Here is a 114355-nt window from a genome sequence, read left to right as displayed (position 1 = left end):
CCGTGCAGCCGGGAGACCTGCTGTTCGTCACGGAGAAGATCGTGGCGATCACGCAGGGTCGGTCGTACCGCCTGGACGAGATCACGCCGCGCAAGCTCGCGCTGTTCCTCTCGAAGTACGTCACGCGCACGCCCTACGGCATCGGGCTCGGCATGCCCGAGACCATGGAGATGGCCCTGCGGGAGTGCGGCACGCCGCGTATCCTGTTCGCCGCCGCCGTCTCCGCGGTCACCAAGGCGTTCGGACGAAAGGGTGACTTCTATCGCATCGCCGGGGACAAGGCGCGCGCGATCGATGGCCCCACCAAGCACACGATCCCGCCGTACAACCAGGCCGTGGTGCTCGGCCCGAAGGACCCGGACGGCGTCGCAGCACGGCTCAAGGGCCTGCTCGGTGGGCAGGTGGAGGTCGCGGTGGTGGACATCAACGACCTCGGCGGCAACATCCTCGGATCGACGCTCGACAAGGCCGGCGAAGCCCGGCTGGTGAAGATCCTCGGCGACAATCCGCTCGGCCAGGGACTGGAGTCCACGCCGCTCGGCATCGTCCGCGCGGTCTGATCTGCTGGTTCGACGAGAACGCCCCCGGAGGAATCCGGGGGCGTTCTGTCGTGGTGGTCAGAACCCGATGACCTCGCGGTAGCGCGGCTTGTGGCCGGTGCGGATCCCGGTGACGCTGGGCTTGTTCTCGTACACGCCGGCGCCCCAGTTGCCCTCGACGAGCACGGGACCGTCCGGCGTGACGACGACGTCCCAGCCGACGTACTGCACCTCGGGCACGACCCTGGCCACCCGGTCGATGAAGGCTCGCACCTCGTCCATGAAGGGCAGCTGGAAGTCCGCGATGCGGAAGCCCGAGTCCGGGTGCGTCTCGTGCACGTGGCCGTGCGAGTCGTACCCCGCGCCGACCGCGTGTCCGTTCTCGTCGAGCATCGTGTAGAAGCCCCCGAAGGTCATCTGATCGCTCACGGCGCCCCGCCCGAACTTCTGTGCCATCGCGAGGATGTGCGCCTTCTCGCCGTCGAAGAACGCGGTGATGCGGGTCGTGTTCACGGTGCCAGGGCAGACGGCGGCGAGGTCGTCGTGCTGTCGGATGACCTCTTCGATGAGGAGCTCGCCGCGACTCAGCAGCCCGCGGTGGAAGGCATCCCAGTCGTCGATATCGGCCGCGTGGTACCGGTGCACACCGGTGCCCGCCTGACCGACCGGCTCCTTGGTGACGATGGTCCCCAGGCGTTCCGTGAGCGCGCGCACCTCGGCGGCGTTGCCCTCTTCGACCACCAGCCACTCGCGATGGAGGTGCTCGGAGAACTTCCGGTTGAACTCGATCTTGTCCTGGAAGATCCACCGGAAGTCCGGGTGGTCGTACTTCTGGGAGAGCTGGTTCGACACGGGGTGCGTCATGTAGGTGTCGCGCTCGGCACGGGTGAGCATCGCGAAGTCGTAGTCGATGTAGTCCTGGAACCCCACGTTGTGCCGCGCGGCGGACCACAGCATGTCCACGACGATCGTCGGGACGGGCTTGTGGTGCTGTGCAGAGGCCTCCTTCGCTCGCTCGACGACGGAGCCGACGTCGATGCGACGGGCGCGGCCGAGGAGGTAGCGGATGCGGGGCGCGAGAGAAAGACGAGTCATGGAGCTCCGGGGGTTGGGGATGCCGTCCAGTCTACGGGGGAGTCACACCGGGATCCCGGAACACGAAGCTAGGCTGGATCACGTGTGTGACACGACCTCGAGTGCGCTTCCGCGGGCGCTGATCTCCCGCTCCGCCCTCACCGCCGCAGCGGTTGCGGCCGTCCGCGAGGGGGGAGAGCGAGCAGACCTGCGCCGCGACGCCTGGGGTCACGGGCTGCTCGCCGTGGCCCACGCCGTGACGGTGGCCGGTGCCCGCGAGGTGCGCGTGGACAGCGAGGGCGAGGTGGAGATGCTGCGGCTGGAGGGCATCGCCGGGGTCACCACGGGGGAACCGGACATCGACCCGTCGATCCTCTACGGCCTCCCCGGCAGCAATCATGACGCGACACCGGTCCTGCGGCTGACGGGACGCGTGATGTCGACCAAGCCGCTGCGCGCGGGCGACGCCGTCTCCTACGGCTACACGTTCCGCGCGTCGGGCGACACCACGGTCGCGCTCGTGACCGGAGGGTACGCCCAGGGCATCGTGCGCGCGCTCGGCAACGTCGCCCTGGTCGAGGTGGACGGCATCCTCCGCCCGATCGTCGGCCGCGTGGCCATGGACGTCTGCGTCGTCGATCTGGAGGGCACGGAGGCCCCGGTCGGCGCCGAGGTGACGTACTTCGGTGGCACCGGACCCGCCCGAGACGAGATCGTCCGATGGTCCTCGGCGACGGACATGTCCGCCGCGGAGCTGGTCGCGGTCGCCGGTTCGCATGCCGTGCGGGGGTGGGAGGCATGAGCCGCCCCGAGCTGCGGCTGAGCGCGCGGACGCTCCGCGACAACATCGCGGCGGTCACCTCCCGCCTCGACGGATGCGAGCTCATGCTCGTGCTCAAGGACGACGCCTACGGCCACGGCCTCACCTGGACCGTGGAGACGGCCGTACAGGCGGGGGTGGCGTCGTTCGGAAGCTACGACGTGCGGGGCGGCCTCGACGTGCGAAGGATCGTTGGCCCTGAGGCGAGGGTGTTCGCGTGGGCCACCTCGACGGATGCGGAGATCGACGAGGCGCTGCTCCAGGGGATCGACCTCGGCGTGGGCACTGTGGAGTACCTGCACCGCATCATCGCGCGCGCCGAGGCGCTCGGGGCTGTTGCGCGCGTGCACCTGAAGATCGACACGGGCCTGCACCGCAACGGCGTGCTCCCGGAGGACTGGCCGGGGGCGATCGCGCAGGCTCGGGCTGCAGAGGCTGCCGGACAGCTGTCCCTGGAGGGGATCTGGAGCCACATCGCGGAGGCGAGCGATCGCGAGGACGATGACGCGCAGGCCGTGTTCCTCGATGCGGTCCGCGCCGCCGGGGGGACGGGCCCGACACCGGCCGCCCTTCACCTCACCGCGTCCGCCGCGTCGTGGTGGCGGCCCGAGCTGCGGGGCACCGTCGCCCGCATCGGTGCGTTCTGCTACGGGATCCGCTCCGCGGACGGGCCCGAGCTGGAGGGTGTGCGCCCGGTCGCGCGACTGGTGGCGCCGGTCGCACGCGTGGAGGAGGGCCGCGCGGTGATCGAGGTCGGCGCCTTCGACGGATTGCCATCGACGCTCGTCGGGGCCCGGGTCGGCACGCCGGCCGGAGCACGCGTGCTCGAAAGGATCGAACCGTTCTTCGCGCAGATCGAGGGATGGGCGGGACTGTCCGTCGGGGACGAGGTGACGATTTTCGGTCCCGGAGAGGCGGGCGAGTCCTCGGCCACGACGCTCGCGGAACGGATCGACACGGTCGGAGAGGAGATCCTCACGCGGCTGAGTCCGCGGATCCGTCGCGTGCCGGTGGACTGAGCCGGCGGGTCCGGCTCACTCCACCCGCGCGATCAGACCGTCTCGACGAGGCGAGCGGTCTCGTCGTGCCAGCTGGTGGCGACGCTGCGGAGCTTCTCCTCGTACTTGCGGCCGTGGTGGGCGCAGAACAGGAGCTCGGAGCCGTTGACCTCGGCGGCGATGTAGGCCTGCGCACCGCAGGAGTCGCACCGGTCCATCGCGGTCAGCCGGAACTCGACAGCGGAGGTCTCACGTTCGGTCGTTGCATTCATCTCGGGGCCTCCTCGGGTGTCGGCGTCCTTGTTGGTCGTGCTCAATACAACCACGCCCCGCCTGTGGGCATGCCCGGTTGTCGGCGTGTTTCGCTCAGCGCGTACGGGCCCGCGCCGACTGCCGACGCGTGGGGAGTGTCGGCCGAGTCCACGGCGCCCGCGCGAATAGACTCGGAGATTGTGAATGCCGAGTACTCCGCCCATCATCTCCAGGTGCTCGAAGGACTCGAGGCGGTCCGCAAACGACCGGGCATGTACATCGGCTCGAACGGTTCGCCCGGGCTCATGCACTGCCTGTGGGAGATCATCGACAACTCCGTCGACGAGGCCGTCGCCGGCAACGGGTCGCGCATCGACATCATCCTGCACGAGGACGGCAGCGTCGAGGTGCACGACCGAGGCCGCGGCATCCCGGTCGACGTCGAACCGCGCACCGGGCTGTCCGGCGTCGAGGTCGTCTACACCAAGCTGCACGCCGGCGGGAAGTTCGGCGGCGGCTCGTACGCCGCGTCCGGTGGACTGCACGGCGTCGGTGCCTCGGTGGTCAACGCCCTCTCCGAGCGTCTCGACGTCGAGGTCGATCGCGGCGGCAAGACCTATGCGATGTCGTTCCACCGCGGCGAGCCTGGCGTGTTCCGCGACTCCGGCGAGAAGCGGCCCGACGCGCCGTTCACGCCGTTCGAGGAGAAGAGCGAGCTGCGGGTCATCGGCAAGGCGCCGCGCGGCGTCACCGGCACGCGCGTGCGCTACTGGGCCGACCGGCAGATCTTCACGAAGGACGCCGCGTTCCAGCTGGCGGAGCTGGAGACGCGTGCGCGACAGACGGCGTTCCTGGTCCCGGGCCTCGAGATCGTGGTGCGCGACGAGCGCGCCGGTACGGCGCCCGTCGGCGACGACGGCGCTCCCGCCGGGCCGATCGAGACGTCGTACCTGTACGAGGGCGGCATCTCCGAGTTCGTCGACTACCTCGCCATCGACCCGCCGGTGACGGACACGTGGCGCATCCAGGGCGAGGGCACGTTCCGCGAGACGGTGCCCGTGCTGCAGGCGGACGGCCACATGGTCGCGACCGAGGTGGAGCGCGTCTGCGAAGTGGATGTCGCGCTGCGCTGGGGCACGGGCTACGACACCCGCATCCGCTCGTTCGTCAACATCATCTCCACGCCCAAGGGCGGCACGCACCAGCAGGGCTTCGAGCAGGAGCTGCTGAAGGTTCTCCGCGCGCAGGTCGAGCAGAACGCCCGCCGGCTGAAGGTCGGCAACGACAAGCTGGAGAAGGACGACGTGCTGGCCGGGCTCACGGCCGTGCTCACCGTCAACGTGCCCGAACCGCAGTTCGAGGGCCAGACCAAGGAGGTGCTCGGCACGCCGGCGGTGCGGCAGATCGTCGCCCAGGTCATGCGCAAGGAGCTCCTGCAGCGCTTCACGTCGACGAAGCGCGACGACAAGAGCCAGGCCACGCAGCTGCTCGACAAGATCGTGTCCGAGATGAAGGCCAGGGTGTCCGCGCGGGCGCACAAGGAGACACAGCGCCGCAAGAACGCGCTGGAGTCGTCCACGCTCCCCACGAAGCTCGTCGACTGCCGCACCAACGACGTCGAACGCAGCGAGCTGTTCATCGTGGAGGGCGACTCCGCTCTCGGCACGGCGAAGAACGCGCGCAACAGCGAGTTCCAGGCACTCCTGCCCATCCGCGGCAAGATCCTCAACGTGCAGAAGGCCTCGGTCGGGGACATGCTCTCCAATGCGGAGTGCGCGTCGATTATCCAGGTGATCGGAGCGGGCTCGGGTCGCACGTTCGACATCGAGGCGGCGCGCTACGGGAAGATCATCCTGATGAGCGACGCCGACGTCGACGGCGCCCACATCCGCACCCTGCTGCTCACGCTGTTCTTCCGGTACATGCGACCACTGATCGAGCACGGCCGCGTGTTCGCCGCCGTTCCTCCGCTGCACCGCATCATCGTGATCAACCCGGGGTCCAAGCCGAACGAGACGATCTACACGTACACCGAGCAGGAGATGCACGCGCTGCTGGCGAAGCTCCGCAAGGCGGGCAAGCGGTGGCACGAGCCGATCCAGCGCTACAAGGGTCTCGGGGAGATGGACGCCGAGCAGCTGGCGAACACGACCATGGACCGCTCCGGGCGTCTGCTCCGTCGCGTCCGTATGGAGGACGCGGAGGCCGCCGGTCGCGTGTTCGAGCTGCTGATGGGCAACGAGGTCGCTCCGCGGCGCGAGTTCATCATCGACTCGGCCGACCGGCTGTCGCGCGAGTCCATCGACGCCTGACACGCAGCGGGGAGCCCGAAGCCCGGGCACCCCGCTCGACGGCTCTTCGCGCGCTCAGACGATCGTGCGCCCGATGCTGCCGATCACGCCGTCGATGGGCTGACCGGAGGCATCGCGTCGGGCGCCGGACTCCGGGAGCTTGCGGACGGCACCCGTCGGGTCGACCGCGAGCGGCGGGTTGGGACCGACCCACGCGACCGTCAGCCGGTCCTCGCCCTTCAGGAAGGCGTGGGCGCGCACCCCGCCGGTCGCTCGTCCCTTGGCGGGGTACTCCGCGAACGACGAGACCTTCGCGCGTCCTGGATCGGTTCCGGGCAGGATGCTCTCGGCACCCGACACGGTCGCCACGACCGCGTCGACCCCCGGTGCGACCACCCCGAAGAACAGCACCGTGGCGCCGGCCCCGAGCTTGATGCCGGCCATACCTCCGGCGGCAGCGCCCTGCGGTCGCACGCTCGCGGCAGCGAAGCGGAGCAGCTGCGCATCGGAGGTGAGGAACACGAGCTCGGCGTCGTCGGGGGACTCCGCCGCCCCCACGACCGTGTCGCCGGGCTTGAGGCCGATCACCTCGAGCTCCGGGCGGACGGGGAGTGCCGACGGCACGATGCGCTTCACGACGCCCTGCGCGGTGCCCAGGGCGATCGGCGTGTCGCTGTCGAAGCGTACGAACCCGAGGATGCGCTCGCCCTTCGTGGTGATGCCGAGGTAGTCGCGCAGCGGGGCGCCGGCCGCCAGCTGGACCGAGCTCGCCGGAACCGACGGAAGGTCGACGGGGGAGAAGCGCACGACCCGTCCGCTGCTCGTGAGCGCACCGAGCTCGGCGCGCACCGTGGTCTCGACCGTGGCGAGGATGGCGTCGTGTTTGCTCCGGCGGGTGGGGGCCGTGAGCTCCTGGCCGTCGCCCAGGTCGACCCGGACGGCACGACCGGTGGTGGACAGCACGAGCGTGGTGGGCGCGTCGGCGATCTGCAGGTCGGCGGCCCCCTTGGCGGCGCGGGGCTTCGGCGGAGCCGCGTTGAGCAGCAGCGTGCGTCGCGGGGTCCCGTATGCCTCGGCCACGGCGTCGAGCTCGCGGGCGACGGCGGCGCGGAGCAGCGCGGGGCTGCCGAGCAGCTCTCGCAGGTCCGCGATCTCGGCGAGCAGCGCGTCGCGCTCGGTCTCCAGCTCGATGCGGGAGAACTTGGTCAGGCGCCGCAGCCGCAGCTCGAGGATGTACTCGGCCTGCGGCTCGCTGAGATCGAAGACCGAGCGCAGGCGGGTGCGCGCCTGTTCCGAGTCGTCGGAGGAGCGGATGACCTGGATGACCTCGTCGATGTCGAGGATCGCGATGAGGAGGCCCTCGACGAGGTGGAGACGTTCCTCGCGCCGGGCGAGGCGGTAGCGGCTGCGGCGGGTGATGACCTCGATGCGATGCCCGACGTAGACGCTCAGCATCTCCTTGAGGCCGAGGGTTCGCGGCTGCCCGTCCACCAGGGCGACGTTGTTGATGCTGAACGAGTCTTCCAGCGGTGTCAGCCGATACAGCTGTTCCAGGACCGCGTTCGGATCGAACCCGGTCTTCACGCCGATGGCCACGCGCAGTCCGTGGTTGCGGTCGGTGAGGTCGGTGACGTCGCTGATGCCCTGCAGCTTCTTGGCCTGGACGGCGTCCCGGATCTTCTCGATCAGTCGCTCGGGGCCGACCATATAGGGCAGCTCGGAGACGATGATGCCCGTGCGGCGGGGGCCGAGCGGCTCGATCGATGTCTTGCCGCGGACCTTCAGGGCGCCGCGGCCGGTGGTGTACGCGTCCTTCACGCCTTCGAGGCCCATCAGGATGCCGCCCGAGGGGAAGTCGGGGCCGGGCACGTACTCCATCAGCTCTTCCGTCGTGGCGTCCGGGTGCTCGAGGAGATGCACGGCTGCGGCCACGACCTCGATGAGGTTGTGCGGGGCCATGTTCGTCGCCATGCCGACGGCGATGCCGCTGGCGCCGTTGACCAGCAGGTTCGGGAAGGCCGCGGGCAGCACGGCGGGCTGCTGGAATTGGCCGTCGTAGTTGGGGATGAAGTCGACGACGTCCTCGTCGAGGTTCTCCGTGAGGGAGAGTGCGGCGGCCGCGAGTCGTGCCTCGGTGTACCGGGCGGCCGCCGGGCCGTCGTCGAGTGAGCCGAAGTTGCCATGCCCGTCGACGAGCGGCACGCGCAGCGCCCACTCCTGGGCGAGCCGCACGAGCGCGTCGTAGATGGCGGAGTCGCCGTGGGGGTGCAGCTTTCCCATCACCTCGCCGACGACGCGCGCGCTCTTGACGTGACCGCGGTCGGGGCGCAGACCCATCTCGGCCATCTGGAACAGGATGCGGCGCTGCACCGGCTTGAGCCCGTCCCGCGCGTCCGGAAGGGCGCGGGAGTAGATGACGGAGTACGCGTATTCGAGGAAGGAGCCCTGCATCTCGTGAGAGAGATCGATGTCCTGGATGCGTTCGTCGACGGGCTCGGACGGCGGGGTTTTCGGCATGGACTTCCTGGGGGCGTACGGGAGCCTGTGTCAGACTGGCTCGGATGTCCCTCATGCTACCGTCCGCCTCGCCCAGCGCCCGGAGCGTCGTCGGGGTGGCGGGCGACCTGAGCGCCGCTCTCCGCGGCGAGTCGGAGCTGCTCCCGCGCACGGAGTCGGTCGTGCTGGTGGTCGTCGACGGACTGGGCGCCCTCAGCCTCCGCGGGCACTCCGGTCACGCGCGCACGCTCAGTGGGGCGATGACGAAGCGGGATGTCGCGCACAGCGTGTTCCCGTCGACGACGGCTGCCGCGCTGACCAGCATCGTGACGGGTGTCTGGCCCGGCGAGCACGGGCTGGTGGGGTACCGCGTCCTCGACCGCGAGCGTGACGTGCTCGTGAACCAGCTCAGCGGGTGGGAGAGCGACGGGCTCGACCCGCTCGCGTGGCAGCCGGTGCCGACCGTCTTCGAGCGGGAGGCTGCCGCGGGCCGCGAGACGTTCGCCGTGGGGCTCGCCGCGTACGCCACGAGCGGGTTCACGCGCGCGACGCTGCGCGGCGCGACCTTCGTCCCCGCGCTGACCCCGGAGGATCGGGTCGAGGCGGCCTTCGCTCTCGCCCACGACCATCCGGGCTCCTTCGTCTACTGCTATCTGCCCGAGGTCGACAAGGCGGGGCACCGCTACGGGATCGCCTCCGCGGAGTGGGTCGCGGCGCTGGAGCGCATCGATGCCGCCCTGAGCGTTCGTGTGCCTCCGGGCGTCGGCGTCCTGGTGACCTCCGACCACGGCATGGTCGATGTCCCCGCCCATCGGCAGGCGGTCCTCGACGAATCGCACCTGCGCGGGGTGCGGCACCTGGGCGGCGAGCCGCGCATGCTGCACGTGTACCTGGAGCCGGCCGCCGACGTGAGCGCGGTGCTCTCCCGGCTGCGCACCGACCTGGAGGGCGCCGCCGATGTCGTGACGCGCGACGACGCCATCAGGGCCGGCCTGTTCGGTCCCGCGGTGACGGAGGCCGCGGCTGCCCGGGTGGGGGACGTGCTCGTGATCGCGCGCGGGTCCTGGGCGGTGTACGACGGCACCGCAGCGGATCAGCGCAATCGCGGCATGATCGGACAGCACGGTGCCATGACCGATGAGGAGACGCGGGTGCCGCTCATCCGTCTCGGTGCCTTCGCACGGTGACGCCGACGCCACCGCGGAGAGCGCGACTCACTCGTCGGTGCGCGCTCCGAAGACGATCTCGTCCCACGACGGCATGGCGTTGCGACGACGACGACGGCCGCCGCTCTCCGCCGGTTCGGCGGGGCTGCGCGGCGAGTCCGGTTCCGTCGTCTCCGGCTCGCTGACATCGTCGAAGGCCTCGAAGAGAGAGATCGGGCTCGACTCCTCGCGGCTCTCCTCGTGCTCCTCGAGCAGCGGTGACGTCTCGCGCTGACCCCGACGCCGTCGCAGGGCTTCCAGCAGGTCGGCGGTCTCGGCGCTCGGGGCGCTGGAGTCGGGGGCGCGGTTGATCGCCGCGTCCTGGACGGCGGGGGCGGAGCGCTCCGGCAGCGACGGCTCTTCGACCTCCCCCTCCGGGGTGGGCACGAGGCGCGGTCCGAAGGCACCGGAGTCGAAACGGCTGTCGTCCTTGTACGGCGACGTCGTCCGGTCGGCTTCCACCGCGCGGAGCCGGGGGATCAGTCCCTCGGGGAGCGAGCCCTGGCGGGAGAGCTGAGTGGCGTCGGCGTTGAGGGGCGAGAGCGCGCTGCGCCGGGGGTCGAAGCTCCACCGGGCGTCGTGATCGACGTCGTTGGCTGTGAACTCGAGCTTCACGATCCAGCCGGTGTCCTCCTTCCAGCTCGCCCAGCGCTCGGACGTCGCCGCGACCTCTGCGAGCTTGGCGCGCACGGCCGCGCCGAACGTCGGCTGGGCGTCCGGTTCGACCTCGCTGCCGATGAGCACGGGCACGGCGAGAGCCTGGCCGATGATGTGCTCGCGCTCGGCGAGCACCGGCCCCTCGAAGCGGACCACGTCGTCGACCGCGATACCGAGCAGCTCGGCGACCTCGGGTGCGGTGAGACCGGCGCGGATCTGCGCCTGGATGTCGCGCGGGCTCGCGGCGAGCTTCTGGGCGGTCGGTTCGGCCTGTCGGGTGGCGCGGCGGATCTCCCGCTGCAGCACGTCGTCGATGGGCAGCGCGAAGCGTTCGCCCGACTCGGTCGCGAGCACGAGGACTCCTGCTTCAGTGCCGACGATGGTGACGTTTTCCATGCGAATGCCCCTCTGATGGGTGTGCGTTCATGGTGTCACGGGGGAGGGGGCGGAACAGGGAATATCGCGGGCGTGCCGTGAGTTTGCCCTGTCGCATGCGGAGGCATTTGCGAAATGCCCCACCGTCATGCAAACTATGGCCGCCGATTACCCGACGGCACACCCGCCCACTCGCACCATGAAAGTGGAGATTCACCGCATGGCAACCGATTACGACGCTCCCCGAAAGAGTGAAGACGACTCCGAGTCGATCGAAGCCCTGAAGGAGCGTGTGCCGGACAAGCTGTCCGGCACGACGGGGGACGAGGACTCCGACAACCCCTCGAACTTCGACCTGCCGGGCGCGGACCTCTCCGACCTCGAGCTCGACGTCGTCGTGCTGCCCGCGCAGCAGGACGAGTTCACGTGCATGAGCTGCTTCCTCGTGAAGCATCGTTCGCAGCTCGACCACGAGGGACCCGACGGCCCCATCTGCAAGGAGTGCGCTGCCTGAGCAGTCCTCCGAGCGACGCATGACGCGCCCCCGGCCATCCGGTCAGGGGCGCGCTGTCGTTGGCGGGTGGCTCAGCCTTTCGCGGCGCGGATCGCCGCAGCGAGGCGGTCGGGGGTGCGGGTCGAGATGGTCCACGCCACGACCGGATCCGCGTCGTCGAGGTTGGGCACCACGACCAGGCCGTCGATACCGCCGCGGATGAGGTGCCACCCGCGGGCGGGGATTCCGGGTCCTCTGGCGTGACGTGCGTCTGCTCCATCGAGCGCGAGCGGTTCGCCGAGGTGGGTCACGTCGATGTGCGCGCGACCGGCGCGGAGCACGCCGTCCTCGACCGAGACGACCGGGGCAAGACCGATGACCGCGAGGACGAGCGCGGCGGAGACCAGCGCGCCGAGGACGAGGGCGACCGTCGATCCGACCGGGACGAAGATGAGCGAGACCATCGGTCCGGCGAGAGCGACGGTGACGAGGAGCCAGAGGCTCGGTGCGAGCCGCTCCCGGTAGCGGGGACGTGCGGCGGTGGCGGGGTTCTGCATTAGCCTCATGGGGTGACCGATTCCGTTGATGTCCCCATTATCGCCGCAGTGGTCCCCGGCTATGCGCACCCGGGTGACGCGGGCGCCGATCTGGTCGCCGCGGAGGCCGTGCACCTGGAGCCGGGGGAGCGGGCTCTCGTCCCGACCGGCGTGCGCATCGCCCTCCCGGACGGCTACGCGGCCTTCGTCGTTCCGCGCAGTGGTCTCGCGGCGAAGCACGGGATCTCCATCGTCAATGCACCGGGCACCGTCGACGCCGGCTACCGGGGTGAGATCAAGGTGAGCCTGATCAACACGGACATCCACAGCGCGTACGATGTGGCCGTCGGCGATCGCATCGCCCAGCTCGTCGTGATGCCCGTGACCCGCGCCCGGTTCCTGCCGGTCGAGGAGCTCCCGGACAGCGTCAGGGGCGACGGGGGATTCGGATCGACCGGCTACCAGGCACAGGCCACCGCGAACGAAGCAGGACAGGCGAGATGAGCGACAACAACGCGACCCCCTCCAAGTCGGCGCCGGAGAACCGCGCCACGGAGGGTCCTTTCGACGACTCCGAGGCGAACCCGGTCCGCCCGTACATCGACCTCGGCGGGATCAAGATCCTTCCGCGCGAGGGCCTGAACCTGCGCCTCGAGGTCGAGGAGCAGTCCAAGCGCATCGTCGCCGTCGGTCTCGACTACGCGGAGTCCTCGTTGCAGGTGCAGCCGTTCGCGGCGCCCCGATCGGGCGGCCTGTGGGACGAGACCCGCGTGCAGCTGCGTGATCAGGTGAAGGCGCAGGGCGGACGGGTCGAGGAGCGGGAGGGCCCGCTGGGCAAGGAGCTGCTCGCCGAGGTCCCGGCCACGGCGGCCGAGGGCTCCGGCCTGCGTCTGGCACGCTTCATCGGCATCGACGGCCCGCGGTGGTTCCTGCGCGGTGTGATCGGCGGGGCGGCGGCGTCCGATCCCGAGGCGGCCGCGAAGGTGGAGGACCTGTTCCGTTCCATCGTCGTCGTGCGTGGCGGCGCCCCCATGCCCCCGCGTGACCTCATCCCCCTGAAGATGCCGGCGACCCCGGGCTCGGCGTGAGCTCCCCGGTTCCCGAGGAGCCGGAGCGCCCGCAGACCGCGTCGGAGATCCTGGGTGCCGCGCTGGGGGGAGCGGCCAGGAAGGCGGGCCTCGATCCCGCGCAGAGCGCGAGCACGCACACGGTCGTGTGGTCGGCGATGGGCGGCTGGCGCGGCATTGTCGAATCGGTGCTCCCGAGCCTCGCGTTCGTCATCCTCTTCACCCTCCGCCCGCAGCCGCTGATCCTTCCGCTCGGCGTCTCCGTCGGGCTTGCCGCGATCTTCACGATCGTGCGCCTGGTGCAGAAGTCGCCACCGTCCGCGGCGCTCGGCGGCCTGATCGCCGCGGTCGCCGCCGCAGGACTGGCGCTCTGGACCGGGCGCGGCGAGGACAACTTCGTCCCCGGGCTCATCACCAACGCCGTGTACGGGTCGGCCATCCTCGTGTCGGCGCTCATCGGGTGGTCGGTCATCGGTCTGGCCGCCGGCTTCCTCATGGGCGAGGGCACCGCGTGGCGGACGGACCGCCGCAAGCGTCGCGCCTTCTTCTGGCTCGGCATCGCGTGGGCGGCCCTCTTCTTCGCGCGACTGGCCGTGCAGTTCCCCCTGTATCTCGCGGGCGACGTGACGGCGCTCGGAACGCTCAAGCTGGTGATGGGACTGCCGTTGTTCGCGCCGCTCATCGCGGTCACCTGGCTGGTGGTCCGTGCGCTCTATCCCCGCGCGCCTTCGCGCGAGGATGCCGCCGCGGCGTGATAGATTTATCTCGACATCAAGATAAATCGCAGGCTTTCGCCCACGCGTCGCGGGGAGCAGACTGGTTAGGTCCGCCTTCCTAGCCGCCGGGGTGCGCGGGCGAGCAAGATGGAGGCGCCTGTCGCTCCCATCCGAATAGAAGGAGACGGATTCGTGTCCACGGTGAACAGCTTCGGTGCCAAGAGCACCCTGACGGTCGGCAGCACCGACTACGAGATCTTCCGCATCGACACGGTGCCCGGTTTCGACAAGCTTCCCTTCAGCCTCAAGGTCCTGCTGGAGAACCTGCTTCGCACCGAGGATGGCGCGAACGTGACGAAGGCGCAGATCGAGGCGCTCGGCTCGTGGGATGCCACCGCCGAGCCGAACACCGAGATCCAGTTCACGCCGGCGCGCGTGGTCATGCAGGACTTCACCGGCGTGCCCTGCATCGTCGACCTCGCCACGATGCGCGAGGCAGTCACGGCGCTCGGCGGCGACGCCAACAAGATCAACCCGCTCTCGCCCGCCGAGATGGTGATCGACCACTCCGTCATCGCCGACCTCTTCGGGACCGAGAACGCGCTCGAGCGCAACGTCGAGATCGAGTACGAGCGCAACGGCGAGCGGTACCAGTTCCTGCGCTGGGGCCAGACGGCGTTCAGCGACTTCAAGGTCGTCCCGCCCGGCACCGGCATCGTCCACCAGGTGAACATCGAGCACCTGGCCAAGGTCATCTACGACCGCGAGGTCGGCGGCGTGCTGCGCGCGTACCCCGACACCTGCGTCGGCACCGATTCGCACACCACGATGGTGAACGGTCTCGGCGTGCTCGGCTGGGGCGTCGGCGGCATCGAGGCCGAGGCCGCGATGCTCGGCCAGCCCGTGTCGATGCTCATCCCGCGCGTCGTGGGCTTCAAGCTCTCGGGCGAGATCCCCGCCGGTGTGACCGCGACCGACGTCGTGCTCACCATCACCGACATGCTGCGCAAGCACGGCGTGGTCGGCAAGTTCGTCGAGTTCTACGGCGAGGGCGTCGCCTCGGTGCCGCTCGCGAACCGCGCCACGATCGGCAACATGTCGCCGGAGTTCGGCTCCACCGCCGCGATCTTCCCGATCGACGACGTCACGCTCGACTACCTGCGCCTCACCGGCCGCAGCGAGGAAGCCGTCGCGCTTGTCGAGGCGTACGCCAAGGAGCAGCAGCTCTGGCACGACGCGTCGCGCGAGCCCGTGTTCAGCGAGTACCTCGAGCTGGACCTCGGCACGGTCGTCCCGTCGATCGCCGGCCCGAAGCGTCCGCAGGACCGCATCCTGCTGTCCGAGGCCAAGTCGCAGTTCGAGCAGGACATCCTGGCCTACGCCTCGCCCTCGACCAGCGAGGACATCGTCGACCTCGAGTCGAAGCACTCGTTCCCCGCGTCCGACCCCGGGCAGGTCCCCGGCGAGGAGGAGCCGACCACGCGTCCGGTGCATATCAGCAGCGGCGCCCCGGTCAACGCCTCCAACCCGGTGCCGGTCACCACCCCGGACGGCGAGAAGTACATCCTCGACAACGGCGCTGTGACCCTCGCCGCCATCACGTCGTGCACGAACACGTCGAACCCGTCGGTCATGATCGCGGCCGGTCTGCTCGCGCGCAAGGCTCGCGAGAAGGGCCTGAAGCAGAAGCCCTGGGTCAAGACGACGCTCGGCCCCGGCTCGAAGGTCGTCACCGACTACTACGAGAAGTCCGGCCTCGACAAGGATCTCGAGGGCCTCGGCTTCTACACCGTCGGCTACGGCTGCACGATCTGCATCGGAAACTCCGGCCCGCTGATCGAGGAGGTGTCGGAGGCGATCAACTCGCACGACCTCGCCGTGACGGCCGTCCTCTCCGGCAACCGCAACTTCGAGGGCCGGATCAGCCCCGACGTGAAGATGAACTACCTGGCCAGCCCGCCGCTGGTCATCGCGTACGCCCTCGCCGGATCGATGCACTTCGACTTCGACACCGACGCGCTGGGTCAGGACGCCGACGGCAACGACGTGTTCCTCAAGGACATCTGGCCGTCGCCGGAGGAGGTGCAGGAGATCGTCGACTCGTCGATCTCGCGCGACCAGTTCATCAAGCAGTACGCCACGGTGTTCGACGGCGACGAGCGCTGGCGCAACCTGCCGACGCCCGACGACGACACGTTCCAGTGGGACGAGAACTCGACCTACGTGCGCAAGGCGCCGTACTTCGACGGCATGACGATGGAGCTCACCCCGGTGCAGGACATCCAGGGCGCGCGCGTCATGGCGACCCTGGGCGACTCGGTCACGACCGATCACATCTCGCCCGCCGGGAACATCAAGCCGGGCACCCCGGCGGCGCAGTACCTCACCGAGCACGGCGTGGACCGCAAGGACTTCAACTCCTTCGGCTCGCGCCGAGGCAACCACGAGGTGATGATCCGCGGCACGTTCGCGAACATCCGCCTGAAGAACCTCATGGTCTCGGCCGTCAACGATGGTCAGGTCGTCGAGGGCGGGTTCACGCGCGACTTCACCCAGCCGGGCGGTCCGCAGTCGTACATCTACGACGCGTGCATGAACTACGCCGAGCAGGGCACCCCGCTCGTCGTGTTCGGCGGCAAGGAGTACGGCTCCGGCTCATCGCGCGACTGGGCGGCCAAGGGCACGAGCCTGCTGGGCGTCAAGGCCGTGATCACGGAGAGCTTCGAGCGCATCCACCGCTCCAACCTCATCGGCATGGGCGTCGTCCCGCTGCAGTTCCCGGCCGGCGAGAGCTGGGAGTCGCTGGGCCTCGACGGCACCGAGATCGTCTCGATCACGGGCCTCGAGGAGCTCAACAACGGCGTCACCCCGAAGACGGTCAAGGTCACCGCCACCCCGAGCGAGCACTCGCCCGAGGGCAAGCAGCCGATCGAGTTCGACGCGGTCGTCCGCATCGACACCCCCGGTGAGGCGGACTACTACCGCAACGGCGGCATCCTGCAGTACGTGCTGCGCTCGCTCGTCTGACGCGTCTCACGGAGGGGCCCGGGTCTACGGACACGGGCCCCTTCGCCGTGTCAAGGGGGCGTCGTCCTCGGCGGCTTCTCCGACTCCGCGAGGTAGGATCGGTAGGCGCTCGCACCCGTGACGGGCGTCTCTGTCGAAGCCTGTGAGGAGGCGCAGATGCCCATTCTTCCGAGCATCTCTGGACCCCGCGACCTGGACCGCCTGTCGCCAGAGCAACTGGAAGAACTCGCCTCCGAGATCCGCACGTTCCTCGTCGAGAACGTCTCCCGTACCGGGGGCCACCTGGGGCCGAACCTCGGCGTCGTGGAGCTCACCATCGCCCTCCACCGCGTGTTCTCGTCTCCCGACGACCCCTTCATCTTCGACACCGGGCATCAGTCGTACGTGCACAAACTGCTCACAGGGCGCCAGGACTTCTCCGGACTGCGCGTGCGCGGCGGTCTGGCCGGCTACCCGCAGCGCGGCGAGAGCCCCCACGACGTGGTCGAGTCCTCCCACGCCTCGAGCTCGCTGAGCTGGGCAGACGGCGTGTCCCGCGCCCTCACCGCGACCGGACGCGCCGACCGCCATGTGGTCGCGGTCGTGGGCGACGGTGCGCTCACCGGCGGCATGACCTGGGAGGCGCTGAACAACATCTCCGACGACAACGACCGCAACCTGGTGATCGTCGTCAACGACAACGGCCGCTCCTACGCACCCACGATCGGCGGGATGTCGCGGTACCTGAACCGGGTCCGCACGGCGGCCGCGTACAAGGACCTCCACCACAAGTCGGACCGTCTGTTCCGCGCGTTCGGCCCCGTCGGCAGGGCCGTGTTCCGTGGGGTGCGGGGTGGCACGCACGGCTTCCTCTCCCGCTTCACGAACAACGAGGCCCTCTACTCGAACCTCGACATCAAGTACCTCGGCCCGGTGGACGGCCACGACCTCCCGGCCCTGCTGGAGACCCTGGAGCTCGCGAAGTCGTACGGCGCGCCCGTCATCGTGCACGCCATCACCGAGAAGGGGCGCGGGTACCAGCCCGCGCGCGACGACGACGCCGATCAGTTCCACGCGGTCGGGCGCATCGACCCCACGACCGGGGAGACGCTGTCCTCCGGCGGGCGCGGATGGACCGACGTGTTCTCCGACGCGCTGGTCGACGTGGGCGAACGGCGCTCCGACGTGATCGCGATCACCGCGGCGATGCTGCGGCCGACCGGCCTGGCCCCCTTTGCCGAGCGCTTCCCGGATCGGGTCTACGACGTGGGTATCGCCGAGCAGCACGCCGTGGCCTCGGCGGCCGGACTCGCCTACGGCGGGCTGCACCCGGTGGTCGCGGTGTACGCGACCTTCATGGGCCGCGCCTTCGATCAGGTGCTCATGGACGTCGCGCTGCACCGTGCCGGCGTCACCTTCGTGCTCGACCGGGCCGGGGTCACCGGTCCCGACGGTCCGAGCCATCACGGCATGTGGGACCTCGCGATGCTGCAGATCGTGCCGCACATCCGCATCGCCGCGCCGCGCGACGGCGTGCGACTCACCGAGGCGCTGGACGAGGCGGTCGCCGTCGAGGACGCGCCCACCGTGATCCGGTTCCCGAAGGGGGAGGTCGCGCCCGACCTCCCGGCGATCGAGCGCCTCGCTGACGGAGTCGACGTGCTGGCCAGGGGGGAGAGCGAAGACGTGCTCATCGTCGCGATCGGCCCGTTCGCCGAGCTCGCCCTCGATGTGGCGGACCGCCTCCGCGCGCAGGGCATCGGTGCGACGGTGCTCGACCCGCGCTGGGCGATCCCGGTGCAGCCGTCGGTCGTCGAGCACGCCGCTCGTCATCGCCTGGTCATCACCCTGGAGGACGGCATCCGCGTCGGCGGCATCGGCACGCGCGTGCGCCAGGTGCTGCGCGAGGCCGGGATCGACACGGCCGTGGACGAGCTGGGGCTGCCCGACGAGTTCCTCGACCACGCGTCGCGCGACCAGATCCTCGCGGATGCGGGGCTCACCGCGTCGAAGATCGCCCAGGACGTGGTGGCGCAGGTGCTCGGGACGCGCATCCCCAAGGCGCGCCACGCGGGAGAGACCGGTACGATCGACCTCCCGCTGCACGAGCGCCACTGATCCGGGGCCCGCGGCGGGATCAGTCCAGATCGGCGAGGGTCTCCGCGACGATGCGCTCGACGGTCGGTCGTGCGCGCTCCGCGTCGGCGGTGACCAGCGCGAGGCGGCTGCGTCGTTCCAGGACGTCGTCCGCGGTCAGCGCGCCCTCGCACCGCACGGCGAACTCGACCGCGGCGCGTGGGAGTGCGGGCGGATCCGACGTGTCGTCCGGTGCACCCCACCGCGCGCCCGTGTCCTCCACGAGCCGCAGAGCCGCGGTGCTGCTGGGCGGTGCGTCGATCCCGCGGTGACGCAGGGCGAGGTCGACCGCGTCCTCGGCCATCCGACGGTAGGTCGTGAGCTTCCCGCCGAGCACCGACACGAACCCGCCGGGGGAGACGTGCACCAGGTGCCGCCGGGACACGTCCGCGGACGACGCGGCGCCGTTGTCCACCAGGGGCCGCAGTCCGGCGAACGCCCCGCGGACGTGGTCTCGCGTGAGGGGGGTCGCCAGCAGTCGGTTCAGCGTGGCGAGCAGCGACGCGATCTCGGGCTCGGTGGGCGCGGCGACGCGCGGGACCGGCCCGGCGGCGTCCTCGTCGGTCAGCCCCACGATCACCCGCCCGTGGCGCTGCGGCAGCGCGAACACGTAGCGGCTGATCGAGCCCTCCCGGGGAACGGTCAACGCCGCGGTCGGGCGGCCCAGGTCGTCCGCGTCGAGCACGAGGTGCGTGCCGCGGCTCGGGCGCACGCGGATGCTGTCGTCGAGCGTTCCCGCCCAGACGCCGGTGGCGTTCACGACGGCCCGGGCGCGCAGCTCGAGCCGCTCGCCCGTGAGCGTGTCGACGACGGTCGCTCCACCGTCGTGCAGCTCCTCCGCCCGCACCCGTGTGAGGATGCGCGCGCCCCGCCCCGCCGCCGTCCGTGCGACAGCGACCACGAGCGCGGCGTCATCGACCAGCTGCCCGTCGAAGCCGAGCACGCCGCCGCGCAGGTCACGGCGACGCAGAGCGGGGAACAGCCGCTGGGCCTCGCGCGGCCCCACCAGTCGCGGCGGTGGCAGCACCCGACGCGGCGTCCTGGCGCGCAGTCGCAGCGCGTCGCCCATGGCCATGCCCATCGAACCGGCGGAGCGCTGGCGGAGCGTCACCCCGGCGGCGAACGGCAGCAGCTGCGGCAGCGGACGGATGAGGTGCGGCGCGATCACCGTCATCAGCAGGTGTCGTTCGAGCGCACTCTCGTTCGCGGTGGCGACATCACCGGTGGCGAGATAGCGCAGTCCGCCGTGTACGAGCTTCGAGCTGAAGCGGCTCGTGCCGAACGCGAGGTCTTCGGCCTCGATCAGTGTGACGCGGAGTCCGCGTGAGGCGGCGTCGAGAGCCGCACCGACACCGGTGATGCCTCCGCCGACCACCAGCACGTCGCAGGTCTCCTCCGCTCCCGCGGCGAGATCGCGTCGGCGGCGGGCGGCGTGGAGGGCGGTGGCGGGGTCGGTCACGGTCGCAGGTGCCCGTCCACGGCGGCGCGGAGCTCGCGCTCCCACGCGTCCTCGTCGATCAGGTCGGCCACGGTCGCGTGCGACAGCACGGCCGACTGGGCGATCAGGAGCAGCATCACGGCGATCTCCTCGGGCGCTCCGGCCCGCACGGACCCGTGCCTCTGGCCCCGTCCGATGGCTGCGGCGAGCCAGCCGAGGATGAGCCGTTGGCTCGACCCGACGCGCTGCAGCGTGTAGCGCGTGAAGGCCTCCGGCTCCTCGTCGAGCAGCCGGGCGTAGACGTCGTCGGCGCGGAACAGGGCCGTGAACGTCAGGATGTCGTCGACCAGGGCGGCTCGGGTGTCCGCGACCGCGGAGAAGCGTCCGATGAGGGTTCCGACGCGCCGCAGCAGAGCGGCGCGCACTACGTCGTCGGCATCGCTCCAGGTGCGGTAGATCGTCGGACGGCTGAGTCCGGAGCGGCGCGCGAGCGCTGCGATCGTGACCCCGTGGATGCCGGTGCGCACGATGAGCTCGTCGGCCGCGTCGAGGACCCGCGTCTGCGTCGGTTCCCACACGGGTGGGACTCCGACAGGTTGACGTTCTTCCATGATGTGTCACACTGTAACGCATGCAGGACGAGATCGGCAGGGCCGCCGAACAGGAGCCCATGCGGTGGAACGGCTGGGGCGATCCGGCGAAGGCGAAGGAGCTTCCGCGCGCCGTGCGAGCCCTGATCCCGCTGCTGCTGGGGCGAGTGCGCCGCCCTGCGCCGCCGCCGTCGCTCGCGGAGGTGCGCGTCCGACCGAGCGCGCTCACCGACGACGACCGGGCGGCGTTCGCGGCCGTCGTCGGCGTCGACGGGGTGGACCACGCGGACGAGGCGAGGATCCGTCACGCCGGCGGGCGCTCCACCCCGGACCTGCTGCGGCGCCGCGAGCGCGATCAACGCGTGCCGGACGGGGTCGTGCTCCCCGCCGACCACGCTCAGGTCATGGCATGCCTCGCCGTGGCCGGGGAGCGCGACATCGCGGTGATCCCCTACGGCGGGGGCACGAGCGTGGTCGGCGCGCTCGATCCGGAGCGCGGGCCGCACCGCGCCGTGATCAGCCTGGATCTGCGCCGCCTGCGCGGCCTGCTGCGCGTCGATGCGCTCAGCGGCGAGGCGGTGTTCGCGGCCGGGACGACCGGCCCCGACGCCGAGGCGCAGCTGGCAGCGCACGGGCTCGAGCTGGGACACTACCCGCAGAGCTTCCGCTATGCGACCATCGGCGGCTTCGCGGCCGCGCGTTCGTCGGGCCAGAACTCCTCAGGGTACGGACGCTTCGACACCATGGTCACCGGGCTCCGGGTCGCGACACCGACGGGCGACCTCGAGCTCGGCCGGGCTCCCGGATCCGCCGCGGGACCCGACCTGATCCGGCTGTTCCTGGGGTCGGAGGGCATCTTCGGCGTCATCACCGAGGTCCGCGTGCGCGTGCACCCCGTGCCCGCCGAGCGGGTGTTCGAGTCATGGTCGTTCCCCGACTTCGCGCACGGGGTCGACGGACTCCGCCGCGTCGCGCAGCACGGCGCGGGTCCCACCGTGATCCGTCTGTCCGACGAGGCCGAGACCGCCGTCGGTCTCGCGCAGGTCGGCCGGATCGGGAAGGCGATCGCGCGCGGCGCCAGCGTCGTGACCGTGTACGAGGGCGATGACATCGACGCGCGGCGCGCCCGGACGACCGCGCTGCTGCGCGCGGCGGGCGGGACGTCGTCGGGCGCAGGGGATGCGGAGGAGTGGGCGGCCGGCCGATTCGACGGGCCCTACCTGCGCGACTCCCTGCTCGACGCCGGTGTGTTCTGCGAGACCCTCGAGACCGCCACCACCTGGACGGGGCTCGCGACGCTGAAGGCCGCGGTCGAGACCGCCCTGCGCGAGGGCTTCCGCGACGCGGGGGCCCGGTCGACCGTGATGTGCCACGTCTCGCACCTGTACCCCACGGGGGCGTCGCTGTACTTCACCGTCCTGGCCGGGATCCGCAGCGATCCGCTCCCGGTGTGGACGACCGTCAAGGCACGCGTGAACGACGCGATCCTCGCGCACGGGGGCACCATCAGCCACCATCACGCGGTCGGACGGGATCACGCGCCCTGGCTGGCGCAGGAGCTCGGACCGGCCGGGATGCGGATCCTCACGGCGATCAAGCGCGAGCTCGACCCGCAGGCGCTCCTGAACCCGGGCGCCGTGATCCCCGCTGCCCTCCCGGCGGGGGACTGACGTGGGCCACATCGCGGTGCTGTCGAACCCCCGCGCGGGCAAGGGGCGCGGCCGCCGTCTGACCGAGCTCGCGGTGGCACACCTTCGACAGCGCGGCGCGAGCGTCAGACTCTACGTCGGGGACTCGGCGGCGGACACGACGGCGCTGGCGTCTGAAGCCCTCGTGGGCGGGCCGGACGGGCTCGTGGTGGTCGGCGGGGACGGCACGCTGTCGGGGATCCTCGATGTCGTGTGCGCCGCCGCCGTCCCGATCACCCTGGTGCCCGCCGGGACGGGCAACGACCTCGCCCGCGCGCTCGGCCTGCCGCGACACGACGCCGCCGCAGCCGTCGAACTCGCCCTCACCGGCACGCCCCGGGCGATCGACGTGGGTGAGGTCGAGACGCGCGCGGGTCGTGCCGCCTTCCTCACGGTCGTGGCGTTGGGCTTCGACGCGAGGGTGAGCGACCGCACCAACCGTCTGCGCTGGCCCTCCGGCGCCCTCCGGTACTACCTGGCCCTGCTCATCGAGCTCGTCCGGCTGCGGCCGCTCGACTTCACCGTCACGGTCGACGACGAACGGCCGATCACCGCCCGGGGGACTCTGGTGGCCATCGGGAACACGGCCAGCTACGGCGGAGGCATGCCGGTGTGCGTCGGCGCCCTGCCCGACGACGGGCGGCTCGACGTCGTCCGCGTCGCACCGCTCGGCCGCACCCGACTCGTGCGGCTGTTCCCCCTCCTGCTGCGCGGGGCACACCTGGCCCGTCCCGAGGTGCAGCACACGGCAGCGCGCCGCGTCACGGTCGCCGCGCCCGGACTCGTGGTGTACGCCGACGGCGAGCGCCGGGGCGAGGACGTCTGCACCATCTCCGTGCGGACGGGTGCGCTGACGATGATGACCCCACCGAGCGAGGGAGACGCCCGTGTTCGATGAGGACGTCGTGGTCGTGGGGTCGGGTTTCGGCGGCTCGGTCGCGGCGCTGCGGCTGAGCGAGAAGGGCTACCGTGTCCGCGTGTTCGAGGCCGGGCGGCGCTTCGCCGACGACGACTTCGCGAAGACGAGCTGGAACGTGCGCCGGTACCTGTGGGCGCCCGCGCTCGGGTGCTTCGGCGTGCAGCGCATCCACCGCCTCCCGCACGTCATGATCCTCGCGGGAGCCGGTGTGGGCGGAGGCTCGCTCAACTACGCCAACACGCTCTACGAGCCGGGCCCCGCGTTCTTCGCCGACCCGCAGTGGGGCTCGATCCGTGACTGGCGGGCGGCGCTCGCTCCGCACTACGCAACCGCGAAGCGCATGCTCGGCGTGGTCGATGCGTATCCGCACAGCGGGCCGGTCGAACGGATCATGGCGGGAGCCGCGGACGACCTCGGCGTGGGGGAGAGCTTCCGCCGGGCACCCATCGGGGTGTGGTTCGGCGAGCCGGGGCGCCGCGTGCCCGATCCGTACTTCGGCGGGGAGGGTCCCGACCGCACGGGGTGCACGCTCTGCGGCAACTGCATGGTGGGGTGCCGCGTCGGCGCGAAGAACACCCTGGTGAAGAACTACCTCGCGCTGGCGGAGCGACGCGGAGTCGCGATCGAGCCCCTCCGCACGGTCACCGAGGTGCGGGAGCTGGCGACGGGCGGCTTCGCGATCACGACCGTGCGCAGCGGGGCCTGGCTGCGGCGCCGGGCCCGCACCGTGACGGCGCGGGAGGTCGTGCTCGCCGCCGGCACCTGGGGCACGCAGCAGCTGCTGCACCGGATGAAGCACACCGGCGCGCTCCCTCGGATACCCGACGCCGTGGGGCGCCTGACCCGCACGAACTCCGAGGCGCTCGACGGCGCCGTGGCCGTGCGCGTTCCGGAGCAGCTTCAGCTCGCGCGGGGTGTGGCGATCACGACGTCCTTCCACGTGGACGAGCGCACCCACGTCGAGAACGTCCGCTACGGTCCGGGGTCGAACCTGATGGGAGCTCTGGCCACCGTGCTCGTGCCGGGGGAGAGGTCGCTGCCCGGACGCCTGGCAGCGCTCGTGCGGGGAATCCTCCGCGCACCGGTCACCGCGGTCCGGCTCGGGTCGCTCCGGCGGTGGAGCGAGCGCGGGATCATCGCCCTCGTCATGCAGACCGCCGACAACTCCCTCACGCTGTCGCTGCGGCGGCGGTTCGGGCGCTGGCGTCTGACCAGCGCGCAGGGGCACGGTGCGCCGAACCCGAGTCACCTGCCGGAGGCACACCGTGCGGCGCAGGCGATCGCGGCGCGGCTCGAGCAGGAGAGCGGGATCCGTGCCGAGGCGCGCGGGTCGTGGCCGGAGGTGTTCGGGATCCCGCTGACGGCGCACTTCCTCGGCGGGGCGGTCATCTCCTCGGCCCCGGAGACCGGCGTCGTGGACGAGTACCACCGCGTCTGGGGTCATCCCGGGCTGCACGTCGTGGACGGTGCTGCGGTCCCCGCGAACCCCGGTGTCAACCCGTCGCTCACCATCACCGCCCTGGCGGAACGGGCGATGTCGCACTGGCCGCGCCGCGGGGAGCCCGACGAGCGCCCTGCCCAGGACGCGACGACGGGGGCCGCGCGCTCGGCACGGCCCCCGTCGTCGGACTGATCAGCGGTTCTCGATGCCGCGGATCTGCGGCGTGTGGAACGAGCCGCCGAAGGCGCGTTCCGAAGCGCCCTCGCGGTCGAGGTAGGGCGAGGCGCCGCCGTCGATGAACGGCCAGCCTGCGCCGAGGATGAGGCACAGGTCGATGTCCTCCACCTCGGGCACGACGCCCTCGTCCAGCATCAGCTTGATCTCCGTCGCCAGGCCGTCCTGCACGCGCTGCAGGATGGTCGCCGCAGAGGCCGGACTCTTGCCGAGTGCGGGCTTGATGACCTTCTCGGCCTGCTTGCTCCAGCCGACCACCCGGCCGCCCTTGTCCTTCTCCACGACCTGGTCGAGCGCGGCGAGGGCGTGGAAGTTCTCGTTCGCGTAGAACCGGTCGGGGAAGGCGTGCACCATCGTGTCCTGCACGTGGGCGGCGACCTTCCATCCGACCAGGTCGATCAGCTGGAACGGCCCCATGGGCAGGCCGAGCGGCGCGAACGCCTTCTCCACCTCGGCGATCGGGGTGCCCTCGTAGACCGCGCGCGCAGCCTCGCCCATGACCTTGGCCAGCAGACGGTTCACCACGAAGCCGGGTGCGTCGGCGGTCAGGACCGCGTTCTTGCCCAGGTTCTTCGCGACCACGAAAGCCGTGGACAGTGCGGCCTCGGAGGTGCTCGGCGTCTTGACGATCTCGATCAGCGGCATGACGGCGACCGGGTTGAAGAAGTGGAACCCGACCAGGCGCTCCGGGTGAGCGAGCGTCGCGCCGATCTCCTCGACCGAGAGCGAGGAGGTGTTCGTGGCGAGGATGGTGTCCTCCGCCACGATCTTCTCGATCTCGCCGAAGACCTGCTGCTTGACGCCGACCTCTTCGAAGACCGCCTCGATCACGAAGTCGCAGTCGGCGTACAGGCTCTTGTCGGTCGTGCCCGTGACCAGCGCGCGCAGCTTGTTGGCGGTGTCGGCGTCGAGGCGCCCCTTGCCCTCCAGCTTCCCGATCTCGTCGTGGATGTACGCCACGCCCTTGTCGACCCGCGCCTGATCGAGGTCGGTGATGAGGACGGGGACCTGGAGCTTGCGCACGAAGAGCAGCGCGAACTGGCTCGCCATGAGTCCGGCACCGATGATGCCGACCTTGGTGACCTTCTTCGCGAGCGCCTTGTCGGGCGCGCCGACCGGGCGCTTGGCCCGCTTCTGCACGAGATCGAAGGCGTACATCGAGGCGGCGAACTGATCGCCGGTCACGAGCTCGGCCAGTGCCTCGTCCTCGCGGGCGAAGCCCTCGGCCTTGGTGCCGCTCTTGGCCTTGTCGAGCAGGTCGAGCGCCGCGTACGGCGACTTCGGCACGGTGCCGATCTTCGACTCGAGCATGCCGCGCGCCATCTTGATCGCGATCGGCCACTTGGTGAGCCGCTCGATCTTGCCCGGCTCGTTCTTGCGCTCCACCTTCTTGCCGCCGAGGACCGCGTCGGCCCAGGTCAGCGAGTTCTCGAGGTAGTTCGCGGCGGGGAAGATCGCGTCGAAGATGCCCAGGTCGAACGCCTGCTGCGGCTTCAGCATGCGGTTCTGCTTGAGCGGGTTCGAGATGACGACCTCGAGCGCGTTCTCGATGCCGATGAGGTTCGGCAGCAGGTAGGCGCCGCCCCAGCCGGGGATGATGCCGAGGAACACCTCGGGGAGCGCCACGGCAGCGGCCGAGGCGTCGACGGTGCGGTAGCTGGAGTTCAGCGCGATCTCCAGCCCTCCACCGAGCGCCAGACCGTTCACGAACGCGAACGACGGCACGCCGAGCTCACCGAGCTTGCCGAGCACCCGGTGCCCGAGCTGCGCGATGAGGCGGGCGTTGTCGCGCGAGCCGACCTTGCTGATGTCGGACAGGTCGGCGCCGGCGGCCAGGATGTATTGCTTGCCCGTGATGCCGACGGCCTGGATCTCCCCGGACGCCGCCCGTGCCTTCAGCGCGTCCAGCGTCTCGCCGAGTTCGGTGAGCGTGGCCGGCCCGAGCGTGTTCGGGCGCGTGTGGTCGCGGCCGTTGTCGAGGGTGATGAGGGCGAGGACCTTGCCGGAGGGGAGGCGGATGTCGCGCACGGGGGAGTGCGTGATCACCTCGCCCTCCGTCAGCGCCTGGATGGGCGAGAAGTCGACGTCGTCGTAGCTCACTTCTTCTTCTTTCCGTCGTAGTGCGGGTTCTCCCAGATGACCGAGCCGCCCTGACCGAGGCCGACGCACATCGCGGTCAGGCCGTAGCGGACGTCGGGACGCTCGGCGAACTGTGCGGCGAGCTGGATCATCAGTCGGACGCCGGAGGCCGCGAGGGGGTGTCCGAGCGCGATCGCCCCGCCCCACTGGTTGACGCGGGGGTCGTCGTCGGCGATGCCGAAGTGGTCGAGGAGCGAGATCACCTGGATCGCGAACGCCTCATTCAGCTCGAACAGCCCGATGTCGGAGATGTCGAGTCCGGCCTTCTTGAGCGCCTTCTCCGTGGACGGGATCGGGCCGATGCCCATGATCTCCGGCTGCACGCCCGCGAAGGCGAACGACACCATGCGCATCTTCGGCGCGAGACCGAGCTCCTTCACCGCACCCCCACCGGCGAGCAGCGACATGGTCGCGCCGTCGGTCAACGGCGAGGACGTGCCCGCCGTGACGCGTCCGTGCGGACGGAACGGCGTCTTGAGCCCGGCGAGGTCCTCCATCGTGGTCTGCGGGCGACGGCCCTCGTCCTCGGTGGCCAGACCCCACGCGCCGTCGGCGCCCTTGATCGCGACGGGAACCAGGTCGGGCTGGATCTTGCCGGCGTCGTACGCCGCCTGCACCTTGTGCTGGCTCAGCATGCCGAAGCGGTCGGAGCGCTCCTTGGTGAGGTGCGGGAACCGGTCGAAGATGCGCTCCGCCGTGACACCCATGTTGAGCGCGCCAGGGTCGACCATCTTCTCAGCGACGAAGCGCGGGTTGGGGTCGGCGTTGGAGCCGATCGGGTGGTGGCCCATGTGCTCGACGCCACCCGCGAGGGCGAGGTCGTACATGCCGACGCCGATCGACGCGCCCATCGTGGTGACGCTGGTCATCGCGCCCGCGCACATGCGCTCCACCGCGAGTCCGGGCACCGTCTGGGGGAGACCGGCCAGGATCGCGACGGACCGGCCGAGCGTGAGCCCCTGGTCACCGGTCTGGCTGGTCGCCGCGATGGCGACATCGTCGATGCGGTCGGCCGGCACGGCGGCGTTGCGCTCCATCAGCCCGATGGTCGTCTTGACGGCGAGGTCATCCGCGCGGGTGTTCCAGTACATGCCTTTTTCGCCGGCGCGCCCGAACGGGGTGCGCACGCCATCGACGAAGAAGACGTCCGAGATCTCGGCCACTCTGCCTCCAGGTTTCTTGGGGTTGACCTCAGTCTAGGAAGCCGTGAAAACCGGGAGGAATCGGTTGGATCGAACCTACGAAGCGGTCGGGGAGGTGGTGTCGGGCGCTTGCGCCGCCTCTACAAAGGCGTCCGCGATCTTCTGTGCGGTCTGTTCAATCTGCCAGGGACGCGCACCGAGCGCGGCGAGGGCGTCGCCGATCTCCGCCGCGGTGGTGCCGGGGGAGTCCCAGCACACGCGGCGCAGGTAGTCGGGCGTGAGGAGATTCTCGGTGGGCATGCCCAGCTCCTCCGCCACCGCCTCGACCGCGGGGCGTGCGGCCTTCAACCGTGCGTCCGCCTCGGGGTTCCGATCGGACCAGGCGCGCGGCGGGGGAAGGGTGTCGCTGGGGACGCGCTCGCGCGGCAGCTGCTCGGCCGCGCGACCGTCGACGATGGCCTGCCACCAGCGGTCGAGCTGGGTGCGGCTCGCGCGACCCTGGAACTCCTTGATGCCGGCCAGCGCCTGCTTCGACGCGGGGTTGGCGAGCACGGCCGCCACGAGCGAGCGGTCGGGGACGAGCCTTCCGGGGGAGATGTCCTGCTGCTGCGCGTACATCTCCCGCGCCTCCCACAGGGCGCGGGCGACGGCGAGGTTACGGGCGCCGCGCACCTGGTGCAACCCGCTGAGGCGCCGCCACGGATCTTCGCGCGGGGCCTTGGGCGTGCGCGCCAGCGTGGCCGCGAACTCCTGGGCGGCGAAGTCGGTCTTGCCCTGCTCCTCGAGCTCGGCGACCAGGGCGTCGCGCACGTCCACCAGGTGCAGCACGTCGAGCGCGGCGTACTCGAGCCAGGCGGCGGGGAGCGGACGGGTCGACCAGTCAGCCGCCGAGTGCTCCTTCTTCAGCGTGATGCCCAGTGTGTCCTCCACCACCGCCGCGAGCCCGACGCGGTCGTGACCGAGCAGCCGCGCCGCCAGCTCCGTGTCGAAGATCGTGCGCGGCTCGAGGTGCAGCTCCCGCAGCGACGGCAGGTCCTGACTCGCGGCGTGCAGCACCCACTCCACATCGCCGATCGCGGTCTGCAGTGCGCCCATGTCACCGATCGCCGGAGGATCGAACAGGAAGACGCCGCTGTCGCGACGGAACACCTGCACCAGGTAGGCCCGCTGCGAGTAGCGGAAACCGGACGCCCGCTCGACGTCGACCGCCACGGGGCCGGACCCCGCCACGAGCGCCGCGCACGCCGCCAGGAACTCCTCGGTGTCGGAGATCACGGAGTATTCAGTCACGTACAGCCTTTCGCGCGCCGATCACGGCGATGCCCTCGGAGCCCGGCGGAAGTCCCGCCAGCATGCCGACCAGCTCGGCCCACGCTTCGACGTGCGGTCGGAAGGGGCCATCCGGTGTCCAGGACGCCCGCAATTCTATCTGTGCCCCGTCACCCTCGTCGGCCAGGCCGCCGAAACCCTTGGACAGCGTCTTGGTCGAGGTGCCCGACGGCGCGCGATAGACCGCGCCGCGCGAGTCGAGCGCGTCCACCAGCCACGACCACGTCACGTCGGCCAGCAGCGGGTCGGTGCCGATCTCCGTCTCCAGCGGCGCCTGCGCGAAGATCACGATGCGCCAGGCGCCGCCCCAGGCATCCGGCTCGTCGGGATCGTGGAGCAGGATGAACCGGCCGGTGCCGTACACGGAGTCGCCGTCCTCGCCGGGCCGCACATCGGCGGAGAGCGCGATCGCGAACGGGGCGAGGCCCTGCGGCGTCGGGATCTCGCGCACCGTGATGTCATCGCGGAACGCGGTCTCACGCAGTTCGGCGACGGCGCTGTCGAAGGGCGTCCCGGCCTCGGGATGTGCGGTCACGGCAACAGGCTAGAGTCGGAAGGCGATGAAGAGTCTCAGGCACGCCGCCCAGTTCATTGTCCCCGCGCTCCTCGCGCTGGGAGCCGCCGCCGGATTCCTGGTGCTCGCCGTCGCGCGACGCGTGGTCACCCCGATGCGCAAGGTGCCAGACACGGAGATCCTCGCGATCGACACCGGTGCGCAGACCATCGAGCTCGGTCGCACTCTCGACACCGAGCTGCCCGGGCGCTACGGGCTCTTCACCACCGGGACCTACGGCTACGTGAAGCTCGGGGCCGTGCTGAGCGCGGACAGCACGACGGTGCGTCGCAAGCTGCTCACCAAAATCGAGCCGGGCGCCAGCGTCGACCGCGGCGCCTCCTTCAGCGGTTCCTACTACACCTCTCCCAGCGAGCTGCACCTGCGGTGGGAGAACGTGCTGATCGGCTCGCCCGCCGGGCCGTGCCCCGCCTGGTTCTTCCCGGCGTCGTCGTCCACCTGGGTGATCCAGGTGCACGGCCGCGGCACGACCAGGTCGGAGTGCCTCCGCGCGGTGCCCGTGCTGCACGCCGCCGGGCTGCCGAACCTCGTGGTGTCGTACCGCAACGACGGCGAGGCACCGCGCACGCGGGCCGGCGCCTACGCCCTCGGGGCGTCCGAGTGGCGCGACGTCGACGCCGCCATCGCCTACGCGCTGCGCCACGGCGCCGAGCATGTCGTGCTGATGGGCTGGTCCATGGGCGGCGCGGTGTCGCTGCAGGCCTCGGTGAGCTCGGGCAACCGGCACCGGATCGCCGGCGTCATCCTCGAGTCCCCGGTGGTGGACTGGCGCACGGTGCTGCGCTTCCAGGCGAAGCTCCTCCGCGTCCGGCCCCCGCTGCCCGACCTGGCGATGAGCGCCCTGCAACTGCCGCTCACGGCGCGGTTGAGCGGCGCCGACGAGCCGATCCTGTTCGACCGGCTCGACATGGTCGCGCGCGCCGACGAGCTCGCCGCGCCGATCCTGATCCTGCACAGCGACGACGACGGCTTCGTGCCCGTCGACGCGTCACGGGCGTTGCAGGAGGCGCGACCCGACCTGGTCACGATGCCGCGGTTCACCGTCGCCCGTCACACGAAGCTGTGGAACTACGACGAGCGGGGCTGGAGCACCGCGATCACGACGTGGCTGGCGGACCAGGGTCTCAGCGCTTCTGCCTGACCTGGTTCTTGGCGCGCATGAGCATGCCCGTCATCCCGCCGATGCGCAGCGGAGACACGGCCTTGGTGAGCCCGATCGACTGGGGGTAGTCCTCCGGGATCGCCAGGACCTGGTCGGAGGTGAGGCCCGTGATGCCCTGCACGAGGATGCTCGCGAAGCCGCGCGTGGTGGGCGCCTCCTCCGGTGCGGTCGCGTGCATCGTCACGATGTCGTCGTTCACCTCGACGTAGATGTACACGGGCGACTGGCACTCGGCGACGCGCTCGCACATCTCGGGGTGGTTCGCGACCTCCTCCGAGACGGGAGGCAGCTCGTCAGCGAACTCGAGGAGCAGCAGGAGACGGTCGGCCTCGGGAGTCTCCAGGAACCCGTCGCGGATCTCGGCGAGGGTGTCGGGCAGGTCGGTGGCGCTCATCCCCGCCATTGTCCCACGGTCAGACCGTGCCGGGCTCGGCTCCGGTGACGATCGGAACGCGCACCGCGCTGCCCCACTCGGTCCAGGAACCGTCGTAGTTGCGCACGTTCTCGAAGCCGAGAAGGTGCTTCAGCACGAACCAGGTGTGGCTCGACCGCTCGCCGATCCGGCAGTAGGCCACCACGTCGTCGCCGTCCTTCAGCCCGGCGCCGTCGCGGTAGATCGCCTCGAGCTCGGCACGGCTCTTGAAGCCGCCGTCCTCCGCGACCGCCTTGGCCCACGGCACGCTCTGCGCGGTCGGGATGTGGCCGGCGCGCAGCGTGCCCTCCTCCGGGTAGGCGGGGGCGGTGGTCCTCTCGCCGCTGTACTCCTCGGGGGAGCGGACGTCGATGAGCGGGTTGCCGAGGTGGGCGAGGACGTCCTCCTTATAGGCGCGGATCACGGAGTCGTCGCGCTCCACCACCGGGTACTCGGTCGTCGGGCGCTCGGTGACCTCGCGGGTCAGCTCGCGACCCTCCGCGATCCAGCGGTCACGGCCTCCGTCGAGCAGTCGCACGTCCTCGTGCCCGAAGAGCGAGAACACCCACAGCGCGTATGCCGCCCACCAGTTGTTCTTGTCGCCGTAGATCACGACCGTGTCGTCGCGGGCGATGCCCTTGCGGCTCAGCAGCGCCGCGAAGCCCTCGCCGTCGACGTAGTCCCTGACCACGGGGTCGTTCAGCTCCGTGTGCCAGTCGACCTTCACGGCACCGGGGATGTGGCCGGTCTCGTAGAGCAACACATCCTCGTCCGACTCCACCACGACGAGCCCGGGAGCGCCGAGCCGCTCCGCCAGCCACTGCGTCGTCACGAGCCGTCCGGGCTCGGCATACTCGGCGAACTTGGAGGAGGAGGAGTCGAACTCGATGGCCATGGGGTCTCCGTAGCGGGTGAGCGGGCGAGCGGTCGGGTAAGACGGCGTAGTGTTGATCCGTCTCTTTCGACGATAGATGCTCCCCGTGCCCCCGGCACCGGATCCGTAAGACTTCGACACAGGCCGCCGCCTGATTCAGGACCGTGATGACCGACCCGACCACCCGCTCCGGCACCGTGCACCTCACCGACCGCACGCCCACCGTCACCGGGCCCGAGATGCTCGCGAGCCTGGTGCCGCCGCCCCAGTTCGACGAGGCCACGTTCGACAGCTACCGCGCCGACCCCGCGTATCCCTCGCAGGAGGAGGCGAAGCAGACGCTGCTGCGCTTCTCGGGCCGCGGCGCCCCGGTCAAGCGCGGGGGACTGTTCAGCAGGGCGAAGAAGGAGCCGGAGCTCAAGCCGGGCGTCTACCTCGACGGTGGCTTCGGTGTCGGCAAGACGCACCTGCTCGCGTCGATCTACCACGCGATGCCCGCCCGCCGGAAGTACTTCGGGTCGTTCATCGAGTACACGGCGCTCGTCGGGGCCCTCGGCTACAAGAACACGGTCGACCTGCTCAAGGGCGCCGATCTGCTGTGCATCGACGAATTCGAGCTCGACGACCCGGGCGACACCATGGTCATGACGCGGCTGCTGGGCGAGCTGGTGCCCACCGGGACCAAGCTCGCCGCGACGTCGAACACGCCGCCGAACGCGCTGGGGGAGGGGCGCTTCGCCGCGCAGGACTTCCTGCGCGAGATCCACGCGATGTCCGACAGCTTCCAAACGCTGCGCATCGACGGCGTGGACTTCCGTCAGCGGGCGATCGACGGCCACGCGGTCGTCCGGGATGATGCGGCCTACGCGGCAGCGATCGACGGGGCCGAGGGGCCCGCGTCCGACGACGCGTTCGACGATCTGATCCGGCACCTCGCCCAGGTGCACCCCTCGCGGTACATCCGCCTCATCGACGGCCTCGCGCTGGTGGGCCTCCGCGGCGTGCGCCAGCTGACGGATCAGTCCGAGGCGCTGCGCTTCGTGGCGTTCGTCGACCGGGTGTACGACGCGCAGCTCCCCATCGTCGCGACCGGCCTGGGTCTGGACGCGGTGTTCTCCGACGAGATGCTCGCCGGCGGATATCGCAAGAAGTACCTGCGCGCCATCTCCCGCCTCAACGCCCTCACGCATTCTGCGTAAGCCCGAAGGGCCGCGTAACGCGATGTTCACACCGGAGCGCACGCTGTAACAGCGGGGAAACAAACCTCACGCATGGGCGAAACCGTGCGTGGTCACACTGAAGCTCTCAATTACTTCGGATGTGAGGTTTTCCTTATGGATGCTCCCGGCAACATCTCGTGGGCGATCACCGCGACGGCGCTCGTTCTGCTCATGACGCCCGGCGTCGCCTTCTTCTACGGCGGTCTCGTCAAGGCGAAGAGCGTCGTCAGCATGATGATGATGAGCTTCGGCTCCATCGGACTCGTCGCCGTGCTGTGGATTCTCTTCGGCTTCTCGATGAGCGCCGTCGACAGCCCGACCGCGTTCGCGGGCAACCCGTTCGCCGACTTCGGCCTGTCCAACCTGGCATCGGGCGAGGGATCGAACGTCGCGCTCCTGGGCGTCGCCTACGGTGCCACGTTCGCGATCATCACGGTCGCCCTGATCTCCGGCGCCATCGCCGACCGCGCCAAGTTCGGCAGCTGGCTGATCTTCGCTGGCGTGTTCGCCACGGTCGGCTACTTCCCGGTGGCGGCCTGGGTCTGGGGTGGCGGTTGGATCATGAACCTCGGCACGACGCTGTTCGGGGAGGACAGCGGCATCGGCGTCATCGACTACGCCGGTGGGACCGCGGTGCACATCAACGCGGGTGCAGCTGCTCTCGCCCTGGCGCTCGTGCTCGGCAAGCGCATCGGCTTCCAGAAGGGCATCCTCAAGCCGCACAACGTGCCGCTGACGCTGCTGGGCGCCGCGCTGCTGTGGTTCGGCTGGTTCGGATTCAACGCCGGTGCCGAGTGGCTCGCGGAGGACATGGGCGGCGTCGGGCTCATCGGCCTGAACACGCTCGGTGCGACGGCGGCGGCGATCCTCGGCTGGATCCTGATCGAGCGCATCAAGGACGGCAAGGCGACCTCGGTCGGCGCCGCCTCGGGTGCCGTGGCGGGTCTGGTCGCGATCACCCCGGCCTGCGCCAACCTCACGCCCGGCTGGTCGCTGCTGCTGGGCGCGGTCGCCGGTGTGGTGTGCGCGCTGGCCGTCGAGCTGAAGTTCCGCCTGGGCTTCGACGACTCGCTCGACGTCGTGGGCATCCACCTCGTCGGCGGCCTCATCGGCACCGTGTACCTCGGCTTCTTCGCCACCGGCACCGGCCTGTTCGTGGGCGGCGACGCCCGTCAGCTCGCGGTCCAGGTGATCGCCGCGCTCGGCGTGCTGATCTACTCCTTCGTGGTGGCCTTCGTGATCGGCTTCGCGATCCAGAAGACGATCGGCTTCCGTATCACGAGCGAGGACGAGATCGCCGGCGTCGACCAGGTCGTCCACGGCGAGGAGGGCTACGCGCTCGCGGACGCGTGATCGCGGTTAGGGTGACCGTGTGGGCAAGACCAACGGCATCCTGACGACACTCGCGGAGATCCTGCTCAAGGCGGTGAACTCCGGTCGGGCGTCTCGGACCACCTCCGGTCCGAGACGCCCGACCGCGCGTCTGCGCACACCTGAGGAGCAGGCCGCCCGCCATGGCTCACCGCGACAGGCGGACACGCTCGATGCCGGGCGGACCGCCGGGACCGAGACGATCAGGATCGACCCCGCGCGGATCCGCGCGCTCCGCGTCGCCTACGCCCCAGCACGGGACGGGGCCCCCGACGCCGGCGAGGTCGTGTGGACGTGGGTGCCGTACGAGGAGGGGGACGGGCGGGGGAAGGACCGGCCGGTGCTCGTGATCGGGCGGCAGTCCGACGACCGTGTGTACGCCGTGCGGATGACCAGCCGTCCGCATGACGGCGACCGCGACTACCTCTCGATCGGCTCCGGCGCCTGGGACGCCCAGGGTCGCGAGTCGTGGGTGGACATCGAGCAGTTGTACAGCGTGCACGAGCGCGGGTTGCGGAGGGAGGCGGCTGCGCTCGACCGCCAGCGCTACGCCAGGGTCGCCTCGGCCCTGGCCGCCCGCTACGGGTGGGCGCGGGCCTGACGCGCGCGCACCGATCCGCGACATCCAATCCGATCGGGCGATGGCTGCGAACCCTTGGTGAGTCGCGCACAGCGGCGCCACACAAGGAGGAATCATGCGTTTCATCCCCACCAAGGTCCACGGAATCCTCGACTACGTCGTCGGGATCGCCCTGATCGCCGCGCCCTGGCTGTTCGGCTTCGCGAGTGTCGGCGGTGCCGCCGTCGTCATCCCGATCGTCCTCGGCGTCGGGCTCATCGTCTACAGCCTGTTCACGAAGTACGAATGGGGTCCGTTCGGGCTCATCCCGATGCCCGTGCACTTGGTGTTCGACATCGTCGCGAGCCTGTTCCTGGCGCTCTCGCCGTGGCTGTTCGGTTTCGCCGACCAGCCCCTGAACGTCTGGCTTCCGCACGTGGTCGTGGGCGCGGCCGTGATCGTGGTCGTGCTGTTCTCGCAGCCGCAGCCGCAGACCGTCCGGGGGCGCGCGGCGACCGCGTGACATCCCCGCGGAACGGCGGCGGGTGGTCAGCCAGACAGCGGCCGCCCGCCGTCTCCGTGCGCGCGGGACGCCGGTCAGCTCGCAGGCCGGTACCGGGTGACGACGGCGCCCGAGCGCAGCTCCCGGCGCTCCACGAGCTCGAGGCGCAACTGCTCCGTGAGCCCGCCGAGCAGCGGCGGTCCGTGTCCGGCGACGACCGGGTGCACCACGAACTCGTACTCGTCGATGAGTCCGTGCTGAGCCAGGGTCACGGGGAGGGTCACGCCGCCGACCGACAGTCGGGCGTGCTCCGTCTTGAGCCGTGCGACCTGTTCGGCGAGGTCACCGCGGAGGAGTTCGGCGTTCCAGTCGACGGCGTCGAGGCCGCTCGACACCACGTACTTGCGCGCCCGGTCGATGGCCCTGGCGAACGGCACCTCCCACGGCCGCATCCACTCCGGCCACGTGCCGGAGGCGGGGCGGCGCCACGCGGACTCCATGAGTTCGTACGTCACCCGGCCGAACAGCATGGCGTCCGCCTCGCGCACCTGCGCGGTCCAGTAGCGCATCGACTCCTCGTCGGGCGGGAGGCCGGCCTCGTGGTGGCACGAGCCGTCGAGCGTCACGTTGATCGAGTAGCGCAGCGTCCCCATGGCTCCTCCGTCTCCGGTCAGGCGTCTTCGTCGTCGTCGTCCGCGACGTGCTCGGCGACCTGCTCGGTGTCGACCTGCGCGGGCGGCAGATCCTGCAGGAACTCCCGGTCGGTGTTCGGGTCGCCGCTGCCGTCGCCCGCGAGGGGGTCCTGAGCGCTCAGGTCGTCGGCGGGGGTGTTCTCTCGTCCGGTCATGTCGGCTCCTCTCGTGCACGGGTCGCCGGTCGCGTCCCGCTGTCGGCATGCTCTCGCGATCGCCGCCCGGCGACCAGGCCCTGGTGCGGGAGCCGAGGCGGTGGTACGGGATCAGGCGCGGAGTGCCGTGCTCAGCCAGCGTGCGTAGAGCAGCCACGGCTCGCCCGCGTCGCGCAGCCCGGCGATGTGTGCGCGCACGCGAGGGGTGAGCGTGAACCACTCTCCGCCCTCGCGTTCCGCGGCGAACTCGCGGTGGCGCTGCTGCTCGAGGGCACGCCCGCCCTGCTCGAAGGCCAACAGCTCGTGGTGCCGGATGCTCGCCAGGCGCTGCCGTGGCCGGCGGCTGGTGCCGATCTTGACCCGCTCGTCGAAGCGGAGGTAGTAGACGACGTCGATGCGGGGGAACGGGAGGTCGGGGTCAGGCGCATCACCGTAGCGCCATCCGCAGGCCGCGCAATGCAGGGCCCCGTCGATGCGGACTCCCGTGGGGTGACCGCAGAGGCCGCAGGGGGAGGGGAGGGGACCGGGGGTGGGCACAGCGGCATCCTACGGAGGGTGGCCGACACGCGGTCCACGGTCGCCCTCGGGCGCACCGCCCGAGAACGGACGCTCCTGCCATCACCGAGCGTTCATGTCAAGCACGGCGCCCGGCGCGGTCGGAGTTGCCACACTCGCGATATGGCCTTCATCGGATTCCACGCGTCACACGAGCAGATCCCCCCGAGCGCGCTTCTCGACGCCGTCGTCGCCGCGGAAGCCGCAGGGTTCGACGGCGCGATGTGCTCCGACCATCTCGCGCCGTGGCTGCCGGAGCAGGGCGAGTCGGGATTCGCGCTGAGCTGGATCGCGGCGGCGCTGGCACGCACGAGCTTCTCGATCGGGATGGTGAACGCGCCGGGACAGCGGTATCACCCGGTGGTGATGGCGCAGGCGTTCGCGACGCTGGAGGAGATGTTCCCCTGGCGGTTCTGGGCGGCGCTGGGCAGCGGGGAGGCGATGAACGAGCACGTCACGGGCGACCCGTGGCCGAGCAAGGAGGTCCGCAACCGCCGGCTGCGGGAGAGCGTCGACGTGATCCGCCTGCTGCTGGACGGCGAGGAGGTCACGCACGACGGGCTCGTGCGCGTGCATCGGGCGCGGGTGTGGAGCCGTCCCACGCAGCCGCCGCCCCTGCTCGCAACCGCGGTGAGCGCGGAGACGGCGCGATGGGCGGCATCGTGGGCTCAGGGCCTGGCGACTGTGGCGCAGGAGCCCGCGGCGCTCGCCCGCGTGGTGGACGCGTACCGGTCGGCGGGCGGAGAGGGGCCGTGCGTCCTGCAGGTGCACGTCAGCTGGGCCGATACCGACGCCGAGGCTCTCGACCTCGCCCGCACGCAGTGGCGACAGGGCGTGCTGACGCCGCCACTCGCGTGGAACATCGAGCAGCCGGAGGACTTCGACGCCGCGGTGGGCGCGGTCGACGAGAAGGCGCTGCGGTCGGCGGTACTGGTCGAGCACGATCCCGTGGCGCTCGCGGAGCGGGTCGCCGCACTCGCCGGGATCGGCTTCGACCGCGTGTACCTCCACCACGTCGGACAGGAGCAGTCCGGCTTTCTGGCCGCCGCGGCCGATGCGGTGCTGCCCCGGATGAAGGAGCTGCTGTGAAGATCACCGACACGAGCGACCTCTGGTGGAAGACCGCCGTCGTCTACTGCCTCGACGTGGAGACGTTCCTGGACACGAGCGGCGACGGGGTGGGCGACCTCCGGGGCCTCGCGCAGCGCATCGACTACCTCGCGCAGTTGGGGATGACGTGCCTGTGGCTCATGCCGTTCTATCCCACCCCCGACCGCGATGACGGCTACGACGTGAGCGACTTCTACGGCGTCGATCCGCGCCTGGGCTCGCACGGCGATCTCGTGGAGGTGATCCGCACGGCGCGCGACCGCGGCATGCGCGTGATCGTCGACCTGGTCATCAACCACACCTCCGATCGGCATCCGTGGTTCCGCGCCGCGATCCGCAGTGTGGACTCGCCGTACCGCGACTACTACGTGTGGCGAGACGACGCACCGCCGAAGGGCCAGAAGAACGCGGTGTTCCCCGGACAGGCCGACGGGATCTGGACGAAGGACGAGAAGTCGGGGCAGTGGTACCAGCACAGCTTCTACGAGCATCAGCCGGATCTGAACGTGGCCAATCCCCGCGTGCGCGACGAGATCGCGAAGGTGATCGGCTTCTGGTTGCAGCTCGGCATCTCCGGGTTCCGGGTCGACGCGGTGCCCTTCTTCCTGGAGATCCCAGTCGGAGCCGACATCCCCGACCCGCACGAACTCCTGCGGGATATGCGCCGCTTCCTCCAGCGACGCTCGAGCGAGGCGATCCTGCTCGGCGAGGTGAACCTGCCGTATGACCAGCAGGTCGAGTACTTCGGCGGCACGGACGGCGACGAGCTCACGATGCAGTTCGACTTCGTGGCGATGCAGGCGCTGTACCTGTCGTTGGCGCGGCGCGATCCGGCGCCGCTCATCGAAGCGCTCTCCTCGCGGCCGGCGCTGGGTCCTGAGGTGCAGTGGGCGAACTTCCTGCGCAACCACGACGAGCTCACGCTCGACAAGCTCAGCGACGCCGAGCGCCAGGAGGTGTTCGAGGCGTTCGCCCCGGACGAGCGGCAGCGGGTGTTCGGGCGTGGCATCACCCGCCGTCTGCCCACGATGCTCGAGGGCGATCCCCGCCGGATCCGCATGGCCTACAGCCTGCTGTTCACGCTCCCCGGGACCCCCGTGCTGTTCTACGGGGAGGAGATCGGGATGGGGGAGAACATCGACATCGCCGGGCGGGAGTCCGTGCGCACCCCCATGCAGTGGTCGGTGGACCGGAACGGCGGGTTCTCGGACGCCGCCCCGTCCCGACTGGTGTCGAAGCCACCCGCAGACGGCTACGCGCCCGAGCACGTGAACGTCGCCGCGCAGCTGGAGGACCGCGGTTCGCTGCTGCACTTCCTCCGCGAGCTCACGTCGCGGTACCGGGTGTCACCGGAGCTGGGCTGGGGCGAGTTCGCGGTGGTCGAGCAGCCGGTGGACGCGCTCCTCGTGCACTCGCTGCGGGCCGACGTCGGCCGGATGATCGCGGTGCACAACTTCGCCGAGCGTCCAGCCACGACGCGGTTCCGCCTCGCGGATGAACCCGCGGGGACGGCGCTGGTCGACCTGTTGGAGGCGCAGCGCATCACGCTCGACGACGATGGAGCCGTGGAGCTCGAGGTGCCGGCTTACGGCTACCGCTGGCTGCGCGTATCGCGACCGGGAGACGGACGAATCCTCTGAGGGGCAGTGAGCCTGCGAAGGAGAATGTGGTGGGCGATACCGGACTCGAACCGATGACCTCTTCCGTGTGAAGGAAGCGCGCTACCAACTGCGCCAATCGCCCATACCCGCGGGGTACGTCAACCGATACTACCGGACGCTCGGAGCCTCCGATAACCACTCCGCGAGACACGCGCGAGATTCGGTCCGGGTTTGGCAGGCGGGGATTCATCGGCTAATGTTTCATGAGTGCCCGGGACAACCGGGAACGAAATGCGGATGTAGCGCAGTTGGTAGCGCACAACCTTGCCAAGGTTGGGGTCGCGAGTTCGAGTCTCGTCATCCGCTCGAGTGCAGTAGGTCTTTTCGAAGATCGGCAGCACGTGGGGTCAATCCACACGGTGGCGTGGCCGAGCGGCTAGGCACCGGCCTGCAAAGCCGTTTACACGGGTTCGAATCCCGTCGCCACCTCACCTGAAACTGAATAGCCCCAACGGGCGCGATTGGCGCAGCGGTAGCGCGCTTCCCTGACACGGAAGAGGTCACTGGTTCGATCCCAGTATCGCGCACCACCAAAAACCCCCGGGATCCCGGGGGTTTTTCGCGTTTCAGGGAAGCGCTCGACCGTCTGGTCAACCGCGGCGGAACACCGTGCGTACGAGGGAGACCGTCATCACGACGGCGACGACCCAGGGCCCTGCCACGATGATTGGGTCGAGCCAGGTGTGCCGGACGTCGACCCGTCCCCGCCCGAACCGCGAGGTGAGCGGACGGTGCCGCGGCTCCGCGAGGATCCCGGTCTGCGTGATCGGGTTGTCGGGCCGCGGCGTTGCCAGGGATCGCACGTGCGCCCCGACGGCCTCGATGCGGTCGCCGATCACGAGCAGCAGCCAGCGCGTGTTCTTCGTCTCGCTGAAGTGGTCGTAGGCGAAGCGACGCACACTTCCGGAGATGCCGTGCAGCGGTTGCGCCGTACCGAACACCGGAGGCACCATCGAGTGCTCGATGGAGTGTTCCCGTCCCTCCCTGCCGGGCTGCGGATCCGGGCGCGTCCAGTGCGCACCCGTGTCGCCGTAGTCCTCGAGCTGCTGCCACGTGCGGCGGTGCTCGGGGGGAAGGTCGGTGCCCCAGCCCGGGATGCGGTCGCGGAGCTCGTCCGCTGTCGGTGCCAGCGTCGGCTTGTGCGCTTCGTACGGCATGGCTCAGTCCTCTCCGATCGTGATGACGGGTTTGATGCAGTCGTCCAGCTTGCTGGAGAACACGTGGTAGGCCTCGGCGATGTGCTCGAGCGGGAAGCGGTGCGTCAGGAGCTCGCTCGGCCGCACGTGACCAGCCTGGATGTGCTCGAGCAGTCGCGGCCACTGCCGCAGGACCGGTGCCTGATTGCCGCGGATCGTGAGGCCCTTGTTCATCGCGTCGCCGAGGCGCACGGCGGACACCAGCGGACCGTACGCGCCGATCAGCGACACCGTTCCGCCCTTGCGCACGGAGTCGATCGCCCAGTTCACGGCGACGGGGGAGCCGCCCTGGAGCTTGAGCTTGGCCGCCGTCACGTGCTGGATGAGGTTGCCGTCGGCCTCCGCACCCACCGCGTCGATCGCCACGTCGGCGCCCAGGTATCCGGTCGCCTTCTTCATGGCGAGCACGGGGTCGCCGACCTCGCCGATGTGCATCGTCTCGGCGAACGCGAAGTCCCTGGCCTTGTCGAGCCGGTAATCCAGGTGGTCGAGGACGATCACCCGGCCTGCGCCGAGGAACCAGGCCGAGCGGGCGGCGGCCAGACCCACGGGTCCGGCACCGAAGACCGCGACGGTGTCGCCCTCCGCGATGTCGCCGAGCTGCGCGCCGAAGTACCCGGTGGAGAACGCGTCGGTGAGCAGTAGCGCATCCTCCGACGAGAGCCAGTCCGGCACGACGGAGGGTCCCACGTCGGCGAAGGGCACGCGCACGAACTCCGCCTGCCCGCCGTCATAGCCACCCGTCGTGTGGGAGTAGCCGTAGATGCCGCCCACGGCCGTGGCATTGGGGTTCACGTTGTGGCAGTTCGAGAAGAGGCCGCGGGTGCAGAAGTAGCAGGACCCGCACGCGATGTTGAACGGCACCATCACCCGGTCTCCGACCGAGAGGCTCTGCACTGAGGATCCGACCTCGTGCACGACGCCCACGATCTCGTGGCCGAACGTGTGCCCGATGCGGGTGTCCGGCATCATGCCGTGGTACAGGTGCAGATCCGACCCGCAGATCGCGGCGTGCGTGACACGCACGATCGCGTCGTTCGGGTGCTCGATCCGCGGTTCCGGTTTCTCAGCGACCTGGACCTTGTACGGTCCGCGGTACGTCATGGCGCGCATTGTTCTCTCCTCAGCAGTGCTCGGTGCGGTGGCCCGAAGGTAAGACCGCCGGGTGCGCAGCGAGAGCCCGTTGACGGCGGGAGCCAGCCGGAGTAGCTTTGCGCGTCCGGGCACGGCAGCCTTTCTCCGAGTGTTGTCAATCCCCGTGCTCCGCCGGTACCTGCTCCGTAACGTCGAGCCATGTCCGAAACGACGTCGGCGCAGACGTGCACTCCCGCGATCGAGGCCGAGCGTGACCCCGCCACCGGCCTTCGCCGCATCACGCGTCTCGCCCAACTCGCCGCGGTGGTGCGCGCCGACCGCGGCCTGCACGTACGGTACTCCGACGGGCCGGAGGACGACCGGCGCCGTTCCAGCCTCGACTCGGAGAGCGGACTGGAGCTCCCGGGCCTGTCCGTGAATCCTCTCGACGCAGAGCGCTGGTGGACCAGGCCGCTGGAGGACTGGCTCGCGCGGCAGCTGTGTCAGTATCAGCACCTCGCGGAGAAAGACCCGACACGCATCGCCTGGATCCTGCGCGGGGAGATCTGCGGGCGCGGTCCGGATTGCGAACCGCTGCTGCGCGACGTCGAGCCGATCGCGGTCCTTGACGCGTCCGTGCTCGTCGAGGCGCGGGATCGGTACGAGCGGAACTTCGACGCGGGGCGCGGCCCCGCGGACGACGCGGGAGGCGATTCATGAGCGAGCGGAGCGGCTGGTCAGAGGTCGCGCCCGGGTTCTTCCGCCTATCCGTGGCCGACGTGAACTGCTATCTGATGCAGTCCGCCGACGGCATCACGCTCTTCGATGCCGGATTGCCGCGCACCGGGAAGGTGCTGTCGGAACTGCTCGGGCATCTCGGGGCCCGGCGGAGCGACATCGACGCGGTCGTGCTCACCCACGGCCACTTCGACCACGTCGGCACTGCTCGGGCGCTGCAGGACGACGGCGTGACGGTGGTGGTGCACCCGGGCGATGCGGCACTCGCCCGGCACCCGTACCGCTATCGCCCCGCGACACCACGTCTCCTCTACGTGCTCGGGCACCCCCGGGGCATCCCCGTGATCACTCGCATGGCGGCCGCCGGCGCGCTGACCGTGCGCGGCGTCGAGGCGCAGCCGCAGGTGACGCATGGGCACCCGGTCGACGTGCCCGGTGCTCCGGTCGCGCTGTGGACGCCGGGTCACACCGACGGGCACTGCGCCTACCTGTTCGAGTCGCAGGGCGTGCTGATCGCCGGCGACGCCCTGGTGACCCTCGATCCCTACACGGGAGAGGAGGGTCCGCAGATCGTCGCGAACGCGGCCACCGCCGATCCTGAGGCAGCCATCGACTCCCTCGAGACGCTGGCGGCGACCGGAGCCAGGGTGGTGCTGACCGGCCACGGAGCGCCGGTGCTCGACGGAGTCGGATCCGCGGCGGCTGCGGCTCGTCGCCGCGGGCCACACTGACCGCCGGCCTCGACCTCGCAGCCTCGCCGGAGGTCGGCGCCCTCCCCGCGGCCGTGCGGGGGTGAACGCGGTGGGCGGCTACCGGCTCGCGCGCGGTCTACCCGCCGGTGTCGGTGGTCAGCGCCGCGCGGAGCCCGCGGCGCGCTTGACCTCGTCGTACGCCGCGAGTGCCGCCTTGCGCGTCTCGCCCAGGTCGACGATCGGCGTGGTCGGGGCATCGGCGGCCCACCGCGTGACATATTCTCCGTCCCCGTCGAACTTCTTCGCCTGCAGCTCCGGGTTGAAGACGCGGAAGTACGGGGCCGCATCCGCACCCGATCCCGCGACCCACTGCCAGTTGAAGGCGTTGTTGGCGCCGTCTGCATCGACCAGCGTGTCCCAGAACCACTCCTCGCCGAGCCGCCAGTCGATCAGCAGGTTCTTGATGAGGAAGGACGCGGTCACCATCCGCACCCGGTTGTGCATGTACCCGGTGTGCCACAGCTCGCGCATCCCCGAGTCGACGAGGGGGATCCCGGTCTCGCCGTGCTGCCAGGCATCCAGCTGCCGCGGGTCGAGTCCCGGCCAGGGGAACGCATCGAACTCGGGCCGGAGGTTCTTCGTGGCCAGATCGGGGAAGTGGTAGAGCGTGTGCCAGGCGAACTCGCGCCAGCCGAGCTCGGACAGGAACCGTGCCGAGCCCTCGACCCGGGTCGCCTCGGCCCACACGGTGAACGGGCTCAGCTCGCCCCAGCGCAGCCGGGGGGAGAGCAGGGAGGTCGCACCGGCGGCCGGCGCGTCCCTGGCCGCGTCGTACGCCGGGAGATCGTGGTCGAGGAAGTGTCGCAGCCGCCGTCGTGCTGCCGGCTCGCCCGGCTCCCAAGTGTCGCGGAGCCCGCCCGCCCAATCCGGTGTCGTGGGCAGCAGCTCCCAGTCACCCGGGGCATCGGAGCGCGGCGGTCGCGCCACTCCGTCGAGTTCGCGCGGCTCCGGCAGGGGACCACGGGGCGCGGGCAGTGCGCGGCAGGCGCGCCAGAACGGGGTGAAGACGGAGTAGTGCGTGCCGCTGCCCGTGGTGACGGTCCACGGCTCGTGCAGCAGCGACGCGGCGAAGGACTCCACCGTCAGGCCCTGATCGCGCAGCGAGCTCTTCAGCGCCGCGTCGATCTCCCGCTCCGGTCGCCCGTATCGACGGTTCCAGTAGACGGCGCCCGCCCCGCTCTCCGCGACGACCTCGCGCACCACGCGCTCGGCCGGGCCGCGCCGCAGCACGAGCCGGGCGCCCTTCTCGCGCAGCCGCTCGTCGAGGGAGACCAGCGAGTGATGCAGCCACCACTTCGCGGCACCTCCGAGCGGGCGGATCCCCGGCGACTCCTCGTCGAGCACGAACAGCGCGATCACGGGCGCGTCCCGATCCATCGCGGCACGCAGCGCCGGATGGTCGGCGAGGCGGAGGTCGTCGCGGAACCAGATGATCGAGGGGGAGGTCATCGCGTCGCCCACAGCGCCCAGGCGATCAGGGCCGGTTGCAGGAAGAGACGGCCGAACCGACGCGCGTCCGTGTCGAGCCCCGGAGTGGAGCGGCCGGTGCGCCACTGATGCCAGTTGCCGGGGAAGACCGCGGCGAAGAACCCCGCCGTCGCCCAGCCGATCCGGCGGCGCTCCCGCGGCAGCGCGATCAGCCCCGCGGCGAGCGCGACCTCGACGGCGCCCGACGCGATCACGATGGCATCCTTGTCCATCCGCGTCGCCTCGGTCGCCCAGTCGGGCACCACCACCCGGAAGCCGCGCGTCTGCGTGAAGTGCAGCACGCCGACGGCGCCGAGGGCGAGAGCGAGGATCCAGCGGGCGATCGTCCGGGTCATGGGGCCACGCTACCGTCCGGTCCGACGGTTGCGGCGCCCCGTCGTTCGCGAAGCCGTCCTCGTGTGTCCTGACACACTGAGGTGGTGACCGTTTTCCGCATCGTCGTGCTGTTCGTCCTCGCCGCCGTCGCCGAGATCGGCGGTGCCTGGCTCATCTGGCAGGCCATCAAGGAGGACCGCGGTTGGCTCTTCGCGGTCCTGGGGGTCATGGCGCTGGGGGCGTACGGCTTCGTCGCGGCGCTCCAGCCCGACGCGAACTTCGGCAGGGTGCTCGCCGCGTACGGCGGGATCTTCATCGCCGGATCCCTCGCCTGGGGCATCATCGTCGACGGTTTCCGTCCCACGGTCTGGGACTGGGTCGGGTCGGCGGTCGCGCTCGTGGGCGCGGCGATCATCATCCTCGCCCCGGCGGCCGCGCCCTCCTCGGCCGAGCCGGTGGCCTGACGGTCGGCGGCCCCCGGCCATACGAGTAGCCTAGATCCAGACCCAGATGGAGTGATCAGTGCCTGAAAACGCCCAGCCGACCGACGGCTTCGCCCTGTTCTCTGACCGAAACGTCGTCGCGATGCGCGTCAACGGCGAGCTCAAGGACCTCGCCACGACCCTGACCGGCACCGAGCAGGTCGAGCCGGTCACGATCGACAGCCCCGACGGCCTGAACATCCTGCGCCACTCGGCCGCGCACGTGCTCGCGCAGGCCGTGCAGCGCATCAACCCGCAGGCGAACCTCGGCATCGGCCCGCCCATCACCGACGGGTTCTACTACGACTTCGGCGTCGACACCCCGTTCACGCCGGAGGACATCAAGGCCATCACGAAGGAGATGCAGCGCATCGTCCGCGAGGGCCAGCGCTTCGTGCGTCGTGTCGTGAGCGATGACGAGGCGCGCGCGGAGCTCGCCGACGAGCCGTTCAAGCTCGAGCTGATCGGGCTCAAGGGCGGCAAGGAGGCGGCCGAGGGCGCGTCGGTCGAGGTGGGCGAGGGCGAGCTCACGATCTACGACAACACGACCCGCGACGGCGAGGTCGTCTGGAAGGACCTCTGCCGCGGGCCGCATCTGCCCAACACCCGCATGATCGGCAACGGCTGGGACCTCACGCGCATCGCCGCCGCGTACTGGCGCGGCAGCGAGAAGAACCCGCAGCTGCAGCGCATCTACGGCACCGCCTGGCCCACGAAGGACGAGCTGCGCGCGTACCAGCACCGGCTGGAGGAGGCCGCCAAGCGCGACCACCGGCGACTCGGCAAGGAGCTCGACCTGTTCTCCTTCCCCGAGGAGATCGGGTCGGGCCTGAGCGTCTGGCATCCGCGCGGCGGCGTGGTGCGCGGCGAGATGGAGCAGCACGCGCGCAAGCGGCACATCGAGGGCGGCTACACCTACGTGTACACGCCGCACATCTCCAAGGAAGACCTCTTCCTCACCTCGAACCACCTCGTCACCTACAAGGACGGCATGTTCCCGCCCATCGTCATGGACGAGGAGCGCGACGAGAACGGCGAGATCACCAAGCAGGGCCAGGACTACTACCTGAAGCCCATGAACTGCCCGATGCACATCCTCATCTACAAGGAGCGCGCGCGCAGTTATCGCGACCTCCCGCTGCGGTTCGCGGAGAACGGCACGGTCTACCGCAACGAACTCTCCGGGGCCCTGCACGGCCTCACGCGGGTGCGCGGCTTCACGCAGGACGACTCGCACCTGTTCGTCACACCCGACCAGCTGGAGGAGGAGGTCGGCAAGGTCCTCGAGTTCATCCTCTCGATGCTCCGCGACTTCGGCCTCACCGACTTCGAGCTCGAGCTGTCGATGAAGGACGACGAGAAGTCGAAGTGGATCGGTTCGGACGAGTTCTGGGAGTCGTCCACCGACGCCCTGCGCCGCGTGGCCGTGGCCTCCGGTCTCAAGCTCACCGAGGTGCCGGGCGAGGCGGCGTTCTACGGGCCGAAGATCGACCTGAAGACGCGCGATGCGATCGGCCGCACGTGGCAGCTGTCCACGGTGCAGGTCGACCCCAACCTGCCCGAGCGCTTCGACCTCGAGTTCATGGACAAGGACGGCCAGAAGAAGCGTCCGATCATGATCCACCGGGCGCTGTTCGGCTCGATCGAGCGGTTCTTCGCGATCCTCCTCGAGCACTATGCGGGCGACTTCCCGGTGTGGCTCTCGCCGGTACAGGTCGTGGGGATCCCGGTCGCGGACGACTTCGCCGACTATCTGGGTGAGGTGATCGACACGCTCCGCTCCCGCGGTGTGCGTGCCGAGCTCGACACCTCCGACGACCGCATGCAGAAGAAGATCCGCACGCACACGACCGGCAAGGTCCCGCTGCTGCTGATCGCCGGGGAGCAGGACCGGGCCGCCGGCACCGTCTCCTTCCGCTACCGCGACGGCTCGCAGGAGAACGGCGTGCCGATCGCGCAGGCGGTCGACCGCATCCGCGCTGCCATCGACAACCACGCCCTGGTGCAGACGGCCGGGGACCTGGCATGACCGAGGGGGAGCAGTCGCTGGAGGATGCAGGTCGCCTCGCCGGCGTGCCCGACGAGTTCCAGCGGCTGTGGACCCCCCACCGGATGGCCTACATCCAGGCGGGACCGGAGCCCCTGCGCGAGGAGTGCCCGTTCTGCGAGGCGCCGAAGTACCCTGACGCCGAGCGGCTCATCGTGGCACGGGGCACGACCGCGTACGTGCTGCTGAACCTGTTCCCGTACAACTCGGGGCACCTGCTGGTGTGCCCGTACCGTCACATCGCGACGTACGACCAGGCGAGTCCGGAAGAGGTGGCCGAGATCGGCGCGCTCACCCAGACGGCCATGCGGGTGCTGCGCGAGGTCTCCGGATGCGACGGCTTCAACCTGGGAATGAACCAGGGGGCGGTGGCGGGAGCCGGCGTGGACGCGCATCTGCACCAGCACGTGGTACCGCGGTGGCGCTCCGACGCGAACTTCTTCCCGATCATCGCGAAGACGAAGGCGCTCCCGCAGCTCCTCGGCGAAGTGCGGGAGGCCGTCGCCCACGCGTGGCCGGAGTGACCGTCAGCGCACCTGCCGTGCGGTGAACTGCATGCGCGGGTGCGCGTAGAACTCCTGCGCCTCGATGAGCTGCAGCTCGCGCTCACCCGAGTCGAGCGTCGCCTGCAGCAGGTCGTACACGCTGGAGGCGGTGCGCTCGAGCGCGGTCTTGGCGCTGCCGGTCTCGACGTAGTGCGCCGTGAACAGGGCGGCGGTCACGTCACCGGAGCCGTTCGCCTTCATGGGGAGGTGCGGCGTCTGGACGAGCCAGGCACCGTCGCCGTCGACCGCGAGCATCTCGATGGTCCCCTCCTCGCGGTCGGGCCGCTCGACGCTCGTCACGAGCACCGTGCGGGGGCCCATGGCGCGGGCGAGGTCGACCGAGGCGAGCGTGGACTCGAGCGTGTCGGGTTCGGTCTCGGTGAGGAACCCGAGCTCGAACTGGTTGGGGGTGATGATGTCCGCCACCGGGACGACGCGCTCGCGCAGCAGGATCGGGATCGCGGGGGCGACGAAGCAGCCCGACTTCGCGTTGCCCATGACCGGGTCGCACGCGTAGACCGCGTCGGGGTTGGCGGCCTTGACGCGCGCGACCGCATCGATGATCACGTCACCGATGCCCTCGCCTCCCTGGTAGCCGCTCAGGACGGCGTCGATCTGCCCGAACACTCCGCGGTCCTCGATGCCGGTAATGACCTCGCGCACGTCGGCGGGGTCGATCAGCGGTCCGCGCCAGGCGCCGTAGCCGGTGTGGTTGGAGAAGTTCACGGTGTAGACGGGCAGCACCTCGACGCCGATGCGCTGCAGCGGGAACACCGCGGCGGAGTTGCCCACGTGCCCGTACGCCACGGCGGACTGGATGGAGAGGATCTTCATGAACGAGCGCTTTCGGTCAGGGCGGGCCGGTGCCCGCGACGGGTGGTCATCGCGCGGCCGCGACGAGGTCGGCGACGAGCGTGTCGGCTTCCGCGTCGGTGAGGTCGTGGACGGTGAGACGGAGGTGGTGGGACGGATCGGCGCGGTCGTCGAGGGAGAACTCGTCACCCGTGCGGGCGAGCCACCCCCGCCGCATCAGGTGCTCGGCGACCTCGCGTGCGGGCCGGGGGAGTCGCACCCAGAGGCTCAGCCCGTCCGGTGGCGCGGCGTCGATGCCGTGCGCGCGCAGGCGCGCCGCGAACGCGGCGTTGCGCTCCGCGTAGTGCGCACCGGCGGTCGCGACGGTGGTCATCGCATCCTCGTCGGTCAGCTGTGCCAGGGCGAGGCGCTGCAGCAGGTGGCTCACCCAGGTGGTGCCCGGGCTGAGTCGCATCGCGAGACGTTCCGCGGTGTCGGGGTCGGTCGCCGCGATCGCGAGGCACATGTCGGGTCCGAGGAACTTCGACACCGAGCGCACGAGGGCGAAGCGGCGATGGTCCTCGCTGATCAAGGACTCGTACGGGCGCTGCGACAGCAGCGAGAAGTGGTCGTCCTCGATGATCAGGACGTACGGGTGATCGGCGAGGACACCGCGCAGCTCGGCGGCGCGCTGGGCCGTGAGACCCACGCCGGTGGGGTTCTGCGCCCGCGGTGTGCAGATCACGGCCCGCACGCCGGCGTCGAGAGCCGCCCGCAGTCCGTCGACCGTCATGCCCTGGTCGTCGACGGGGACCGGGACGGCCCGATAGCCGCCGAGCCGCACCGTGTGGATGCTGGCGAGGAAGCACGGATCCTCGAGCGCCACGGCGTCATCGCGCATGAGCGCTTGGGCGAGCAGGCGCTCCACCGCATCGACCGCTCCGCTCGTCACGGTGATCCGGAAGTCCGCGTCCGGGAGGTCGGCCGCCATCCACCGGCGCGCCCACTCCTCCAGCCCCGGGTCGATCACGGGTTCACCGTAGAGCACGGGACGGCTCGCGATCGTCATCAGCGCGGCCGACGGGTCGGGGATGCGCGCGGGGTCGGGGTTGCCGGTGCCGATGTCGCGGAGCACGGTGTCGGCCGCGTAGCCCTCCTGTGCCACGGCCTCGATCCCCGCGACCGTGGTGCCGGCGCGTCCGCGCGACAGGACGAGTCCCGCCTGGGCGAGCTGGCGGTACGCGGCGACGGCGGTGTTGCGGTTGACGCCGAGGGTGGCGGCGAGCTCGCGCACCGGCGGGAGGAGGGCTCCGGGAAGCAGGATCCCGCGGTCGCGCAGGGCGCGCACGCTGTCGGCGATCTCCGCCGCGGTGCTGCCTGTGATCCGGTCGCTCATGATCCTCCTCCGCGATTCTAGGTGGGATCGGACAGTGCTACGTTTGATCTAGATCAAACCCGATTACGGATCATCCGACTGGAGCTCCCCATGTCCGAGCAGAACACCACCGGATCGTCGCGCGTCAAGCGCGGTCTCGCCGAGATGCTCAAGGGCGGCGTCATCATGGACGTCGTGACCGCCGAGCAGGCGAAGATCGCCGAGGACGCGGGCGCCGTCGCCGTCATGGCGCTCGAGCGCGTGCCGGCCGACATCCGCGCGCAGGGCGGCGTCTCGCGCATGAGCGACCCGGACATGATCGACAGCATCATCGATGCCGTGTCGATCCCGGTGATGGCGAAGGCGCGCATCGGTCACTTCGTCGAGGCGCAGGTGCTGCAGGAGCTCGGTGTCGACTACATCGACGAGTCCGAGGTGCTCTCGCCGGCCGACTACGTGAACCACATCGACAAGTTCGGCTTCACGGTGCCCTTCGTGTGCGGCGCCACGAACCTCGGCGAAGCGCTGCGACGCATCAACGAGGGGGCGGCGATGATCCGCTCGAAGGGCGAGGCCGGAACGGGCGACGTGTCCGAGGCGATGAAGCACATCCGCAAGATCCGCGGGGAGATCGCTGCGCTCACGGCTCTCCCGAAGGACGAGCTGTTCGTCGCCGCGAAGGAGCTGCAGGCGCCGTACGAGCTGGTCGCCGAGATCGCCGAGACGGGCACGCTCCCCGTCGTGCTGTTCGTGGCCGGCGGCGTCGCGACCCCCGCGGACGCCGCGATGATGATGCAGCTCGGGGCGGACGGCGTGTTCGTCGGCTCCGGCATCTTCAAGTCGGGCAACCCCGCCGAGCGCGCGAAGGCGATCGTGAAGGCCACGACGTTCTTCGACGACCCGAAGGTGATCGCCGAGGTGTCCCGCGGGCTCGGCGAGGCGATGGTCGGCATCAACGTCAGCGACCTGCCGGCGCCGCACCGGCTCGCCGAGCGTGGCTGGTAGCCCGCGGGTCGGCGTGCTCGCGCTGCAGGGCGATGTGCGCGAGCACGCCGCCCTGCTCACCCGTCTCGGCGCCCAGGTGGAGCTCGTCCGGCGCCCGGAGGAGCTGGCCGCCGTGAACGGCCTGGTGATCCCGGGTGGCGAGTCCACCGTGATCGACAAGCTGTCGCGCACGTTCGGGATGCAGGAGCCGATCCGCGACGCGATCGCCGCCGGGCTCCCGGTGCTCGGCACGTGCGCGGGGCTGATCATGCTGGCCGACACGGTCGTCGACGCGATCGAGGGCCAGCAGTCGTTCGGAGGGCTCGACGCGGTGGTCAGGCGGAACGCGTTCGGCCGTCAGGTGGAGTCGTTCGAGGCGCAGCTCGACGTGGCGGCCTTCGGTGCACCGCCGGTGTCGGCGGCGTTCATCCGCGGACCGGTCGTCGAGTCGATCGGTCCTCGTGCGACCCCGCTCGCGGCGCTACCGGACGGCCGCGTGGTGGCGGTGGAGCAGGGAGCGCTGCTGGGCCTGAGCTTCCACCCGGAGATCTCCGGCGAGACCCGCTTCCACGAGCGCTTCCTCGCCCGCGTCGAAGGCGGCCACTCCGTCGCCGCCGCCTGACCGCCGGAGGCGTCGTCACACCAGGCCGGCCAGCCACCGCAGCGCGGGACCGGCTTGCGCCCGCTGGAAGGCGCGCAAGCCGGGGAGCTGCGGAATCTCCGGCCTGCTCTGCTCGGCCCAGAGGTACGAGGCGAAGCCCGCGATGACCGGCAGCAGGTCCCTCGGAGGGGGAGCGCCGTGCTCCTCGAACACCGGGTAGGCCTGCGTGCAGGTCGGTCCGCCGCTCGCCTCGATGCTCGGCAGCACGCAGGGGAGGTCGACCCATGCGGCCCCGCGGCGCGCATGCGGCCAGTCGAGCAGGTGGGCGCGACCGTCGGCGATGAGGATGTTGTCGGCCCGGACGTCGTCGTGGACGAGGACATCTCCGCGCACGGCCCCCGCGAACTCCGCCTCCAGTTCACGCAGTCGGGGCAGCGAATCCCGGACCGACGGGGGCAGAGCGCCGCGGAGGTCGGGGGTGGCGGCGATCTCCTGCCAGCGCGTGAAACCCGGGACCATGCTCTCGTCCGCGGCCGTCAGGGTTCTCGGTGCCGGCGTGGTGCTGACGACGGCGAGGGCGTCCGCCACCGCGTGCAGGTCATCCGCTGTCCACGGGCGCCCCGGATGGCGGCCGTCGATCGCCTCGACGACCAGCACGGCACCGATGTCGTCCTGCACCGTCCCCAGCACTCGGGGCGCGACGCCGGAGGGGAGGGTCGACAGGGTGACGATCTCCTGGCGGAGGAGGCGCACCGAGTCGGCGTGCCAGTCCGCGCCCGCGGCCTTCACGAAAGCCCGACCGCCGGTCGTGACCACGGTGCCCGCGTACGTGGCGCTGAAGCCGCCGTGCGCGGGGGCGTCGGAGATGTACTCTCCGCCGATCACGTCCAGCGCCGCGGCGCGGAGGCTCTCGGGCAGGGAGGTCCACGCGGGGCGGAGGCGGTCGGCTCCTGCGGTCACACCCTGCTCCTCTCGCGCGCGATCAATGGCGGCCTCGACCGTAGCAGGCGGGCGAGTCGGGTCAGGGGAGAAGGGCGCGGATGGCGTGCACCGTGCGGTCGATGTCGTCCGCGGTCGTCGCCCACGACGACATCGAGCACCGCAGCGCGGCTCGCCCCCGCCATTCCGCTCCGGTGACGACGGCCGTGCCGTCGACCAGGATCGCGGCACCGAGCTCGCGGGTCGCCTCGTCCGTGTCGAGCCGGAACATCACCTGGGTGTAGTCGACGTCGTTGATCACCTCGATCGCGTCGAGGCCGCGCAGGCCGGAGGCCATGCGTACGGCGTTGTCGTGGAGGCGGTCGACGAGATCGGCGACCCCGGAACGCCCGAGGCTGCGCAACGCCGCGTACGCCGGCACCCCGCGGGCGCGGCGCGACAGCTCCGGCGTCATATCCCACGGGTCGAGGCCGGAGTAGACGAGGTAGTCGCCGCCGGTGCGGAACGCCGCGATCGAATCGGCGGGATCGCGGACGATCGCCATGCCGCAGTCGTACGGCACGTTCAGCGTCTTGTGTGCGTCGGTCGCCCAGGAGTCCGCGTCCTCCATGCCGGCGGTCAGATGTCGCAGCGCGGGGGAGGCGGCCGCCCACAGACCGAAGGCGCCGTCCACGTGCACCCAGGCGCCGTGTCGGCGTGCGATCGCGATCAGCGCGCGGAAATCGTCGAACGCTCCGGTATGGACCTCTCCCGCCTGCAGGCACACGATGAGCGGGCCGGATCCGCCGTCGAGGACGCGCTCGAGCTCGGCGGGGTGCATCCTGCCCTGCGCGTCGGCATCCACCACGTCGACCTCGGCGCGGCCGATCCCGAGGAACCGTGCCGCGCGGTCGATCGATCCATGACGATCGGCACCCACCACGAACCGCACCGGCGGCGCGGAGCGCAGTCCCCGTTCGGCGAGGTCCCACCCCGCCCGCGCGAGCACGGCGTTCCGTGCGGACGCGAGGCACGTGAAGTTCGCGAGCTGACCGCCCGTGACGAAGCCGACGCTGCTCGCGCACGGGAGGCCGAGCAGCTCGAGCAGCCACTGTCCTGCCACCCGCTCCATCGCGACGGTCGCCGGGGTGAGCAGGGAGGAGCCGGAGTTCTGATCCCACGCGGACACGAGCCAGTCCGCGGCGAGAGCGGCCGGATGAGTGCCGCCGATCACGAACCCGAAGAACCGTCCACCGGGGATCGCCACGAGTCCGGGCTCGGCCTTCGCCGCGATGTCCTCGACAACGGCCGCGGGGTCCTCCGCCCGCTCCGGGAGAGGCGTGCCGAACACCTGCAGCATCTCGTCGAGGCTCGCGCGCGGCCACACCGGTCGATCGTCGAGGGTGCCCAGGAACGCCTCGGCTCGACGGTGAGCGGCGTCGAGAGCACGCTCCCGGTCGCCCATGCGGTCAGTCTCCCACCGCCGCAGCGCCCCGACAAGGCACTGTGCCGCCGGGTGTTCCGCGGTGTTCCTTTAGAATGGACGACGCCCTGGACACGCGCCGGGGCCCTGACGACGAGCGGAGACTTATGTCCGGGCATTCCAAGTGGGCCACGACCAAGCACAAGAAGGCCGTCATCGACGCGCGCCGTGCCAAGTCCTGGGCCAAGCTCATCAAGAACATCGAGGTCGCGGCCAAGCTCGGCGGCGCCGACCTGCAGGGCAACCCGACCCTGTTCGACGCGGTCCTCAAGGCCAAGAAGACCTCCGTCCCGAAGGACAACATCGACCGGGCGATCAAGCGCGGTGCGGGCATCGGCGGCGAGGCCGTCGAGTACACCTCGATCATGTACGAGGGGTACGGCCCCAACGGTGTGGCGCTCATGATCGAGTGTCTGACCGACAACAAGAACCGTGCCGCCGCCGAGGTGCGCACCGCGCTGAGCCGCAACGGGGGCACGCTCGCCGACCCCGGCAGCGTCGCGTACAACTTCAGTCGCAAGGGCGTCATCGTGGTCGGGTCGGAGGGCACGACCGAGGACGACGTGATGATGGCCGCGCTCGAGGCGGGGGCCGAGGAGATCGAGCCGCACGCCGAGGGCTTCGAGGTCATCACCGAGGCGAGCGACCTGGTCGCCGTGCGCAGTGCGCTGCAGGAGGCGGGCATCGAGTACGAGTCGGCCGACGTCGAGTTCGTGCCGAACCTCAAGGTCGAGATCGACGCCGACACGGCCCGCAAGGTGTTCCGACTGATCGACGCGCTGGAGGACAGCGAGGACGTGCAGAACGTCTTCAGCAACTTCGACCTGTCGGCCGAGGTCCAGGCGGAGCTCGAGAACGACGACGCGTAGGCGCGGCTGACCTCGATGGGCACGTTCCGCGCCTAGCCTGGGACGGTGACGTCGACCATCCGCGTGCTGGGCATCGACCCGGGACTCACCCGCTGCGGTGTCGGGATCGTCGACGTCGACCGGGCCCGCCGGGGCACCCTCGTGCACGTCGGTGTGATCCGCTCGGCGATCGATGCGCCGATCGGCGAGCGACTCGCGGTCGTCGCCGCCGGGATCCGCGAGGCGATCGCCCAGCACCGCCCTGACGCGGTCGCGGTCGAGCGCGTCTTCGCGCAACAGAACAGCCACACGGTGATGGGCACGGCGCAGGCGAGCGGGGTCGCGCTCCTCATCGCCGCCGAGTCAGGGCTTCCCGCGGCGACCCACACGCCCAGCGAGGTCAAGGCGGCCGTCACGGGCTACGGCTCCGCCGACAAGAGGCAGGTGCAGGCGATGATCGCCCGCATCCTGCGTCTGGATGCGCCGCCGCAGCCGGCGGACGCCGCGGACGCTCTCGCGATCGCCCTGTGTCACGCCTGGCGCCGCGGGGCACCCCGCGCCGGCGGTGCGGCGGGCGGACTGACCCCCGCGCAGCGGGCCTGGGCGGACGCGGAGCGTGTCGCTCGAACATATGTGCGAGCGACCTCCTAGGCTGGGAGGATGATCTCCTCTCTGCACGGCACCGTGCTGCACACGACGCCGGACCAGGTCGTCATCGACGTGGGTGGCGTGGGCTTCGCGGTCGCCGTCCCCGCCGATGTCGCGCACACGGCGACGGTGGGGGAGAAGCTGCGCCTGCACACGAGCCTGATCGTGCGCGAGGACGCCCTCTCGCTCTTCGGCTTCGCCGATCGGGCGGAGCTGGAGATCTTCACGCTGCTGCTCAGCGTGACGGGCGTGGGGCCGAAGTCGGCGCTGGGCGTGCTGTCGCATCTGACGACGGACCAGATCGCCGAGGCCGTCACCGCCGAGGACGACGCCCCGTTCCGGCGTGTGTCCGGCATCGGGCCCAAGACGGCCAAGCTCATCGTGGTGCAGCTCGCGGGGAAGGTGCACGCCGTTGCCGCCCCGGCCGCGACGCAGGCCTCGGGGGGGAGTGACATCGTGTCGCAGGTCGCCGCCGCGCTCGTGGGTCTCGGGTGGTCGGAGAAGGTGGCCGCCGAGGCGGCGACCGAGACCGCTGCCGCGGCGACCGAAGCCGAGCGGGCGTCGGTCGCGTCGCTGCTGCGGCGCACGCTCGCCCTGCTCGGCCCGGCGCAGGGAGGATCGGCGCGTGTCTGACCCGCTCGACCCGACCGAGCCCACCGACGAGTCGGAGCTCGCGATCGAGGGCGCGCTGCGCCCCTCCAGCCTCGGCGACTTCGTGGGCCAGCAGAAGGTGCGCGGCCAACTCCAGTTGCTGCTCGAGGCCGCGCGCCTGCAGTCCCGACCCGCCGATCACATCCTGCTCGCGGGTCCTCCGGGACTCGGCAAGACCACGCTCGCGATGATCGTCGCCCACGAGAGCGAGCGTCCGCTCCGTATGTCCAGCGGCCCCGCGATCCAGCACGCGGGAGATCTCGCGGCTCTGCTGTCGAGCCTGATGCCGGGCGAGGTGCTGTTCATCGACGAGATCCATCGCATGGCCCGCTCCGCGGAGGAGATGCTCTACCTCGCGATGGAGGACTACCGCATCGACATCATGGTGGGCAAGGGTGCGGGCGCCACGAGCATCCCCCTGGAGCTGTCGCCGTTCACCCTGGTCGGGGCGACGACGCGCTCGGGCCTGCTGCCCAATCCGCTCCGCGACCGCTTCGGGTTCACCGGCCATCTCGAGTTCTACGAGGAGGGCGAGCTCGAGCAGGTCATCGCGCGTTCCGCGTCGGTGCTGGGGGTCGGGCTTCCGACCGACGCCCTCTCCGAGATCGCGCGCCGATCTCGAGGAACCCCCCGAATCGCCAACCGCCTGCTGCGCCGCGTGCGCGACTACGCGCTGGTGCACGGCGGCGGTGCGGCGACGCTGCACGACGTGCGGGCGGCGCTGGAGCTCTATGACGTCGACGCGATCGGTCTCGACCGGCTGGACCGAGCGGTGCTCGACGCGCTCGTCCGGCGTTTCCGCGGGGGACCGGTGGGTCTCAGCACCCTCGCGGTCGCGGTGGGCGAGGAGGCCGAGACCGTGGAGAGCGTGGTCGAGCCGTACCTCGTCCGCATCGGATTCCTGGGGCGCACGCCGCGCGGACGGGTCGCGACACCCGAGGCGTATGCGCACCTCGGGGTGGCGCACCCCGACGGGATGCTCACGCTGGATGACCTATAATCGCTGAAGGCTTCCCCCGATACCTCTGTGCGCCCAATGGCTGGTGCGTGCACCTGAGAAAGGCGCTTCCCCATGCCCATGGAATTCGTGCTCTTCGGCCTCCTGGCCGTGCTCCTGATCTTCATGATCTTCAACACGCGCAAGCGGACGAGGCAGATGAAGGCCGAGCAGGAGGAGAAGGCCACCAAGACGGTTCCCGGCGCCAAGGTCCTGCTGCAGGGCGGCATCTACGGCACGATCGTGGCGTTCGACCCGGACGACCTGGACGCGCCGGCCCTGGTGGAGATCGCTCCGGGCACCGTCATCGAGGTGCACAGCCAGGCGATCCTCCGCATCGTCGAGCCGAAGGACGCTATCGTTGAGGCGCCCGTGGACGGCGTGGATGACCGCATCGTCGACGAGCCCGCCGCCCCCACGACGGAGACGCCGGAGGAGACCCGCGCCCGTCTCGAACGGGACGCCGACGACAAGTAAGACAGCGGCCGTCGTGGCCGCTCGGATCATCGTCCTCCCAGAAAGCTGAACACACGTGGCTTCATCTTCACCTGTCCGTCACGCCTGGCGGGTCCTCCTCGGCCTGCTCCTCGTGACGGGCGTGCTCTTCGGCATCAACGCGCTGGGTGTGTACGTCTTCAAGCAGAGTTCGTGGGCGCCGGAACTGGCGCTCGACCTGCAGGGCGGCACGCAGATCATCCTCAGCGCCGAGACCGAGGACGGCGCAGCGCCGTCGCAGGAGCAGCTCGACCAGGCCGCGGCGATCATCCGCCAGCGCGTGGATGCCTCGGGTGTCGCCGAGGCCGACATCACCACGGAGGGCGGCCGCAACATCGTCGTCCAGATCCCGGGTGAGGCCGACGAGCAGACCAGGGAGCGCATCCAGTCCAGCGCGCAGCTCGAGTTCCGTCCGGTCCTGTACACGACCGCGGCGAGCACCGAGTTCGTGGGCGACGACGGCAACTCCACGCCGTTCCCGAGCCCCGACCCCGGCCTGAACGCCACTCCGACGGCGGAGCCGACCGACGCGAGCGATCTGTCGTGGGTGACCGAGAAGCTGGCAGCGGAGTTCCAGGCCTACGACTGCGCCAACCCCGACAACGATCCGTCGCGTGCGCCGAAGGACGAGCCGGTCATCGCCTGCTCCCCGGACGACACCCAGAAGTTCCTCCTCGGCCCGATGGAGCTCGACGGACGCGCGATCACCGACGCGTCGGCAGGCCGCGACCCCAAGAGCGGCGCCTGGATCGTGCAGCTCACGATGAACGGCGATGGCGCAGACGCGTTCGGCAAGGTCAGCACGCGCCTCAACCAGAACCGCATCGACGGTCTGTCGCCCCGCGACCAGTTCGCGTTCGTGCTCGACGGCGACGTGATCAGTGCGCCGCGGATGAACGGCGTGATCCTCGACGGCCGGCCCAGCATCTCCGGCAGCTTCACTCAGGAGAGCGCGACGACGCTCGCGGATCAGCTCAAGTTCGGTGCGCTGCCGTTGAGCTTCGAGGTGCAGAGCTCCGACACGATCTCCGCGACCCTCGGCACGCAGCAGCTCCAGATCGGGCTCATCGCGGGTCTGATCGGTCTGGCGCTGGTCGCGGTCTACTCCTTGCTGTCGTACCGCGCTCTCGGGACGGTGATCATCGCGTCGATCGCGGTGATGGCGGTGCTGACGTACATCGTGATCTGCATCCTCGCGTGGCGCATCGGGTTCCGCCTGTCGCTCGCGGGCGTCGCGGGTCTGATCGTGTCGATCGGTTTCACGGCCGACTCGTTCATCGTCTACTTCGAGCGGATCCGAGACGAGCTGCGCGACGGCAAGTCGATCACGGCGGCGGTCGAGGACGGGTGGGGTCGCGCGAAGCGCACGATCTACATCTCGAAGTCGATCAACATCCTCGCGGCCGTCGTGCTCTACATCCTCGCGGACTCCACGGTGAAGGGCTTCGCGTTCACGCTCGGCCTGACGACCGTCATCGACGTGATGATCTTCGTCATCTTCACCCATCCGGTGATGCAGCTCCTCGCGCGGACGCGCTTCTTCGGCGGCGGCCACAAGCTCTCCGGACTCGACCCGGCGGCACTCGGGGCCGTGTACCGGAGCCGGTCGCAGTACCGCGAGGTGGCGACGGCATCGGCGGGTCGCGGCGCGAAGAACGCCCGCTCACGCGGTGAGGCGGACCGCCGTCAGACCATCGCAGAGCGCAAGCGTGCCGAGGCCCTCGCCGCGGAGAAACAGACCAAGGGCGGAAGCGAGGGAGACGCCTGATGGCTTCCATGAACGAGTTCGGTAACAACCTCTACACGGGAAAGACCTCCTTCCCGTTCGTCGGACGCCGTCGGCTGTGGTTCATCATCGCGATCGCGCTGGTCGTGGGATCCGCGCTCGTGCCGCTGTTCCGTCCCATCCAGTTCTCGATCGAATTCACGGGCGGGTCGCAGTTCACGGTGAACGCCCCGGCCACGCTGAATCAGGACACCGCGAGCGAGGCCGTGCAGTCCGTGGTGCCCGGCGCCGCGACCAAGGTCGTCATCGTGAACGATCAGGACATCCGGGTCCAGACCGACCAGATGACGGCGGCGGAGACGCAGCAGGTCGCCGGCGCTCTCGCCGACGCGTACGAGGTGGAGCCCGACGCGGTGACCTCCTCGTTCATCGGTCCCGCGTGGGGTGAGAGCGTGACGCGGCAGTCCCTGTGGGGTCTGGCGATCTTCCTCGCGCTGACTTTCCTGATCCTGGCGATCTACTTCCGCACCTGGAAGATGTCGGCCGCAGCGATCATCGGGCTGCTCGACGTGCTCGTGATCACGGTGGGCGTGTACGCCCTGGCCGGTTTCGAGATCTCCCCGGCGGCGGTGATCGGGTTCCTCACGATCCTGGCGTACTCGCTCTACGACACCACCGTGGTGTTCGACAAGATCCGGGAGAACACGACGGAGGACGGGGAGAAGACCGCGCGCCTGTTCGGCGAGTCGGTCAACCTCGCGGTGAACCAGACGCTGATCCGATCGATCAACACCTCGGTCGTGGCGGCGCTCCCGGTGGGCGCGATCCTGTTCATCGGTGCGTTCTGGCTGGGTGCAGAGACGCTGACCGACATCTCGCTCTCGATCTTCGTCGGCATCCTCGTGGCGACCTACTCGACGCTGTTCGTCGCGGCACCCCTCTACTCGCTGTTCCGCGAGAACGAGCCGCAGATCAAGGAGCGCGACGCCCGCATCCGTGCGGCGCGCGAGAAGGCGGCCGTCGAGGCCTGACGCCCCCGCTGCGCGGGGCTCGCCCCCTCTCAGCACGCGTAGGATTGTCTGATTCGGAGGTGAGTGGATGGCGGAGCCGCAGACGGCGTCGCAGGGTTCGAGTCTGCGACGGCTCGTGCCCCGCATCTTCTCTCGCGCGTCCCGCATCAACGATCTCGACAACCTGATCCGCACGGTCAGGGCGAATCATCCCAAGGGCGACTTCTCCGTCATCTCCCGGGCCTACGCGGTCGCGAAGGAGAAGCACGAGGGGCAGAAGCGGCAGAGCGGCGAGCCGTACATCACGCACCCGCTGGCGGTCGCGCAGATCCTCGCCGAGCTCGGCCTGGGCCCGCGCGCGATCGCCGCGGCCCTCCTGCACGACACCGTCGAGGACACCGGCTACGCGCTGACCGACCTGACCGCTGAATTCGGCGACGAGGTCGCGATGCTGGTCGACGGCGTCACCAAGCTCGACAAGGTCAAGTACGGCGAGAGTGCACAGGCGGAGACGGTCCGCAAGATGATCGTGGCGATGTCGAAGGACATCCGCGTGCTGCTGATCAAGCTCGCCGACCGCCTGCACAACGCCCGCACGTGGGGCTTCGTACCGCCCGAGAAGGCGGCGAAGAAGGCGAAGGAGACGCTGGAGATCTATGCGCCTCTGGCCAACCGCCTCGGTATCCAGGCCATCAAGTCGGAGCTGGAAGACCTCTCGTTCGCGGTGCTGCACCCGAAGATCTACAACGAGATCCACAGCCTGATCGCCCAGCGCACACCGCAGCGGGAGAAGTACCTCGGCCAGGTGATCGAGGAGATCGACGAGGACCTGCGGGATCTGCGGATCCGTGGCAAGGTCGTCGGCCGGCCGAAGCAGCTCTACTCCGTGTACCAGAAGATGGTGATCCGGGGGCGCGAGTTCGACGACATCTACGACCTCATCGGCATCCGCGTGCTGGTGTCGTCCGTGCGCGACTGCTACGCCGTGCTCGGCGCGATCCACGCGCGCTGGACGCCGTTGCCCGGCCGCTTCAAGGACTACATCGCCACCCCGAAGTTCAACCTCTATCAGTCCCTGCACACGACCGTGATCGGCCCGGCCGGACGCACGGTGGAGATCCAGATCCGCACGCACGAGATGCACCAGCAGGCGGAGTACGGCGTCGCGGCGCACTGGATGTACAAGGAGCGGATGAACGGCGGCGGCAAGGCCGAGGTCCGCGCCTCCGACACCGACATGGCGTGGCTCGCGCACATCTCCGACTGGCAGGCCGAGACCGCGGACCCCGGCGAGTTCCTCGACTCGCTGCGCTTCGAGATCGGAGCCAAGGAGGTCTACGTCTTCACGCCGAAGGGACGGGTCATCGGCCTTCCCGCCGGCGCGACGCCCGTCGACTTCGCCTACGCCGTGCACACCGAGATCGGCCATCGCACGATGGGCGCCAAGGTCAACGGCCGCCTCGTGCCGCTCGAGTCGGAGCTCAAGAGCGGCGACGTCGTCGAGGTGTTCACGTCGAAGAACCCCGACGCCGGCCCCAGCCAGGACTGGCTCGGCTTCGTCAAGAGCACGCGGGCGCGGAACAAGATCCGCGGCTGGTTCACGAAGGAGCGTCGCGAGGAGGCGATCGAGCAGGGCAAGGAGGCGATCGCCCGGGCGATGCGCCGACAGAACCTGCCGCTGCAGCGCCTGATGAACCAGGACTCGTTCACCGAGGTCGCGCACCAGCTGCACTACGAAGACGTGTCCGGGCTCTACGCGGCTGTCGGCGAGGGACACGTGTCCACGCAGTCCGTGCTCGAGAAGGTCACCGCCCTGGTGGCGGCGAACGACACGACGACCGGGGCGATCGATCTGCCGGGCAGCGTGCAGACCAGGGAGCCGCGCGGCGGCGACTCCGGGGTGCTCGTGCGCGGGGCGAACGACATCCTCGTCAAGCTCGCCAAGTGCTGCACCCCCGTGCCGGGCGACCCGATCGTGGGCTTCGTCACGCGGGGGAGCGGCGTCTCGGTCCACCGTGCCGACTGCGTCAACGTCAAGGCGCTGAGCGGCGAGCAGGACCGCTTCGTCGAGGTCTCCTGGGCACCGACCACCAAGAGCGTCTTCCGCGTGCAGATCCAGGTCGAGGCGCTCGACCGGTCCGGGCTCCTGTCGGATGTCACTCGAGTGCTGAGCGAGCACCACGTCAACATCCTGTCCGCCACGGTCAGCACGACCGATGAGCGCCTGGCGCTGAGCCGCTTCGTGTTCGAGATGGGCGACGCCGTGCACCTGGACCGCGTGCTGAACGCCGTGCGGCGCATCGACGCGGTGTACGACGTCTACCGCGTCACCTCGTCCTGAGCGCGACCCGCTCGAGGGCGGCGATGCCGACGCGGCTCCCCGGCACACGGCTGGTCCCGCGCAGCTCGACGAGGGCTTGTGCGGTCACCGCCGGGCAGGCGACGGCGAGGGCATCCATCCAGGGAAGCACGCGGGGGTCGCGATGCAGGCTCGTCGCCAGGTCGACCATCGTCCGCGCGGGCGTCGACACGGCGACGCCACCGATCACGACGACGTCCGCGGCGGCGAGCACGGTGTCGTGGAAGACCAGGCGGGCACTCGTACGCGGGCGCACGCGACGCTCGACGCACCGCTTCACGTGATGCACGGGCGGCGGTGCGTCTCCGGCGCCGTGGATCCATGCGGCGGTCGGGCCGCAGGCCGCGGCGCCGTCCTGCACGAGAGGCCCGATCGACGCGGCACGCACGTCCGCACCCTCGATGAGGTCGGCCGGGATGTACGCCTCGCCGAGGTCGACGACGTGGCCGTCGAGTCGAGCGGCGGCGAGCTCCGGCAGACTCAGCCGTGCGCCGGGCAGATACAGAAGAGCGGGATGCATCACGCCAGTGTGGCGCAGCGCATCCCGCTCCTGTGGCGGTCGTCGCGGGTTGTGGATAGCGTCAGCCGCCCAGGGCGTTGAGCCAGGCGCGGCGGGCTTCGAGCGCGTCAGCCGCGGTCTTGGCGGCCTTGGTGTCGCCCGACTTCTCCGCGGCGGCCAGCTCGGCCTCGAGCTTCTCGATGGCCTCGTGCAGCTGCGAGCTCATGTCGTTCGCGCGCGCCTTGGTCTCGGGGTTGTTCTTCTTCCAGTCGACGTCCTCGCGGGCCTTGAGCGCCTGCTCGATCACCCGGAGCTTGTCGTCGAGAGCGCGCTCCTTCTCGCGCGGGAAGATGCGGCCCACCTCGTCCCACTCGCGCTGGATGCGGGTGAGCAGTGCCCGCGCACGCTTGATGTTCGACTCGTCGGCCACGGCCTTCGCCTGCTCCAGAAGAGCCTGCCGTGCCTCGATCCGGGGCGCGGAGTCTGCCTCTTCCGCGGCGGTCTGCTCAGCCCGCGCGGCGTACAGCGCATCGCCGGCCGCCTTGAACCGCGCCCAGAGCGCGTCGTCGGCCTTGCGCCCGGCACGGCCGGCGGCCTTCCACTCGTCGAGCAGGGTGCGGTACGCGGGGATGCCGTCGACGCCGCGGGGAGCGAGCGCCTCGGCGCGCTCGACCAGCCGCGACTTGGCGTCGCGTGCGGCCTTGTGCGTCTCGTCGAGCTCGGAGTAGAAGGCGCGCCGGTGCTTGTCGACCACCGAGCGGGCGTCACGGAACCGCTTCCAGAGCTGCTGCGACACGCTCTTCGACAGGCGCGGACCGTTCTGCTGCTGTGCCTGCCACGACTCGAACAGCTCGTTGAGCTCGGCCGTGACCTGCTTCCACTGCACCTTGCTGAGGTCGCGGGCGGCGATGGCCTCGGCGCGCTCCACCAGGGCCGTGCGCTCCGCGACCGCCTGCTCCACGAGCGCCCTGGCCTGCTGAGCCTCCTGCTCCGTCGCCTCCGAGAGCGAGGCGGTCAGGGCGTTCAGCCGGTCGCGCAGGCCCGCGAGGTCGCCGACCGCTGCGGCATCCGTCGCCTCGGCGATGAGGTGCGAGGCCTGCTTCGCGAGGTCGCTCGCCGAGGCGCCGCCGGCCTGATGGCGCTGCTCGAGCGCGTGCACCTTGAAGGCGATGTCGTCGTACTTGCGCACGAAGTAGGCGAGGGCCTCTTCCGGGGTGCCGTCGGGATACTGGCCGACCACCCGCCACGACTCGCCCTCGCGGACCTCGACCGTGCCATCGTCGGAGACGCGACCCCATTCGAGCGCCGAGGCGGAGGGCGCGGGCGTCGCCGGTGCGGCGGGCGCGACCGCGGCGGGCGTCGGGGCCTTCCGGGGCATGGGCACGGCGGGCGGTGCGGGGATGGGCGGGGTCGGCTTCGAGGGCTCGGTGGCAGACACGGTGATTCTCCTTGCGCGGTCGGGCCGCGGGAGGCGGAAAGGACGAGGCTCAGCCTAGTACGACCCGCGCTGCGGGGTGAGGCCGAAGGCGCGTTATCGATTTGTGAGGAGAACGTTCGACGCGCGAAACACGCGACGTCATCTCCGGGTAACACGGCGCTCCTATCGTCGTCCCACGACGGTCCGCAGGTCGACAGGAGGTCCATGGACGACAGCGCATCCCGGAGGACGGAGGTCCTGATCGTCGGCGCGGGGCCCGCGGCGCACGCGTTCGTGGCGCACCTCCTGGGCGATCCCTGCGACGACATTCGGGTCACGGTGATCGGCGACGAGGGGCGCCTGCCGTACGACCGCACCCGGTTGTACCGACTCGTCCGGGGGGATGACCCCGCTGACCTGGACCTCGACCGAGGGGTGTTCCGCGACGACCGCGTGCGCCTGATCCGGGATGATCGGGTGCGGAAGATCGACCGGAAGCTCCGCCGCGTCCGCACCCGCTCCGGGCGCGTGTACATGTACGACGTGCTCGTCCTCGCGACCGGGCGGCACCCGGTTCGTCCGACGCTCGACGGGGCCGGACTGCCCGGGTGCTTCACGTTCCAGTCCGCCGCGGATGCGTCGGCGCTGCGGGCCCATGTGCACGCGCCGCGCGGCGAGCAGTGGCGGCGTCCGCGCGCGACGGTCGTCGGTGACGGGCCGGGCGGGTTCGCCGCCGCGCTCGCGCTCGCGGAGAGCGGAGTCGAGGTCGCGGCCGTGCACGAACGAGGAGACCACGCGGATCCGGGTCGTCGCACCTCGGCGGCAGTCGACGCACTCCTGCGGGAGCGCGGGATCGCGGTGCGGAGGTCGACGCGCGTCACCCGCATCGATGCGGACGAGTCCGGCGCGGTCGCGAGCATCGAATTCCACGACGGTTCCTTCGCCCGGACGGATGCGGTCGTGTTCGCGCCCGCGGTGCGCCCGCGTGACGAGCTCGCGCGGAACGCGGGGCTCACCGTGGTGCCGGGCGGCGGCGTGCTCGTCGACGCCGACGGTCGCACGAGTGATCCGCACATCCTGGCCGTGGGGAGCGTCGCTGTCGCGGCGGACGACGAGGCGGGCCCGCGGGCACCGGGCGGTGGCGGGCGCGTGGCGGACAGGATGCGGGAGGCCGTGGCGACGACACGGACGCGGTGGCTGACGACGATCGTGCGTGCGGGAGGCGTCGAGTTCACGGATCTCCGGTCGTCGCCGGACGGCGAAACCGTCGGAGTCGTCGTCCCCCTGGCGGACGCGCCGGGACGGATCGCGGGCGACCTCCTCCTCTCGGAGGACGGACGAGTCCTGCTCGGTGCGACGGTGATCGGCGACGAGGACCGGCTCGCGGCCCTCCGCGCGGCCGCGGATGACGGCGCCAGGGCGCGGGCGGTGTCCGAGCTGCTTCGCGAGCACGAGAGCGCTGTGACCTGCGGTCATGCGTTGCTCACGGGGCCATCCCCGGTCACGGCGGTGACGGAGCGACGAGAGCACGGCCTGAGCGGCCTCGCGGAGTTCCCCGAAAGCGCGGAGTGCGCGTTCTGCGCACGGGCGGTCGCGCGGCGCCTCATCGCGCGCGCCGGAGCGGTTGCGATCGGCTCAGGGCGACGGGGTGTCCCCGAGCGGGGCCCGGTCGGACGCCCCCGTACCAGGGAGACCGTGCTCGGCGTGACCCTCGCTGTCGCGGGGGAGCTGTCCGGCGCCCAGCTCGTCCTCATCGGACGGCTGGCGGAGGAGCACGGGTTGCGGGTGCGGCCCTCCGACGGCGGAGTGCTGGAGCTGCGTGGCGCATCCGCCGCAGAAGTCCCCGCCGTGCTGGGCAGGTTGCGTGCCGCCGGACTGGAGGCTGCGACGCGCGACGGGGGTGGACGTTTCGTCGAGGCGCGGACCACGGGATCCGTCACGCGGCGACGCGAGGAGAGTCCGGCATGAGCATTTCGACGAGCGTGGGCCGGCCGCTGACCGGGTGCCGGATAGCGATCGCCGATGACCCGTCGGCGGGTACTGCGCACGGAGCGGTGGCGTCGCCGACACCGGTCGATGTCGGTGCGCTTCTCGCCGCGGCGGGAGCCGAGGTCGTCCGCGTGCCGTCGGTACGCGCGGATCATTCCGTGCCGGCCGGTGTTCGACGGTCGGTGCACCGCGTCGCGACCGGGCGCATCGACGGCGTGCTGCTCTTCTCGGTCGAGGGCGCGCGTTCCTGGTGGGGCACCGTCGAGCGCCTCGGTCTGGGCGACGCGATCCGAGCCAGGGCGCGGGCGTCGCGTCTGCTGCTCGTCGCCTCGGGTGCGGAGGCGGCCCGGTCACTCGCCGATGCGGACATCCCCGCCACGACGGTCGACGGGGCGCTCCCGGACGACCTCGCACGCGCCGTCGTCGGGTTCTTCTCGGAGCAGGCGCCGATGCAGCGGACGGACGCCGGAGAGCTCGTCGTGCGCAGCGGCGGGGTGCTGCTCGATGAGCGCTTCCTCCCGCTCTCGGCGGGCGCCGCAGAAGTCCTGGAGGCACTGTTCCTCGCGGAGGGGCGGGTGCTCTCCCGGGAGGAGCTCGGGCGGATGCTCGCCGGACGACGACGCAGTGCACGGGCCGTGGAGGTGGCGGTCGCACGGTTGCGCGAGGCTCTGGGCGACGCGGAGCTGGTGCAGACGGTGGTGAAGCGCGGCTACCGTCTCGCTGTCGCCGATCGCTGAGCCGGCGCCGCGGGGTCAGCCCGCCGGTGTGTCCGTCGGAACGGGCGACGGGGAGGGAACGGGAGAGTCGGAGGGAAGGGGGGACTCGGACGGCACCGGGGAGTCGGAGGGGGAGATCGTGGGACTCGGCGTCGGTTCGGGGGCGGTCACCTGCGCGTGCACGACCTGGCTCCCGATCGCGGCGACGACGACGAGACCGCCGACGATCACCGCGACGGTGTTGTCGCGGCGACGGCGGCGGATCTGGTCCTCGTGCCAGCGCGTGCGCGCGGCATGCAGTCGTGCGCGCTCCGCCTCGGTGCGCGACTGTGCCTTCTTGGAACCGCGTGCCGCCATGCCCGATATCTCCATCCCGACGCCCGTCCGCGGCGTCGCCTGAGAGCCTACCGTCGCCCACGGGCGGCTTCCGTCGCCACGGTGTCGGCGCCCGCCGTTAGCCTGGAGGGGTGACTTCTCCTGCCGCGCTGCTCTCCGGGCAGACGCCTCTCGCCGTGCGCATGCGCCCGGTCTCGCTCGATGAGGTCGCGGGACAGCGTCACCTGCTGCGGGCGGGATCCCCGATCGTGGCTCTCGCCGATCCCGAGGCGGCAGCGCCCGGGGCCGTGTCGATCATCCTGTGGGGGCCTCCCGGCACGGGGAAGACCACGCTGGCGCAGGCCATCGCGCGCTCCTCCGGTCGACGGTTCGTCGAACTGTCGGCGATCACGGCCGGGGTGAAGGACGTTCGCGAGGTGATGCAGGAGGCGATCACGCAGCGTGACCTGTATGGCCAGACGACCATCCTCTTCCTCGACGAGATCCACCGCTTCACGAAGGCGCAGCAGGATGCGCTGCTGCCCGGAGTGGAGAACGGCTGGGTCATCCTGATCGCGGCGACCACCGAGAATCCGTCGTTCTCCGTGATCTCCCCGCTGCTGTCGCGGTCGCTGCTGCTCACGCTGCAGCCACTGACGGACGACGACATCGGTCTGCTCGTCGACCGCGCCGTGACGGATGCGCGCGGGCTCAAGGGTGCCGTGGTGCTCGACGACGAGGCGCGCACGGCTCTCGTGCGACTGGCGTCGGGTGATGCGCGGCGCGCGCTCACGGGGCTCGAGGCCGCGGCCGCGGTCGCGCTGTCCCATGCCGCCGCGGTCGAGGACGGCGACACCGCATCGGACGGCGTCCCAGCGGTGACGGCGGACGATGTGGCGCAGGCGGTGGACAAGGCGCTGCTCCGCTACGACCGTCAGGGCGACGAGCACTACGACGTGATCAGCGCGTTCATCAAGTCGATCCGCGGGTCCGATCCCGACGCCGCACTCCACTACCTGGCGCGCATGATCGAGGCGGGGGAGGACCCGCGTTTCATCGCTCGGCGCCTGGTGATCTCGGCTTCGGAGGACGTGGGTCTCGCCGATCCCCAGGCGCTCGGCATCGCAGTCGCTGCTGCGGACGCCGTCGCCTTCATCGGCATGCCGGAGGGGCGCATCCCGCTCGCCGAGGCCACGGTGTACCTCGCCACGACGGCGAAGTCCAATGCCGCGTACGTCGGCATCGACGCCGCGATCGCCGACATCCGCGCGGGCGGCTTCGGCCGGGTGCCGCTCCACCTCCGCGACGCCCACTACCCGGGGGCGAAGAGGCTCGGCCACGGCCGCGGTTACATCTACTCGCACGACAGCGAATACGGGATCGTGCCGCAGCAGTACCTGCCGGACGAGTTGGACGGACGTCACTACTACGAGCCGAAGAACCTCGGTGCGGAACGCGACATCGGTGCGCGGCTGGAGCGCATCCGACGCATCCTCGGCGACCGCTGACAGTCCGGTCGGTCGGCGCAGCGCCGTCTGTTAGACTTGAGCGGCTCGAAACCGAGTTTTCGGGCATCTCCGCGTTCACACCACACCTCGACGGCGCCCCGGCGTGCGCTCCGAGGCAGAGCGCGGACGATACGTCCGTCGGACGTGAAATCCACGTCCACGTCATCGGAAGGAACACTTCGTGACCACGAAGTCCCAGGACCGCCGCAAGGTGCGTCTCAGCCGTGCCCTCGGCATCCCGCTCACCCCGAAGGCCGCCCGCTACCTCGAGAAGCGTCCCTACGCTCCGGGCGAGCACGGCCGCACCAAGCGCAAGGCCGACAGCGACTACGCCGTCCGTCTGCGCGAGAAGCAGCGTCTGCGCGAGCAGTACGGCATCCGCGAGAAGCAGATGCGCAACACGTTCAACGAGGCTCGTCGTCAGGACGGCCTGACCGGTGAGAACCTGGTCGAGCTCCTCGAGATGCGTCTCGACGCTCTCGTGCTGCGGTCGGGTTTCGCCCGCACCACGGCTCAGGCTCGCCAGCTCGTCGTGCACCGTCACATCCTCGTCGACGGCCAGCTCGTCGACCGCCCGTCGTTCCGCGTGAAGCCGGGTCAGCTCATCCACGTCAAGGCCAAGAGCGAGGGCACCGAGCCCTTCCAGGTGGCGGCAGCCGGCGGTCACGCCGAGGTGCTTCCTCCCGTTCCCGGCTACCTCGAGGTCGAGCTCGACAAGCTCCAGGCCCGCCTGGTCCGTCGCCCGAAGCGCGCCGAGGTCCCCGTGACCTGTGAAGTGCAGCTCGTCGTCGAGTACTACGCGGCTCGCTGATCCAGCGATCGAGCATCAGGCAGGAGGCGTCGGGGATTCCCGACGCCTCCTGTCGTTTCCGCCTACGATGGAGAGACCGCGCCTTCGCGGCTCTCAGGCAAGGATGACGACATGAAGACTGTGCTGTGGTTCCTCATCGGCGTGATCGGCGGCTTCGTCGCGGCTCACTTCATGAACAAGGACCCGCGCGGCCATGACATCCTCGCCGACGTCGACGCCCGCATCAACGGCTTCACCGCCGCGCTGGGCGACGCGTATCGCGCCCAGGAGGCGCGGCTCACCGAGCCGGGCGAGAACTGAACCACCGCAGCCGCGCATCGACGCGCTCCCTCACACAAGGACAACCGGGACCTATGAACACTGCGGAAATCGCGCAGCGCTATCTCTCCTACTTCGAGAAGAACGATCACCTCATCGTCCCCTCGGCCTCCCTCGTCAGCGACGACCCGTCGCTGCTCTTCACGGTCGCCGGCATGGTCCCGATGATCCCGTACCTCACGGGCGTGGTCCCCGCTCCGCATCCGCGCATCGCCGATGTGCAGAAGTGCATCCGCACCAACGACATCGAGGAGGTCGGACGCACGGCGCGTCACGGCACGTTCTTCCAGATGCTCGGCAACTGGTCGTTCGGCGACTACTTCAAAGAGGGCGCGATCCGCTACGCGTGGGAGCTGCTCACGACCTCCGAATCCGACGGCGGGCTGGGCTTCGACGAGAAGGACCTGTGGGTCACGGTCTACGAGACCGACGATGAGGCGGAGGCCATCTGGCGCGACATCATCGGGCTGAAGCCGGAGCGCATCCAGCGCCTCGGCCGCGCGGACAACTACTGGAACACCGGGCAGCCCGGCCCCGGCGGACCCGACTCCGAGATCTTCTTCGACCGTGGCCCGTCCTACGGCAAGGACGGCGGTCCGGCGGCGGACGACAACCGGTTCATGGAGCTGTGGAACCTCGTGTTCATGCAGGACTTCCTCGAGAACATCCGGAGCAAGACCGAGTTCGACATCGTGGGCGAGCTGCCGATGAAGAACATCGACACCGGCATGGGTCTCGAGCGCGTCGCCTTCCTCAAGCAGGGCGTCGAGAACATGTACGAGATCGACCAGGTGCGGCCCGTGCTGGACCGCGCCGTCGAGCTCTCCGGACGCCGCTACGGAGCCGTGCACGAGGACGATGTGCGCTTCCGCGTGATCGCCGATCACGTGCGCTCCTCGCTGATGCTGCTGTCCGACGGCGTGCGTCCGTCGAACGAGGGCCGCGGATACATCCTGCGCCGCCTGATGCGGCGGACCGTGCGGGCGATGCGTCTGCTGGGCGTCGACGAGCCGGCCTTCCCCGAGCTCTTCTCCGCGTCGCGGGACGCCATGAAGTCGGCCTATCCCGAGCTCGAGCGCGACTGGTCGGTGCTGTCCTCGGCCGCCTTCGCCGAGGAGGAGACCTTCCGGCGCACCCTCGCCCAGGGCTCGACCATCCTCGACCTCGCCGTGGACGACACGAAGAAGAGCGGCGGGACGACCCTGAGCGGCTCCGAGGCCTTCCTGCTGCACGACACATACGGCTTCCCGATCGACCTCACCCTCGAGGTCGCCGAGGAGGCCGGGCTCGACGTCGACCGTGCCGCGTTCGACGCGCTCATGCAGGAGCAGCGTCAGCGCGCCAAGGACGACGCGCGCAACCGCAAGCGGCAGCTCGCCGACGTGTCGGTCTACCGCGACCTGCGGGCGCTCGGCGAGACCGGTTTCGACGGCTACACGGCCCTCGAGGTCGACTCGCGGGTGCTCGGCATCCTGGTCGACGGTGCCTCCGTGCGCAGCGCCGCGGAGGGACAGATCGCCGAGGTCGTGCTGGCGGAGACGACGCTGTATGCGGAGTCCGGCGGCCAGGTCGCCGACAAGGGCACGATCGTGGGCCCTGGCTACGAGCTCGAGGTGCTCGATGTGCAGCGCCCCGTCCCCGGGCTGATCAGTCACACCGTCGAGGTGACGCGGGGGAGCGTGGCGGTGGATGACGCGGCCACGACCATCGTCGACGCGGCCAACCGTCGTGCGGCGCGGCAGGCGCACTCGGCGACCCACCTGGTGCACGCCGCTCTGCGCGACACGCTGGGCCCGACCGCGACCCAGTCGGGCTCGCTGAACCGTGCGGGCTATATGCGATTCGACTTCGCGTGGTCGCAGGCGCTGTCGGGAGAGACGCGCTCGGAGATCGAGGAGATCACGAACCGCGCCGTGCAGGACGCCCTCGAGGTGACGACGCGCATCGTGACGCTCGACGAGGCCAAGGAGGCCGGGGCGATGGCTCTGTTCGGCGAGAAGTACGGCGATGTCGTGCGCATGGTCGACATCGGCGGCCCCTGGTCGCGTGAGCTCTGCGCGGGCACGCACGTGTCGACGAGCGCCGAGATCGGGCTGGTCAGCGTGGTCGGCGAGTCGTCCGTCGGGGCATCGAACCGCCGTATCGAGGCTCTCGTCGGTGCCGACGCGTTCCGCGAGCTGGCCGCCGAGCGCGCGCTGGTCTCGCAGCTGACCGCGTCGCTCAAGACTCCGCGCGAGCAGCTGCCGGAGCGGATCGCCGATCTCGCCGCGAGCCTCAAGGCCGCCGAGAAGCGCATCGCGCAGTTCGAGGCCAAGGAGCGGGCGGGGCAGATCCCCGCGATCGCGGAGGCCGCGTCCCGCATCGGCGCGTTCCGGGTGGCCGCACAGTCGCTCGGTGAGGTGGCCTCGGCGGACGACGTGCGCGATCTGGTCAACGGCGTCCGTGAGCGGCTGGGGTCGGAGGCGGCAGTGGTCGCCCTCGGCGCGATCGTCAATGGCCGGCCGGTCGTGGTCGTCGCCACGAACGAGGCGGCGCGTTCGGCGGGCGCGAAGGCGGGTGCGCTCGCGAAGCGCGCAGCCGGCGTGCTCGGCGGTGGCGGCGGCGGGCGCGACGACCTCGCCCAGGGCGGCGGCACCGACGGTGCGGCGCTTCCGGCAGCGCTGGAGGCCATCGCACAGGAGCTCCGCGGAGCGTGACCGGCTTCCGTCGCGGAGTGCGGCTCGGCGTCGACGTGGGACGCGCCAGGGTGGGCGTGGCACGGTGCGATCCGGACGGCATGCTGGCCGTCCCGGTCGAGACCGTGCCGCGCGACGACGCGGCGATCACGCGACTCGTGGCGATCGCCGCGGAGTACGAACCGCTGGAGTTCGTGGTCGGGCTGCCGGTGAATCTGCAGGGCGCGGACACCCCGTCCACCACGGATGCGCGGGCGTTCGCAGCGCTGTTGCAGCGCGAGAGCGGTGTGCCGGTGCGGCTCATCGACGAGCGTCTGAGCACGGTGTCCGCACACGCGGCATTGCGGAGTTCCGGGCGTTCCCAGAAGAACTCTCGTAGCATTGTGGATCAGGTCGCCGCGGTGGTTCTGCTGCAGCAGGCGATCGACACGGAGAAGAGCACCGGAAACCCGGCCGGTGCACCGGTCCCCGTCGATGAGGAGCCCGCCTGATCATGTCCGAACGCGATAGCGCTTCGCCACCGCACGACACCGACGCGCGCTTGGGCGACCTCTTCGAGAACCTGCCGGCGCCGGCGCCGCAGGTCCCGACGGCCGACACGAGCGGCCCCGTGCCAGGCTCGCGCCGCGCCGCTCGTGAGGCCGCGCGGCGAGCCGCTCGTCAGCAGCAGGCAGGGGAGCCGTCGCTCGACCAGTCCGGTACCGCGCCCGCGCCCGCTGCGTCCGGGTCCGCTGACTCCGCGTCGGACGCGCGCCCCGCACGGGTCGCGCCGCGCGCGGAGGATCGGGCATCGGCCGCCGCCGAACCCGTGTCCGCGGCAGAGCCGTCCCGTGCTCCGGAGACGACGGCCGTCCCCATCGCCCGTGGCTCGCGTGAGACGTTCATCGAGCACGACGCGGATGCGACGCGGCCGCTGCCCCGTGTCTCCGCACCGACAGCCGCCTCGACCGCGCGGACCTCTCCCGACGAGCCCGCCGTCGGCGGCGGGCTCGACGACCTGTTCGTGTCGGGTGACGACGACCACCGCGGGCCGGGCGCGCCGAAGAAGAAGCGCCGCAAGGGCTGCCTGATCGCCCTCATCGTCGTCCTCGCGATTATCGGCGGCATCGTGGCCGGCGGCGCCTGGGCGTGGAGCACCTACGGTGATCGGATCAGCGACGCCATGGGCTGGGGAGACGCGAAGGACTGGGAGCCGGGGCTCGCGACCGGCGAGGTGTATGTCACCATCAAGTCGGGCGACACCGGCCAGCCGGTCTCGGCAGCGCTCCACGAGGCGGGCGTGACCAAGACCGCCGATGTCTTCTACGACTACCTCATCGACGAGGGCATCGCCGTCACGTTCTATCCCGGCGTCTACCGCCTGCAGAAGAAGATGACGGCCGAGGCCGCCCTCGCCGCCCTCCAGGACAAGGAGAACAAGCTCGAGAACACCGTCTCGGTGTCGGAGGGCGGCACGATCAAGTCCTCGCTCCCGGCGATGGCGGAGACGCTCGGGCTGCCGCTCGCGGACTTCGAGGCCGCGGTCGCCGATCCGTCCGTCTACGGCGTCCAGGCGCAGAGCCTGGAGGGGTGGCTGTTCCCCGCCGTGTACACGTTCGATCCCGGCGTCACGGCGACGCAGGCCATCCAGCAGATGGTGGATCGTACGCGGGAGGCGCTCGACGCGGCCGGCGTGCCCGCGGACGACGCGCAGCGCGTGCTCACGATCGCCTCGATCATCCAGCGCGAGGGTCGCACGGACGACTTCGCCAAGGTGTCGCGTGTGATCGAGAACCGCCTGGCGATCGACATGAAGCTGCAGATGGACTCGACCGCGCAGTACGGCTACGGCTCGCTGCACGAGGGCGTGGTGTCGAGCTCCGCAGAAGCGCTCGAGGACCCGAACCCCTGGAACACCTACGTGAACACCGGGCTGCCGGTCACACCGATCGCGAGTCCGAGCGAGGCGGCCATCAAGGCGGCCATGCAGCCCGCCGACGGTCCATGGCTGTACTTCGTCACGGTGAACCTCTCCACCGGGGAGACGCAGTTCTCGGAGACGCTCGCCGAACACGAGCAGGGCGTGGAGAAGTGGCGCGAGTGGTGCAGGGCGAACCCCGACGGGGGCTGCTGAGGCCGTGACGTCGACCCGACTCGCGGTCTGGGGCGACCCGATCGCGCACTCCCGGTCGCCCCAGCTGCATGCCGCGGCCTACCGCGTGCTGGGCCTGGACTGGGAGTACGGACGCCGGCGGGTCGCGGCCGACGAATTCGCGGCTGCCGTGCGTGGTCTCGACCCCTCGTGGCGTGGGCTGTCGCTCACGATGCCCCTGAAGGAGGAGGCGTACCGGTTCGCCGCGGCGCGCGACGCGCACGCGGAACTCACGGGCGCGGTCAACACCCTCCTCCTCGGCTCCACCCCGGCGGGCTTCAACACGGATGTGGGGGGCATCGTCGACGCGCTGGCGGAGGCGGGGATCACCACCGCGGACACCGCGCGGCTCCTGGGAGCAGGAGCCACGGCAGCCTCGGCCCTCGTGGCCCTCGCCGACATGGGGGTGTCGCGCGTGGACGTCCGGGCTCGTCGACCCGAGCGGGCATCGGGTCTGGTGGCGCTGGGGGAGCGTCTCTCGGTGGTCGTCTCGGCGCACCCGCTCGCGGACGCCGATGCCGGGTCGCGGCCGGGCCGGGTGGACCTGACCGTGGCGACGCTGCCGTCCGGCACGATCCTGCCCTCCGCGGCGACAGAGCCCCTGGCCGCTCGGGGCGGTGCGCTGTTCGATGCCGCGTACGCGCCGTGGCCATCGTCGCTCGCCGCGGCGTGGGGCGACGGCACGGTCGTGTCGGGGCTGGGGATGCTGCTGCACCAGGCTGTGCGACAGATCCGCATCTTCCACCACGGCGATCCGGCCGCGCCCCTCCCGGCCGAGACGGACGTGATCGCCGCCATGCGCGCAGCGCTCTGACCCGCGACGACACGCGGCGCGGCGGACGCGAAACGCATGGGAGACTGGAGCAATGCTCCGCGTGCTCACGGCCGGCGAATCACACGGCCCAGAACTCATCGCCGTCATGGAGGGACTGCCTTCCGGCGTCCCGGTGTCGTCCGAGGCCATCCAGGCCGATCTCGCGCGTCGCAAGCTGGGCTACGGCCGCGGCTCGCGCATGAAGTTCGAGCAGGACGAGCTCACGATCTCGGGCGGGGTCCGGCACGGCAAGACGCTCGGCAGCCCCATCGCGCTCCGCATCGGCAACACGGAGTGGCCGAAGTGGATCGAGGTCATGAACCCGGAGCCCGTCGAGCTCACCGACCGGTCCCGCGGTCGCGGTGCACCTCTGACCCGCCCGCGGCCCGGCCACGCGGATCTGGTCGGGATGCAGAAGTACGACTTCGACGAGGCTCGCCCGATCCTCGAGCGCGCGAGCGCGCGGGAGACCGCGGCACGGGTCGCGCTCGGCGCGATCGCGCGGTCGTTCCTGTCCGAACTGGGTATCCGCCTGGTCAGCCACACGCTGTCGATCGGCCCGGTCCGGGTGCCGGACGGGGCACCGCTTCCCACCCCGGATGACGTCGCCGCACTCGACGCCGATCCGCTGCGCTGCTTCGACCGGGCGACGTCCGCACTGATGGTCGCCGAGGTCGACGATGCGAAGAAGGACGGCGACACCCTGGGCGGCATCGTCGAGGTGCTCGCGTACGGCCTTCCGCCCGGGCTCGGGTCCCACGTGCACTGGGACCGGCGCCTCGACGCCCGTCTCGCGCAGGCGCTCATGAGCATCCAGGCCATCAAGGGGGTCGAGGTCGGCGACGGCTTCGAGACCACTCGGCGTCGCGGGTCGGCAGCCCACGACGAGCTCTTCGCCGCCGCCGGGGGCATCACCCGCGGTTCGGACCGCGCGGGCGGCACTGAGGGCGGGATGTCCACGGGCACGGTGCTGCGCGTCAGGGCCGGCATGAAGCCGATCGCGACCGTCCCGCATGCGCTCCGCACGATCGACGTGGCGACGGGGGAGGACGCGACAGCGCACCACCAGCGCTCCGACGTGTGCGCCGTGCCGGCCGCCGGTGTGGTGGCCGAGGCGATGGTCGCGATCGAGCTCGCCCGGGCCGTGCTGGAGAAGTTCGGCGGAGACAGCATCCGCGAGACACAGCGCAACCTGGCGGGATACCTCGACGGCATCCCCGAGGAGCTGCGCACGGCACCCGCGTCCGAGGCGGCGCTCATCGCGCATGACGAACGCGGCTGATCCGCTGTCGGTGGTACTGGTCGGCCCGATGGCGTCGGGCAAGACCAGCGTCGGTCGACGGGTCGCTCGACGACTCGGGGTGGGTTTCATCGACACCGACAAGCGGATCGTCGCGGCGCACGGCCCCATCCCCGCCCTGTTCGCCGAGCACGGGGAGGCGCACTTCCGCGACCTCGAGCGGGCGGCGGTCGCGCAGGCGCTGAGCGAGGGCGGCGTGATCTCCCTCGGCGGCGGCGCCGTGACGGACGCCGACACCCGGCACCTGCTGCACGGCCACCCGGTGGTGTTCCTCACGGTGAGCGAGGACGCGGTGGCCGACCGGCTCCGCGGCGGCACGAGGCCGCTGCTGGCCGGCGACGACCCCGTCGAGCGGTGGAAGCGGATCTTCGCGGAGCGGCGCGAGTGGTACGAGGAGGTCGCGTCGATCTCGTTCGACACCTCGCGACGGCCGATGCAGCGCATCGCGGACGAGATCGTGGCATGGAGGAGAGAACAGAGATGAGCACGACCACCATCGGCGTCACCGGCGCCGACCCCTACGACATCGCGATCGGGCGCGGCATCCTCGGCAGCGTCTCGGCAGCCCTCGCCCCCGGCGTGCGGAAGGTGCTCGTGGTGCACCCGCCGACCCTCGCGAACCGTGCGGCGGAGCTTCGTGACCGCCTCCTCGCCGACACCGCCGACGGCCCGCGCGAGGTGCTGCTGGCCGAGATCCCCGATGCCGAGCAGGGCAAGCGCATCGAGGTGGCCGCCTTCTGCTGGCAGATCATGGGCCAGGCCGACTTCACCAGGACCGACGCGGTCGTCGGCTACGGCGGAGGGGCCGTGACGGACCTCGCCGGGTTCGTGGCGGCGACCTGGCTGCGCGGCGTGCAGGTGGTGCACGTGCCCACGACGGTCCTCGGGCTCGTGGATGCCGCGGTGGGAGGCAAGACCGGCGTGAACACGGCCGAGGGCAAGAACCTCGTCGGCGCGTTCTGGGCGCCCCGTGCGGTGATCGGAGACCTCGACGAGCTCGGCAGCCTGAGCCCGAACGAGGCGACGGCCGGTTTCGCCGAGGTCGTGAAGGCCGGCTTCATCTGGGCGCCGGAGATCCTGGACATCGTGGAGGCGGATCCGGCGCGGGCGGTCGACACGACCACGGATGAGTTCCGCCGGGCCGTGGAGCTCGCGGTCGGCATGAAGGCGCAGGTCGTGTCGGACGACTTCCGTGAGTCGGGTCTGCGGGAGATCCTCAACTACGGGCACACGCTGGGCCACGCGATCGAGCACGCCGAGCGCTACCGCTGGCGGCACGGCGCGGCGATCTCGGTGGGCATGCTGTACGCCGCGGAGTTGTCGCGGCTGGCCGGCCGGCTCTCGGATGCGGCTGCCGAGAGGCACCGGTCGATCCTGGAGTCCCTGGGCCTTCCCACGTCGTATCGCGCCGGCGCGTGGCCGCAACTGCTGGCGACGATGCAGCGCGACAAGAAGAGCCGCGGCGGGATGCTGCGCTTCATCCTGCTCGACGACATCGCGAAGCCCACCGTGCTGCAGGCACCCGACGAGTCGCTGCTGTTCGCCGCCTACCAGGAGGTGGGAGAGTGACCGTCCACGTGCGTCGCGTCGAAGCCGGGGAATGGCCGCAGGTGAAGGCGCTGCGGTTGCGCGCCCTGGCCGATCCGGCCGCCCCGATCGCGTTCCTCGACACCGTGGCACATGCGAGCGGCCAGCCCGACCGTTTCTGGCAGGAGCGCACCGTGAACGCGGCCGAGCCGTCGGCGGCTGCGCAGTTCGTCGCGGTGACCGATGCGGGGGAGTGGGTGGGCACCGCCACCGTGCTGCCGCACCGTGAGCGACCCGAGGCCGGACTCGTCGTCGGCGTCTACGTCGCGGACGAGCACCGGGGCTCCGGCGTGATCGACGCTCTGCTCGACACGGCGGCGGCCTGGGCCCTCGAGCAGGGTCTGGCCGCGCTCGAGCTGGAGGTGCACGTCGACAACGACCGGGCGCAGGCCGTGTACGCGCGCGCCGGGTTCGCACGGACCGGGGAGATCGAGACGACGGGCTTCGGTCGGGAGTGGGTCCTGCGGCGTGAGCTCGCCGGGTCGGAGGGCGTGAGGGCATGAGCATCGAGCGTCGGCTGCTGCTGGTCAACGGCCCCAACCTCAACCTCCTCGGGACGCGGGAGCCCGACATCTACGGCACCGCGACCCTCGCGGACGTCGAGCGGATCACGACCGAGACCGCGGCCGAGGCCGGTTTCGCGGTGCGGGCGGTGCAGAGCAACCACGAGGGTGTGCTCATCGACGCCATCCAGGCCGCACGCGCCGACTGCATCGGGATCATCATCAACCCGGGCGGCCTGACGCACACCTCGGTCGTGCTGCGCGATGCGCTGACCGGGGTGGGCCTGCCGTTCGCGGAGGTGCACATCTCCGACGTGTACGCGCGGGAGGAGTTCCGCCATCACTCGTTCCTGCACGATGTGGCCGCGGTGCGCGTGATCGGGCGCGGTGTCGACGGCTATGCCGACGCGGTGCGGGCGCTGGCCGCGCTTCTCTGACCCCCGGCCAGAGGCGGGCGCACGCGGGGCGTGCGTGATCATCCCGTAGAATCGACTGTCGGCCGACTCCGGCCCCACGGACTCACGAACGGAACCTTCAGCGCATGGCATCCACCGCAGACATCAAGAACGGCGTCGTCCTCAGCATCGACGGGCAGCTCTGGAGCGTCATCGAGTTCCAGCACGTGAAGCCCGGCAAGGGTGGCGCGTTCGTCCGCACCAAGCTGAAGAACGTCGTGTCGGGCAAGGTCGTCGACCGCACGTACAACGCGGGCGCGAAGATCGAGATCGAGAACGTCGACCGCCGTGACTACACCTACCTGTACACCGACGGCGACGGCTTCGTTTTCATGGACCAGACCGACTTCGACCAGATCACGCTTCCGGCGGCGACGGTCGGCGACGCGAAGAACTTCCTGCTCGAGAACCAGCAGGTCACGATCGCCCTCAACAACGGCAACCCTCTCTACATCGATCTGCCGGCGTCCGTGATCCTCGAGGTCACCTACACCGAGCCCGGCCTGCAGGGCGACCGCTCGTCGGCCGGCACCAAGCCCGCGACCCTCGAGACCGGGTACGAGATCCAGGTGCCTCTGTTCCTGGAGACCGGCACGAAGGTCAAGGTCGACACCCGCACGGGTGACTACCTCGGCCGCGAGAAGTAAGGCGTGAGCGCCCGCACGAAGGCGCGCAAGCGCGCTCTCGACATCCTGTTCTCCGCCGACGTCCGCGGCGATGACCTCGCGATCGCGCTGGCGGCCGAGGCCAAGCGCGCGGCGAGCGAGCCCGCTCGCGAGGCCTCCTGGCTGTACGCCAGGGAGATCGTCGACGGCATCATCGACCAGCGCGACGAGATCGACGAGCAGATCACCACGCACAGCCGCGACTGGAAGCTCGAGCGGATGCCTGCGGTCGACCGGGCGCTGCTGCGCATCGGCGTCTGGGAGATCCTGTACAACGACGAGGTGCCCACCGCCGTCGCGATCGACGAGGCCGTGGAGCTGGCGAAGGAGTTCTCGACCGACGACTCCGGTCCGTTCGTGCACGGCGTGCTCGCCCGGGTGGCTCGCGCCGCCTGAGCGCACCGGCGCCGGTGTCCGTGGCCTCGGAGAGGATCGGGGTATGACCGTTCCCTCCGATGCCGCGCGCGACGACGGCGCGCCGTCCGACTGGCGGTCGATCCTCGGTGCGGCGGTCCCCGCCGAGCCGCGGACCGCGCTCGCGCTGGGGGTCGAGCTCCGGGTGCGCGATTCCCGCGGCGCGAACCCCTGGGCCGCGCGACCCCAGCGCACCGCGACGCCGCGCGACGTGGCGAAGGGGACCGGTGAGCTGCTGCTCGGCATCCGTCCCCTGGAGCGCAGCGCCGCGACCGGCGCGTGGGTGCTCGGAGCCGCCACCTGGGACGCGGTTCGTCGCGCGCCGGACGAATACGGACGTGAGCGCTCTCGATGGTTCGCCGATCTGCTCAGCATCGCCAGAGACAGTCTGCTGTCCGGCACGGCGGGCGACTGGCTGGTCGCGGACCTGATCGAGTCGAGCCTGCTGTGGGGACACCTCAGGGTGGCCGGCGCACTCGGCATCCCCCTGGTCGCGACGCAGAAGTCCACGACCGTGGCGATCGCGGAGTCCGCGTCGGTCGAGGCCACCGTGGCTCGGGCCGACGACGGGACGCTGGTGGTGCGTCCTGCCATCACGCTCGACGGACGCGCGGTCGAGCCCGACTCCGTGCATCCGATCGGTCGCACGGGGCTCTACGCGGTCGACCAGTCGGGGGCGCGGCTGCACGTGACGCTCGCGGAGTCTCCGGTGGCCGAACCGCTGCGACCCCTCCTCCTCGCGCCGGGCGGCCTCACCGTGGCGGCGGCCGACGAGGAGGTGTTCCTCCGCGACGCCTACCCGGTGCTGGCACGGCGGGTACCGACCCGTGGGCTCGGACGGGTGCGGCTTCCGGAGCTGCCCGCGCCGCAGCCCGTGCTGCGCCTCTCGTTCCGCCGCGGGGACACGGTGGCCTATGCGTTCGAGTGGGACTACCGCGGCTTCGGGCGCGTGCCGTTCGCCCCCGGGCCGCAGGCGGTGCGGGATCTGCGGGCGGAGAGTGCGGCGGGGCACGACCTCGCCGCGCGGTGGGCCGAGCTGATCGGGGAGCCGTTCGCCGCGGAGGGGGCCTTCCACGACGTCGAGGCGGCGGAGTTCGTCACCAGGGCTGTGCCGGCGCTGGAGGCGGAGGGCGTGACCGTGGTCGTCGACGGTCGCCGGAAGACATATCGCGAACTGTCGGGCGAGCCCGAGATCACCGTGAGCACGGTCGAGTCCACCGATCCGGACTGGTTCGACCTGGGCGTCCTGGTGCGCATCGACGGGCGCACGATCCCGTTCGAGCCGCTGTTCACCGCGATGAGCAGGGGTCGCAGGAAGCTCCTGCTCGTCGACGGCACCTACTTCTCGCTGAACCATCCGGCGCTCGATCGACTCCGTGAGCTGATCGACGAGGCGGGCGACCTCGACGAATGGGAGACGGGGCCGCGCCTCAGCCGCCACCAGATCGACCTGTGGGAGGAGTTCGAGGACCTCGCGGACGAGGCCGTGCCCGCCGTGAGCTGGCGCGCGACGGCCGACGGCCTGCGCGGGGCGGCGGGGGTGCCCCCGGTCCCGGTGCCGTCCGGCGTCCGGGCGCAGTTGCGGCCGTATCAGCAGCAGGGGCTCGACTGGCTGGCGTTCCTCTGGGGGCACCGGCTGGGCGGCATCCTCGCCGACGACATGGGCCTCGGCAAGACGCTGCAGCTGCTCGCGCTCGTCGCTCACACCCGCGAGGCGGGAGAGACGCGCCCCTTCCTCGTGGTCGTCCCGACCTCGGTGCTGCCGACGTGGCTGAGCGAGGCCGCGAAGTTCACCCCGGGGCTCCGCGTCGCCGCCAGGTCCACCTCGTCCGGGCCATCGCTGTCGACGGTCGCCGCGGGCGCGGACCTGGTGGTCACCACGTACGCGGTCGCGCGGATCGACGCGGAGGCCTTCGCCGGGGTGACCTGGGCCGGCCTGATCCTCGACGAGGCTCAGTTCGTGAAGAACCCGGCCACCAAGCTGCACCGCGCCGTCGCGAGCTTTCCCGCCGATGTGACGTTCGCGGTGACGGGCACCCCGCTCGAGAACAGTCTCAGCGAGCTGTGGGCGCTGCTGAAGCTCACCGCTCCCGGGCTCTTCGCGTCGGCGCGGAAGTTCCGGGAGCAGTACATCCAGCCGATCGAGCAGGGCAAGGTCCCGGAGAACGTGGAGGGCGGCGAGTACCGCGCGCGTCGCCTGGCCCGCCTCCGCCGGCGGATCCGGCCGCTGCTGCTGCGGCGTACGAAGGAGCTGGTGGCGGCCGACCTCCCTCCGAAGCAGGAGCAGGTGCTCGAGGTGGAGCTCAGCGCGGCGCACCGGTCGCTGTACGAGACGGTGCTGCAGCGGGAGCGCCAGAAGGTGCTGGGGCTCCTCGAGGACCTCGACCGCAACCGTTTCATCGTGTTCCGTTCGCTCACGCTGCTGCGGATGCTCAGCCTCGCACCAGGACTGGTCGACCCCGCGGACGCCCGGATCGGCTCGCGCAAGCTCGACGTGCTGCTGGAACGCGTGGTCGAGCTCCAGGCGGAGGGCCACCGCGCCCTGGTGTTCAGCCAGTTCACGTCCTTCCTCGACCTCGCGGCGGAGCGACTCGCGGCTGCCGGGATCCCCTACGCCCACCTCGACGGTGCGACGCGGCGACGGGATGCCGTGGTCGAGGGCTTCCGGACGGGCGAGCAGCCGGTCTTCCTGATCAGCCTGAAGGCGGGCGGGTTCGGTCTGACGCTCACCGAGGCCGACTACGTGTTCCTCCTCGACCCGTGGTGGAACCCGGCCGCCGAGGCGCAGGCCGTCGACCGCACGCATCGCATCGGCCAGCCGAGCCAGGTGTTCGTCTACCGGTTGATCGCGACCGGCACGATCGAGGAGAAGGTGCTCGCCCTGCAGCGGCGCAAGGCCCGGCTCTTCACCGCCGTGCTCGACGACGATGCCCTGTTCGCGCAGTCGCTCTCGGCCGACGACATCCGCGGGCTCTTCGAGGCCTGAGGGTTATCTCCGGCTCGTCCGACCGGTCGCCCAGGGACACCTCGGTACAATCGAACGGTTCATCTTCGAGAGGAATGCAATGCGGATCACGGGACTCGGCCACGCCGGGATGTTCATCGAGACGGCCGGCGGGAACATCATCTGCGACCCGGTCCTCGGGCCCTCGTTCTTCGGCTCCTGGTTCCCGTTCCCCGACAACCGCGCGCTCGACTGGGAGCGATTCGGCCGCGAGGCGGACTTCCTGTACATCTCGCACCGGCACCGCGACCACTTCGACCCCGCCCTCCTGGAGCGGTACATCCGCAAGGACATCGAGGTGCTGCTGCCGGAGTATCCGATCGACGACCTGGAGCAGGACATCCGGGCGCTCGGGTACACGAACATCACCTACGCGCCCGCGGGCGAGATCATCCAGCGCGGTGATCTCAAGCTGATGATCACGCCGCTGCGGGCGCCGAGCGACGGCCCGATCGGCGACTCCTCGCTGAGCGTCGACGACGGCACGGGCTCGATGCTCAACCAGAACGACTCGCACCCGCTCGACCTCGAGAAGCTGCTGCACTTCGGCAAGCCGGATGCCTACTTCACGCAGGTCTCCGGCGCGATCTGGTGGCCGATGGTGTACGACCTGCCGCTCGACGCGAAGCAGAACTTCGCCCGGCTCAAGCGCGAGGCCCAGAACAAGCGGGCGATGTACTACATCGACAAGGTCGACGCCCCGCACGTGTTCCCGATGGCCGGTCCGCCGATGTTCCTGCGCGACGACCTGTTCGACTTCAACGGCACGGGCCGCAACGGCGAGTCGATCTTCACGGATCAGAAGCAGTTCCTGGCGCATATGAAGGAGCTGTCGCCGCAGTACGACGGCCAGCTGTTCATCCCCGGCACGGTCGTCACGATCGACGGCGGCGAGGTCACGACCGCGCAGACCCTGTACACCGAGGCCGAGATCAGCCGCATGTTCGACGACAAGTGGGACTACCTGGAGGAGCAGCGGGCGTCGCGACAGCAGGAGATCCGCGACGAGGAAGCTTCCCGCGCGGAGATCATCCCGCCCGCCGAGATGCTCGAGGCCCTCAAGAACTGGTGGGAGCCGCTGCTGAAGAAGTCGCGCACGATCCGACTCGGCGTGGGCGGCCACGTGCGGTTCCGCATCGGCGAGCTCGACATGGTGGTGGACTTCCCGCGTGCCAAGGTCCGCGAGTACGCGGGGGAGGAGTGCGTCTACTGGTACACGATCCCCGCCGACCTCGTCTCGACCAACATCCGTGATCACGAGATCGACTGGTCGAACTCGATCTTCCTGTCGATGCAGTTCTCCGTGGGCCGCAGCGGCAAGTTCAACGAGTTCCTCACCACGTTCCTCAAGTGCCTGTCGGTGGACCGCATCGAGTATGTCGAGAACTGGTACCAGGAGCAGACCGACCAGACCGAAGACGCCGAGGTGGGCGACTGGGTGGTGCAGCGCCGGTGTCCGCACCTGCGCGCCGACCTGACCCGCACCGGCTCGGTCGACGAGGACGGCGTCCTGACGTGCAGCATGCACGACTGGAAGTGGGATCTGAAGACCGGGCGGTGCCTCTCCACGAGCGGCCACCCGATCCGCGCCCGCAAGATCGACGACGTCACCGACGCCGTGCTCCAGGAGGCGAGCTGAGCGGACGCGGTCTCCCGCTCCGATAGACTGACATCGCAAGCAACCTTTAACACCGTCCTGTGAGGCGGAGAAGGGAGCGGCTGATGAGCGTGCGCACTGTGCTGCACCAAGCCGACATCTCACGAGCGCTGACCCGGATCGCGCACGAGATCCTCGAGTCGAATCGAGGCGCCGACGGCCTCGTCCTCCTCGGGATCCCGACCCGCGGCGTCACCCTGGGGCATCGCCTCGGCACCCTGATCAGTGAGATCGCGCAGGTCTCGGTCCCCGTCGGCTCGCTCGACGTCACGCTCTTCCGTGACGATCTGGCCAAGCACCCGACGCGGTCCCCGCAGCCGACCGAGATCCCGCCCGGCGGCATCGATGGGAAGACCGTGGTGCTGGTCGACGACGTCCTCTTCTCCGGGCGCAGCATCCGTGCCGCGCTGGACGCCATCCAGTCGATCGGCCGCCCGAGCGCCGTGCGGCTGGCGATCCTCGTCGACCGCGGTCACCGCGAGCTCCCGATCCGCCCCGACTTCGTCGGCAAGAACATCCCGTCCGCCCGCACCGAGCGCGTGAACGTCCGTCTGTTCGAGACGGACGGCGCCGAGGAGGTGACCATCGGCGAATGAGGCACCTCCTGGACACCCGCACCCTCGACCGCGCCACGGCGCTGCGCATCCTCGATGTCGCGGAGGACATGTCGGACACGCAGTCGCGCGAGGTCAAGAAGCTTCCGACGCTGCGTGGCAAGACGGTCGTCAACCTCTTCTTCGAGGACTCGACCCGCACCCGGATCTCGTTCGAGGCCGCGGCCAAGCGGCTCTCCGCCGACGTGATCAACTTCGCCGCGAAGGGCTCCAGCGTCTCCAAGGGCGAGAGCCTCAAGGACACGGCGCAGACCCTCGAGGCGATCGGCGCCGATGCGGTCGTCGTCCGTCACCCCGGCTCGGGCGCCCCGCAGACCCTCGCGACGAGCGGGTGGATCTCTGCGGGCGTCGTCAACGCGGGTGATGGCACGCACGAGCACCCGACGCAGGCGCTGCTCGACGCGTTCACGATCCGCAAGCGCCGCTACGGCGCGGACAGTCGTGGACGCGACCTGACCGGTCTCCGCGTCACGATCGTCGGCGACGTGCTGCACTCGCGGGTCGCGCGCTCGAACGTGTGGCTGCTGACGACCCTGGGCGCCGAGGTCACGCTGGTCTCGCCGCCGACGCTGGTGCCGCAGAACGTGTCGCTCTGGCCGGTCCGGGTCGTCTACGACCTCGACGAGGCGCTGGCGGCCGGGCCGGACGCGGTCATGATGCTGCGGATCCAGCTGGAGCGCATGAACGCCGCGTATTTCCCGACTGAGCGGGAGTATTCGCGCCGGTGGGGTCTGGACGCACGGCGTGTGGCCGCTCTTCCGGCCGGTAGCATTGTGATGCACCCCGGACCCATGAACCGGGGGCTGGAGATCTCCTCCGAAGCAGCCGATTCCCCCCGCTCGACGGTGCTGGAACAGGTCTCGAACGGGGTCTCCGTGCGGATGGCTGTGCTGTACCTGCTGCTGGCGGGCGAACGAGACGACGAACGAGGGGGAGACCTGTGAGCGAGACCCTCGTCATCACCGGTGCACGGCTGCTCGGCGCGGAGAGCGCCGACCTGATCATCGAGGACGGCCGGATCGCCGAGATCGGCTCCGGGCTCAGCCGTGCCGGCGCGCGAGTGATCGATGCCGCCGGCCTCATCGCCCTGCCGGGTCTGGTCGACCTGCACACGCATCTGCGCGAGCCCGGGTACGAGGCGTCGGAGACGATCCTCAGCGGCACGCGCGCGGCGGCGGCCGGTGGCTTCACGGCCGTGTTCGCGATGCCGAACACGTCGCCCGTGGCCGACACGGCCGGCGTCGTCGAGCAGGAGCTGGCCCTCGGCGAGGCCGCGGGCTACGCCACGGTGCAGCCGATCGGCGCGGTCACGGTGGGCCAGAAGGGCGAGCGCCTCGCCGAGCTCGGCGCCATGGCGACCTCGCGTGCGCAGGTGCGGGTGTTCAGCGATGACGGCTTCTGCGTGTGGGACCCGCTGATCATGCGCCGCGCGTTGGAGTACGTGAAGTCGTTCGGCGGTGTGATCGCCCAGCATGCCCAGGACCCCCGCCTGACCGAGGGTGCCCAGATGAACGAGGGCACCGTCTCGGCGGAGCTCGGCCTCACGGGCTGGCCCGCGGTCGCCGAGGAGTCGATCATCGCGCGTGACGTGCTTCTCGCCGAGCACGTCGGCTCGCGCCTGCATGTGTGCCACCTGTCGACGGCCGGCTCGGTCGACATCATCCGCTGGGCCAAGAAGCGCGGCGTGAACGTGACGGCGGAGGTCACTCCGCACCACCTGCTGCTCACCGACGAACTCGTCCGCGGCTATGACGCGCGGTTCAAGGTCAACCCGCCGCTGCGCCGCGAGGAGGATGTCCTCGCGGTGCGCGAAGGGCTCGCCGACGGCACGATCGACATCGTCGCGACCGATCACGCCCCGCACCCGAGCGAGCACAAGGCGTGCGAATGGCCGGCGGCCGCGAACGGCATGGTGGGGCTCGAGAGCGCACTGCGCGTCGTGCACCAGGCCATGGTGCAGACGGGCCTGCTCGACTGGTCGGACGTGGCCCGCGTGATGAGCGCGGCACCCGCGCGCATCGGCGGTCTGGCCGGGCACGGCACCCCGCTCGAGGTCGGGCAGCCGGCGCAGCTCGCGCTGTACGACGCGGCGGTCGACGGCGTGTTCACCGAGGCGGACCTGCGCGGACGCAGCACGAACTCGCCGTACCTCGGCCGCGAACTGCCGGGCCGCGTGCAGTACACCCTGCACGGCGGCGTGCTGACCGTCGACGGCGGAGCTGTCGTCGAGGAGCTCGGCGCATGAGCGCACGGGATCTCGCGGTCGCGATCCTGATCGCCCTCGCGCTGCTGGTGCTGCTCGCGATGCTGTTCGCCTGGCGACGACGAGTGCGGCGCGATGCCGCGTTCACCGCGCCCCTCGGTGTGCCGGAGCACGCGGAGGTGATGCGCCGCGACGAGGTGCTGTACGTGTCGACGACGACGCACGAGCAGCCCCTCGAACGCGTGGCCATCACGCCGCTCGCCTTCCGGGCCCGTGGGGAGCTGGCGGTGACCGACCGCGGTGTCGCGCTGGCCCTCGACGGCGCCCCCACGGTCTTCCTCGCGCGCGACCAGCTCGTCGCGGTCGACCGGGCCACCGTCACGATCGACCGCGTGGTCGAACCGGGCGGCCTCGTCCGCATCGCGTGGCGCGTCGCCGACACGACGATCGTGGACAGCTACCTCCGGCTCACCGGCGGCGATCCCCAGAACCTCATCTCCGACCTGCAGCGGCTCGTCCCCGCTGCCCCCGACACAGGAGCAACGTCATGATCAACCAGACATCCTCCCCGGCGGACTCCCCGTCCCGCCTGCCCGATCCCGCCGTGCTCGTCCTCGAGGACGGCACCCGTCACGCCGGTCGCGCGTACGGCGCCCGCGGCCGCACCCTCGGCGAGGTCGTGTTCGCCACCGGCATGTCGGGATATCAAGAGACCATCACCGACCCCTCGTACGCGGGTCAGATCGTGCTGCAGACGGCGCCGCACATCGGCAACACCGGCATGAACGACGAGGACACCGAGTCGCGCCGCATCTGGGTCGCCGGCTACATCGTCCGCGACCCCTCGCGCGTGGTCTCGAACTGGCGGGCCAACGCCTCCCTCGACGACGTCCTCGTGGAGGACGGCATCGTCGGCATCAGCGGCATCGACACCCGCGCGGTCACGCGCCACATCCGGTCCGCCGGATCCATGCGCGGCGGCATCTTCTCGGGCGACGACGCCGCTCTCGACGCGGAAGAGCAGCTGCGCATCGTGCGGGAGGCCCCCGAGATGACCGGACTCAACCTGTCGGCGCAGGTCTCGGTCGAGAGCGCGACCGTGACCCCGGCGGTGGGGGAGCGCATCGGCAACCTCGCCGTGCTCGACCTCGGCGTGAAGCAGGCGACGATCGACAACCTCGCCGCCCGCGGGTTCGACGTGCACGTGCTCCCGCAGGACGTGAGCATCGACGACATCCGGGCGATCGAGCCGGTGGCGGTGTTCTACTCCAACGGCCCGGGCGACCCGGCCGCCTCGGGCGACCACGTGGAGCTGCTGCGCGCCGTGCTGGACGACGGACTGCCCTTCTTCGGGATCTGCTTCGGCAACCAGCTGCTCGGCCGTGCCCTCGGACTCGGCACCTACAAGCTGCCGTTCGGCCACCGCGGCATCAACCAGCCCGTGCTCGACAAGCAGACGGGCAAGGTCGAGATCACGGCCCACAACCACGGCTTCGCGGTCGAGGCGCCCCTGGAGGGCTCCTTCGACAGCCCGCGCGGCTACGGCAAGGTCGAGGTCAGCCACGTCGGCCTCAACGACAACGTCGTGGAGGGCCTGCGCGCCCTCGACATCCCCGCGTTCTCGGTGCAGTACCACCCCGAGGCCGCGGCCGGTCCGCACGACGCCAACTACCTCTTCGACCGCTTCCGCGACATGGTCATCGCGAACAAGAAGGACGCCCAGTAATGCCCAAGCGCGACGACATCTCCTCCGTCCTTGTCATCGGCTCCGGCCCGATCGTCATCGGCCAGGCCTGCGAGTTCGACTACTCCGGCACCCAGGCGTGCCGCGTGCTGCGCGAAGAGGGGGTCAGGGTCATCCTGGTCAACTCCAACCCGGCCACCATCATGACCGACCCCGACTTCGCCGACGCGACCTACATCGAGCCGATCACCCCGGCCGTGATCGAGACGATCATCGCCAAGGAGAAGCCCGACGCGATCCTGCCGACCCTCGGCGGCCAGACCGCCCTCAACGCGGCCATGGCGCTGCACGAGCAGGGGATCCTCGAGAAGTACGGCGTCGAGCTGATCGGCGCCAAGGTCGACGCCATCCGCAAGGGCGAAGACCGCCAGATCTTCAAGGAGCTCGTGCTGGAGGCCGGCGCCGACGTCGCTCGCAGCGTGATCGCGCACACCATGGACGACCTGCTCGCCGGCGCCGAAGAGCTCGGCTATCCGCTCGTCGTGCGGCCGTCGTTCACGATGGGCGGCCTGGGCTCCGGCTTCGCGTACGACGAAGAGGACCTGCGGCGCATCGGCGGTGCGGGTCTGCGCGACTCGCCCACCACCGAGGTGCTCCTGGAGGAGTCGATCCTCGGGTGGAAGGAGTACGAGCTCGAGCTCATGCGCGACACCGCCGACAACACGGTGGTCGTGTGCTCGATCGAGAACGTCGACCCGGTCGGTGTGCACACGGGCGACTCCATCACGGTCGCCCCGGCGCTGACCCTCACCGACCGCGAATACCAGAAGCTGCGCGACATCGGCATCGACATCATCCGCGCGGTCGGCGTCGACACCGGCGGGTGCAACATCCAGTTCGCGGTGAACCCGGAGAACGGGCGCATCATCGTCATCGAGATGAACCCGCGCGTGTCGCGGTCCAGCGCCCTGGCGTCGAAGGCCACCGGCTTCCCGATCGCCAAGCTGGCCGCCAAGCTCGCCCTCGGCTACCGCCTCGACGAGATCCCGAACGACATCACCGGCGTCACCCCGGCCAGCTTCGAGCCCACGCTCGACTACGTCGTCGTCAAGGTGCCGCGCTTCGCGTTCGAGAAGTTCCCGGCCGCCGACGCCACCCTCACCACCACCATGAAGTCGGTGGGCGAGGCGATGGCGATCGGCCGCAACTACGCGACCGCGCTGCAGAAGGCGCTGCGTTCGCTTGAGAAGCGCGGCTCCAGCTTCCACTGGGGCGACGAGCCGCGCAGCGTCGAAGAGCTGCTGGAGGTCGCCAAGACCCCGACCGACGGCCGCATCGTGACGCTGCAGCAGGCGCTGCGCAAGGGCGCGACCATCGAGCAGGCGTTCGAGGCGACGGCGATGGACCCGTGGTTCCTCGACCAGATCGTGCTCATCAACGAGGTCGCCGAGATGGTGCGCACGGCCCCCGAGCTCGACGCGGCGACCCTGCGCTACGCGAAGGAGCACGGCTTCTCCGACGCGCAGCTCGCCCAGCTGCGCGGCGAGACCGAGGCGGAGATCCGCGGCGTGCGCCACGGCCTCGGTATCCGGCCGGTGTACAAGACGGTCGACACGTGCGCCGGGGAGTTCCCCGCGCTCACGCCGTACCACTACTCCAGCTACGACGCGGAGACCGAGGTGGAGCCCTCCGACCGCACCAAGGTCGTGATCATCGGCTCGGGCCCGAACCGCATCGGGCAGGGCGTCGAGTTCGACTACTCGTGCGTGCACGCCTCGTTCGCGCTGTCGGACGCCGGGTTCGAGACCGTCATGGTCAACTGCAACCCCGAGACCGTGTCCACCGACTACGACACGTCCGACCGGCTCTACTTCGAGCCGCTGACCCTGGAGGACGTCCTGGAGGTGCTCGACGCGGAGGCCGCGAGCGGCACCATCCTCGGCGTGGTCTGCCAGCTCGGCGGCCAGACGCCGCTCGGGCTCGCGAAGGGCATCGAGGCCGCGGGATACACCGTGCTCGGCACCAGCCCCGAGGCGATCGACCTGGCGGAGGAGCGCGAGCTCTTCTCGCGCCTGCTCGACGAAGCCGGGCTGCTCGCGCCGCGCAACGGCACGGCGATCGACGTCGAGGGCGCCGTGCGCATCGCGGAGGAGATCGGCTACCCGGTGCTCGTGCGCCCCAGCTTCGTGCTCGGCGGACGCGGCATGGAGATCGTCTACGGCACCGACGCGCTGCGCGACTACTTCGTCCGCACGGCCGGGGAGGTCGTGATCGAGGAGGGCAAGCCCCTCCTGGTCGACCGCTTCCTGGACGACGCGATCGAGCTCGACGTGGATGCGCTCTACGACGGCACCGACCTGTTCATCGGCGGGGTCATGGAGCACCTGGAGGAGGCCGGCATCCACTCCGGTGACTCCAGCTGCACGCTGCCGCCGGTCTCGCTCGGCCGCAGCGACGTCGACCGGGTGCGCGAGGCCACACTCAAGATCGCCGAGGGCGTCGGCGTCCGGGGCCTGCTGAACGTGCAGTTCGCGATCAGCGCCGGCGTGCTCTACGTGATCGAGGCCAACCCGCGCGCGAGCCGCACCGTTCCGTTCGTGTCGAAGGCGCTCGGCATCCCGATGGCGAAGGCCGCGAGCCGCATCATGGCCGGCTCCACCATCGCCGAGCTGCGGGCCGAGGGCATGCTGCCGGAGCAGGACGGCTCCCGGGTGCCGCTGGACGCCCCGGTCTCGGTCAAGGAGGCCGTGCTGCCGTTCAAGCGGTTCCGCACGGCCGACGGCAAGACGGTCGACTCGGTCCTGGGCCCGGAGATGCGCTCGACCGGTGAGGTCATGGGCATCGATCGCGACTTCCCGACCGCGTTCGCGAAGAGCCAGGCCGCGGCGTACGGCGGGATGCCGACCTCCGGCACCGTCTTCATCTCGGTCGCCGACTCCGACAAGCGCGCGGTGATCCTCCCGGCCCACCGGCTGCAGCAGCTCGGCTTCACGATCGTGGCGACCGAGGGCACGGCGGAGATCCTGTCGCGCAACGGCATCGCGGTGACCGTGGTCGAGAAGTACAGCGAGACGCAGGAGTCCGGAGCGCGCAACATCGTCGACCTGATCAACGACGGGGAGATCGACATCGTCGTGAACACGCCGTCCGGTGGGGCGGCGCGCGCGGACGGCTACGAGATCCGCGCGGCCGCCGTCGCCGCCGACAAGGCGCTGTTCACCACCATCGCGGTGCTCGGTGCCGCGGTGAGCGGCATGGACGCGGCCGACGAGGGCTTCCAGGTGAAGAGCCTGCAGGAGTACGCGCTCGACCGGGCGGCCGCGGTATGACCGCACGCTTCGGAGAGCGGGTCCGCGCGGCGCTGGACGCGCACGGACCGCTCTGCGTCGGCATCGACCCCCACGCCGCCCTGCTCGCGGCGTGGGGGCTCTCCGCCGACGCCGCCGGGGTGCGGGAGTTCGGGCTGCGTACCGTCGCTGCCGCGCAGGATCACGTCGGCGTCGTGAAGCCGCAGGTGTCGTTCTTCGAGCGCTACGGATCCGCCGGGATCGCCGCACTGGAGGACGTGGTCTCCGCGGCGCGGACGGCGGGGCTGCTGGTGATCGCCGACGCCAAGCGCGGAGACATCGGGTCGACGATGGACGACTACGCGCAGGCGTGGCTCGCTCCGGGGACGCCGCTGGAGGCCGACGCGCTCACCGTGAGTCCCTACCTCGGCGTGGGCGCTCTCGGCGGCGCGTTCGCGCTGGCGGACGAGCACGGCAAGGGCCTGTTCGTCCTCGCGGCGACGAGCAACCCGGAGGCCGCCGACCTCCAGCGCGCGCGGACCGCGTCGGGCGAGACCGTGTCGGCGGCGGTCGTCGCCGAGGTCTCGGCGCGCAACGCGACGAGCACCCCGGCGGGGGAGTGGGGCAGCTTCGGCTTCGTGATCGGTGCCACGCTCGACCTCGCCGCGACCGGGATCGACGCGATCAGCCCGGCGGCGCCGATCCTCGCGCCCGGCTTCGGTGCGCAGGGGGCCGAGCCGGCGGACCTCGGGCGGCGCTTCGGCTCGCTGTCGCCCACCGTGCTCGCGAGCGAGAGCCGCAGCATCCTCTCCGCGGGTCCCGACGACCTGGCCGAGACCATCGCCCGACGTGCCGCCCAGTACCGCGAGGTGACCCGTGCCTGACACCAACCGCACCGTTCCCGAGGTCGACAGGGCCGCCGCCGCCCGCCGTGCGGTCGAGCGCCGCCGGGCCCGTGCCTCGCTCAAGCGCGACCTGACGATGCGTGTCGTGACGCCGCAGGCCGTGCTGCGACGCGCGACCGCCGACCCGGACTCCGTCGAGGGCTCGCTGCGCATCACCGACTTCCTCCTGGCGCTCCCGGCCATCGGTGCCGGCAAGCGCGACCGCGTGCTGGAGGAGCTGCGTATCTCTCCGGTGAAGCGGCTCGGCGGCCTCGGAGCGCGTCAACGACGTGTCCTGGAGGAGTGGCTCGACGGCCGGTTCCCGCCGGCCACGCCGCGCGAGGCCCGCAGTCGCCTGCTGGTGCTGGCCGGGCCGACCGCGGTGGGCAAGGGCACCGTCGCGGCGCACATACGGGAGAACAACCCCGAGATCCACCTGTCGGTGTCGGCGACGACCAGGGCGCCGCGTCCCGGCGAGATCGACGGCGTGCACTACTACTTCGTCGATGACGCCGAGTTCGACCGCCTGATCGCCGACGGCGAGCTGCTGGAGTACGCCGTGGTGCACAACCGCTCGCGCTACGGCACCCCGCGCGCTCCGATCGATGCGGCGCTGGCCGAGGGCAAGACGGTGCTGCTCGAGATCGACCTGCAGGGCGCACGGCAGGTGCGCGCCGCGGAGCCCTCGGCGACGCTCATCTTCCTGCTTCCTCCGAGCTGGGACGAGCTGGTGCACCGGCTGGTCGGCCGCGGCACGGAGGACGCGGAGGAGCGGGCGCGGCGACTGCGCACCGCGAAGGTCGAGCTGGCCGCGCAGAACGAGTTCGACCACCTCGTCGTGAACGAGGACGTCGCCACCGCCGCTCGCGAGGTCGTAGACTTGTCTACAAGCTCTGCGCGCTGACGCTTTCCTCGCGCGCCCGCAGCACCGTCTTCGCGACGAACCCCGTCGCCTGATCAGGAGGTCCCCCCATGGCCGGACGCAACAACGGCATCATCGATCCCCCCATCGACAACCTGCTGGAGCGCGTCGACTCCAAGTACGAGCTCGTGATCTACGCGGCCAAGCGCGCACGCCAGATCAACGACTACTATTCCGACCTCCACGAGGGCAACCTGTTCGACAACGTCGGTCCGCTCGTGGACTCGTCCGTCGAGGACAAGCCGCTGACCATCGCGCTGCACGAGATCAACGAGGACAAGCTCCGCCTGCGTCACGCGGAGTGACTCGACGACCGTGCCGCCGCTTCGTCGGTGGCGCGGTCCAGAATGGGTGCCACACCCTCCCCCCGTCCGTCCCCGTTCTGGAGCATCGATGAGCGCGCTGCGTCTGTTCACGTCCGAGTCCGTCACCGAAGGGCACCCGGACAAGATCTGCGACCAGATCTCGGACAGCATCCTCGACGGCCTGCTCGCGAAGGACCCGGGGTCCCGTGTCGCCGTCGAGACGCTCGTCACGACCGGGCTGGTGCACGTCGCCGGAGAGATCCGCACCGACGCCTACGTCGACATCCCGACGATCGTGCGCCAGGTGGTCAACGGCATCGGCTACACGTCGTCCGACACCGGGTTCGACGGGGACTCCTGCGGGGTGAGCGTCTCCGTCGGGGAGCAGTCCACCGACATCGCCCACGGCGTCGACAACGCCCAGGAGCACCGCGACGGCACGTCGGTCGATCCGCTCGACGGCCTCGGCGCCGGCGATCAGGGCATCATGTTCGGCTTCGCGACGAACGAGACGCCGCAGCTCATGCCGATGGCCGCGTGGACGGCGCACCGCATCGCCGAACGCCTGACCGAGGTGCGCCGCAGCGGCCTGCTGCCGTATCTCCGCCCCGACGGCAAGACCCAGGTCACGCTCGGGTACGACGGCTTCACCCCGAAGACGATCGACGCGGTCGTGCTCTCCACGCAGCATCACCCCGACATCTCGCAGGACGAGCTCAAGGCGCAGGTGCGCGAGCACGTGATCGACCCCGTCCTGGCGACCACGGGCCTCGCGCTCGACGACGTGACCTACTACATCAACCCCGCCGGTCCGTTCGTGACGGGCGGGCCGAAGGGCGACGCGGGCCTCACCGGACGCAAGATCATCATCGACACGTACGGCGGTGCCGCGCGTCACGGTGGCGGCGCGTTCAGCGGCAAGGACCCGTCCAAGGTCGACCGTTCCGGCGCCTACGCCACACGGTGGGTGGCCAAGAACGCCGTGGCGGCGGGACTGGCCGACCGCCTCGAGGTGCAGGTCGCCTATGCGATCGGTGTCGCGCGCCCCGTGGGGCTCTACGTCGAGACGTTCGGCACCGGCCGGGTGTCGGACGAGGTCATCACGCGCGCGATCGAGGAGGTGTTCGACCTGCGCCCGCAGGCGATCATCGAGCAGCTCGACCTGCTGCGCCCGATCTACGCGCAGACCGCGGCGTACGGCCACTTCGGGCGCGAGCTCCCCGACTTCAGGTGGGAGCGCACCGACCGCGCCGACGAGCTGCGCCGCGCTGCCGGGCTCTGAGGGGGCCGAGGTCCTGATGTCGCCCGAGAGCCGTCGCATCGCGCGCGTGCTCCTCGACTCGCCGCTGCCGCAGCTCGACCGGCTGTTCGACTACGCCCTTCCCGCCGAGCTCGGGCCCGTCGAGCCCGGCGTGCGGGTGAAGGTGCCGCTGCGCACCGCCGGCCGCGTGGTGGACGGCTATGTGGTGGAGGTCGACGTCGAGAGCGACGCGGAACGACCCCTGTCCGAGGTGGAGACCGTGGTGTCGGCGGTCCCGGTGCTGCCCGACCGCCTGTACCGCCTGGCGCGGCGGGTCGCCGACCGTGCCGCGGGCTCGGCGTCCGATGTGCTGCGGCTCGTGATCCCGAAGCGACAGGTGCGCGTGGAGAAGGCCTGGCGCGCCGACGCCCCGGTCGTGGCGCCCGACGCCGAGCAGTCGGCCGAGGCGGAGCGTGTGCTGGCGGCGTACGACGGTCTCGATGCCGTGCTCGACGAGGGAGGCCGCGCCGCGGTCGAGGCCATCCCGCAGCTGGACGACGGCGCACAGGGCTGGGCGCGACTGCTCGCGGCCGCGGCGGCGCGCACTCTCGCCGCGGGACGCTCGACGATCCTCGTGGTGCCCGACCATCGCGACCTCGACCGTCTGCTCGCGGCGCTCGAGGCCGTGGTGCCTCCGGAAGCCGTGGTGCGGCACGACTCGCGCCAGGCGAACCCCGACCGCTACCGGGCGTTCCTGCGGACCCTCGAGGCCGCCCCGTGCATCGTGGTGGGCAACCGCTCGGCCGTGTACGCCCCGGTGACGGCGGGCCTGGTGGTCGTGTGGGACGACGGGGACCCGCTGCTCGGCGAGCCGCTCGCCCCCTATGTGCACGCGCGTGATGCGGCGCTGCTGCGGCAGGAGTCGGAGGGCTCCGCGCTGCTGTTCGCCGGGCACACCCGCACGACGGAGGTCGAGCGGCTCGTGGCGCGCGGCTGGCTGCGCGACGTGCGGGCCGGGCGCCGGGTGCTGCCGCGCGTGCTGCTGAGCACACCGCAGGAGCTGGAGCGTCCCGCCGCCCAGAGGCTGCCGTCGTCGGCGTTCCTCGCGGCGAGGGCGGCGGCCGCGGAGGGGCCCGTGCTGGTGCAGGTGTCGCGCCCGGGGTTCTCGCCGTCGCTCGTGTGCGCGGACTGCCGGACCCCCGCGCGCTGCGCCCACTGCGGCGGGCCGCTCGGCGCGCGGCATCGCGGTGCCGTTCCGGTGTGCGGCTGGTGCGGGCGCGGCGCGAGTGCGTGGACCTGTCCGGCGTGCTCGTCCCCGCGGCTGCGGCTGGCGTCGTCGGGCAGTGAGCGCACCGCGGACGAGCTCGGCAGGGCGTTTCCCGGCGTGCGCGTGATCGTGGCGGACGGCAGCCACCCCGTGGAGCGGGTGGACGCCCGCCCCGCGCTCGTCGTGGCGACCCGCGGCGCCGAGCCCCTCGCGGAGGGCGGGTACCGCGCGGTCGTGCTGCTGGACGGGCCGCGCATGCTGCAGTCGCCCGACTTGCGGATCGGCGAGGCGTGTCTGCGCTGGTGGTCGAACGCTGCCGCGCTGGCCGCCCCCGGGGCTCCGGTGCATCTGGTGGGGGTGGACGGCGCGGTCGCCAAGGCCCTCGCGACGTGGAACCAGGCGGGCTACGCGCGCTCGGAGCTGGAGAACCGCGCCCCGCTGCACATGCCGCCCACCGCGCGCGTCGCGCTCGTGGAGGGCACGTCGGCCGCGGTCGCCCGCGCTCTTGCCGCGCTCGGGGAGCTGTCGCTGCCGTCCGACGCCGTGCTCGGCCCCGTCCCCGTCGAGGGCGACGACGACCCTCCGCGCGTGCGCGCCCTGGTCCGCTTCGACTACGGCGCCGGGGTGCGGGTGGCGACCGTCCTGCGCGCAGCCGTGGTGGCGGAGGCCGTGAACGGACGGCGGGGCCGAGCGCGCGCGGCCCGGAGCGCGCTCACGGTGCGCCTCGATATCCTCGATCCAGAGCTCTGACCCCTTCCGGAGAACCTTCATGCGCCTCGTCTTCGCCGGCACGCCCTCCGCTGCCGTGCCCACACTCCATCGCCTCGCTGCGGAGCACGACATCGCCGCGGTGGTGACGAGACCGGATGCGCCGCTCGGCCGCAAGCGCGTGCTGACGCCGTCGCCCGTCGCCCAGGCTGCCGCAGAACGGGGCCTCCCGGTCATCCGGGCGGCCCGTCTGGATGACGCGGTGACCGCGGAGATCGCCGCGCTCGAGCCCGAGCTGGGCGTGATCGTCGCCTACGGCGGGCTCGTGCGCGAGCCGTTGCTGTCGACGCCGGACGCCGGATGGATCAACCTGCACTTCTCCCTACTGCCCGCCTGGCGTGGCGCGGCGCCGGTGCAGCGCGCGCTGATCGCGGGCGACGAGGTGCTGGGCGCCAGCGTCTTCCAGCTCGTGCCGGAGCTCGACGCGGGCGACGTGTTCGCACGGCGCACCGTGGCGGTGCCGTCGTCGGCGACGGCCGGCGAGGCGCTGGAGGCGCTCGCGCGCGACGGCGCCGACCTGACCGCGGAGGTGGTCGCGGCGATCGCGGCGGGAGAGGCGCGGGCGGTGCCGCAGGAGGGCGAGCCGACGTTCGCGGCGAAGCTGAGCCTGGCGGACGGACTCCTCGACTTCACGCAGCCCGTGTCGTCGGTGTTCGCACGGTTCCGCGGGGTGACGCCCGAGCCCGGCGCCCACACGACGGTGGACGGGCAGCGCCTGAAGATCCTCGCCGCCGAGCCCGCGGCCGGGGAGGAGCAGTTGCCTCCCGGCGTGCTCTCGGGCACCAGGACGGCGCTGCTGATCGGCACCGCGACCGCGCCCCTCGCGGTGACCCGCGTGCAGCCGGCAGGCAAGGGGGCGATGAACGCCGCCGACTGGTGGCGGGGCCTGCAGGGCGGCGAGCGGCGAGCGGGATCGTGAGCAGGCAGGAGCGACACCAGCACCCGGGGGTCCGCCGTCCCCGACCGGCAGCGCGCACCGACGAGCGCGGGCCCCGGCGGACGGTGCAGCCGGCGCGGCTCGTCGCCTACGAGGTGCTGCGGGCGGTGTCCGACTCCGACGCGTACGCCAACCTCGTGCTTCCCCCGGCGATCGCGGAGGCCGGGCTGGACGCGCAGGACGCGGCCCTCGCCACCGAGCTCACCTACGGGACGCTGCGCCGCCGAGGCACGTACGACGCGGTGATCGCGGCGGCCGCGGATCGCAGCACCTCCTCGATCAATCCGGCCGTGCTGGACGCACTGCGGCTCGCGGTCCATCAGCTCCTGGCGACCAGGGTCGCCTCGCACGCGGCCGTGAACGAGTCGGTGAACCTCGTGGCGACGCGGGCGGGCCGTGGCGCGGCCAGTTTCGCGAACGCGGTGCTGCGTCGCGTGGCGCGCGAGTCGCCCGGGCAGTGGATGGAGCGCATCGAGGCCGAGGCGCGCTCCGACGATGAGCGTCTCGCCCTCCGCGCGGCGCATCCGGTGTGGGTCATCCGGGCTCTGCGGCGCGCACTGGCGGCCGAGGGCAGGGTCGACGAGCTCGACGCCCTGCTCGAGGCCGACAACGCGTCGCCCGAGGTGACGCTGGTGGCCCTCCCCGGACTCGCGCAGCCGGGTGAGCCCCGTCGCCCGTTCGCGCCGACCGCGTTCGCGTCACCCGGGGGCGACCCTCGTCGTCCGGTCGCGGAGTCCGCCGGCACGGTGCGCGTCCAGGACGAAGGGTCGCAGCTCGTCGCCCTCGCGCTGGCCGCCGCGGCACCGGTCCGGGCGGGGGAGCGGTGGCTCGACTTGTGCGCCGGGCCGGGCGGCAAGACGGCGCTGCTGGCCGCGATCGCCCGCGAGCACGAGGTCGCGTTGGAGGCCAACGAGGTCGTGCCGACGCGCGCTCGACTGGTGCGGAAGGCGCTGCGGGCCGTCCCCGGAGACGTGATCGTGCACGAGCGCGACGGCAGAGAGCTGGCGCGCGAGAACCCGGGCGGGTTCGACCGCATCCTCGTGGACGCGCCGTGCACCGGGCTGGGAGCGCTGCGGCGTCGTCCGGAGGCGCGCTGGCGCAAGACGCCCGCCGATGTGGCCGAGCTCGTGCCGCTGCAGGTGGACCTGCTGTCCGCCGCTCTCGACGCACTCGCTCCGGGCGGCGTCGTGGCCTATGTCACGTGCTCGCCGCACCTGGCCGAGACCACCGGGGTCGTGCGGGAGGTGCTGCGGGACCGCGCCGACGTGGTGGAGCTGGATGCGCGGCGCGTGGTGCGCGACGTCTCCCGCTCGCCGATCGACCTCGCCGACGACGGTCGTGCCGCCACGGGCAGCGCCCAGCTGTGGCCGCACCGTCACGGCACCGACGCCATGTTCCTCGCGCTCCTGCAGCGCACCGACGACACCGAAGGGTAGGACAGAGACCGTGGAGCTTCCTCGCGCACCGCGCATCAACCCGAGCATCCTCGCCGCCGACTTCGTCAACATGCAGACGGAGCTCGCCCGCATCGCGACGGCCGACTTCGCCCACGTCGACGTGATGGACAACCATTTCGTGCCCAACCTCACGTTCGGGCCGCAGATGGTGCAGCGCATCCAGGAGACCAGTCCCGTCCCTCTCGACGTGCACCTCATGATCACAGACCCCGAGCGCTGGGCACCCGGGTACGCGGAGCTGGGCGCGGCGAGCGTCACCTTCCACCTGGAGGCCGCGGTCGACCCGGTGTCGCTCGCGCGGCGGTTGCGCGACATCGGTGCCAGAGCCGGTGTCGCGGTCAAGCCGGACACCCCGGTCGAAGGACTGTTCCCGGTCCTCGACGAGTTCGACCAGATCCTGGTGATGACGGTGGAGCCCGGGTTCGGCGGTCAGGGGTTCATGCCGGAGACGATGCCGAAGCTGCGCGCGCTGTCGGAGGAGGCACGACGTCGAGGGTCGCAGGTATGGCTCCAGGTCGACGGGGGGATCTCCGACGACACGATCGCGCAGGCGGCGGCCGCGGGGGCGGACACCTTCGTCGCGGGCTCGGCCGTGTACGGGCAGGACGACGTGGAGGCGGCGGTCTCGCGGCTCAGGCACCTCGCGCGAGCCGCTAGCCTGGAATCGTGAAGACTTTCGACGAGCTGTTCGCCGAGCTCAGCGTCAAGGCCGAGACCCGACCGGAAGGGTCGGGCACGGTCGCGGAGCTCGACGGCGGCGTGCACACGATCGGCAAGAAGATCGTGGAGGAGGCCGCCGAGGTGTGGATGGCGGCCGAGTACGAGTCCGACGAGGCGGCGGCGGAGGAGATCTCGCAGCTGCTGTACCACCTGCAGGTGATGATGCTCGCGAAGGGCCTCACCCTGCAGGACGTCTATCGACATCTGTGATGCGCTCCGCCCCCACTCCTTCGAACTGAAAGCCGTTCATGCTGCGCATCGCCGTTCCCAACAAGGGCTCGCTGTCCGAGACCGCCGCCGAGATGCTCGCGGAGGCGGGCTACGCCGGCCGCCGCGACCCCAAGACCCTGCACGTCGTCGACACCGAGAACGACGTCGAATTCTTCTTCCTGCGTCCGCGTGACATCGCCACGTACGTCGCCTCCGGCGCTCTCGACGTCGGCATCACCGGACGCGACCTGCTGCTCGACGTGCAGCAGCCGGCGCGCGAGATCGAGCAGCTCGGCTTCGGCGCGTCGACGTTCCGCTTCGCCGGCCCTCCCGGACGCTTCACGTCGATCGACGACCTCGACGGCGTGCGCGTGGCCTCGGCCTACCCCGGACTGGTGGGCTCGTTCCTCCGGGAGCACGGCGTGAACGCCGAGCTGGTGCAGCTCGACGGTGCGGTGGAGTCGGCCGTGCGCCTCGGCGTCGCCGATGCCGTCGCCGACGTGGTCTCCACGGGGACCACGCTGCGACAGGCGGGGCTGGAGATCTTCGGCCCCGTCATCCTGGAGTCCGAGGCCGTGCTGATCAGCCGCCCGGGTGACGCGGACGGCGTCGACACGCTGCTGCGCCGTCTCCGAGGCGTCATGGTGGCCCGCCGGTACGTGCTCCTCGACTACGACCTGCCGACAGAGCTGGTCGACCAGGCGGTCGCGATCGCTCCCGGCCGGGAGTCGGCCACCATCTCCCCGCTGCGCGACCCGGCCTGGGTGGCCGTGCGCGTGATGATCCCGCGTCGCCGGGTCAACCAGGTGATGGACGACCTGTACGCATTGGGGGCCAGGGCGATCCTCGTCACGGCGATCCACGCGGCGAGGCTCTGATGACTCTCGCGAGCAGGGTCATCCCGTGCCTCGATGTGGCCGACGGCCGCGTCGTGAAGGGCGTGAACTTCGAGAACCTGCGCGACATGGGGGATCCGGTCGAGCTCGCGCGGCACTATGCGGCGCAGGGCGCGGACGAGATCACCTTCCTCGATGTGACCGCGACCGTCGACGCGCGGGCCACGACCTACGACGTCGTGCAGCGCACCGCCGAGCAGGTGTTCGTGCCGCTGACGGTCGGCGGGGGAGTGCGCAGCGTGGAGGACGTGGCCCGCCTGCTGTCCGTCGGCGCCGACAAGGTGGGGGTGAACTCCGCCGCGATCGCCCGGCCCGAGCTGATCGGCGAGATCGCGGACCGCTTCGGCGCTCAGGTGCTCGTGCTCTCACTCGACGTGAAGCGCGCCGACACGACGCATTCCGGTTTCGTCGTCACGACGCACGGCGGTCGCACGCAGACCACGCTGGACGCTCTCGACTGGGCCAGGGAGGCCGCGGAGCGCGGGGCGGGTGAGCTGCTGGTGAACTCGATCGATGCGGACGGTACGCGCGACGGGTTCGATCTGGAACTCGTCCGGCTCATGCGCGAGGCGGCTCCGGTGCCCGTGATCGCCTCCGGCGGCGCCGGACGAGCGACCGATTTCGCCCCGGCCATCAAGGCGGGTGCCGACGCCGTGCTCGCGGCGAGCGTCTTCCACACGGGAGCGCTCACGGTCGGCGACGTGAAGGACGCGCTGCGCGCGGAGGGGGTGCTGGTCCGATGACGGAGGCGCAGCAGGGGCAGAGCGAGCCGGATGTCGAGGCGCGCATCGCCCAGGTGGCTTTCACGGCCGAGGGCCTGGCGCCCGCGATCGTTCAGCAGTGGGACACGCGCGAGGTGCTGATGCTCGCATGGGTCGATGCGGAGGCGCTGCGGCGCACGCTCACGTCGGGTCGTGCGACGTACTGGTCGCGATCCCGGCAGGAGTACTGGCGCAAGGGCGACACCTCCGGGAACATCCAGGTGGTGCGCGAGGCCCGACTCGACTGCGACGGCGACGCGATCCTGCTGCTGGTCGACCAGACCGGCCCGGCGTGCCACACGGGGACCCGCACGTGCTTCGACACGACCGACCTGGGTGCCGTCGACGGATCGGCGGCGTCGTGAGCCTCGCCCGGCGGGGGCGCTCGCTCGCGGTCTCCGGCTTCCTGCTCGCCGGCGCCCTCGGCATCATCTCCTCCACGCAGACCTGGTTCACGGTCGAGCGCGCCGATGCGGGAGAGGCGATCCTCGTGCCGGGGGCCGCGGCGATGGTGCTGCTCGCGCCGCTGAGCCTCGCGGTGCTGGCGCTCGGCGCGGCCCTGTCGATCGCCGGTCGCGCGGTGCGACTGGTCTTCGGGGTGCTCGCCGCGGTCGCGGCGGTGTTCCTCGGCTGGTCGACCGTGCAGCTGCTGGTCGCTGAGCCCTTCGACGCCGTCGCCGCGACCGTGACCGAGACCACGGGGCTCGCGGGCGACACCGCCGTGCACGAGGTGGCGGCGCACATCGTGGCGTCCGCGTGGCCGTGGGTCGCGCTCGTCGGCTGGGTGATCCTGCTGCTCGCGGCCGTGCTGGTACTGGTCACCTGGCGTCAGTGGAAGTCGGGCGGCCGCCGTTACCGCACCGAGACCGCGCACCCCGCGACGCACGAGGGCCCGGTCGACGCGGTCGACTCGTGGGACGACCTGTCCCGCGGGACGGATCCCACGCGCTGACCCCGATAGACTGAACACATCCGCACGTCGTCCCCGGAGGAAACATGACCAACCCGATCGCCGACCCTGGCCACGGACACTCGCCTGCGGCCTGGACCGCCGTCGTGATCATGCTCGTCGGCTTCACCGCCGCGACCGTCGCGTTCTGCTTCGAGCAGCCGACCCTGGTCTGGATCTCCGCCGCGCTGATCCCGATCGGGGCCATCGTGGGTTGGGCGCTCGCGAAGGCGGGCTACGGCGTGAAGGGCCCCAAGTACTCCCCGAAGGCGCACTAGTGGTCCTCGCCGACCTGACGGCCGGCGCTGTCGCAGACGCCGAGCGTCGCTCCCTCTCCCGGCCGATCGAGGTCGTCGAGCGCGAGGCTCTCGCGCGCCCGGCGGCGAAGGACGCCCTGGCGTTCCTCGCTCCCGCCGAGCGGGTTAAGATCATCGCCGAGGTCAAGCGGGCGAGCCCGTCCCGTGGCGCACTCGCCGAGATCCCGGACCCCGCCCACCAGGCGTCGCTGTACGAGCAGGGCGGCGCCTCGGCGATCAGCGTCCTGACCGAGGAGCGCCGTTTCGGGGGCAGTCTGGCGGATCTCGAGGCCGTGACCGCGCGGGTGTCGCTGCCGGTGCTGCGCAAGGACTTCATCGCCACGCGGTATCAGGTGCTGGAGGCGCGGGCGGCGGGTGCTGATCTCGTCCTGCTGATCGTCGCCGGGCTCGAGCCGGAGGTGCTGCGCGACCTGTACGCGTTCATCCTGGAGCTCGGCATGACCCCGCTCGTCGAGACGCACTCGGCGGAGGAGCTCGACGTGGCGATCGATCTCGGCGCCGCGCTGATCGGCGTGAACGCGCGCGACCTGAAGACCCTCGAGCTCGACCGTGACCTCTTCGGTCGGCTCGTCGACCGCATCCCGGACACGGCGATCAAGATCGCGGAGTCCGCGGTGCTCACCCCCGCCGATGTCGCGCACTACCGTTCGGCCGGTGCCGACGTCGTGCTGATCGGTGAGGCCCTGGTGACCGGAGATCCGGTCGCCACGCTCGAGAGCTTCCTGGAGGCGAAGTGAGTCTGCGTGACCAGCACGGCCCGTACTTCGGTGACTTCGGCGGCCGGTTCATGCCGGAGTCGCTGATCGCCGCGATCGACGAGCTGACGGTCGCGTACGAGGAGGCGATCGCCGATCCGGAGTTCCGTGCCGAGCTGGCCCACCTGCTGTCCTCCTACGCCGGACGCCCCTCGGCGCTGACCGAGGTGCCGCGGTTCGCCGAGCACGCCGGGGGCGCGCGGGTGTTCCTCAAGCGCGAGGACCTCAACCACACCGGCTCGCACAAGATCAACAACGTGCTGGGCCAGGCGCTGCTCACCAAGCGCCTCGGCAAGACCCGGGTGATCGCCGAGACGGGTGCAGGACAGCACGGTGTCGCGACGGCCACCGCGGCGGCCCTGTTCGGCCTGGACTGCACGATCTACATGGGCGAGGTCGACACCGAGCGCCAGGCGCTGAACGTCGCCCGCATGCGCCTGCTGGGCGCCGAGGTCGTGCCGGTGACCTCGGGCTCGCGCACGCTGAAGGACGCGATCAACGACGCGTACCGCGACTGGGTCGCCTCGGTCGAGACCACGAACTACATCTTCGGCACCGCCGCGGGGCCGCATCCGTTCCCGGCGATGGTCCGCGATTTCCAGAAGATCATCGGCGAGGAGGCGCGCGCCCAGCTGCTCGACGAGGTGGGCCGGCTGCCCGACGCGGTGTTCGCGTGCGTGGGCGGCGGCTCGAACGCGATCGGCATGTTCGACGCGTTCCTCGACGACGAGGGCGTGCGCCTGTACGGCGTCGAGGCGGCCGGCGACGGAGTGGACACCCCGCGGCACGCGGCGTCGATCGAGCGCGGTCGTCCCGGTGTGCTGCACGGCGCGAAGACCTATGTCCTGCAGGACGAGGACGGCCAGACGGTCGAGTCGCACTCGATCTCCGCCGGGCTCGACTATCCCGGCGTCGGCCCGGAGCACTCGTGGCTGGCCGACATCGGCCGCGCGGAGTACATCCCGGCGACCGACGACGAGGCGATGCAGGCCCTGCGGCTGTTGAGCCGCACCGAGGGCATCATCCCGGCGATCGAGTCCGCGCACGCACTCGCGGGAGCCCTGCGGATCGGCCGCGAGCTCGGACCGGACGCCGTCCTGGCGATCTGCCTCTCCGGCCGGGGCGACAAGGACATGGACACGGCCGCCCGGTACTTCGAGCTCTACGACGAGGCGGCGCTCGCGCACGACGCGACCGAGGAGAGCTCCGCCGAAGAAGCCGCCTCGAAGGGAGAGCCGCAGCTGTGAGCCGCGTCGAACAGGCCATCCAGCGCGCGCACGACGCCGGCCGCAGCGCCTTCGTCGGCTACCTGCCCGTCGGCTTCCCCGACCTGGAGACGAGCATCCAGGCGGCGATCGCCCTCGCCGAGAACGGCGTGGACATCATCGAGCTCGGGCCGCCTTACAGCGACCCCGTGATGGACGGCGCGATCATCCAGGAGGCGACGACCGCCGCCCTCGCCGCCGGCTTCCGGATGAAGGACCTCTTCACCGCGATCCGCGCGATCACCGCCGCGACCGACGTCCCGGTGCTCGTGATGACCTACTGGAACCCGGTGCTGCAGTACGGCGTCGATCGCTACGCCGACGACCTGCTGGCGGCGGGCGGCGCCGGGCTGATCACGCCCGACATCACGCCGGACGCGGCGGCGGAGTGGATCGCGGCGAGCGAGCGGACCGGGCTCGACCGGGTGTTCCTGGCCGCGCCGACCTCGTCGGACGAGCGCCTCGAGCTCGTGGTGAAGTCGTCGACCGGTTTCGTGTACACCGTCTCCACGATGGGCATCACGGGGGAGCGGGCCGAGCTCGATCGCGCCGCACGCACCCTCGTCGCCCGCCTGCGCGAGCACGGCGCCCGGCGCGCCTGCGTCGGCATCGGCATCTCCACCGCCGAGCAGATCGCCGGTGTCTCCGAGTACGCCGACGGCGCCATCGTCGGCACCGCGCTCGTGCGCGCCCTTCGCGACGGCGGCGTCCCCGCCCTCGCGGCCGTCGCCCGAACCCTCGCCACCGGCACGTCGTCGGTGCGCTCCGTCCCCGAGAACTAGAATCGCACTCATGTCCCTCGCGCTCCCCAGCAGCTTCACCGGCGTGCTCGCCAGCATCCCGAGTCCTCCCGTCGCGTACATCGACCTGGGCCCGGTGCGGATCCACTTCTACGCGCTCTGCATCATCGCCGGCATCATCGTCGCGGTGCTGCTGACCAACCACCGCCTCACGAAGCGCGGTGCGGAGCCGTGGGTCGTGATCGACATCTCGATCCTCGCGGTGCCGCTGGCCATCATCGGCGCCCGCATCTTCCACGTGCTGACCCACCCGAACTTCTACTTCGGCGAGGGCAAGAACACCTGGAACCCCTTCGAGCCCGGCTCGGTGTGGGCGATCTGGGAGGGCGGCATCGCCATCTTCGGCGCGCTGATCGGCGGTGCCATCGGCGCGTACCTCGGCTGCCGCTGGACCGGTATCCGCTTCTGGACGTTCGCCGACGCACTCGCTCCCGGGCTGCTGCTCGCGCAGGCCATGGGCCGGTTCGGCAACTGGTTCAACCACGAGCTCTTCGGCCTGCCGACCGACCTGCCGTGGGGCCTCGAGATCGAGTCCACCAACTCGGCCTTCCCTCCCGGGCTCCCCGAGGGCACGCTGTTCCACCCGACGTTCCTGTACGAGGTGCTGTGGAACGGGCTCGGCGTGATCGTGCTGCTGTGGCTGAGCCGCAAGCTCTTCTTCCAGTGGGGCCGGCTGTTCGCGATCTACCTCATCTGGTACAGCGCTGGTCGCATCGTGTGGGAGTCGATCCGCATCGACCCGAGCGAGATCATCCTGGGTCTGCGCAGCAACGTCTGGGCGGCGATCATCGGCGTCGTCGTCGGCCTCGTCATCCTCGTGGTGCAGACGCGCCGTCACCCGGGTCTGGAGCCTTCGCCGTATCAGCCCGGCCGCGGCCGGAAGGACCTGGACGCTGATGTACAATCGCAAGACAATCCCTCTGATTTCGTGGACGTGAGCGAGCCTCCGACCGACGAGGTCACCGCAGGAGCCACCGCCACAAGCACTGCTCCCACGAGCGAGGACGGCTCCCGATAACGCCGCGTCCCGCGGCGGGAGAACCATTGCACTGAACGAGCGGGCCGACGACGTCCCCGGGTTTCACTGAAGATCTGAGGACGGTAACTGGTGTACTTCCAGCCCCCTTACGGCGCCTCCGGCGCATACCCCCCGAAGCAGGGCATGTACAACCCGGCGTTCGAGAAGGACGCCTGCGGCCTGGCCATGGTCGCAACGCTGCGCGGCGAAGCCGGGCACGACATCATCGCGCTGGCCCTCGAGGCCCTGCGCAACCTGGAGCACCGCGGGGCCATCGGGTCCGACGCGGGCACGGGAGACGGGGCCGGCATCCTCACGCAGATGCCGGACGCCTTCCTCCGCGCGGTCACCGGCTTCGAACTGCCGCCCGTGGGGGAGTACGCCGCAGGACTCGCGTTCCTGCCTCGCGACTCGAGCGAGCGCCGCCAGCAGAAGGCCGGCATCGAGAAGATCGCGCGCGCCGAGGGCCTCCGCGTCCTCGGGTGGCGTGAGGTCCCCACCGCGAACGAGAACCTCGGCAAGCTCGCCGACGAGGCCCGCCCCGCGTTCGAGCAGCTCTTCGTGAGCGCCGGCGGGGCCACGCACGCCGACGCGCCGCTCACCGGCATCGCCCTCGACCGCGTTGCCTACCGCCTGCGCAAGCGGGCCGGCCACGAGCTCGGCGCCTACTTCGTGTCGCTGTCCAGCCGCACCCTCGGCTACAAGGGCATGGTCACCACGCTGCAGCTGGAGCCGTTCTACCCCGACCTGCAGGATGAGCGGTTCGCGTCCGAGCTCGCGGTCGTGCACTCCCGCTACTCCACCAACACGTTCCCGTCGTGGCCGCTCGCGCAGCCGCTGCGCATGCTGGCGCACAACGGTGAGATCAACACGGTCGGCGGCAACCGCAACTGGATGCGCGCCCGCCAGTCGCAGCTCGAATCCGAGCTGCTCGGCGACATCTCACCGCTGCTGCCCATCTGCACCGACGGCGCGAGCGACTCGGCCTCGTTCGACGAGGTGCTCGAGCTGCTCACCCTGACCGGTCGCAGCCTGCCGCACGCGATCATGATGATGGTGCCGGAGGCGTACGAGAAGCAGGCCGACATCACGCCGGAGCTGCGCGCGTTCTACGAGTACCACTCCAACCAGATGGAGCCGTGGGACGGCCCGGCCGCGCTCATCTTCACCGACGGCACGCTGGTCGGCGCGACGCTCGACCGCAATGGACTGCGCCCGGGGCGCTGGACCGAGACCACCGACGGACTGGTCGTGATCGGCTCGGAGACGGGCGTGCTGCACTTCGAGCCCGAGCGCATCAAGCGCCGCGGGCGTCTGCAGCCCGGCAAGATGTTCCTCGTCGACACGGCCCAGCGCCGTATCGTCGAAGATCGCGAGATCAAGCAGGAGCTGGCCACGCTGCACCCGTGGCAGGAGTGGCTCGACGCGGGGGCCGTGCGCCTGGCCGACCTGCCCGAGCGCGAGCACATCGTGCATCCGCCGGCGTCGATCACCCGCCGCCAGCGCACCTTCGGGTACACCGAGGAAGAAGTGCGCATCCTGCTGACCCCCATGGGCCAGACCGGCGTCGAGCCGCTCGGTGCCATGGGCTCGGACACCCCGATCGCGGTGCTCAGCAAGCGCCCGCGACTGCTGTTCGACTACTTCACGCAGCAGTTCGCCCAGGTCACGAACCCGCCGCTGGACTCGATCAGGGAAGAGGTCGTCACGAGCCTCAAGCTCGGCCTCGGTCCCGAGTCGAACCTGCTCAGCTGGGGTCCGGAGCACACCCGCACGGTGTCGCTCGACTTCCCCGTGATCGACAACGACGAACTGGCGAAGATCCGCCACATCGACAAGGCGCTGCCCGGCCGGTCGAGCGCGACGATCCGCGGCCTGTACCACTTCGACTCCGGCCCGCACTCGCTCGCAGAGCGCCTGACGGAGATGTGCGCCGAGGTCGACCAGGCCATCGCGGACGGCGCGGAGTTCCTCATCCTGTCCGACCGCGACTCCAACAAGGACCTCACGCCCATCCCGTCGCTGCTCATGGTGTCGGCGATCCACCACCACCTCATCCGGCGCGAGAACCGCATGAAGGTGGGCCTGATCGTCGAGGCCGGCGACGTGCGCGAGGTGCACCACGTCGCGACGCTGATCGGCTACGGCGCGTCGGCGATCAACCCGTACCTGGCGATGGAGACGGTCGAGCACCTCGTCCGCACCGGCTACATCACCGGCATCACGCCCGAGAAGGCGGTCAAGAACCTGATCTACGCGCTCGGCAAGGGCGTGCTGAAGATCATGTCGAAGATGGGCATCTCCACCGTGTCGTCGTACGCCGGCGCCCAGGTGTTCGAGGCCGTCGGTCTCAGCCAGGAGTTCATCGACGCCTACTTCACCCGCACGGAGTCGAAGCTGGGCGGCATCGGGATCGAGGAGATCTTCGCCGAGAACCAGGCGCGGCACGACTACGCGTACCCCGAGGATGCCGCAGCCCGCGCGCACGAGCGCCTGTGGACGGGTGGCGAGTACCAGTGGCGCCGCGACGGCTCCCCGCACCTGTTCAACCCGGAGACGGTGTTCAAGCTGCAGCACTCCACCCGGACGCGGCGGTACGACATCTTCCGCGAGTACACGAAGCTCGTGGACGAGCAGGCGGCCGAGCTCAAGACCCTCCGCGGACTCTTCACGCTGCGCACCGGCACCCGCAAGCCGGTCCCGCTCGACGAGGTCGAGCCGGTGTCCGCGATCGTGAAGCGCTTCTCGACCGGGGCGATGAGCTACGGCTCCATCTCCAAGGAGGCGCACGAGACCCTGGCGATCGCGATGAACCGGATCGGCGGCAAGTCGAACACCGGTGAGGGCGGCGAGGACCCCGACCGTCTGGTCGACCCCGAGCGGCGCAGTGCGATCAAGCAGGTGGCCTCCGGCCGCTTCGGCGTCACGAGCCTGTACCTCACCGAGGCGGACGACATCCAGATCAAGCTCGCCCAGGGCGCGAAGCCCGGCGAGGGCGGTCAGCTGCCGCCGACGAAGGTGTACCCGTGGGTCGCGCGCACGCGTCACGCCACGGCCGGCGTCGGGCTCATCTCGCCGCCGCCGCACCACGACATCTACTCGATCGAAGACCTCAAGCAGCTCATCTTCGACCTGAAGCGCGCGAACCCCGAGGCACGCATCCACACGAAGCTGGTGAGCCAGTCCGGCATCGGTGCGGTGTCGGCGGGTGTGGCGAAGGCGCTGAGCGACGTCATCCTTGTGTCCGGCCACGACGGCGGCACGGGTGCGAGCCCGCTGAACTCCCTCAAGCACGCGGGTACCCCCTGGGAGCTGGGGCTCGCCGAGACGCAGCAGACGCTGATGCTCAACGGCATGCGCGACCGCGTGGTGGTGCAGGTCGACGGCCAGCTCAAGACCGGGCGCGACGTCGTGATCGGCGCGCTGCTCGGCGCGGAGGAGTTCGGCTTCGCGACGGCTCCGCTCGTGGTGAGCGGCTGCATCATGATGCGCGTCTGCCACCTGGACACCTGCCCGGTCGGCGTCGCCACGCAGAACCCGGTGCTGCGCGATCGGTTCACGGGCAAGCCGGAGTTCGTCGTCAACTTCATGGAGTTCATCGCGGAAGAGGTGCGCGAGCTCCTCGCCGAGCTGGGCTACCGCTCGATCGACGAGATCGTCGGACGCACCGAGCTCCTGGAGACGAATGCGGCCGTCGAGCACTGGAAGGCCGAGGGTCTCGACCTGAGCCCCGTGCTGGAGGGCCCGGCGTTCCCGGCCGGCGAGCCGCGCCGCAGCGGTCGCGCGCAGGACCACGAGCTCGACAAGCACTTCGACGTGCAGCTCATCGACATCGCGAAGGGGGCGCTGCTCAACGGCGAGCCCGTCGTGGTGGAGCTGCCGATCGCCAACACGGAGCGCGCGGTGGGCACGATGCTCGGCCATCAGGTGACGTCGCGGCACGGTGCCACCGGGCTGCCGAAGGAGACGATCGACGTCACCCTCACAGGGACCGCGGGGCAGTCGCTCGGCGCGTTCCTCCCGCCGGGCATCATCCTCCGCCTCGAGGGCGACGCGAACGACTACGTCGGCAAGGGCCTCTCGGGCGGCGACATCACGATCCGTCCGCCGCGCGGGGCGTCGATCGCACCGCACGAGAACGTGATCGCGGGCAACGTGATCGGCTACGGCGCGACCTCGGGCACGATGTTCATCTCCGGTGTCGTCGGCGAGCGGTTCCTGGTGCGCAACTCCGGGGCGACCGCGGTCGTCGAAGGCGTGGGCGACCACGCCCTGGAGTACATGACCGGCGGGCTCGCGGTGATCCTCGGGCCGACCGGGCGCAACTTCGGCGCCGGCATGTCCGGGGGAGTGGCCTATGTGCACG

Annotated in this window: 106 protein-coding genes and 4 tRNA genes (2 of these 110 cut by a window edge); 82 read left to right on the top strand and 28 right to left on the bottom strand. The window is 70.7% G+C overall.

What is annotated here, in order from left to right; genetic code table 11:
- Positions 1–560: the 3' portion of a coenzyme F420-0:L-glutamate ligase gene (locus tag KZC56_RS14390; RefSeq protein WP_205812673.1), read on the top strand. The gene continues 133 nt to the left of window position 1, outside the view; the window shows 560 of its 693 coding nt (coding positions 134–693); its start codon lies beyond the left edge, outside the window; its stop codon occupies positions 558–560.
- Between the two features lie 57 nt (positions 561–617).
- Here the strand turns inward: KZC56_RS14390 and KZC56_RS14385 are convergent, their stop codons facing one another.
- The gene (locus tag KZC56_RS14385) at positions 618–1634 is read right to left on the bottom strand and encodes a sugar-transfer associated ATP-grasp domain-containing protein (protein WP_136033014.1); all 1017 of its coding nucleotides are present in this window, start codon (positions 1632–1634) and stop codon (positions 618–620) included.
- A gap of 82 nt (positions 1635–1716) precedes the next feature.
- On the opposite strand from KZC56_RS14385, the gene KZC56_RS14380 reads away from it, so the two are divergent.
- Positions 1717–2415 (top strand): alanine racemase, encoded by a 699-nt coding sequence (locus KZC56_RS14380; protein ID WP_240744619.1) that lies wholly within the window; start codon positions 1717–1719, stop codon positions 2413–2415.
- Entirely contained in the window at positions 2412–3452 is a 1041-nt protein-coding gene (locus KZC56_RS14375) for an alanine racemase (protein ID WP_136033019.1), read from the top strand. The genes KZC56_RS14380 and KZC56_RS14375 overlap by 4 nt, the downstream gene beginning before the upstream one ends.
- 32 nt (positions 3453–3484) lie before the next feature.
- Here the strand turns inward: KZC56_RS14375 and KZC56_RS14370 are convergent, their stop codons facing one another.
- Positions 3485–3703, bottom strand: a complete 219-nt coding sequence (locus KZC56_RS14370) for a DUF7455 domain-containing protein (protein ID WP_136033021.1) — start codon at positions 3701–3703, stop codon at positions 3485–3487.
- A 180-nt stretch (positions 3704–3883) separates the two neighbouring features.
- Here KZC56_RS14370 and KZC56_RS14365 point away from each other — a divergent pair, with 180 nt between their 5' ends.
- The gene (locus KZC56_RS14365) at positions 3884–5995 is read left to right on the top strand and encodes a DNA gyrase/topoisomerase IV subunit B (RefSeq protein ID WP_372490596.1); all 2112 of its coding nucleotides are present in this window, start codon (positions 3884–3886) and stop codon (positions 5993–5995) included.
- A gap of 54 nt (positions 5996–6049) precedes the next feature.
- Here KZC56_RS14365 and KZC56_RS14360 read toward each other — a convergent pair whose 3' ends face one another.
- A complete protein-coding gene (locus KZC56_RS14360) occupies positions 6050–8491 on the bottom strand; it encodes a DNA gyrase/topoisomerase IV subunit A (RefSeq protein WP_247638833.1) in 2442 nt (813 codons plus the stop codon).
- Positions 8492–8535: 44 nt separating this feature from the next.
- Here KZC56_RS14360 and KZC56_RS14355 point away from each other — a divergent pair, with 44 nt between their 5' ends.
- Positions 8536–9657 carry an alkaline phosphatase family protein gene (locus tag KZC56_RS14355; RefSeq protein ID WP_247638832.1) on the top strand — a complete coding sequence of 374 codons (1122 nt, stop codon included), beginning with the start codon at positions 8536–8538 and terminating at the stop codon, positions 9655–9657.
- Positions 9658–9684: 27 nt separating this feature from the next.
- On the opposite strand, the gene sepH is transcribed toward KZC56_RS14355, so the two are convergent.
- Entirely contained in the window at positions 9685–10728 is a 1044-nt protein-coding gene (gene sepH, locus KZC56_RS14350) for a septation protein SepH (RefSeq protein ID WP_247638831.1), read from the bottom strand.
- 199 nt (positions 10729–10927) lie between these two features.
- Here sepH and KZC56_RS14345 point away from each other — a divergent pair, with 199 nt between their 5' ends.
- Positions 10928–11221, top strand: a complete 294-nt coding sequence (locus tag KZC56_RS14345) for a DUF4193 domain-containing protein (RefSeq protein WP_025103572.1) — start codon at positions 10928–10930, stop codon at positions 11219–11221.
- A 71-nt stretch (positions 11222–11292) separates the two neighbouring features.
- Here the strand turns inward: KZC56_RS14345 and KZC56_RS14340 are convergent, their stop codons facing one another.
- Positions 11293–11757 (bottom strand): DUF3093 domain-containing protein, encoded by a 465-nt coding sequence (locus tag KZC56_RS14340; RefSeq protein ID WP_247638830.1) that lies wholly within the window; start codon positions 11755–11757, stop codon positions 11293–11295.
- A gap of 12 nt (positions 11758–11769) precedes the next feature.
- Between KZC56_RS14340 and dut the strand changes: the two genes are divergently transcribed.
- From dut to dxs, 5 genes are all read left to right on the top strand, one after another.
- Positions 11770–12240 carry a dUTP diphosphatase gene (gene dut, locus KZC56_RS14335; protein WP_247638829.1) on the top strand — a complete coding sequence of 157 codons (471 nt, stop codon included), beginning with the start codon at positions 11770–11772 and terminating at the stop codon, positions 12238–12240.
- A complete protein-coding gene (locus KZC56_RS14330; protein WP_136033035.1) occupies positions 12237–12824 on the top strand; it encodes a DUF3710 domain-containing protein in 588 nt (195 codons plus the stop codon). The genes dut and KZC56_RS14330 overlap by 4 nt, the downstream gene beginning before the upstream one ends.
- Positions 12821–13558, top strand: coding sequence for a DUF3159 domain-containing protein (locus KZC56_RS14325; RefSeq protein ID WP_136045086.1), 738 nt, complete (start codon positions 12821–12823; stop codon positions 13556–13558). The genes KZC56_RS14330 and KZC56_RS14325 overlap by 4 nt, the downstream gene beginning before the upstream one ends.
- 153 nt (positions 13559–13711) lie before the next feature.
- Entirely contained in the window at positions 13712–16546 is a 2835-nt protein-coding gene (locus tag KZC56_RS14320) for an aconitate hydratase (protein WP_136036099.1), read from the top strand.
- 156 nt (positions 16547–16702) lie between these two features.
- Positions 16703–18643, top strand: a complete 1941-nt coding sequence (gene dxs / locus KZC56_RS14315) for a 1-deoxy-D-xylulose-5-phosphate synthase (RefSeq protein WP_136036100.1) — start codon at positions 16703–16705, stop codon at positions 18641–18643.
- 19 nt (positions 18644–18662) lie between these two features.
- On the opposite strand, the gene KZC56_RS14310 is transcribed toward dxs, so the two are convergent.
- Complete coding sequence (locus KZC56_RS14310; RefSeq protein ID WP_247638828.1) at positions 18663–20120, bottom strand: glycerol-3-phosphate dehydrogenase/oxidase; 1458 nt, start codon at positions 20118–20120, stop codon at positions 18663–18665.
- On the bottom strand, positions 20117–20677 hold the full coding sequence (locus tag KZC56_RS14305; RefSeq protein ID WP_247638827.1) for a TetR/AcrR family transcriptional regulator: 561 nt from the start codon (positions 20675–20677) through the stop codon (positions 20117–20119). Before KZC56_RS14305 ends, KZC56_RS14310 begins: the two co-directional genes overlap by 4 nt.
- A 53-nt stretch (positions 20678–20730) precedes the next feature.
- On the opposite strand from KZC56_RS14305, the gene KZC56_RS14300 reads away from it, so the two are divergent.
- From KZC56_RS14300 to KZC56_RS14290, 3 genes are read left to right on the top strand one after another with little or no spacing between them, the layout of a single operon-like run.
- Positions 20731–22359, top strand: coding sequence for an FAD-binding oxidoreductase (locus tag KZC56_RS14300; RefSeq protein WP_247638826.1), 1629 nt, complete (start codon positions 20731–20733; stop codon positions 22357–22359).
- A gap of 1 nt (position 22360) precedes the next feature.
- The gene (locus KZC56_RS14295) at positions 22361–23275 is read left to right on the top strand and encodes a YegS/Rv2252/BmrU family lipid kinase (RefSeq protein ID WP_247638825.1); all 915 of its coding nucleotides are present in this window, start codon (positions 22361–22363) and stop codon (positions 23273–23275) included.
- Entirely contained in the window at positions 23265–24929 is a 1665-nt protein-coding gene (locus tag KZC56_RS14290) for a GMC oxidoreductase (protein ID WP_247638824.1), read from the top strand. The genes KZC56_RS14295 and KZC56_RS14290 overlap by 11 nt, the downstream gene beginning before the upstream one ends.
- Here KZC56_RS14290 and KZC56_RS14285 read toward each other — a convergent pair whose 3' ends face one another.
- The 4 genes from KZC56_RS14285 to KZC56_RS14270 all read right to left on the bottom strand — a co-directional run bounded on the left by KZC56_RS14285 (position 24930) and on the right by KZC56_RS14270 (position 30116).
- The gene (locus KZC56_RS14285; RefSeq protein WP_136033054.1) at positions 24930–27071 is read right to left on the bottom strand and encodes a 3-hydroxyacyl-CoA dehydrogenase NAD-binding domain-containing protein; all 2142 of its coding nucleotides are present in this window, start codon (positions 27069–27071) and stop codon (positions 24930–24932) included.
- On the bottom strand, positions 27068–28273 hold the full coding sequence (locus KZC56_RS14280) for a thiolase family protein (RefSeq protein WP_247638823.1): 1206 nt from the start codon (positions 28271–28273) through the stop codon (positions 27068–27070). The genes KZC56_RS14285 and KZC56_RS14280 overlap by 4 nt, the downstream gene beginning before the upstream one ends.
- 75 nt (positions 28274–28348) lie before the next feature.
- A complete protein-coding gene (locus KZC56_RS14275; RefSeq protein ID WP_136033058.1) occupies positions 28349–29542 on the bottom strand; it encodes a ribonuclease D in 1194 nt (397 codons plus the stop codon).
- Positions 29535–30116 (bottom strand): DUF3000 domain-containing protein, encoded by a 582-nt coding sequence (locus tag KZC56_RS14270; protein WP_136033060.1) that lies wholly within the window; start codon positions 30114–30116, stop codon positions 29535–29537. Before KZC56_RS14270 ends, KZC56_RS14275 begins: the two co-directional genes overlap by 8 nt.
- Before the next feature lie 25 nt (positions 30117–30141).
- On the opposite strand from KZC56_RS14270, the gene KZC56_RS14265 reads away from it, so the two are divergent.
- On the top strand, positions 30142–31296 hold the full coding sequence (locus tag KZC56_RS14265) for an alpha/beta hydrolase family protein (protein WP_247638822.1): 1155 nt from the start codon (positions 30142–30144) through the stop codon (positions 31294–31296).
- Here KZC56_RS14265 and KZC56_RS14260 read toward each other — a convergent pair.
- Positions 31280–31711, bottom strand: coding sequence for a SufE family protein (locus KZC56_RS14260; RefSeq protein WP_136036107.1), 432 nt, complete (start codon positions 31709–31711; stop codon positions 31280–31282). The two genes, KZC56_RS14265 and KZC56_RS14260, sit on opposite strands and share 17 nt — an antisense overlap.
- A 19-nt stretch (positions 31712–31730) precedes the next feature.
- On the bottom strand, positions 31731–32624 hold the full coding sequence (locus KZC56_RS14255; RefSeq protein ID WP_247638821.1) for a sulfurtransferase: 894 nt from the start codon (positions 32622–32624) through the stop codon (positions 31731–31733).
- 146 nt (positions 32625–32770) lie between these two features.
- Here KZC56_RS14255 and zapE point away from each other — a divergent pair, with 146 nt between their 5' ends.
- From zapE to KZC56_RS14235, 4 genes are all read left to right on the top strand, one after another.
- The gene (zapE, locus tag KZC56_RS14250) at positions 32771–33802 is read left to right on the top strand and encodes a cell division protein ZapE (protein ID WP_247638820.1); all 1032 of its coding nucleotides are present in this window, start codon (positions 32771–32773) and stop codon (positions 33800–33802) included.
- A 135-nt stretch (positions 33803–33937) separates the two neighbouring features.
- Positions 33938–35176 carry an ammonium transporter gene (locus tag KZC56_RS14245; RefSeq protein WP_136033071.1) on the top strand — a complete coding sequence of 413 codons (1239 nt, stop codon included), beginning with the start codon at positions 33938–33940 and terminating at the stop codon, positions 35174–35176.
- A gap of 19 nt (positions 35177–35195) precedes the next feature.
- Positions 35196–35795 carry a type II toxin-antitoxin system PemK/MazF family toxin gene (locus tag KZC56_RS14240; protein WP_136033073.1) on the top strand — a complete coding sequence of 200 codons (600 nt, stop codon included), beginning with the start codon at positions 35196–35198 and terminating at the stop codon, positions 35793–35795.
- A 94-nt stretch (positions 35796–35889) separates the two neighbouring features.
- A complete protein-coding gene (locus KZC56_RS14235) occupies positions 35890–36276 on the top strand; it encodes an SPW repeat domain-containing protein (protein ID WP_136045997.1) in 387 nt (128 codons plus the stop codon).
- A 74-nt stretch (positions 36277–36350) separates the two neighbouring features.
- On the opposite strand, the gene KZC56_RS14230 is transcribed toward KZC56_RS14235, so the two are convergent.
- The 3 genes from KZC56_RS14230 to KZC56_RS14220 form a co-directional block, all read right to left on the bottom strand.
- A complete protein-coding gene (locus KZC56_RS14230) occupies positions 36351–36908 on the bottom strand; it encodes a dihydrofolate reductase family protein (protein WP_247638819.1) in 558 nt (185 codons plus the stop codon).
- Positions 36909–36925: 17 nt separating this feature from the next.
- Entirely contained in the window at positions 36926–37102 is a 177-nt protein-coding gene (locus tag KZC56_RS14225; RefSeq protein WP_247638818.1) for a hypothetical protein, read from the bottom strand.
- A 111-nt stretch (positions 37103–37213) separates the two neighbouring features.
- Entirely contained in the window at positions 37214–37639 is a 426-nt protein-coding gene (locus KZC56_RS14220) for a GIY-YIG nuclease family protein (RefSeq protein ID WP_136033078.1), read from the bottom strand.
- A 141-nt stretch (positions 37640–37780) separates the two neighbouring features.
- On the opposite strand from KZC56_RS14220, the gene KZC56_RS14215 reads away from it, so the two are divergent.
- Both KZC56_RS14215 and KZC56_RS14210 read left to right on the top strand, forming a co-directional pair.
- The gene (locus KZC56_RS14215) at positions 37781–38746 is read left to right on the top strand and encodes a TIGR03885 family FMN-dependent LLM class oxidoreductase (RefSeq protein ID WP_247638817.1); all 966 of its coding nucleotides are present in this window, start codon (positions 37781–37783) and stop codon (positions 38744–38746) included.
- The gene (locus KZC56_RS14210; protein ID WP_247638816.1) at positions 38743–40407 is read left to right on the top strand and encodes an alpha-amylase family protein; all 1665 of its coding nucleotides are present in this window, start codon (positions 38743–38745) and stop codon (positions 40405–40407) included. The genes KZC56_RS14215 and KZC56_RS14210 overlap by 4 nt, the downstream gene beginning before the upstream one ends.
- Positions 40408–40434: 27 nt before the next feature.
- On the opposite strand, the gene KZC56_RS14205 is transcribed toward KZC56_RS14210, so the two are convergent.
- Positions 40435–40510, bottom strand: a tRNA-Val gene (locus KZC56_RS14205).
- A gap of 151 nt (positions 40511–40661) precedes the next feature.
- On the opposite strand from KZC56_RS14205, the gene KZC56_RS14200 reads away from it, so the two are divergent.
- The 3 genes from KZC56_RS14200 to KZC56_RS14190 all read left to right on the top strand — a co-directional run bounded on the left by KZC56_RS14200 (position 40662) and on the right by KZC56_RS14190 (position 40958).
- A tRNA-Gly gene (locus tag KZC56_RS14200) sits at positions 40662–40734 on the top strand.
- Between the two features lie 52 nt (positions 40735–40786).
- Positions 40787–40857: transfer RNA gene (locus KZC56_RS14195), tRNA-Cys, on the top strand.
- 26 nt (positions 40858–40883) lie between these two features.
- A tRNA-Val gene (locus KZC56_RS14190) sits at positions 40884–40958 on the top strand.
- Between the two features lie 60 nt (positions 40959–41018).
- Here KZC56_RS14190 and KZC56_RS14185 read toward each other — a convergent pair.
- Both KZC56_RS14185 and KZC56_RS14180 read right to left on the bottom strand, forming a co-directional pair.
- Complete coding sequence (locus tag KZC56_RS14185; protein WP_247638815.1) at positions 41019–41585, bottom strand: hypothetical protein; 567 nt, start codon at positions 41583–41585, stop codon at positions 41019–41021.
- Between the two features lie 3 nt (positions 41586–41588).
- Positions 41589–42737, bottom strand: coding sequence for a zinc-dependent alcohol dehydrogenase (locus tag KZC56_RS14180; protein ID WP_247638814.1), 1149 nt, complete (start codon positions 42735–42737; stop codon positions 41589–41591).
- A gap of 180 nt (positions 42738–42917) precedes the next feature.
- Between KZC56_RS14180 and KZC56_RS14175 the strand changes: the two genes are divergently transcribed.
- Positions 42918–43418 carry a DUF6098 family protein gene (locus tag KZC56_RS14175; protein ID WP_247638813.1) on the top strand — a complete coding sequence of 167 codons (501 nt, stop codon included), beginning with the start codon at positions 42918–42920 and terminating at the stop codon, positions 43416–43418.
- Positions 43415–44167, top strand: coding sequence for an MBL fold metallo-hydrolase (locus tag KZC56_RS14170; protein ID WP_136033607.1), 753 nt, complete (start codon positions 43415–43417; stop codon positions 44165–44167). The genes KZC56_RS14175 and KZC56_RS14170 overlap by 4 nt, the downstream gene beginning before the upstream one ends.
- Positions 44168–44284: 117 nt before the next feature.
- Here KZC56_RS14170 and KZC56_RS14165 read toward each other — a convergent pair whose 3' ends face one another.
- Together KZC56_RS14165 and KZC56_RS14160 are read right to left on the bottom strand one after the other, a co-directional pair.
- On the bottom strand, positions 44285–45637 hold the full coding sequence (locus KZC56_RS14165) for a cryptochrome/photolyase family protein (RefSeq protein ID WP_247638812.1): 1353 nt from the start codon (positions 45635–45637) through the stop codon (positions 44285–44287).
- Positions 45634–46011 (bottom strand): DoxX family protein, encoded by a 378-nt coding sequence (locus KZC56_RS14160; protein ID WP_136033611.1) that lies wholly within the window; start codon positions 46009–46011, stop codon positions 45634–45636. Before KZC56_RS14160 ends, KZC56_RS14165 begins: the two co-directional genes overlap by 4 nt.
- An 84-nt stretch (positions 46012–46095) precedes the next feature.
- On the opposite strand from KZC56_RS14160, the gene KZC56_RS14155 reads away from it, so the two are divergent.
- From KZC56_RS14155 to KZC56_RS14145, 3 genes are all read left to right on the top strand, one after another.
- On the top strand, positions 46096–46455 hold the full coding sequence (locus tag KZC56_RS14155; protein ID WP_247638811.1) for a YnfA family protein: 360 nt from the start codon (positions 46096–46098) through the stop codon (positions 46453–46455).
- A gap of 121 nt (positions 46456–46576) precedes the next feature.
- Complete coding sequence (gene thrS, locus KZC56_RS14150) at positions 46577–48502, top strand: threonine--tRNA ligase (RefSeq protein WP_247638890.1); 1926 nt, start codon at positions 46577–46579, stop codon at positions 48500–48502.
- Positions 48499–49044, top strand: a complete 546-nt coding sequence (locus tag KZC56_RS14145) for an HIT family protein (RefSeq protein WP_136033617.1) — start codon at positions 48499–48501, stop codon at positions 49042–49044. Before thrS ends, KZC56_RS14145 begins: the two co-directional genes overlap by 4 nt.
- A 3-nt stretch (positions 49045–49047) precedes the next feature.
- Here KZC56_RS14145 and pdxY read toward each other — a convergent pair whose 3' ends face one another.
- Together pdxY and KZC56_RS14135 are read right to left on the bottom strand one after the other, a co-directional pair.
- The gene (pdxY, locus tag KZC56_RS14140) at positions 49048–49899 is read right to left on the bottom strand and encodes a pyridoxal kinase PdxY (protein ID WP_136033620.1); all 852 of its coding nucleotides are present in this window, start codon (positions 49897–49899) and stop codon (positions 49048–49050) included.
- A 46-nt stretch (positions 49900–49945) separates the two neighbouring features.
- Positions 49946–51253: an aminotransferase class I/II-fold pyridoxal phosphate-dependent enzyme gene (locus KZC56_RS14135; RefSeq protein ID WP_247638810.1), complete on the bottom strand. Its 1308-nt coding sequence runs from the start codon at positions 51251–51253 to the stop codon at positions 49946–49948.
- 90 nt (positions 51254–51343) lie between these two features.
- On the opposite strand from KZC56_RS14135, the gene pdxS reads away from it, so the two are divergent.
- Both pdxS and pdxT read left to right on the top strand, forming a co-directional pair.
- Positions 51344–52237, top strand: coding sequence for a pyridoxal 5'-phosphate synthase lyase subunit PdxS (pdxS, locus tag KZC56_RS14130; RefSeq protein ID WP_136033624.1), 894 nt, complete (start codon positions 51344–51346; stop codon positions 52235–52237).
- A complete protein-coding gene (pdxT, locus tag KZC56_RS14125; RefSeq protein WP_136033626.1) occupies positions 52227–52838 on the top strand; it encodes a pyridoxal 5'-phosphate synthase glutaminase subunit PdxT in 612 nt (203 codons plus the stop codon). The genes pdxS and pdxT overlap by 11 nt, the downstream gene beginning before the upstream one ends.
- Positions 52839–52853: 15 nt before the next feature.
- Here the strand turns inward: pdxT and KZC56_RS14120 are convergent, their stop codons facing one another.
- Both KZC56_RS14120 and KZC56_RS14115 read right to left on the bottom strand, forming a co-directional pair.
- A complete protein-coding gene (locus tag KZC56_RS14120) occupies positions 52854–53777 on the bottom strand; it encodes a phosphotransferase (RefSeq protein ID WP_247638809.1) in 924 nt (307 codons plus the stop codon).
- Positions 53778–53838: 61 nt separating this feature from the next.
- Entirely contained in the window at positions 53839–55200 is a 1362-nt protein-coding gene (locus KZC56_RS14115; protein WP_247638808.1) for a pyridoxal phosphate-dependent decarboxylase family protein, read from the bottom strand.
- A gap of 125 nt (positions 55201–55325) precedes the next feature.
- Between KZC56_RS14115 and KZC56_RS14110 the strand changes: the two genes are divergently transcribed.
- The 8 genes from KZC56_RS14110 (at position 55326) to KZC56_RS14075 (ending at position 63934) form a co-directional block, all read left to right on the top strand.
- Positions 55326–56087 (top strand): YebC/PmpR family DNA-binding transcriptional regulator, encoded by a 762-nt coding sequence (locus KZC56_RS14110; RefSeq protein WP_136033632.1) that lies wholly within the window; start codon positions 55326–55328, stop codon positions 56085–56087.
- A gap of 45 nt (positions 56088–56132) precedes the next feature.
- Positions 56133–56717, top strand: a complete 585-nt coding sequence (gene ruvC / locus KZC56_RS14105; protein ID WP_136033634.1) for a crossover junction endodeoxyribonuclease RuvC — start codon at positions 56133–56135, stop codon at positions 56715–56717.
- 9 nt (positions 56718–56726) lie between these two features.
- Complete coding sequence (ruvA, locus tag KZC56_RS14100) at positions 56727–57347, top strand: Holliday junction branch migration protein RuvA (RefSeq protein ID WP_136033636.1); 621 nt, start codon at positions 56727–56729, stop codon at positions 57345–57347.
- On the top strand, positions 57340–58365 hold the full coding sequence (ruvB, locus tag KZC56_RS14095; protein ID WP_247638807.1) for a Holliday junction branch migration DNA helicase RuvB: 1026 nt from the start codon (positions 57340–57342) through the stop codon (positions 58363–58365). Before ruvA ends, ruvB begins: the two co-directional genes overlap by 8 nt.
- A gap of 78 nt (positions 58366–58443) precedes the next feature.
- The gene (locus KZC56_RS14090; RefSeq protein ID WP_136033701.1) at positions 58444–58839 is read left to right on the top strand and encodes a preprotein translocase subunit YajC; all 396 of its coding nucleotides are present in this window, start codon (positions 58444–58446) and stop codon (positions 58837–58839) included.
- A gap of 55 nt (positions 58840–58894) precedes the next feature.
- On the top strand, positions 58895–60625 hold the full coding sequence (gene secD, locus KZC56_RS14085; RefSeq protein WP_136033641.1) for a protein translocase subunit SecD: 1731 nt from the start codon (positions 58895–58897) through the stop codon (positions 60623–60625).
- Positions 60625–61614: a protein translocase subunit SecF gene (gene secF / locus KZC56_RS14080; RefSeq protein WP_136033643.1), complete on the top strand. Its 990-nt coding sequence runs from the start codon at positions 60625–60627 to the stop codon at positions 61612–61614. The genes secD and secF overlap by 1 nt, the downstream gene beginning before the upstream one ends.
- Positions 61615–61681: 67 nt before the next feature.
- Positions 61682–63934 carry a RelA/SpoT family protein gene (locus tag KZC56_RS14075; RefSeq protein ID WP_136033645.1) on the top strand — a complete coding sequence of 751 codons (2253 nt, stop codon included), beginning with the start codon at positions 61682–61684 and terminating at the stop codon, positions 63932–63934.
- Here KZC56_RS14075 and KZC56_RS14070 read toward each other — a convergent pair.
- Both KZC56_RS14070 and KZC56_RS14065 read right to left on the bottom strand, forming a co-directional pair.
- Complete coding sequence (locus KZC56_RS14070) at positions 63921–64472, bottom strand: type IV toxin-antitoxin system AbiEi family antitoxin (protein ID WP_136033647.1); 552 nt, start codon at positions 64470–64472, stop codon at positions 63921–63923. The genes KZC56_RS14075 and KZC56_RS14070 overlap by 14 nt on opposite strands.
- A 61-nt stretch (positions 64473–64533) precedes the next feature.
- The gene (locus tag KZC56_RS14065; protein ID WP_247638806.1) at positions 64534–65889 is read right to left on the bottom strand and encodes a DUF349 domain-containing protein; all 1356 of its coding nucleotides are present in this window, start codon (positions 65887–65889) and stop codon (positions 64534–64536) included.
- Between the two features lie 204 nt (positions 65890–66093).
- Between KZC56_RS14065 and KZC56_RS14060 the strand changes: the two genes are divergently transcribed.
- Both KZC56_RS14060 and KZC56_RS14055 read left to right on the top strand, forming a co-directional pair.
- Positions 66094–67836, top strand: a complete 1743-nt coding sequence (locus tag KZC56_RS14060; RefSeq protein ID WP_247638805.1) for an NAD(P)/FAD-dependent oxidoreductase — start codon at positions 66094–66096, stop codon at positions 67834–67836.
- Entirely contained in the window at positions 67833–68594 is a 762-nt protein-coding gene (locus KZC56_RS14055) for a winged helix-turn-helix domain-containing protein (protein WP_136033650.1), read from the top strand. Before KZC56_RS14060 ends, KZC56_RS14055 begins: the two co-directional genes overlap by 4 nt.
- 15 nt (positions 68595–68609) lie before the next feature.
- Here the strand turns inward: KZC56_RS14055 and KZC56_RS14050 are convergent, their stop codons facing one another.
- Positions 68610–68930 (bottom strand): hypothetical protein, encoded by a 321-nt coding sequence (locus KZC56_RS14050; protein WP_247638804.1) that lies wholly within the window; start codon positions 68928–68930, stop codon positions 68610–68612.
- A 110-nt stretch (positions 68931–69040) separates the two neighbouring features.
- Between KZC56_RS14050 and KZC56_RS14045 the strand changes: the two genes are divergently transcribed.
- The 41 genes from KZC56_RS14045 to gltB all read left to right on the top strand — a co-directional run.
- Positions 69041–70396: a replication-associated recombination protein A gene (locus KZC56_RS14045; RefSeq protein WP_136035849.1), complete on the top strand. Its 1356-nt coding sequence runs from the start codon at positions 69041–69043 to the stop codon at positions 70394–70396.
- Between the two features lie 181 nt (positions 70397–70577).
- On the top strand, positions 70578–71207 hold the full coding sequence (gene rpsD / locus KZC56_RS14040) for a 30S ribosomal protein S4 (RefSeq protein ID WP_136033656.1): 630 nt from the start codon (positions 70578–70580) through the stop codon (positions 71205–71207).
- A 111-nt stretch (positions 71208–71318) separates the two neighbouring features.
- Positions 71319–71507, top strand: coding sequence for a hypothetical protein (locus tag KZC56_RS14035; protein ID WP_136033658.1), 189 nt, complete (start codon positions 71319–71321; stop codon positions 71505–71507).
- A gap of 53 nt (positions 71508–71560) precedes the next feature.
- Positions 71561–74221, top strand: coding sequence for an alanine--tRNA ligase (gene alaS / locus KZC56_RS14030; RefSeq protein ID WP_136033659.1), 2661 nt, complete (start codon positions 71561–71563; stop codon positions 74219–74221).
- Positions 74218–74691 (top strand): Holliday junction resolvase RuvX, encoded by a 474-nt coding sequence (gene ruvX / locus KZC56_RS14025; RefSeq protein WP_247638803.1) that lies wholly within the window; start codon positions 74218–74220, stop codon positions 74689–74691. The genes alaS and ruvX overlap by 4 nt, the downstream gene beginning before the upstream one ends.
- A gap of 2 nt (positions 74692–74693) precedes the next feature.
- Positions 74694–76313 carry an endolytic transglycosylase MltG gene (mltG, locus tag KZC56_RS14020; protein ID WP_247638802.1) on the top strand — a complete coding sequence of 540 codons (1620 nt, stop codon included), beginning with the start codon at positions 74694–74696 and terminating at the stop codon, positions 76311–76313.
- Positions 76314–76317: 4 nt separating this feature from the next.
- Entirely contained in the window at positions 76318–77145 is an 828-nt protein-coding gene (locus tag KZC56_RS14015) for a shikimate dehydrogenase family protein (RefSeq protein WP_247638801.1), read from the top strand.
- Positions 77146–77197: 52 nt separating this feature from the next.
- Positions 77198–78427: a chorismate synthase gene (gene aroC, locus KZC56_RS14010; RefSeq protein ID WP_247638800.1), complete on the top strand. Its 1230-nt coding sequence runs from the start codon at positions 77198–77200 to the stop codon at positions 78425–78427.
- Positions 78411–78929, top strand: a complete 519-nt coding sequence (locus KZC56_RS14005) for a shikimate kinase (RefSeq protein ID WP_136033669.1) — start codon at positions 78411–78413, stop codon at positions 78927–78929. Before aroC ends, KZC56_RS14005 begins: the two co-directional genes overlap by 17 nt.
- Positions 78926–80014 carry a 3-dehydroquinate synthase gene (gene aroB / locus KZC56_RS14000; protein WP_247638799.1) on the top strand — a complete coding sequence of 363 codons (1089 nt, stop codon included), beginning with the start codon at positions 78926–78928 and terminating at the stop codon, positions 80012–80014. Before KZC56_RS14005 ends, aroB begins: the two co-directional genes overlap by 4 nt.
- Positions 80011–80535 carry a GNAT family N-acetyltransferase gene (locus KZC56_RS13995; RefSeq protein WP_247638798.1) on the top strand — a complete coding sequence of 175 codons (525 nt, stop codon included), beginning with the start codon at positions 80011–80013 and terminating at the stop codon, positions 80533–80535. The genes aroB and KZC56_RS13995 overlap by 4 nt, the downstream gene beginning before the upstream one ends.
- Positions 80532–80972, top strand: a complete 441-nt coding sequence (locus KZC56_RS13990) for a type II 3-dehydroquinate dehydratase (RefSeq protein WP_247638797.1) — start codon at positions 80532–80534, stop codon at positions 80970–80972. Before KZC56_RS13995 ends, KZC56_RS13990 begins: the two co-directional genes overlap by 4 nt.
- 104 nt (positions 80973–81076) lie before the next feature.
- Positions 81077–81637 (top strand): elongation factor P, encoded by a 561-nt coding sequence (efp, locus tag KZC56_RS13985; RefSeq protein ID WP_136033676.1) that lies wholly within the window; start codon positions 81077–81079, stop codon positions 81635–81637.
- A gap of 3 nt (positions 81638–81640) precedes the next feature.
- On the top strand, positions 81641–82051 hold the full coding sequence (gene nusB / locus KZC56_RS13980; protein ID WP_136033679.1) for a transcription antitermination factor NusB: 411 nt from the start codon (positions 81641–81643) through the stop codon (positions 82049–82051).
- A gap of 43 nt (positions 82052–82094) precedes the next feature.
- Positions 82095–85055, top strand: a complete 2961-nt coding sequence (locus KZC56_RS13975) for a DEAD/DEAH box helicase (RefSeq protein ID WP_247638796.1) — start codon at positions 82095–82097, stop codon at positions 85053–85055.
- Positions 85056–85134: 79 nt separating this feature from the next.
- Positions 85135–86712: a Rieske 2Fe-2S domain-containing protein gene (locus tag KZC56_RS13970; protein WP_247638795.1), complete on the top strand. Its 1578-nt coding sequence runs from the start codon at positions 85135–85137 to the stop codon at positions 86710–86712.
- Positions 86713–86795: 83 nt separating this feature from the next.
- Complete coding sequence (gene pyrR, locus KZC56_RS13965; protein ID WP_247638794.1) at positions 86796–87326, top strand: bifunctional pyr operon transcriptional regulator/uracil phosphoribosyltransferase PyrR; 531 nt, start codon at positions 86796–86798, stop codon at positions 87324–87326.
- Positions 87323–88288: an aspartate carbamoyltransferase catalytic subunit gene (locus tag KZC56_RS13960; protein WP_136033687.1), complete on the top strand. Its 966-nt coding sequence runs from the start codon at positions 87323–87325 to the stop codon at positions 88286–88288. Before pyrR ends, KZC56_RS13960 begins: the two co-directional genes overlap by 4 nt.
- Positions 88285–89589 (top strand): dihydroorotase, encoded by a 1305-nt coding sequence (locus KZC56_RS13955; protein WP_136044805.1) that lies wholly within the window; start codon positions 88285–88287, stop codon positions 89587–89589. The genes KZC56_RS13960 and KZC56_RS13955 overlap by 4 nt, the downstream gene beginning before the upstream one ends.
- A complete protein-coding gene (locus tag KZC56_RS13950; protein ID WP_136033690.1) occupies positions 89586–90098 on the top strand; it encodes a PH-like domain-containing protein in 513 nt (170 codons plus the stop codon). Before KZC56_RS13955 ends, KZC56_RS13950 begins: the two co-directional genes overlap by 4 nt.
- Positions 90095–91273, top strand: coding sequence for a glutamine-hydrolyzing carbamoyl-phosphate synthase small subunit (gene carA / locus KZC56_RS13945; RefSeq protein WP_247638793.1), 1179 nt, complete (start codon positions 90095–90097; stop codon positions 91271–91273). Before KZC56_RS13950 ends, carA begins: the two co-directional genes overlap by 4 nt.
- On the top strand, positions 91273–94560 hold the full coding sequence (gene carB / locus KZC56_RS13940) for a carbamoyl-phosphate synthase large subunit (RefSeq protein ID WP_247638792.1): 3288 nt from the start codon (positions 91273–91275) through the stop codon (positions 94558–94560). Before carA ends, carB begins: the two co-directional genes overlap by 1 nt.
- Positions 94557–95402, top strand: a complete 846-nt coding sequence (pyrF, locus tag KZC56_RS13935; protein ID WP_206251229.1) for an orotidine-5'-phosphate decarboxylase — start codon at positions 94557–94559, stop codon at positions 95400–95402. Before carB ends, pyrF begins: the two co-directional genes overlap by 4 nt.
- Positions 95395–96306, top strand: coding sequence for a guanylate kinase (gmk, locus tag KZC56_RS13930; protein ID WP_136033697.1), 912 nt, complete (start codon positions 95395–95397; stop codon positions 96304–96306). Before pyrF ends, gmk begins: the two co-directional genes overlap by 8 nt.
- A 68-nt stretch (positions 96307–96374) precedes the next feature.
- Entirely contained in the window at positions 96375–96629 is a 255-nt protein-coding gene (rpoZ, locus tag KZC56_RS13925; protein WP_025103490.1) for a DNA-directed RNA polymerase subunit omega, read from the top strand.
- 88 nt (positions 96630–96717) lie between these two features.
- Positions 96718–97911, top strand: a complete 1194-nt coding sequence (metK, locus tag KZC56_RS13920; RefSeq protein WP_247638791.1) for a methionine adenosyltransferase — start codon at positions 96718–96720, stop codon at positions 97909–97911.
- Positions 97912–97927: 16 nt separating this feature from the next.
- On the top strand, positions 97928–99886 hold the full coding sequence (locus tag KZC56_RS13915; RefSeq protein WP_247638790.1) for a primosomal protein N' family DNA-binding protein: 1959 nt from the start codon (positions 97928–97930) through the stop codon (positions 99884–99886).
- A gap of 19 nt (positions 99887–99905) precedes the next feature.
- Positions 99906–100823 (top strand): methionyl-tRNA formyltransferase, encoded by a 918-nt coding sequence (gene fmt, locus KZC56_RS13910; RefSeq protein WP_136032439.1) that lies wholly within the window; start codon positions 99906–99908, stop codon positions 100821–100823.
- A gap of 83 nt (positions 100824–100906) precedes the next feature.
- The gene (locus KZC56_RS13905; RefSeq protein ID WP_247638889.1) at positions 100907–102277 is read left to right on the top strand and encodes an RsmB/NOP family class I SAM-dependent RNA methyltransferase; all 1371 of its coding nucleotides are present in this window, start codon (positions 100907–100909) and stop codon (positions 102275–102277) included.
- Positions 102278–102287: 10 nt separating this feature from the next.
- A complete protein-coding gene (gene rpe, locus KZC56_RS13900; protein WP_136032437.1) occupies positions 102288–102968 on the top strand; it encodes a ribulose-phosphate 3-epimerase in 681 nt (226 codons plus the stop codon).
- Complete coding sequence (locus KZC56_RS13895; protein WP_136032435.1) at positions 102965–103228, top strand: phosphoribosyl-ATP diphosphatase; 264 nt, start codon at positions 102965–102967, stop codon at positions 103226–103228. The genes rpe and KZC56_RS13895 overlap by 4 nt, the downstream gene beginning before the upstream one ends.
- Before the next feature lie 38 nt (positions 103229–103266).
- Positions 103267–104106 carry an ATP phosphoribosyltransferase gene (gene hisG / locus KZC56_RS13890; RefSeq protein WP_136032433.1) on the top strand — a complete coding sequence of 280 codons (840 nt, stop codon included), beginning with the start codon at positions 103267–103269 and terminating at the stop codon, positions 104104–104106.
- Entirely contained in the window at positions 104106–104867 is a 762-nt protein-coding gene (hisF, locus tag KZC56_RS13885; RefSeq protein ID WP_136032431.1) for an imidazole glycerol phosphate synthase subunit HisF, read from the top strand. Before hisG ends, hisF begins: the two co-directional genes overlap by 1 nt.
- Positions 104864–105250, top strand: a complete 387-nt coding sequence (gene hisI / locus KZC56_RS13880; protein ID WP_247638789.1) for a phosphoribosyl-AMP cyclohydrolase — start codon at positions 104864–104866, stop codon at positions 105248–105250. Before hisF ends, hisI begins: the two co-directional genes overlap by 4 nt.
- Positions 105247–105837, top strand: a complete 591-nt coding sequence (locus tag KZC56_RS13875) for a Trp biosynthesis-associated membrane protein (protein WP_136032427.1) — start codon at positions 105247–105249, stop codon at positions 105835–105837. The genes hisI and KZC56_RS13875 overlap by 4 nt, the downstream gene beginning before the upstream one ends.
- A gap of 44 nt (positions 105838–105881) precedes the next feature.
- Entirely contained in the window at positions 105882–106112 is a 231-nt protein-coding gene (locus tag KZC56_RS13870) for an HGxxPAAW family protein (protein WP_136032424.1), read from the top strand.
- A complete protein-coding gene (gene trpC / locus KZC56_RS13865) occupies positions 106112–106888 on the top strand; it encodes an indole-3-glycerol phosphate synthase TrpC (RefSeq protein WP_136044688.1) in 777 nt (258 codons plus the stop codon). Before KZC56_RS13870 ends, trpC begins: the two co-directional genes overlap by 1 nt.
- A complete protein-coding gene (gene trpB, locus KZC56_RS13860) occupies positions 106885–108153 on the top strand; it encodes a tryptophan synthase subunit beta (RefSeq protein ID WP_136032420.1) in 1269 nt (422 codons plus the stop codon). The genes trpC and trpB overlap by 4 nt, the downstream gene beginning before the upstream one ends.
- Positions 108150–108953, top strand: a complete 804-nt coding sequence (trpA, locus tag KZC56_RS13855; protein WP_136032418.1) for a tryptophan synthase subunit alpha — start codon at positions 108150–108152, stop codon at positions 108951–108953. The genes trpB and trpA overlap by 4 nt, the downstream gene beginning before the upstream one ends.
- A gap of 10 nt (positions 108954–108963) precedes the next feature.
- Positions 108964–109989, top strand: a complete 1026-nt coding sequence (gene lgt, locus KZC56_RS13850; RefSeq protein ID WP_136037337.1) for a prolipoprotein diacylglyceryl transferase — start codon at positions 108964–108966, stop codon at positions 109987–109989.
- Between the two features lie 144 nt (positions 109990–110133).
- A protein-coding gene (gene gltB, locus KZC56_RS13845) for a glutamate synthase large subunit (RefSeq protein WP_136044697.1) crosses the window boundary here: on the top strand, positions 110134–114355 show its 5' portion. 302 nt of this gene lie beyond the right edge of the window; only the first 4222 of its 4524 coding nucleotides appear in the window; its start codon is at positions 110134–110136; its stop codon lies beyond the right edge, outside the window.

It is taken from the genome of Microbacterium sufflavum, assembly GCF_023091155.1.
Lineage (GTDB): Bacteria > Actinomycetota > Actinomycetes > Actinomycetales > Microbacteriaceae > Microbacterium > Microbacterium sufflavum.
The sequence above is the reverse complement of the archived record's forward strand: the minus strand, read 5'-3'. Positions and strand labels throughout refer to the sequence as shown.

Excerpts from the sequence above, each read along its gene's own strand:
- KZC56_RS14385 (WP_136033014.1), bottom strand. The coding sequence starts at position 1,634 with ATGACTCGTCTTTCTCTCGCGCCCCGCATCCGCTACCTCCTCGGCCGC.
- KZC56_RS14375 (WP_136033019.1), top strand. The coding sequence starts at position 2,412 with ATGAGCCGCCCCGAGCTGCGGCTGAGCGCGCGGACGCTCCGCGACAAC.
- KZC56_RS14370 (WP_136033021.1), bottom strand. The coding sequence starts at position 3,703 with ATGAATGCAACGACCGAACGTGAGACCTCCGCTGTCGAGTTCCGGCTG.
- KZC56_RS14360 (WP_247638833.1), bottom strand. The coding sequence starts at position 8,491 with ATGCCGAAAACCCCGCCGTCCGAGCCCGTCGACGAACGCATCCAGGAC.
- KZC56_RS14355 (WP_247638832.1), top strand. The coding sequence starts at position 8,536 with ATGTCCCTCATGCTACCGTCCGCCTCGCCCAGCGCCCGGAGCGTCGTC.
- sepH (WP_247638831.1), bottom strand. The coding sequence starts at position 10,728 with ATGGAAAACGTCACCATCGTCGGCACTGAAGCAGGAGTCCTCGTGCTC.
- KZC56_RS14345 (WP_025103572.1), top strand. The coding sequence starts at position 10,928 with ATGGCAACCGATTACGACGCTCCCCGAAAGAGTGAAGACGACTCCGAG.
- KZC56_RS14340 (WP_247638830.1), bottom strand. The coding sequence starts at position 11,757 with ATGCAGAACCCCGCCACCGCCGCACGTCCCCGCTACCGGGAGCGGCTC.
- KZC56_RS14330 (WP_136033035.1), top strand. The coding sequence starts at position 12,237 with ATGAGCGACAACAACGCGACCCCCTCCAAGTCGGCGCCGGAGAACCGC.
- dxs (WP_136036100.1), top strand. The coding sequence starts at position 16,703 with ATGCCCATTCTTCCGAGCATCTCTGGACCCCGCGACCTGGACCGCCTG.
- KZC56_RS14300 (WP_247638826.1), top strand. The coding sequence starts at position 20,731 with ATGCAGGACGAGATCGGCAGGGCCGCCGAACAGGAGCCCATGCGGTGG.
- KZC56_RS14265 (WP_247638822.1), top strand. The coding sequence starts at position 30,142 with ATGAAGAGTCTCAGGCACGCCGCCCAGTTCATTGTCCCCGCGCTCCTC.
- KZC56_RS14260 (WP_136036107.1), bottom strand. The coding sequence starts at position 31,711 with ATGAGCGCCACCGACCTGCCCGACACCCTCGCCGAGATCCGCGACGGG.
- KZC56_RS14255 (WP_247638821.1), bottom strand. The coding sequence starts at position 32,624 with ATGGCCATCGAGTTCGACTCCTCCTCCTCCAAGTTCGCCGAGTATGCC.
- zapE (WP_247638820.1), top strand. The coding sequence starts at position 32,771 with ATGACCGACCCGACCACCCGCTCCGGCACCGTGCACCTCACCGACCGC.
- KZC56_RS14245 (WP_136033071.1), top strand. The coding sequence starts at position 33,938 with ATGGATGCTCCCGGCAACATCTCGTGGGCGATCACCGCGACGGCGCTC.
- KZC56_RS14235 (WP_136045997.1), top strand. The coding sequence starts at position 35,890 with ATGCGTTTCATCCCCACCAAGGTCCACGGAATCCTCGACTACGTCGTC.
- KZC56_RS14230 (WP_247638819.1), bottom strand. The coding sequence starts at position 36,908 with ATGGGGACGCTGCGCTACTCGATCAACGTGACGCTCGACGGCTCGTGC.
- KZC56_RS14225 (WP_247638818.1), bottom strand. The coding sequence starts at position 37,102 with ATGACCGGACGAGAGAACACCCCCGCCGACGACCTGAGCGCTCAGGAC.
- KZC56_RS14215 (WP_247638817.1), top strand. The coding sequence starts at position 37,781 with ATGGCCTTCATCGGATTCCACGCGTCACACGAGCAGATCCCCCCGAGC.
- KZC56_RS14185 (WP_247638815.1), bottom strand. The coding sequence starts at position 41,585 with ATGCCGTACGAAGCGCACAAGCCGACGCTGGCACCGACAGCGGACGAG.
- KZC56_RS14180 (WP_247638814.1), bottom strand. The coding sequence starts at position 42,737 with ATGCGCGCCATGACGTACCGCGGACCGTACAAGGTCCAGGTCGCTGAG.
- KZC56_RS14175 (WP_247638813.1), top strand. The coding sequence starts at position 42,918 with ATGTCCGAAACGACGTCGGCGCAGACGTGCACTCCCGCGATCGAGGCC.
- KZC56_RS14170 (WP_136033607.1), top strand. The coding sequence starts at position 43,415 with ATGAGCGAGCGGAGCGGCTGGTCAGAGGTCGCGCCCGGGTTCTTCCGC.
- KZC56_RS14165 (WP_247638812.1), bottom strand. The coding sequence starts at position 45,637 with ATGACCTCCCCCTCGATCATCTGGTTCCGCGACGACCTCCGCCTCGCC.
- KZC56_RS14160 (WP_136033611.1), bottom strand. The coding sequence starts at position 46,011 with ATGACCCGGACGATCGCCCGCTGGATCCTCGCTCTCGCCCTCGGCGCC.
- thrS (WP_247638890.1), top strand. The coding sequence starts at position 46,577 with ATGCGCGTCAACGGCGAGCTCAAGGACCTCGCCACGACCCTGACCGGC.
- KZC56_RS14145 (WP_136033617.1), top strand. The coding sequence starts at position 48,499 with ATGACCGAGGGGGAGCAGTCGCTGGAGGATGCAGGTCGCCTCGCCGGC.
- pdxY (WP_136033620.1), bottom strand. The coding sequence starts at position 49,899 with ATGAAGATCCTCTCCATCCAGTCCGCCGTGGCGTACGGGCACGTGGGC.
- KZC56_RS14135 (WP_247638810.1), bottom strand. The coding sequence starts at position 51,253 with ATGAGCGACCGGATCACAGGCAGCACCGCGGCGGAGATCGCCGACAGC.
- pdxS (WP_136033624.1), top strand. The coding sequence starts at position 51,344 with ATGTCCGAGCAGAACACCACCGGATCGTCGCGCGTCAAGCGCGGTCTC.
- KZC56_RS14115 (WP_247638808.1), bottom strand. The coding sequence starts at position 55,200 with ATGGGCGACCGGGAGCGTGCTCTCGACGCCGCTCACCGTCGAGCCGAG.
- KZC56_RS14110 (WP_136033632.1), top strand. The coding sequence starts at position 55,326 with ATGTCCGGGCATTCCAAGTGGGCCACGACCAAGCACAAGAAGGCCGTC.
- ruvA (WP_136033636.1), top strand. The coding sequence starts at position 56,727 with ATGATCTCCTCTCTGCACGGCACCGTGCTGCACACGACGCCGGACCAG.
- KZC56_RS14090 (WP_136033701.1), top strand. The coding sequence starts at position 58,444 with ATGGAATTCGTGCTCTTCGGCCTCCTGGCCGTGCTCCTGATCTTCATG.
- secF (WP_136033643.1), top strand. The coding sequence starts at position 60,625 with ATGGCTTCCATGAACGAGTTCGGTAACAACCTCTACACGGGAAAGACC.
- KZC56_RS14075 (WP_136033645.1), top strand. The coding sequence starts at position 61,682 with ATGGCGGAGCCGCAGACGGCGTCGCAGGGTTCGAGTCTGCGACGGCTC.
- KZC56_RS14070 (WP_136033647.1), bottom strand. The coding sequence starts at position 64,472 with ATGCATCCCGCTCTTCTGTATCTGCCCGGCGCACGGCTGAGTCTGCCG.
- KZC56_RS14060 (WP_247638805.1), top strand. The coding sequence starts at position 66,094 with ATGGACGACAGCGCATCCCGGAGGACGGAGGTCCTGATCGTCGGCGCG.
- KZC56_RS14055 (WP_136033650.1), top strand. The coding sequence starts at position 67,833 with ATGAGCATTTCGACGAGCGTGGGCCGGCCGCTGACCGGGTGCCGGATA.
- KZC56_RS14050 (WP_247638804.1), bottom strand. The coding sequence starts at position 68,930 with ATGGCGGCACGCGGTTCCAAGAAGGCACAGTCGCGCACCGAGGCGGAG.
- KZC56_RS14035 (WP_136033658.1), top strand. The coding sequence starts at position 71,319 with ATGAAGACTGTGCTGTGGTTCCTCATCGGCGTGATCGGCGGCTTCGTC.
- alaS (WP_136033659.1), top strand. The coding sequence starts at position 71,561 with ATGAACACTGCGGAAATCGCGCAGCGCTATCTCTCCTACTTCGAGAAG.
- mltG (WP_247638802.1), top strand. The coding sequence starts at position 74,694 with ATGTCCGAACGCGATAGCGCTTCGCCACCGCACGACACCGACGCGCGC.
- aroC (WP_247638800.1), top strand. The coding sequence starts at position 77,198 with ATGCTCCGCGTGCTCACGGCCGGCGAATCACACGGCCCAGAACTCATC.
- KZC56_RS14005 (WP_136033669.1), top strand. The coding sequence starts at position 78,411 with ATGACGAACGCGGCTGATCCGCTGTCGGTGGTACTGGTCGGCCCGATG.
- aroB (WP_247638799.1), top strand. The coding sequence starts at position 78,926 with ATGAGCACGACCACCATCGGCGTCACCGGCGCCGACCCCTACGACATC.
- KZC56_RS13990 (WP_247638797.1), top strand. The coding sequence starts at position 80,532 with ATGAGCATCGAGCGTCGGCTGCTGCTGGTCAACGGCCCCAACCTCAAC.
- efp (WP_136033676.1), top strand. The coding sequence starts at position 81,077 with ATGGCATCCACCGCAGACATCAAGAACGGCGTCGTCCTCAGCATCGAC.
- KZC56_RS13975 (WP_247638796.1), top strand. The coding sequence starts at position 82,095 with ATGACCGTTCCCTCCGATGCCGCGCGCGACGACGGCGCGCCGTCCGAC.
- KZC56_RS13970 (WP_247638795.1), top strand. The coding sequence starts at position 85,135 with ATGCGGATCACGGGACTCGGCCACGCCGGGATGTTCATCGAGACGGCC.
- pyrR (WP_247638794.1), top strand. The coding sequence starts at position 86,796 with ATGAGCGTGCGCACTGTGCTGCACCAAGCCGACATCTCACGAGCGCTG.
- KZC56_RS13960 (WP_136033687.1), top strand. The coding sequence starts at position 87,323 with ATGAGGCACCTCCTGGACACCCGCACCCTCGACCGCGCCACGGCGCTG.
- KZC56_RS13950 (WP_136033690.1), top strand. The coding sequence starts at position 89,586 with ATGAGCGCACGGGATCTCGCGGTCGCGATCCTGATCGCCCTCGCGCTG.
- carA (WP_247638793.1), top strand. The coding sequence starts at position 90,095 with ATGATCAACCAGACATCCTCCCCGGCGGACTCCCCGTCCCGCCTGCCC.
- carB (WP_247638792.1), top strand. The coding sequence starts at position 91,273 with ATGCCCAAGCGCGACGACATCTCCTCCGTCCTTGTCATCGGCTCCGGC.
- pyrF (WP_206251229.1), top strand. The coding sequence starts at position 94,557 with ATGACCGCACGCTTCGGAGAGCGGGTCCGCGCGGCGCTGGACGCGCAC.
- rpoZ (WP_025103490.1), top strand. The coding sequence starts at position 96,375 with ATGGCCGGACGCAACAACGGCATCATCGATCCCCCCATCGACAACCTG.
- metK (WP_247638791.1), top strand. The coding sequence starts at position 96,718 with ATGAGCGCGCTGCGTCTGTTCACGTCCGAGTCCGTCACCGAAGGGCAC.
- KZC56_RS13915 (WP_247638790.1), top strand. The coding sequence starts at position 97,928 with ATGTCGCCCGAGAGCCGTCGCATCGCGCGCGTGCTCCTCGACTCGCCG.
- fmt (WP_136032439.1), top strand. The coding sequence starts at position 99,906 with ATGCGCCTCGTCTTCGCCGGCACGCCCTCCGCTGCCGTGCCCACACTC.
- hisG (WP_136032433.1), top strand. The coding sequence starts at position 103,267 with ATGCTGCGCATCGCCGTTCCCAACAAGGGCTCGCTGTCCGAGACCGCC.
- hisF (WP_136032431.1), top strand. The coding sequence starts at position 104,106 with ATGACTCTCGCGAGCAGGGTCATCCCGTGCCTCGATGTGGCCGACGGC.
- hisI (WP_247638789.1), top strand. The coding sequence starts at position 104,864 with ATGACGGAGGCGCAGCAGGGGCAGAGCGAGCCGGATGTCGAGGCGCGC.
- KZC56_RS13870 (WP_136032424.1), top strand. The coding sequence starts at position 105,882 with ATGACCAACCCGATCGCCGACCCTGGCCACGGACACTCGCCTGCGGCC.
- lgt (WP_136037337.1), top strand. The coding sequence starts at position 108,964 with ATGTCCCTCGCGCTCCCCAGCAGCTTCACCGGCGTGCTCGCCAGCATC.